Annotated in this window: 90 protein-coding genes and 3 pseudogenes (2 of these 93 running past the window's edge); 44 read left to right on the plus strand and 49 right to left on the minus strand. The window is 70.5% G+C overall.

Features of this window, described 5'->3' with window-relative positions:
* Nucleotides 1-162 carry the 5' portion of an N-acetylglucosamine/diacetylchitobiose ABC transporter substrate-binding protein gene (ngcE, locus tag D7231_RS14645; protein WP_120755850.1) on the minus strand. Its footprint begins 1,344 nt before the window's first position, so the window shows 162 of its 1,506 coding nt (coding positions 1-162); it begins with the start codon at nucleotides 160-162; its stop codon lies beyond the left edge, outside the window.
* Nucleotides 163-804: 642 nt separating this feature from the next.
* Between ngcE and D7231_RS14655 the strand changes: the two genes are divergently transcribed.
* The 3 genes from D7231_RS14655 to D7231_RS14665 all read left to right on the plus strand — a co-directional run bounded on the left by D7231_RS14655 (nucleotide 805) and on the right by D7231_RS14665 (nucleotide 6,991).
* Complete coding sequence (locus D7231_RS14655) at nucleotides 805-4,674, plus strand: GH92 family glycosyl hydrolase (protein WP_120755852.1); 3,870 nt, start codon at nucleotides 805-807, stop codon at nucleotides 4,672-4,674.
* A 105-nt stretch (nucleotides 4,675-4,779) separates the two neighbouring features.
* Nucleotides 4,780-5,826: an FG-GAP repeat domain-containing protein gene (locus tag D7231_RS14660; protein WP_120755853.1), complete on the plus strand. Its 1,047-nt coding sequence runs from the start codon at nucleotides 4,780-4,782 to the stop codon at nucleotides 5,824-5,826.
* Nucleotides 5,827-5,866: 40 nt separating this feature from the next.
* Complete coding sequence (locus D7231_RS14665; RefSeq protein WP_120755854.1) at nucleotides 5,867-6,991, plus strand: cobalamin-independent methionine synthase II family protein; 1,125 nt, start codon at nucleotides 5,867-5,869, stop codon at nucleotides 6,989-6,991.
* Nucleotides 6,992-7,044: 53 nt separating this feature from the next.
* Here D7231_RS14665 and D7231_RS14670 read toward each other — a convergent pair whose 3' ends face one another.
* The 4 genes from D7231_RS14670 to acnA form a co-directional block, all read right to left on the minus strand.
* The gene (locus D7231_RS14670; protein WP_120755855.1) at nucleotides 7,045-8,283 is read right to left on the minus strand and encodes a zinc metalloprotease; all 1,239 of its coding nucleotides are present in this window, start codon (nucleotides 8,281-8,283) and stop codon (nucleotides 7,045-7,047) included.
* Between the two features lie 80 nt (nucleotides 8,284-8,363).
* Nucleotides 8,364-8,705, minus strand: coding sequence for a hypothetical protein (locus D7231_RS14675; RefSeq protein WP_120755856.1), 342 nt, complete (start codon nucleotides 8,703-8,705; stop codon nucleotides 8,364-8,366).
* Between the two features lie 40 nt (nucleotides 8,706-8,745).
* Nucleotides 8,746-9,015 carry a hypothetical protein gene (locus D7231_RS14680; RefSeq protein WP_120755857.1) on the minus strand — a complete coding sequence of 90 codons (270 nt, stop codon included), beginning with the start codon at nucleotides 9,013-9,015 and terminating at the stop codon, nucleotides 8,746-8,748.
* Nucleotides 9,016-9,288: 273 nt separating this feature from the next.
* Nucleotides 9,289-12,006 (minus strand): aconitate hydratase AcnA, encoded by a 2,718-nt coding sequence (acnA, locus tag D7231_RS14685; protein WP_120755858.1) that lies wholly within the window; start codon nucleotides 12,004-12,006, stop codon nucleotides 9,289-9,291.
* 532 nt (nucleotides 12,007-12,538) lie between these two features.
* On the opposite strand from acnA, the gene D7231_RS14690 reads away from it, so the two are divergent.
* On the plus strand, nucleotides 12,539-13,099 hold the full coding sequence (locus tag D7231_RS14690) for a Uma2 family endonuclease (protein ID WP_120755859.1): 561 nt from the start codon (nucleotides 12,539-12,541) through the stop codon (nucleotides 13,097-13,099).
* A gap of 5 nt (nucleotides 13,100-13,104) precedes the next feature.
* On the opposite strand, the gene D7231_RS14695 is transcribed toward D7231_RS14690, so the two are convergent.
* Nucleotides 13,105-13,467, minus strand: a complete 363-nt coding sequence (locus D7231_RS14695; protein WP_120755860.1) for a GntR family transcriptional regulator — start codon at nucleotides 13,465-13,467, stop codon at nucleotides 13,105-13,107.
* A 1-nt stretch (nucleotide 13,468) separates the two neighbouring features.
* Nucleotides 13,469-14,485, minus strand: a complete 1,017-nt coding sequence (locus tag D7231_RS14700) for a hypothetical protein (RefSeq protein WP_147449730.1) — start codon at nucleotides 14,483-14,485, stop codon at nucleotides 13,469-13,471.
* 103 nt (nucleotides 14,486-14,588) lie between these two features.
* On the opposite strand from D7231_RS14700, the gene D7231_RS14705 reads away from it, so the two are divergent.
* From D7231_RS14705 to D7231_RS14725, 5 genes are all read left to right on the plus strand, one after another.
* Nucleotides 14,589-16,118 carry a helix-turn-helix domain-containing protein gene (locus D7231_RS14705; protein WP_120755862.1) on the plus strand — a complete coding sequence of 510 codons (1,530 nt, stop codon included), beginning with the start codon at nucleotides 14,589-14,591 and terminating at the stop codon, nucleotides 16,116-16,118.
* Between the two features lie 98 nt (nucleotides 16,119-16,216).
* Nucleotides 16,217-17,440, plus strand: coding sequence for an arginine deiminase (locus tag D7231_RS14710; RefSeq protein WP_194960269.1), 1,224 nt, complete (start codon nucleotides 16,217-16,219; stop codon nucleotides 17,438-17,440).
* 184 nt (nucleotides 17,441-17,624) lie between these two features.
* Nucleotides 17,625-18,626, plus strand: a complete 1,002-nt coding sequence (gene argF, locus D7231_RS14715; protein ID WP_120755863.1) for an ornithine carbamoyltransferase — start codon at nucleotides 17,625-17,627, stop codon at nucleotides 18,624-18,626.
* 222 nt (nucleotides 18,627-18,848) lie between these two features.
* A complete protein-coding gene (locus D7231_RS14720) occupies nucleotides 18,849-19,649 on the plus strand; it encodes an enoyl-CoA hydratase family protein (RefSeq protein WP_120755864.1) in 801 nt (266 codons plus the stop codon).
* Between the two features lie 35 nt (nucleotides 19,650-19,684).
* The gene (locus tag D7231_RS14725) at nucleotides 19,685-21,934 is read left to right on the plus strand and encodes a bifunctional salicylyl-CoA 5-hydroxylase/oxidoreductase (RefSeq protein ID WP_199739372.1); all 2,250 of its coding nucleotides are present in this window, start codon (nucleotides 19,685-19,687) and stop codon (nucleotides 21,932-21,934) included.
* A gap of 13 nt (nucleotides 21,935-21,947) precedes the next feature.
* Here the strand turns inward: D7231_RS14725 and D7231_RS14730 are convergent, their stop codons facing one another.
* Both D7231_RS14730 and D7231_RS14735 read right to left on the minus strand, forming a co-directional pair.
* Complete coding sequence (locus D7231_RS14730) at nucleotides 21,948-22,796, minus strand: PaaX family transcriptional regulator (RefSeq protein WP_120755866.1); 849 nt, start codon at nucleotides 22,794-22,796, stop codon at nucleotides 21,948-21,950.
* 20 nt (nucleotides 22,797-22,816) lie between these two features.
* A complete protein-coding gene (locus D7231_RS14735; RefSeq protein ID WP_120755867.1) occupies nucleotides 22,817-24,496 on the minus strand; it encodes an AMP-binding protein in 1,680 nt (559 codons plus the stop codon).
* A gap of 180 nt (nucleotides 24,497-24,676) precedes the next feature.
* Here D7231_RS14735 and D7231_RS14740 point away from each other — a divergent pair, with 180 nt between their 5' ends.
* Both D7231_RS14740 and D7231_RS14745 read left to right on the plus strand, forming a co-directional pair.
* Nucleotides 24,677-25,882, plus strand: coding sequence for an acyl-CoA dehydrogenase family protein (locus tag D7231_RS14740; RefSeq protein ID WP_120755868.1), 1,206 nt, complete (start codon nucleotides 24,677-24,679; stop codon nucleotides 25,880-25,882).
* Entirely contained in the window at nucleotides 25,879-26,301 is a 423-nt protein-coding gene (locus tag D7231_RS14745; RefSeq protein WP_241999712.1) for a RidA family protein, read from the plus strand. Before D7231_RS14740 ends, D7231_RS14745 begins: the two co-directional genes overlap by 4 nt.
* Before the next feature lie 94 nt (nucleotides 26,302-26,395).
* Here the strand turns inward: D7231_RS14745 and D7231_RS14750 are convergent, their stop codons facing one another.
* From D7231_RS14750 to D7231_RS14780, 7 genes are all read right to left on the minus strand, one after another.
* Nucleotides 26,396-26,851, minus strand: coding sequence for a hypothetical protein (locus D7231_RS14750; protein WP_228774372.1), 456 nt, complete (start codon nucleotides 26,849-26,851; stop codon nucleotides 26,396-26,398).
* 321 nt (nucleotides 26,852-27,172) lie between these two features.
* On the minus strand, nucleotides 27,173-29,872 hold the full coding sequence (locus D7231_RS14755; protein WP_120755869.1) for a polynucleotide kinase-phosphatase: 2,700 nt from the start codon (nucleotides 29,870-29,872) through the stop codon (nucleotides 27,173-27,175).
* Entirely contained in the window at nucleotides 29,869-31,335 is a 1,467-nt protein-coding gene (locus tag D7231_RS14760; RefSeq protein ID WP_120755870.1) for a 3' terminal RNA ribose 2'-O-methyltransferase Hen1, read from the minus strand. The genes D7231_RS14755 and D7231_RS14760 overlap by 4 nt, the downstream gene beginning before the upstream one ends.
* Nucleotides 31,336-31,412: 77 nt before the next feature.
* Nucleotides 31,413-32,165 (minus strand): NUDIX hydrolase, encoded by a 753-nt coding sequence (locus D7231_RS14765; protein ID WP_120755871.1) that lies wholly within the window; start codon nucleotides 32,163-32,165, stop codon nucleotides 31,413-31,415.
* A gap of 16 nt (nucleotides 32,166-32,181) precedes the next feature.
* A complete protein-coding gene (locus D7231_RS14770; RefSeq protein ID WP_241999713.1) occupies nucleotides 32,182-33,639 on the minus strand; it encodes a hypothetical protein in 1,458 nt (485 codons plus the stop codon).
* 314 nt (nucleotides 33,640-33,953) lie between these two features.
* Nucleotides 33,954-34,889 (minus strand): homocysteine S-methyltransferase, encoded by a 936-nt coding sequence (gene mmuM, locus D7231_RS14775; RefSeq protein ID WP_120755873.1) that lies wholly within the window; start codon nucleotides 34,887-34,889, stop codon nucleotides 33,954-33,956.
* Nucleotides 34,890-35,040: 151 nt separating this feature from the next.
* Complete coding sequence (locus D7231_RS14780; RefSeq protein ID WP_120755874.1) at nucleotides 35,041-35,964, minus strand: LLM class F420-dependent oxidoreductase; 924 nt, start codon at nucleotides 35,962-35,964, stop codon at nucleotides 35,041-35,043.
* A gap of 247 nt (nucleotides 35,965-36,211) precedes the next feature.
* On the opposite strand from D7231_RS14780, the gene D7231_RS14785 reads away from it, so the two are divergent.
* Complete coding sequence (locus tag D7231_RS14785) at nucleotides 36,212-36,550, plus strand: hypothetical protein (RefSeq protein ID WP_120755875.1); 339 nt, start codon at nucleotides 36,212-36,214, stop codon at nucleotides 36,548-36,550.
* An 11-nt stretch (nucleotides 36,551-36,561) separates the two neighbouring features.
* On the opposite strand, the gene D7231_RS14790 is transcribed toward D7231_RS14785, so the two are convergent.
* From D7231_RS14790 to D7231_RS14810, 5 genes are all read right to left on the minus strand, one after another.
* Complete coding sequence (locus tag D7231_RS14790) at nucleotides 36,562-37,020, minus strand: DUF6099 family protein (RefSeq protein ID WP_120755876.1); 459 nt, start codon at nucleotides 37,018-37,020, stop codon at nucleotides 36,562-36,564.
* A gap of 130 nt (nucleotides 37,021-37,150) precedes the next feature.
* Nucleotides 37,151-37,513 (minus strand): nucleotide pyrophosphohydrolase, encoded by a 363-nt coding sequence (locus D7231_RS14795; protein ID WP_120756050.1) that lies wholly within the window; start codon nucleotides 37,511-37,513, stop codon nucleotides 37,151-37,153.
* A gap of 58 nt (nucleotides 37,514-37,571) precedes the next feature.
* A complete protein-coding gene (locus tag D7231_RS14800; RefSeq protein WP_120755877.1) occupies nucleotides 37,572-38,771 on the minus strand; it encodes an AAA family ATPase in 1,200 nt (399 codons plus the stop codon).
* Between the two features lie 24 nt (nucleotides 38,772-38,795).
* On the minus strand, nucleotides 38,796-39,209 hold the full coding sequence (locus D7231_RS14805) for a cell division protein SepF (protein WP_120755878.1): 414 nt from the start codon (nucleotides 39,207-39,209) through the stop codon (nucleotides 38,796-38,798).
* Between the two features lie 371 nt (nucleotides 39,210-39,580).
* Nucleotides 39,581-39,907 carry a DUF2399 domain-containing protein gene (locus D7231_RS14810; RefSeq protein ID WP_120755879.1) on the minus strand — a complete coding sequence of 109 codons (327 nt, stop codon included), beginning with the start codon at nucleotides 39,905-39,907 and terminating at the stop codon, nucleotides 39,581-39,583.
* 177 nt (nucleotides 39,908-40,084) lie between these two features.
* Between D7231_RS14810 and D7231_RS14815 the strand changes: the two genes are divergently transcribed.
* The 16 genes and pseudogenes from D7231_RS14815 to D7231_RS14875 all read left to right on the plus strand — a co-directional run bounded on the left by D7231_RS14815 (nucleotide 40,085) and on the right by D7231_RS14875 (nucleotide 57,959).
* Complete coding sequence (locus D7231_RS14815) at nucleotides 40,085-40,537, plus strand: hypothetical protein (RefSeq protein WP_120755880.1); 453 nt, start codon at nucleotides 40,085-40,087, stop codon at nucleotides 40,535-40,537.
* A 66-nt stretch (nucleotides 40,538-40,603) separates the two neighbouring features.
* Nucleotides 40,604-40,921: a hypothetical protein gene (locus D7231_RS36500; protein ID WP_158673758.1), complete on the plus strand. Its 318-nt coding sequence runs from the start codon at nucleotides 40,604-40,606 to the stop codon at nucleotides 40,919-40,921.
* A gap of 43 nt (nucleotides 40,922-40,964) precedes the next feature.
* Nucleotides 40,965-41,462 carry a hypothetical protein gene (locus D7231_RS14820; protein WP_120756051.1) on the plus strand — a complete coding sequence of 166 codons (498 nt, stop codon included), beginning with the start codon at nucleotides 40,965-40,967 and terminating at the stop codon, nucleotides 41,460-41,462.
* 108 nt (nucleotides 41,463-41,570) lie between these two features.
* Nucleotides 41,571-41,987: a hypothetical protein gene (locus D7231_RS14825; RefSeq protein WP_120755881.1), complete on the plus strand. Its 417-nt coding sequence runs from the start codon at nucleotides 41,571-41,573 to the stop codon at nucleotides 41,985-41,987.
* Nucleotides 41,984-42,331 carry a hypothetical protein gene (locus D7231_RS36170; protein WP_147449731.1) on the plus strand — a complete coding sequence of 116 codons (348 nt, stop codon included), beginning with the start codon at nucleotides 41,984-41,986 and terminating at the stop codon, nucleotides 42,329-42,331. The genes D7231_RS14825 and D7231_RS36170 overlap by 4 nt, the downstream gene beginning before the upstream one ends.
* A 27-nt stretch (nucleotides 42,332-42,358) precedes the next feature.
* A complete protein-coding gene (locus D7231_RS36505; protein WP_158673759.1) occupies nucleotides 42,359-42,529 on the plus strand; it encodes a hypothetical protein in 171 nt (56 codons plus the stop codon).
* Nucleotides 42,530-42,866: 337 nt separating this feature from the next.
* Complete coding sequence (locus tag D7231_RS14830; RefSeq protein ID WP_120755882.1) at nucleotides 42,867-44,675, plus strand: type IV secretory system conjugative DNA transfer family protein; 1,809 nt, start codon at nucleotides 42,867-42,869, stop codon at nucleotides 44,673-44,675.
* Nucleotides 44,676-44,806: 131 nt separating this feature from the next.
* On the plus strand, nucleotides 44,807-46,255 hold the full coding sequence (locus D7231_RS14835) for a site-specific integrase (RefSeq protein ID WP_338419861.1): 1,449 nt from the start codon (nucleotides 44,807-44,809) through the stop codon (nucleotides 46,253-46,255).
* On the plus strand, nucleotides 46,255-47,991 hold the full coding sequence (locus D7231_RS14840) for a hypothetical protein (RefSeq protein ID WP_120755884.1): 1,737 nt from the start codon (nucleotides 46,255-46,257) through the stop codon (nucleotides 47,989-47,991). Before D7231_RS14835 ends, D7231_RS14840 begins: the two co-directional genes overlap by 1 nt.
* Nucleotides 47,988-50,147: a site-specific integrase gene (locus D7231_RS14845; protein ID WP_120755885.1), complete on the plus strand. Its 2,160-nt coding sequence runs from the start codon at nucleotides 47,988-47,990 to the stop codon at nucleotides 50,145-50,147. The genes D7231_RS14840 and D7231_RS14845 overlap by 4 nt, the downstream gene beginning before the upstream one ends.
* A gap of 16 nt (nucleotides 50,148-50,163) precedes the next feature.
* On the plus strand, nucleotides 50,164-50,763 hold the full coding sequence (locus D7231_RS37025) for a hypothetical protein (RefSeq protein ID WP_199739361.1): 600 nt from the start codon (nucleotides 50,164-50,166) through the stop codon (nucleotides 50,761-50,763).
* A 186-nt stretch (nucleotides 50,764-50,949) separates the two neighbouring features.
* On the plus strand, nucleotides 50,950-51,423 hold the full coding sequence (locus D7231_RS14855) for a death domain-containing protein (RefSeq protein ID WP_120755886.1): 474 nt from the start codon (nucleotides 50,950-50,952) through the stop codon (nucleotides 51,421-51,423).
* Nucleotides 51,424-51,587: 164 nt separating this feature from the next.
* Nucleotides 51,588-53,825, plus strand: coding sequence for an FxSxx-COOH system tetratricopeptide repeat protein (fxsT, locus tag D7231_RS14860; RefSeq protein WP_158673760.1), 2,238 nt, complete (start codon nucleotides 51,588-51,590; stop codon nucleotides 53,823-53,825).
* An 876-nt stretch (nucleotides 53,826-54,701) separates the two neighbouring features.
* Nucleotides 54,702-55,868: pseudogene (locus tag D7231_RS14865) on the plus strand (DNA cytosine methyltransferase); the annotation flags it as partial.
* Nucleotides 55,865-57,148 carry a DnaB-like helicase N-terminal domain-containing protein gene (locus D7231_RS14870; protein ID WP_120755889.1) on the plus strand — a complete coding sequence of 428 codons (1,284 nt, stop codon included), beginning with the start codon at nucleotides 55,865-55,867 and terminating at the stop codon, nucleotides 57,146-57,148. The pseudogene D7231_RS14865 and the gene D7231_RS14870, both read left to right, overlap by 4 nt.
* Before the next feature lie 196 nt (nucleotides 57,149-57,344).
* Nucleotides 57,345-57,959 (plus strand): class I SAM-dependent methyltransferase, encoded by a 615-nt coding sequence (locus D7231_RS14875; RefSeq protein WP_120755890.1) that lies wholly within the window; start codon nucleotides 57,345-57,347, stop codon nucleotides 57,957-57,959.
* Nucleotides 57,960-58,085: 126 nt separating this feature from the next.
* Here D7231_RS14875 and D7231_RS14880 read toward each other — a convergent pair whose 3' ends face one another.
* From D7231_RS14880 to D7231_RS14890, 3 genes are read right to left on the minus strand one after another with little or no spacing between them, the layout of a single operon-like run.
* Nucleotides 58,086-58,988 (minus strand): phospholipase D family protein, encoded by a 903-nt coding sequence (locus D7231_RS14880; protein ID WP_120755891.1) that lies wholly within the window; start codon nucleotides 58,986-58,988, stop codon nucleotides 58,086-58,088.
* On the minus strand, nucleotides 58,985-60,853 hold the full coding sequence (locus tag D7231_RS14885) for an ATP-binding protein (protein WP_241999715.1): 1,869 nt from the start codon (nucleotides 60,851-60,853) through the stop codon (nucleotides 58,985-58,987). The genes D7231_RS14880 and D7231_RS14885 overlap by 4 nt, the downstream gene beginning before the upstream one ends.
* Nucleotides 60,850-62,478, minus strand: a complete 1,629-nt coding sequence (locus D7231_RS14890; RefSeq protein WP_241999716.1) for a DEAD/DEAH box helicase — start codon at nucleotides 62,476-62,478, stop codon at nucleotides 60,850-60,852. The genes D7231_RS14885 and D7231_RS14890 overlap by 4 nt, the downstream gene beginning before the upstream one ends.
* A gap of 670 nt (nucleotides 62,479-63,148) precedes the next feature.
* Between D7231_RS14890 and D7231_RS14895 the strand changes: the two genes are divergently transcribed.
* The 4 genes from D7231_RS14895 (at nucleotide 63,149) to D7231_RS14910 (ending at nucleotide 69,916) form a co-directional block, all read left to right on the plus strand.
* Nucleotides 63,149-64,297: a cysteine desulfurase family protein gene (locus D7231_RS14895; RefSeq protein ID WP_241999717.1), complete on the plus strand. Its 1,149-nt coding sequence runs from the start codon at nucleotides 63,149-63,151 to the stop codon at nucleotides 64,295-64,297.
* Between the two features lie 65 nt (nucleotides 64,298-64,362).
* A complete protein-coding gene (locus D7231_RS14900; RefSeq protein WP_120755894.1) occupies nucleotides 64,363-65,475 on the plus strand; it encodes a DUF4007 family protein in 1,113 nt (370 codons plus the stop codon).
* Between the two features lie 2 nt (nucleotides 65,476-65,477).
* Nucleotides 65,478-69,083 carry an ATP-binding protein gene (locus D7231_RS14905; RefSeq protein WP_120755895.1) on the plus strand — a complete coding sequence of 1,202 codons (3,606 nt, stop codon included), beginning with the start codon at nucleotides 65,478-65,480 and terminating at the stop codon, nucleotides 69,081-69,083.
* Complete coding sequence (locus tag D7231_RS14910) at nucleotides 69,080-69,916, plus strand: phosphoadenosine phosphosulfate reductase domain-containing protein (RefSeq protein ID WP_120755896.1); 837 nt, start codon at nucleotides 69,080-69,082, stop codon at nucleotides 69,914-69,916. Before D7231_RS14905 ends, D7231_RS14910 begins: the two co-directional genes overlap by 4 nt.
* Nucleotides 69,917-70,171: 255 nt before the next feature.
* On the opposite strand, the gene D7231_RS37030 is transcribed toward D7231_RS14910, so the two are convergent.
* The 4 genes from D7231_RS37030 to D7231_RS14935 all read right to left on the minus strand — a co-directional run bounded on the left by D7231_RS37030 (nucleotide 70,172) and on the right by D7231_RS14935 (nucleotide 75,144).
* Nucleotides 70,172-70,459, minus strand: coding sequence for a hypothetical protein (locus tag D7231_RS37030; RefSeq protein WP_199739362.1), 288 nt, complete (start codon nucleotides 70,457-70,459; stop codon nucleotides 70,172-70,174).
* A gap of 453 nt (nucleotides 70,460-70,912) precedes the next feature.
* Nucleotides 70,913-73,366, minus strand: a complete 2,454-nt coding sequence (locus tag D7231_RS14920; RefSeq protein ID WP_120755897.1) for a DUF262 domain-containing protein — start codon at nucleotides 73,364-73,366, stop codon at nucleotides 70,913-70,915.
* A gap of 1,238 nt (nucleotides 73,367-74,604) precedes the next feature.
* A complete protein-coding gene (locus tag D7231_RS14930) occupies nucleotides 74,605-74,931 on the minus strand; it encodes a hypothetical protein (RefSeq protein WP_158673761.1) in 327 nt (108 codons plus the stop codon).
* A 42-nt stretch (nucleotides 74,932-74,973) separates the two neighbouring features.
* Nucleotides 74,974-75,144 (minus strand): hypothetical protein, encoded by a 171-nt coding sequence (locus D7231_RS14935; RefSeq protein WP_158673762.1) that lies wholly within the window; start codon nucleotides 75,142-75,144, stop codon nucleotides 74,974-74,976.
* Between the two features lie 750 nt (nucleotides 75,145-75,894).
* On the opposite strand from D7231_RS14935, the gene D7231_RS14940 reads away from it, so the two are divergent.
* Nucleotides 75,895-76,623, plus strand: coding sequence for a phosphoadenosine phosphosulfate reductase (locus D7231_RS14940; protein WP_120756053.1), 729 nt, complete (start codon nucleotides 75,895-75,897; stop codon nucleotides 76,621-76,623).
* Nucleotides 76,624-76,723: 100 nt separating this feature from the next.
* Here the strand turns inward: D7231_RS14940 and D7231_RS14945 are convergent, their stop codons facing one another.
* From D7231_RS14945 to D7231_RS15000, 11 genes are all read right to left on the minus strand, one after another.
* Complete coding sequence (locus D7231_RS14945; RefSeq protein ID WP_120755900.1) at nucleotides 76,724-77,569, minus strand: hypothetical protein; 846 nt, start codon at nucleotides 77,567-77,569, stop codon at nucleotides 76,724-76,726.
* 252 nt (nucleotides 77,570-77,821) lie between these two features.
* Nucleotides 77,822-78,721 carry a DUF5655 domain-containing protein gene (locus tag D7231_RS14950; RefSeq protein ID WP_120755901.1) on the minus strand — a complete coding sequence of 300 codons (900 nt, stop codon included), beginning with the start codon at nucleotides 78,719-78,721 and terminating at the stop codon, nucleotides 77,822-77,824.
* Between the two features lie 306 nt (nucleotides 78,722-79,027).
* Nucleotides 79,028-80,356: a class I SAM-dependent RNA methyltransferase gene (locus D7231_RS14955; RefSeq protein ID WP_120755902.1), complete on the minus strand. Its 1,329-nt coding sequence runs from the start codon at nucleotides 80,354-80,356 to the stop codon at nucleotides 79,028-79,030.
* Nucleotides 80,357-80,467: 111 nt separating this feature from the next.
* Nucleotides 80,468-82,519 (minus strand): APC family permease, encoded by a 2,052-nt coding sequence (locus tag D7231_RS14960; protein ID WP_120755903.1) that lies wholly within the window; start codon nucleotides 82,517-82,519, stop codon nucleotides 80,468-80,470.
* 162 nt (nucleotides 82,520-82,681) lie between these two features.
* Nucleotides 82,682-83,818 (minus strand): cytochrome P450 family protein, encoded by a 1,137-nt coding sequence (locus tag D7231_RS14965; protein ID WP_422396714.1) that lies wholly within the window; start codon nucleotides 83,816-83,818, stop codon nucleotides 82,682-82,684.
* The gene (locus D7231_RS14970) at nucleotides 83,815-85,338 is read right to left on the minus strand and encodes a cytochrome P450 (protein ID WP_228774400.1); all 1,524 of its coding nucleotides are present in this window, start codon (nucleotides 85,336-85,338) and stop codon (nucleotides 83,815-83,817) included. The genes D7231_RS14965 and D7231_RS14970 overlap by 4 nt, the downstream gene beginning before the upstream one ends.
* Nucleotides 85,339-85,526: 188 nt before the next feature.
* On the minus strand, nucleotides 85,527-86,192 hold the full coding sequence (locus D7231_RS14975; protein WP_120755905.1) for a GTP-binding protein: 666 nt from the start codon (nucleotides 86,190-86,192) through the stop codon (nucleotides 85,527-85,529).
* Complete coding sequence (locus tag D7231_RS14980; protein ID WP_030366071.1) at nucleotides 86,170-86,532, minus strand: DUF742 domain-containing protein; 363 nt, start codon at nucleotides 86,530-86,532, stop codon at nucleotides 86,170-86,172. Before D7231_RS14980 ends, D7231_RS14975 begins: the two co-directional genes overlap by 23 nt.
* On the minus strand, nucleotides 86,529-86,927 hold the full coding sequence (locus D7231_RS14985) for a roadblock/LC7 domain-containing protein (protein ID WP_228774399.1): 399 nt from the start codon (nucleotides 86,925-86,927) through the stop codon (nucleotides 86,529-86,531). Before D7231_RS14985 ends, D7231_RS14980 begins: the two co-directional genes overlap by 4 nt.
* A gap of 29 nt (nucleotides 86,928-86,956) precedes the next feature.
* Nucleotides 86,957-88,834, minus strand: a complete 1,878-nt coding sequence (locus D7231_RS14995) for an ATP-binding protein (RefSeq protein WP_422396715.1) — start codon at nucleotides 88,832-88,834, stop codon at nucleotides 86,957-86,959.
* A gap of 219 nt (nucleotides 88,835-89,053) precedes the next feature.
* A complete protein-coding gene (locus D7231_RS15000) occupies nucleotides 89,054-90,673 on the minus strand; it encodes a nitrosuccinate lyase (protein WP_120755906.1) in 1,620 nt (539 codons plus the stop codon).
* Between the two features lie 182 nt (nucleotides 90,674-90,855).
* Here D7231_RS15000 and D7231_RS15005 point away from each other — a divergent pair.
* Nucleotides 90,856-91,932 (plus strand): annotated as a pseudogene (locus tag D7231_RS15005) (RNA-guided endonuclease InsQ/TnpB family protein); the annotation flags it as partial.
* A gap of 51 nt (nucleotides 91,933-91,983) precedes the next feature.
* Here the strand turns inward: D7231_RS15005 and D7231_RS15010 are convergent.
* A complete protein-coding gene (locus D7231_RS15010; protein ID WP_120755907.1) occupies nucleotides 91,984-94,020 on the minus strand; it encodes an FAD/NAD(P)-binding protein in 2,037 nt (678 codons plus the stop codon).
* 292 nt (nucleotides 94,021-94,312) lie between these two features.
* Here D7231_RS15010 and D7231_RS15015 point away from each other — a divergent pair, with 292 nt between their 5' ends.
* From D7231_RS15015 to D7231_RS15025, 3 genes are all read left to right on the plus strand, one after another.
* Nucleotides 94,313-95,287 (plus strand): NADPH:quinone reductase, encoded by a 975-nt coding sequence (locus D7231_RS15015; protein WP_120756054.1) that lies wholly within the window; start codon nucleotides 94,313-94,315, stop codon nucleotides 95,285-95,287.
* A 109-nt stretch (nucleotides 95,288-95,396) separates the two neighbouring features.
* Nucleotides 95,397-96,044, plus strand: coding sequence for an SRPBCC family protein (locus D7231_RS15020; RefSeq protein WP_120755908.1), 648 nt, complete (start codon nucleotides 95,397-95,399; stop codon nucleotides 96,042-96,044).
* Nucleotides 96,041-97,399 carry an MFS transporter gene (locus D7231_RS15025; protein ID WP_120755909.1) on the plus strand — a complete coding sequence of 453 codons (1,359 nt, stop codon included), beginning with the start codon at nucleotides 96,041-96,043 and terminating at the stop codon, nucleotides 97,397-97,399. The genes D7231_RS15020 and D7231_RS15025 overlap by 4 nt, the downstream gene beginning before the upstream one ends.
* 27 nt (nucleotides 97,400-97,426) lie before the next feature.
* Here the strand turns inward: D7231_RS15025 and D7231_RS15030 are convergent, their stop codons facing one another.
* On the minus strand, nucleotides 97,427-98,437 hold the full coding sequence (locus tag D7231_RS15030; protein ID WP_120755910.1) for a methyltransferase: 1,011 nt from the start codon (nucleotides 98,435-98,437) through the stop codon (nucleotides 97,427-97,429).
* Nucleotides 98,438-98,717: 280 nt separating this feature from the next.
* Between D7231_RS15030 and D7231_RS37515 the strand changes: the two are divergent.
* The 5 genes and pseudogenes from D7231_RS37515 to D7231_RS15050 form a co-directional block, all read left to right on the plus strand.
* Nucleotides 98,718-98,813: pseudogene (locus D7231_RS37515) on the plus strand (M56 family peptidase); the annotation flags it as partial.
* Nucleotides 98,814-98,931: 118 nt separating this feature from the next.
* Nucleotides 98,932-99,231 carry a trypco2 family protein gene (locus D7231_RS15035; protein ID WP_120755911.1) on the plus strand — a complete coding sequence of 100 codons (300 nt, stop codon included), beginning with the start codon at nucleotides 98,932-98,934 and terminating at the stop codon, nucleotides 99,229-99,231.
* A gap of 50 nt (nucleotides 99,232-99,281) precedes the next feature.
* Entirely contained in the window at nucleotides 99,282-102,137 is a 2,856-nt protein-coding gene (locus D7231_RS15040) for an NACHT domain-containing protein (protein ID WP_241999719.1), read from the plus strand.
* On the plus strand, nucleotides 102,134-103,057 hold the full coding sequence (locus tag D7231_RS15045; RefSeq protein WP_338419857.1) for a DUF6801 domain-containing protein: 924 nt from the start codon (nucleotides 102,134-102,136) through the stop codon (nucleotides 103,055-103,057). Before D7231_RS15040 ends, D7231_RS15045 begins: the two co-directional genes overlap by 4 nt.
* 112 nt (nucleotides 103,058-103,169) lie before the next feature.
* A complete protein-coding gene (locus tag D7231_RS15050) occupies nucleotides 103,170-103,358 on the plus strand; it encodes a DUF1707 SHOCT-like domain-containing protein (protein ID WP_120755914.1) in 189 nt (62 codons plus the stop codon).
* A 26-nt stretch (nucleotides 103,359-103,384) separates the two neighbouring features.
* Here the strand turns inward: D7231_RS15050 and D7231_RS15055 are convergent, their stop codons facing one another.
* The 3 genes from D7231_RS15055 to D7231_RS15065 are packed head-to-tail and all read right to left on the minus strand — an operon-like array spanning nucleotide 103,385 to nucleotide 107,332.
* Complete coding sequence (locus D7231_RS15055; RefSeq protein WP_120755915.1) at nucleotides 103,385-104,911, minus strand: FAD-dependent monooxygenase; 1,527 nt, start codon at nucleotides 104,909-104,911, stop codon at nucleotides 103,385-103,387.
* Entirely contained in the window at nucleotides 104,883-106,484 is a 1,602-nt protein-coding gene (locus tag D7231_RS15060; protein WP_120755916.1) for a class I adenylate-forming enzyme family protein, read from the minus strand. Before D7231_RS15060 ends, D7231_RS15055 begins: the two co-directional genes overlap by 29 nt.
* Nucleotides 106,481-107,332, minus strand: a complete 852-nt coding sequence (locus D7231_RS15065; RefSeq protein ID WP_241999720.1) for an arylamine N-acetyltransferase family protein — start codon at nucleotides 107,330-107,332, stop codon at nucleotides 106,481-106,483. Before D7231_RS15065 ends, D7231_RS15060 begins: the two co-directional genes overlap by 4 nt.
* Before the next feature lie 441 nt (nucleotides 107,333-107,773).
* Here D7231_RS15065 and D7231_RS15070 point away from each other — a divergent pair, with 441 nt between their 5' ends.
* Nucleotides 107,774-108,421 carry an NADPH-dependent FMN reductase gene (locus tag D7231_RS15070; protein ID WP_158673763.1) on the plus strand — a complete coding sequence of 216 codons (648 nt, stop codon included), beginning with the start codon at nucleotides 107,774-107,776 and terminating at the stop codon, nucleotides 108,419-108,421.
* Here the strand turns inward: D7231_RS15070 and tal are convergent.
* The 5 genes from tal to D7231_RS15095 all read right to left on the minus strand — a co-directional run bounded on the left by tal (nucleotide 108,358) and on the right by D7231_RS15095 (nucleotide 114,345).
* Nucleotides 108,358-109,581, minus strand: coding sequence for a transaldolase (tal, locus tag D7231_RS15075; protein WP_158673764.1), 1,224 nt, complete (start codon nucleotides 109,579-109,581; stop codon nucleotides 108,358-108,360). The two genes, D7231_RS15070 and tal, sit on opposite strands and share 64 nt — an antisense overlap.
* A 503-nt stretch (nucleotides 109,582-110,084) precedes the next feature.
* Nucleotides 110,085-110,576, minus strand: a complete 492-nt coding sequence (locus D7231_RS15080; protein ID WP_120755920.1) for a transketolase-like TK C-terminal-containing protein — start codon at nucleotides 110,574-110,576, stop codon at nucleotides 110,085-110,087.
* Nucleotides 110,573-112,468 (minus strand): anthranilate synthase family protein, encoded by a 1,896-nt coding sequence (locus tag D7231_RS15085; protein WP_120755921.1) that lies wholly within the window; start codon nucleotides 112,466-112,468, stop codon nucleotides 110,573-110,575. Before D7231_RS15085 ends, D7231_RS15080 begins: the two co-directional genes overlap by 4 nt.
* A complete protein-coding gene (locus tag D7231_RS15090) occupies nucleotides 112,465-113,160 on the minus strand; it encodes an isochorismatase family protein (protein WP_120755922.1) in 696 nt (231 codons plus the stop codon). The genes D7231_RS15085 and D7231_RS15090 overlap by 4 nt, the downstream gene beginning before the upstream one ends.
* A 6-nt stretch (nucleotides 113,161-113,166) precedes the next feature.
* Nucleotides 113,167-114,345: a 3-deoxy-7-phosphoheptulonate synthase gene (locus D7231_RS15095; protein WP_120755923.1), complete on the minus strand. Its 1,179-nt coding sequence runs from the start codon at nucleotides 114,343-114,345 to the stop codon at nucleotides 113,167-113,169.
* 401 nt (nucleotides 114,346-114,746) lie between these two features.
* Here D7231_RS15095 and D7231_RS15100 point away from each other — a divergent pair, with 401 nt between their 5' ends.
* A protein-coding gene (locus tag D7231_RS15100; protein WP_120755924.1) for a transaldolase family protein crosses the window boundary here: on the plus strand, nucleotides 114,747-115,343 show its 5' portion. The gene runs 501 nt beyond the window's last position; only the first 597 of its 1,098 coding nucleotides appear in the window; it begins with the start codon at nucleotides 114,747-114,749; the stop codon falls past the right edge of the window.

The raw sequence follows: 115,343 nt of genomic DNA on the forward strand, positions 1-115,343 counted from the left end.
CAGCACGCCCATCGACGGCACCACGATCAGGCCGAGTGCGGCCGCTCTCTTGATGAGGTCGCGCCGGCCGAATCCACTGAACTGCCCTGATCGACCGGACCGCCCGGCCCCCGTGAACTCCCCGGACTCCCCGGACTCCCTGAATTCCCCTGTGGATCCCATGCTCAAGGCCTCGCCTTCTCCAGGACTCGGGCGGTGGACCGGTTACTCCCCTTGTGCACAAGAATCGACGAAGGGCCCGACACCGCTGGTCGGTTGAAGCTTGGTGTGGTGCTTGGTGTGCTGGGCGTGCTGGGTTTACGGATGTGCTGGTCCTACTGGATGTGCTCGGTTCGCTGGGTGTACTTGATGTACTTGATGCGCTTGACGTGCTCGATGTGTGCGCCGGGAGCGGTGACGTGCCGGTGACGCGCCCGCGGCGTTCCCCTCCCTGCCGCGCTCCCCCGGATCCGCCGCGGCGGCCCTCAGAGCCTCCCCGGTCGCCGACAGGTATAGTCCATTTCTCACCAACTGGGCAAGATCGGGAGCAGCTTCCGCCCCCAGTCTTTCTCTACTTGAGACCTGCCGACCGTCCCGGTGGCGACGACACCAACCCCAAGACCCTTGACACCATCCGCCTCTCAAGTCCTACTTATCTCTGCGCGGCTCACTTGACAACGTTGTCTGCACGTTGCGAGACATGGGAGACATGCGATGCGGCAGGGACGGCGGTATTGGCACGGACCCCGAACCCGTACCAGGTCCCGGCGACACCGATGGCCTAATCCCACCCGCCCCCTCGTACTCCTTCTGGCCGTCACCCTTATGACGGCCATTCAGGTACCCCAAGCCACCGCCACCGCCTCCCCCACCGCGGCCGCCCCCACCACCCCCACCGACCATTTCTCCTCCTCCTTCGAGCGCGGCGACCCCCAGCCCGACTGGCGCAACACCGTCGACACCACCCCCGACGGCCGCAAGCGCGCCGCCGGCGTCGACGGCAACGACACGCGCGGCATCCCCGGCAACGTCAGCGACTCCGTCACCGACGTCCGGGCGAGCGGCGAGAACGCCGGCTCGGGCGAGGTCAAGGAGAACCTCGTCGACGGCGAGAGCACGACCAAATGGCTCACCTTCGAGAAGGCGGGAGCCTGGCTGGAGTTCGACCTCGACGAGCCGGTCGCCGCCGTCCGCTACGCCCTGACGTCCGCCAACGACGCCCCCGGCCGCGACCCGCGCGACTGGGTCCTCCAGGGCTCGCGGGACGGCAAGGACTGGACGCCGCTGGACACCCGCAAGGGCGAGACCTTCGACAAGCGCTTCCAGACCCGCGAGTTCACCTTCACCAACACCACCCCCTACGCCCACTACCGGCTCGACTTAACCCGCAACAGCGGCGAGGACATCACGCAGCTCGCCGAGGTGCAGCTGGCGCCGTTCTACACCGGACCGCCGCCGCCCTCCGACATGCGCAGCTACGTCGACGGCGGCCCCAAGGGCTCCCCCACCGCCAAGGCGCGCGCCGGCTTCTCCGGGCGCCGCGCCCTGCGCTACGGCGGCGTCCACCAGGCCACGGGCCGCGCCTACTCCTACAACAAGCTGTTTTCGGTCAGCCTCCGCGTCACCCCGCGCACGGTCCTCTCGTACAAGGTCTTCCCCTCCATGCCCGAGGTCGACCTGCGCTACCCGGCCACCCACGTGTCTCTGGACCTCGTCTTCACGGACGGCACCTATCTGAGTGACCTCGGGGCGGTGGACCAGCACGGCGCGCCCCTCTCGCCCCGCGGCCAGGCCGACTCCCGCACGCTCTACGCCAACCAGTGGAACAACAAGGAGTCGCGCATCGGGGCCGTGGCCGCGGGGAAGACGGTGGCCCGGGTGCTCGTCGCGTACGACTCCCCCGCCGGGCCGGCGCCGTTCCGCGGCTGGCTGGACGACGTCTCCCTCGCCCCCGCGCCCGCCGAGAAGCCCCTGGCGCACCTGGCCGACTACGCCGTGACGACGCGCGGCACCCACTCCAGCGCGAGCTTCTCGCGGGGCAACACCTTCCCCGCGACCGCCGTCCCCCACGGCTTCAACTTCTGGACGCCGGTCACGAACGCGGGCGCCATGGACTGGCTCTACCAGTACGCCGCCGCGAACAACGCCGACAACCTCCCCACCGTCCAGGCGTTCAGCACGAGCCACCAGCCGAGCCCCTGGATGGGCGACCGGCAGACCTTTCAGGTGATGCCGGCCCTCGCTCCCGGGAGCGGCCCCCCGGACACGAGCCGCACCGCCCGCGCCCTCCCCTTCCACCACGCCAACGAGACGGCCCGCCCCCACTACTACGGCGTCACCTTCGACAACGGCCTCAAGACCGAGATCGCCCCCACCGACCACGCCGCGATCATGCGCTTCACCTATCCGGGTGAGAGCGGAGGTGAGAGCAGCGGTGACAGCGGAGCCGACCGAGCCCCCCGGGCCCCCGACAACGCCGCCCTCATCCTCGACAACGTCCGCAACCAGGGCGGCCTCACCCTCGACCCCGAGACCCGCTCCTTCACCGCCTACTCGGACGTGCGCAGCGGCCTGTCCGTCGGCGCGGGCCGCATGTTCGTCTACGGCGTCCTCGACGCGCCCGTCACGGCGAGCGGCAAGCCGGGCAGCGACGCCGGATCCGGCACCACCGGCTACCTCCGCCTGGCCCCCGGCCGGGACCGCACCGTCACCCTCCGCATCGCGACCTCCCTCATCGGCACTGAGCAGGCCAAGGCCAACCTGGAGCAGGAGATCCCCGAAGGCACCTCCTTCGGCCGGGTCCACGACCGCGCCCGCGCCGCCTGGGACGCCCTCCTCGGCCGCGTCGAGGTCGAGGGCGCGAGCCGCGACCAGCTCACCACCCTCTACTCCAGCCTCTACCGCCTCTACCTCTATCCGAACTCCGGCTCCGAGAACACCGGCACCCGCGCCCGCCCGCGCCGGCGCTACGCCAGCCCCTTCTCCCGCCCCGAGGGGGAGAACACGCCCACCCGTACGGGCGCGCGGATCGCCGACGGCGAGGTCTACGTCAACAACGGCTTCTGGGACACCTACCGCACCACCTGGCCCGCCTACTCCCTCCTCACCCCCCAGCAGGCCGGGCGCCTCGTCGACGGCTTCGTGCAGCAGTACAAGGACGGCGGCTGGATCTCGCGCTGGTCCTCCCCCGGCTACGCCGACCTGATGACGGGCACGAGCTCCGACGTGGCCTTCGCCGACGCCTACGCCAAGGGCGTCTCCTTCGACGCGGAGGCCGCGTACGAGGCCGCGCTCAAGAACGCCACCGTCGTGCCGACCCAGCCCGGCGTCGGCCGCAAGGGCATGGAGACCTCCCCCTTCCTCGGCTGGACGAGCACGACCACCCGCGAGGGCATGTCCTGGGCCCTGGAGGGCTACCTCAACGACTACGGCCTCGCGACGATGGGCAAGGCCCTCTACGAGCGCACGCACAAGGCCCGCTACCGCGACGAGTCGGCGTACTTCCTCAACCGCGCCCGCAACTACGTCAAGCTCTTCGACCCCGCCGTCGGCTTCTTCCAGGGCCGCAACGCCGACGGCTCGCGGCGCCTGCCGCCCGGCCGCTACGACCCGCGCGTCTGGGGCAACGACAACACCGAGACCAACGGCTGGAACTTCGCCTTCCACGCCCCGCAGGACACCCGCGGCCTGGCCGGGCTGTACGGCGGCCGCGAGGGCCTGGCCGGGAAGCTCGACCAGTTCTTCGGCACGCCGGAGACGGGAGCGCCCGAGTTCGCCGGCTCGTACGGCGGGGTCATCCACGAGATGACCGAGGCGCGGGACGTGCGGATGGGCATGTACGGCCACAGCAACCAGGTCTCGCACCACATCGCGTACCTCTACGACGCCGCCGGGCAGCCGTGGAAGACGCAGGAGAAGGTGCGCGAGGTGCTGTCCCGCCTCTACCTCGGCAGCGAGATCGGCCAGGGCTACCCGGGCGACGACGACAACGGCGAGATGTCGGCGTGGTACCTGTTCAGCGCGCTGGGCTTCTACCCGCTGGTGATGGGCGGCGGCGAGTACGCGATCGGCTCCCCGCTCTTCCGGAAGGCCACGCTCCATCTGGAGGGGGGCCGTGACGTGGTCGTGAAGGCCCCGCGCAACAGCGCCCGCAACGTGTACGTGCAGGGGCTGCGGGTCAACGGCAAGGCCTGGCGGTCGACGGCGCTGCCGCACGCGGTCCTCGCCAAGGGCGCGACGCTGGAGTTCGACATGGGCCCGCAGCCGTCGTCCTGGGGCAGCGGCCGCGACGACGGCCCGGTGTCCATCAGCAAGGACTTCACCGCCCCGGTCCCGGACGCGGACCTGACCGCGCCGGGCGCCTCGCCCCTCACTGACGACACGTCGGTCACGGACGTCTCCTTCAGCACGGCCCTGCTCCAGGTGCCGTCGGGCGGGCGCGTGACCTCGTACACCCTGACCTCGGCGGACCGGGCCAAGGCCCCGGACGGCTGGGTGCTGGAGGGCTCACGGGACGGCACCGGCGAGTGGACGGAGGTCGACCGGCGCACGGGCGAGGCCTTCTCCTGGGACCGGCAGACGCGCGTCTTCTCGGTGGCACGGCCCGGCGCGTACCGGCACTACCGGCTGCGGACGGCGGACGGCGGCGACCACGTCCTCGCCGAGATCGAGCTATTGGGGGCCAGATCCGCATAAAGCCTCTTGACCTGTAAAGGAAGTGTGAAACGATCGCGATGATCCAGTGGCGTGCCCCTGTCAGGGGTGCGCCGCTTTTCACTGAGACCCTCCTGGAGAACCCACGTGGCTCACCTTCCCGGCCGCCCGCGCACCCGCGCGGTGCAGCGCATCGCCACCGCGGCGATAGCCGCCGCCCTGGTCGGCACCACCGCCGGCACCGCCCTGGCCGACGGCCCCAAGACCCCTTCTTCCGCGCGTGCCGCCACCGCGGCCGAGCGCGCGGCGAAGCTGCCCGCCGGCACCTCGTTCAAGCACCGCTCCGAGGCGCTGCGCGGCGAGGCGAAGTCCGGCGACTACCCGAAGTCCGGCGCGGTCGCCCCGCAGGCCCCGCGCCTCGCGGCCCCCCGCAAGGGCGTCAAGGCCGACGGCCCCACCGCCGAGGCCCCGTTCCTCCCGCTGAGCGCCGTCAACAACGACGACCTGTACTTCTACTGGCCCGACGGCAAGGGCGGCATCACGCCCAAGGAGTTCGTCACCAACGGCTGGAGCGCGATCAACTCCGCCGCCCGCGTCGACCACGACCGGGACGGCATCGCCGACGGGCTGTACGTCCGCGACAACGCGCAGAACATCATCTACGCCCCGGCCGGCGGCAGCCCGAGCATCGTGGCGGACGACTGGGGCCAGTACGACCAGTTCATGTCCCCCGGCAACCTCGGCGGCGGCAAGGAGTCGGACATCCTCGTCCGCGACCGCGACGGCGTCCTGTGGCTCTACCTCGCCTACCCGGACGGCACCCTCACCGGCCGCAAGAAGGTCGGCCCCGGCTGGGGCCAGTTCACCGAGATCGCCGGCCGCGGCGACCTCACCGGTGACGGCAAGGCCGACATCGTCGCCCGCGACAAGGACGGCGTCCTGTGGCTGTACAAGGGCACGGGCGACTACACGAAGCCGTTCGAGACCAAGCAGCGGATCGGCGGTGGCTGGAACCAGTTCAACAAGCTGGTCGGCACGGGCGACGTCGACCTGGACGGCAAAGCCGACCTCGTCGCGCGGGACAAGGACGGCGCGCTGTGGCTGTACCGCGGCACGGGCCGCACGGACCAGCCGTACGACTACAAGGTGAAGATCGGCAACTCCGGCTGGAACCAGTACGGGCTGCTGTTCTGACGTAACGTCACTAGCGACGTACGCCGCCTGCGTGGGGCACATGCCTCACGCAGGAGCGGCCCGGGCGTACAGCACTTCTCCCACGGGGGAGTTCTCCCCGGCGACAATTCCCACCGAGCCCATCGGCAGCATTCCCCGTCCCGCCGAGCTGCTCACGGCCATGGCGGCCCATGCCGCCGGCCGCATCGGCGACGACGAACTCGCCACCGTCCAGGACGAGGCGGTCCGCGACACCGTCCGCCGCCTGGAGGAGATCGGCTCGCCGGTGGTCACCGACGGCGAGCAGGCCAAGCCCAGCTTCGCCACGTACCCCCTGGCGGGGCTGGACCGGCTGGCACCCGACGGCGTCGTCATCCCCTTCGCCGACGGCCACCAGCGGCAGCTGCCCCGGCTGACGGCAGGGCCGCTGCGCTACGGCGTGCACGCCGAGCGCTATCTGCGCGCCGCCCTCCGGCACGCGACCGTCCCCGTGAAACAGGCCGTGATCGCCCCCTCGGCGCTCAGCCTGCTCTACCCTCAAGCCCCCCTCGACGGATATCCCCGCGAGGCGTTCCTCGACGATCTCACCGCCGGGGCCGAGGCCGACATCCGCGGCTGCCTGGACGCCGGGGCCCACGTCGTCCAGCTCGACTTCACCGAGGCCCGCCTCGCGCTGAAGCTGGACCCGTCAGGGGGCCTGCTGGAGGATTTCATCGCGCTCAACAACCGTGTCCTGGAGCGTTTCTCCGCCACCGAGCGGGCCAGGATCAGCGTGCACACCTGCCCCGGCGGCGATCAGGATTCCACGCACAGTCTCGACGTGGACTACGTCGCCCTTCTGCCCGGCCTGATGCGGCTCAAGGCGGGGGCGTTCTACGTCCAGCTGGCCAGTGAGCCGGATCCGGACAAGGTCCTCGGCGTCCTCGCCGACCATCTACCCGGCCACGCCCGTGTGTTCATCGGGGTGACGGACCCGATCGACCCCTGCGTCGAGACCCCCGAGCAGGTCCGCGACCGGGTCCTGACCGCCGCCCGTCACCTGCCCGTCGACCGTCTGGGCACCTGCGACGACTGCGGCTTCGCGCCCTTCGCCGACGACACCTCCACCTCGCGCGACATCGCCTTCGCCAAGATCCGCGCCCGTATCGAAGGCACCGCCCTCGCCGCCCGCGAACTGACCGGCTGACGGAGCCCGGTTCTCCGCGCTTCCCGCACTGTCCGCGCTGCCCTCCGGGCCGGTCACCGGCTCCGGGCGGCGCGGACGAGCGAACGCACCGGCCGCCACAGGGCCAGCGCCAGTCCCGCCACGGGCAGTGTGAGCAGCAGGATCTGCAAGCACGCCGTCACCGTGCCGAGGATCTGGTACTGGGAGGAGCCGGCGTTCGCCAGGAGCAGCCCGATGGTCTGCCAGTCGGCCCGCAGCAGGTCGGGCAGGTTGACGAGCACCCAGCCCAGTTGCAGCGTGAGCGCGGGCACGAGGAAGAGGACCCACGCCGCGACCACGATCTGCGGCCGTCGCTTGAGCGCGCGGAGCCGCTCGTCCTCCGGGCGCCGCAGGACGACCCGCTTGAGGATCGGGGCGATGTACTTGAACAGGTCGGGGATGCCGACCAGGTCGGCGATGATGTAGTAGCCGTCGAACCGCAGCGTGGGCAGGAGCTGCTGGATCATCTCCAGGTGGACGGAGAGGACGGCCACCAGCAGCAGCGGGCTCCCGTTCACCCCGTACAGCGCCAGCAGGCCGAGCACGAAGAGCGCGTTGAAGTAGACGCCGCCCAGGTCCGTGCGGATGCGCCCGCGGCGGCCGAGCCGGTACGAGTTGGTGATGTCGGTGTAGAACGCGGGCCACACCAGGTAGATGCCGCAGCCCATCCGGCCGGGCCGGACGCCTCCGTAGCGGCAGGCCGCGCCGTGCCCCAGTTCGTGGAAGACGCACGAGGCGATGGCCAGGGCCACGACGAGCAGGACGTCGGCGGGCGACGACAGTACGGATTGCAGCGCCGTGCCCGTGTCCTGCGTCGTCCACAGCCAGGCCTCGCCGCACACGAAGGCGGCGAGCGTTCCGGCCACGAGCGCCGGGCGGAACAGCCAGGCGAAGACGCCGGAGAGGATCCAGGTGACGTGCTCCGGGACGACCGCGAGCCGGAACCGGAAGGCGAGGAACGGATCGCTCTTGCGCACCTGCGGGGGCGGGGAGCCGTCGCTGTACGTCGTGATGCCGAGCGGGGCGAGCTTCTTGTCGAGGAGGAAGACGACGTGGTCCGCCGTGAACTGCCGCCCGGTCTCCCGGCTGAGCTGTTCGGCCACGCCCGCCACGGGCCGGCCGTCGTCCAGCGCCCGCGCGACCTGGTACAGCAGCGGGGGCAGGCGGACGATCTGCCCGTCGGGGCGGCAGACGAGGTGCGGCGGTTCGCGGTATCCGGAGTCCTCGAACTCTCCGACCAGTTCGGTGCCGGCCACCAGCGCGGGCAGTGTCATTCAGCGCTCTCCGTAGGGGGCGGAAGTACGGGGAAGGGCCGGACGCGTCCGGCCCTTCCCCTGATGCACGCGTGCGTACGTCAGTGGCTGGAGACGGCCGCCGGGATGCAGGTCAGCTCGTTGCTCGGAGCCGTGGACGGCAGACCGAGCGAGCCGAACAGACCCGGGGTGCCCGGGCGAGCCGTGGACTGGCAGGCCGACAGCGCCACGGTGCCGTGGTCGTGCGGCTGCGGGGCGAACACGCCGCCGCCCGTGGCAGCCGCGGAGCTGCTGCTGGAGCTGCCCGCGCCCGCCCCGGAGCCTCCGTCGCCGTCCCCGTAGGGCCCGGCGAGCGGGGTGGCCAGGATGCCCATGACCGTGCGCTCGGGCAGGAGCTCGCCCGCGACGCTGTCGAGCTCCTCGAAGCTGATGGCGTTGTCCATTCCATTCCCCTTTTCTGATTCGCTGATTACGGGTCAGTGCTCATCGGGTGGAGATGGCCGCGGGAATGCACGTCGTCGTGTAGCCGGGGTCCTGGGACGCGAGCCCCAGGAAGACGAGGAGCGGAGGACTTCCCGCGTTCTGCCGGTACTGGCAGGCGTAGGCGACCGTCGTGCCGTGGTCGGTCTTCACCATCACCGGGTGGACCGGCTGGTCGGTGCCCGCCGACAGCACGCTCGACAGCGCGAGCCGCGGGGGAAGCTCTTCGCCCGAAAGGCGTTCGAGTTCCCCGAAAGTGACGGCGGATTCCATAGTTGTTCCCTCCCTGGGGGACGACATCGTCCCGGCGTCGATCCCCGCCGGAGATTAACCAGGAGCGGAATGTCCAACACTTCGCCAACACCCTGATCACCCGGACGAGTTGGGATTTGCCCCGCGGGAGTGCACGTGCGAACGCCCGTGCCGCGCGAGGCCCTGTAGACGCGCGAAGGCCGCACCCGTAAACGTCCGTAAACGCGCGAAGGCCGCACCCCGTACGAGACGGGGTGCGGCCTTCAACCGCTACAACTGCGTTGCCGGAACCGCTTACTTGCGGATCAGGTTGCGCAGCACGTACTGCATGATGCCGCCGTTGCGGTAGTAGTCGGCCTCACCGGGGGTGTCGATGCGGACGACCGCGTCGAACTCGACACCGGTGTCGGTGGTGACCTTGACCGTGCGCGGCGTGCGGCCCTCGTTGAGCTCGGTGACGCCCGCGAAGGAGAAGGTCTCCTCGCCGGTCAGGCCGAGGGACTCGGCCGAGGCGCCCTCGGGGAACTGGAGCGGCAGGACGCCCATGCCGATGAGGTTCGAGCGGTGGATGCGCTCGTAGGACTCGGCGATGACGGCCTTGACGCCGAGCAGCGCGGTGCCCTTGGCGGCCCAGTCGCGGGACGAGCCGGAGCCGTACTCCTTGCCGGCCAGGACGACCAGCGGGATGCCCTGCTCGATGTAGTTGCGCGAGGCGTCGTAGATGAACGACACCGGCGCGTCGGCCTGAGTGAAGTCGCGGGTGAAGCCGCCCTCCGTGCCCGGCGCGATCTGGTTGCGCAGGCGGATGTTGGCGAACGTGCCGCGGATCATGACCTCGTGGTTGCCGCGGCGCGAGCCGTAGCTGTTGAAGTCACGGCGCTCGACACCGTGCTCGGTGAGGTACTTGCCGGCCGGGGTGTCGGCCTTGATGGCACCGGCCGGGGAGATGTGGTCAGTGGTGACCGAGTCGCCGAGCTTGGCGAGGACGCGGGCGCCCTCGATGTCGGTGACCGGGGTGGTCTCCATCGTCATGCCCTCGAAGTACGGGGGCTTACGGACGTAGGTGGACTCGCCGTCCCACTCGAAGGTGTTGCCGGTGGGGATCGGCAGGGCCTGCCACTGGGCGTCGCCCGCGAAGACGTCCTGGTAGGACTTGTTGAACATGTCCTCGCCGATGGCGTTGGCCACGACGTCGTTGACCTCGGCCTCGGTCGGCCAGATGTCCTTGAGGAAGACCGGGTTGCCGTCCTGGTCGGCGCCCAGGGCGTCGCGCGTGATGTCCACCTTCATGGAGCCCGCGAGGGCGTACGCGACGACCAGCGGCGGGGAGGCCAGGTAGTTCATCTTGACGTCGGGGTTGATGCGACCCTCGAAGTTGCGGTTGCCCGACAGGACGGACGTGACCGCGAGGTCGTGGTCGTTGACCGCCTTGGAGACCTCCTCCGGCAGCGGGCCGGAGTTGCCGATGCAGGTGGTGCAGCCGTAGCCGACGAGGTTGAAGCCGACCTTGTCGAGGTACGGGGTCAGGCCCGCCTTGTCGAAGTAGTCGGTGACGACCTTCGAGCCCGGGGCGAGGGTGGTCTTGACCCACGGCTTGCGGGTCAGGCCCTTCTCGACCGCCTTCTTCGCGACGAGGGCCGCGGCCACCATCACGTACGGGTTCGAGGTGTTGGTGCAGGAGGTGATCGCGGCGACGGTGACGGCGCCGTGGTCGATCTCGTACGTGGTGCCGTCGGGGGCGGTCACGGTGACCGGCTTCGACGGAGCGCCGTTCGGCGTGTTGGCCGGGGCGTCGGAGGCCGGGAAGGACTCCTTGCCCGCCTCGTCGGTGGTGTCCACGTAGTTGCGGACGTCCTGCGCGAACTGCGCGGCGGCGTTCGCCAGGACGATGCGGTCCTGCGGGCGCTTCGGGCCGGCGATGGAGGGGACGACCGTCGACAGGTCGAGCTCCAGCTTCTCGGAGAAGTCCGGCTCGGCGGCCGGGTCCAGCCAGAGGCCCTGCTCCTTGGCGTACGCCTCGACGAGCGCGACCTGCTGCTCGCTGCGGCCGGTGAGCTTGAGGTAGTTCAGGGTCTCGCCGTCGATCGGGAAGATCGCGGCGGTGGAGCCGAACTCGGGCGACATGTTGCCGATGGTGGCGCGGTTGGCGAGGCTCGTGGCCGCGACGCCCTCGCCGTAGAACTCGACGAACTTGCCGACGACGCCGTGCTTGCGCAGCATCTCGGTGATCGTGAGGACGAGGTCGGTGGCGGTGGTGCCGGCCGGGAGCTCGCCGGTCAGCTTGAAGCCGACGACGCGCGGGATGAGCATGGAGACCGGCTGGCCGAGCATCGCGGCCTCGGCCTCGATGCCGCCGACGCCCCAGCCCAGCACGCCGAGGCCGTTGACCATGGTGGTGTGCGAGTCGGTGCCGACGAGCGTGTCGGGGTAGGCCTGGCCGTTACGGACCATGACCGTACGGGCCAGGTGCTCGATGTTCACCTGGTGGACGATGCCGGTGCCCGGGGGGACGACCTTGAAGTCGTCGAAGGCGGTCTGGCCCCAGCGCAGGAACTGGTAGCGCTCCTTGTTGCGGCCGTACTCCAGCTCGACGTTCTGGCCGAAGGCGTCCTTCGTGCCGAACTTGTCGGCGATGACGGAGTGGTCGATGACCAGCTCGGCCGGGGACAGCGGGTTGACCTTCGCCGGGTCGCCGCCGAGCTCCTTGACGGCCTCACGCATGGTGGCGAGGTCGACGACGCAGGGGACGCCGGTGAAGTCCTGCATGATCACGCGGGCCGGCGTGAACTGGATCTCCTGGCTGGGCTGGGCCTGCGAGTCCCAGCTGCCCAGCGCGCGGATGTGATCGGCGGTGATGTTCGCGCCGTCCTCCGTGCGGAGCAGGTTCTCCAGCAGCACCTTCAGGCTGTAGGGCAGGCGCGCCGAGCCCTCGACCTTGTCCAGCCGGAAGATTTCGTACGACTCGTCGCCCACCTGCAGCGTGCTGCGGGCGTCGAAGCTGTTCGCCGACACGACAGTCTCCTTCATGCATGAATTCGCGTACTGCGGCCATCCTGCCGCCCCGCGGTCCCGCCGATCCGATAAGGTGTGCCTTAGTTAGGCAAGCCTTACTGGCGCGACAGCGGTACGCCTCTCGGTAGATATCTCGATGTCGAGATAACTCTAGTACATCGCGGGGGAACGGTCATGTCCTGACGGGCTGACCTGCACGGCCCCGGGCCGGGCCCCGGGCCCGCGCCGCGCTTCCGGCGGCGGGCGGGGCACCGTGCGCACGGGACGCGGACACCTGACGCGGGGCGCACCGGGTCGCCCGGGGCCCGGATGGAGCGCTCGGGACCCGTACGGCCATTCCGGTGGCGCGGAACCCCGACTGCCGGAGACGCTCCGCGCGTTCGATCATGGCGGGGGGTGGCTTTCGAGACACATCCGGACCTAGTTCACCAGTACGAGTGAGCGTTGGGCCGAACGGGCGGGGCGGCGGCACTGATTGCCGTAGACCTTGGACAGTCGTCATGCTGCAGTCACGATGTCCGCGGGAGGACCGATGAGCGCACAGCCCCACTCTTACGCAGCCGACGACCCCGAAACCGCGCTGAAGTATGCGATCCAGCACCTCGAAGGGGATCGAGTGCAGATCGTGGAGGGGGTCATCACGTTGATGTCACCGAGCTGGGATCACGAATCCCTCGGCGATTCCATCCGCAGGCAGATCGACCCTGTGGTGCGCAGGCTGGGCTGCATCTCAGGGGCCGGAGACCTGGACCTACCTGGCACGCCGAACTGGTATGTCCCTGATGTCGCTGTGGTCCCGAAAGAGCTGACAAAGGGCGCTGGAGCCCTGCTCCCCGATCAGACTCTGCTCATCGTCGAAGTGACGTCCGACTCCAACGGAGACACCGATCGAATCGTCAAGCGTCGTCGTTACGCGGAATTCGGTGCCCCCCTCTACCTCTTGGTGGACCGCCAGGACCACACATGCACCCTCTTCAGTCAGCCAGGAGAAATCGGCTACCAGCAGGTGGACGGCCCCCACTCCTTCGGTAAGCCGCTACGCCTCCCGGACCCCTTCAACTTCGACCTGGATACCTCGGAGTTCCGCTCCTAACGTCGCTACCGCCCCGCCAGCCCGCCCCGTACGAGATTCACCAGCTCCTCGTCCGAGACGCCCAGGGCGCGGGCGTCGGCCACCAGGGCTCGGACGCCGTCCGTCAGGCGGGCGCGGCCGGGGGCGGCCGGGTCGGGGGTGACCACGGCGCCGCGGCCGCGGCGGAGTTCGATGAGGCCCTCCTCGCGGAGGCGCTGGTAGCCGCGGAGGACCGTGTGGACGTTGACGCCGAGGGAGTCGGCGAGGGCGCGGGCGGCGGGGAGGCGCTCGCCCGGGAGGACGGCGGCGTCGGCTATGGCGCCGCGCACGGCGGCGGCGATCTGATCGCCGAGCGGGACCGGGGAGCCGTGGTCGAGGCGGACGAGCATCTCAGCCTCCAGCCGTGGTGTCGGTCGCGGACCCGGCCGTCGTACGGTCGCGTTCGGCCAGGGCGTCGAGGAGCGCGGCGGCCGTGGCGGCGTCGTCGACGGTGACGACGAACTCGCTGCCGGTCGTCAGGCGGACCACCACCGCGGGGCCGGAGCGCAGGGCGAAGCCGCTGCGGCCGGGGACGGCGCGGTAGCCCCAGCCGCCGAGGTCGCGCAGCGGTTCGACGTCGCGGTGGCCGGCCTCCGCGATCCGGTCGAGGGGGATGCGGACGCGGGGGCGGGGCAGGCCGAGCACGTTCACGGTGAGGCCGTGCCGGTCGACGGTGACGCGGACGGCGAAGCAGGCGCACAGCACCACTCCCCCGAGCGCCAGCCCCAGGCCCGCGGCCCAGCCGGCGAGCGGGATCAGGACGGCGCCGGCCGCCAGGAGCGACCCGCCGCCGACGAGCATGGGGCGCGACCCGGCCCTGCGGGTCCAGAGCACGCTCTCGCCCTCGCGGAGCACGAAGCGGGGTGCGGGTTCCACGGCGGCGTCCGGCTTCGCCCGCGGCTCAGCGGGGCGGCGCCCGCCGGCCGGTACGCCGAGGCCCGCGGCCACGGCGGCGGCCGCCACGGCGACGCCGAGCGCCCCCGGGCCGAGCCGCACCGCGTCGGCCGTCTCCGCCCCGGCGTTGCTCACGACGACGGACACGGCCACCGCGCCGAGGAGCCCCGCGAGGCCGCAGCCGAGGCCGACGAGCCTCCGGTGGGCGCGCGTCGCGTACAGGAAGCCCGTCACGAGGCCCGTACAGAGCAGCGCCATGACGAGGAGCATGCCGAGCATCTCGTACGGGAAGGCGCCGAGGGTCGTGAAGCCGTCGGCGCCGCCGGAACCGGAGAAGTGGGTGGCGACGGGGTCGGGCAGGGCGTCACGGCGGGCGAGAAAGGCCGCCAGGAAGGCGGCGCAGGCCAGCAGATGGGCGGCGGCCACGACGAGGGGCGCGCGCAGGCCGCGCGCGGGCGGCGGGGACACAGGCATGGCACCTCCGTGGCACCTCCGAGTTGTACGCATCGTAATAGAACAACCAATGGCCAGAACCGCCATGCGGATGAAATCTCATATCTGAGATAACGTCTACGGCATGACCGACGCATACCTCGCCCGTATCGGCAAGCTGATCCGTGACGCCCGGCAGCACCGAGGCTGGACTCAGTCGCAGCTCGCGGAAGCCCTCGGCACCAGCCAGAGCGCCGTGAACCGCATTGAGCGAGGAAATCAGAACATCAGCCTTGATATGATCGCCCGCATCGGTGAGGCGCTGGACAGCGAAATCGTCTCCCTCGGTTACGCCGGCCCCATGCACCTCAGGGTGGTCGGCGGCCGCCGGCTCTCCGGCTCGATCGACGTCAAGACCAGCAAGAACGCGTGTGTCGCCCTGCTGTGCGCGACGCTCCTCAACGCGGGCCGCACCACCCTGCGCAGGGTCGCCCGGATCGAGGAGGTCTACCGGATCCTGGAGGTGCTGGGCAGCATCGGCGTCCGCACCCGCTGGATCAACGACGGCAACGACCTGGAGATCGTGCCGCCCGCGGAGCTCGACCTGGCCGCGATGGACACCGAGGCCGCCCGCCGCACGCGCAGCGTCATCATGTTCCTCGGCCCGCTCCTGCACCGCATGGAGCACTTCAAGATCCCGTACGCGGGCGGCTGCGACCTCGGCACCCGCACCGTCCAGCCGCACATGACGGCCCTGCGCCACTTCGGCCTGGAGGTCACGGCGACGGACGGCACGTACCACGCTCAGGTCGACCGTTCGGTCGCACCCACCCGGGCGATTGTGCTGACCGAGCGCGGCGACACCGTGACCGAGAACGCCCTCCTGGCGGCCGCCCGGCACGACGGCGTCACCGTCATCCGGAACGCCAGTTCGAACTACATGGTCCAGGACCTCTGCTTCTTCCTGGAGGAGCTCGGCGTCCGCGTCGAGGGCATCGGCACCACCACCCTCACCGTGCACGGCGTCGCCACCATCGACCGCGACGTGGACTACGCGCCCTCCGAGGACCCGGTCGAGGCCATGAGCCTGCTGGCCGCCGCCGTCGTCACCGAGTCCGAACTGACCATCCGGCGGGTACCGGTGGAGTTCCTGGAGATCGAGCTCGCCGTCCTGGAGGAGATGGGCCTCGACCACGAGCGCAGCCCCGAGTACCCGGCGAACAACGGCCGCACGCGCCTGCTCGACCTGACCGTGCGCCCCTCCAAGCTGCGGGCGCCGATCGACAAGATCCACCCGATGCCGTTCCCCGGCCTCAACATCGACAACGTGCCGTTCTTCGCGGCCATCGCCGCGACCGCCCAGGGCCAGACCCTCATCCACGACTGGGTCTACGACAACCGCGCCATCTACCTCACCGACCTCAACCGCCTCGGCGCCGACGTCAAGCTCCTCGACCCGCACCGCGTCCTCGTCGAGGGCCCCACGCGCTGGCGCTCGGCGGAGATGATGTGCCCGCCGGCCCTGCGCCCCGCCGTGGTCGTCCTCCTGGCCATGATGGCCGCCGAGGGCACGTCGGTGCTCCGCAACGTGTATGTCATCAACCGCGGTTACGAGGACCTCGCCGAACGCCTCAACTCCATCGGCGCCCAGATCGAGATCTTCCGGGACATCTGAGACCCCCGCCGCCGGGGCCCCGGCCCCGGCGGCGGCCGGTTGGACGTTTCGTCGTGGTGAACCGGACCATCGCGGGTGATCGGGGCCAGGATGGTGGCATGGGATTCCATGTCGATTCCGAGGCCGGGCGGCTGCGCCGCGTCATACTGCACCGCCCCGGCCTGGAACTGAAGCGGCTCACGCCCTCCAACAAGGACGCTCTGCTCTTCGACGACGTGCTGTGGGTGCGCAGGGCGCGCGCCGAGCACGACGGGTTCGCGGACGTGCTGCGCGAGCGCGGGGTCGAGGTGCACTTCTTCCAGGACCTGCTGGAGGAGAGCCTGACGGTGCCGGAGGCGCGGGAGCTCGTGCTGGACCGGGTCTTCGACGAGAAGGAGTACGGGCCGCTGGCCACGGGCCACCTGCGGGCCGCGTTCGCACGGATGCCGGCGGCGCAGCTGGGCGAGTGGCTGGTCGGCGGGATGACCAAGCGGGAGTTCCTGGAGGGGCACAGCGAGCCGGTCTCGGTGCGCTTCCACGCCATGGAGCTGGACGACTTCCTGATCAACCCGCTGCCCAACCACCTGTTCACCCGGGACACCTCCGCCTGGATCTACGACGGCGTGTGCGTCAACGCGATGCGCTGGCCCGCGCGTTGGCACGAGACCGTGCACTACGAGGCCCTGTACCGCTACCACCCGCTGTTCTCGGACGGCGGCTTCCACGTCTGGTCGGAGGGGCAGGCGGCCTATCCGTCGACGATCGAGGGCGGCGACGTGCTCGTGATCGGCGAGGGTGCCGTGCTGATCGGCATGAGCGAGCGGACCACTCCGCAGGCCGTGGAGATGCTCGCCCACCGGCTCTTCGCCGCCGGCTCGGCCCGGACCATCGTGGCGCTGGACATGCCCAAGCGGCGCGCGTTCATGCACCTGGACACGGTGATGACCATGGTGGACGGGGACACCTTCACGCAGTACGCCGGGCTCGGGATGCTCCGTTCGTACACGATCGAGCCGGGCGTGGGCGAGCGCGAGCTCAAGGTCACCGACCACCCGCCGGAGCACATGCACCGCGCGATCGCCGCCGCGCTGGGCCTGGACTCGGTGCGGGTGCTGACCGCGACGCAGGACGTGCACGCGGCGGAGCGGGAGCAGTGGGACGACGGCTGCAACGTGCTGGCCATCGAGCCGGGCGTGGTGGTCGCCTACGAGCGGAACGCGACGACCAACACGCACCTGCGGAAGAACGGCATCGAGGTGATCACCATCCCGGGCAGCGAGCTGGGGCGGGGGCGGGGCGGTCCGCGGTGCATGAGCTGCCCGATCGAGCGGGACGCGGTCTGAGGGCGTGGACCCGGGATCCGGGAGCGCGAGCCTGCGACCTGAGAGCGTGAGTCCGAGACCTGAGATCTGAGAGCGTGGACCTGAGATGCGTCGCACACCTGATTGCATAGCAATACGGATGTTCGTATAGTTCCACTTTTCCGTAGTCGTGAGCATCCCGCGAGCAAGCTAGGAGTCCCACCCCATGGCGACAGACCTCAAGGGCCGTCACTTCCTCAAGGAGACGGACTTCACCGCCGAGGAGTTCCACAGCCTCGTCGAGCTCGCCGCCGAGCTCAAGGCCGCCCGGCAGACCGGCACCGAGGAGCAGCGGCTCCTCGGCCGCCACATCGCCCTCGTCTTCGAGAAGACCTCGACCCGGACCCGCTGCGCCTTCGAGGTGGCGGCGGGCGACCAGGGGGCCCGTACGACCTTCCTCGACCCGGCGGGCTCGCAGATCGGGCACAAGGAGTCGGTGCGGGACACCGCCCGGGTGCTCGGCCGGATGTTCGACGCCATCGAGTACCGGGGGCACGGGCAGGAGGTGGTCGAGGAGCTCGCCGCGCACGCGGGGGTGCCCGTCTACAACGGCCTGTCGGACGAATGGCACCCCACGCAGATGCTCGCCGACGTCCTCACCATGTCCGAGCACACGGCCAAGTCCCTGGACCACGTCACCTTCGCCTACCTCGGCGACGCCCGTTACAACATGGGCAACTCCTACCTCATCACGGGCGCTCTCCTCGGCATGGACGTGCGCATCGTGGCACCGGAGGAGCTGTGGCCCGCCCCCGAGGTCATCGCGCAGGCGCGGCTCCTCGCCGAGGTGAGCGGGGCGACGATCAAGCTCACGGAGGACATCGCCGAGGGCGTGAAGAGCGCCGACTTCATCGCCACCGACGTGTGGGTGTCGATGGGCGAGCCCAAGGAGGTGTGGGACGCCCGGATCGCGCTGCTCGGGCCGTACGCCGTGACCATGGACGTGCTGCGCGCCACCGGCAACCCGGCGGTGAAGTTCCTGCACTGCCTGCCGGCCTTCCACGACCTGGAGACGAGCGTCGCCCGCGAGATCCACGAGCGGCACGGGCTGACCTCCCTGGAGGTCACCGACGAGGTCTTCGAGTCGCCGCACTCGATCGTCTTCGACCAGGCGGAGAACCGGATGCACACGATCAAGGCGGTGATGGTCGCCACGCTGGCCGGCTAGGGGAAACCGTCGCTTACGTATCGCGCCCCCATGACGACCGTCACTCTTTGGTGTTAACTTCGATACGTAGGCGGCCACTTGACCCAACCGGCTTATAGACTTGTGGCCTGCTTTCGAGCAGCGGTCAGGGCTTGACCGCGCCTCAGCTGACCAGGCTGAGGGGGAAGCCCCCTCACGATTGAGGAGGGCGGAGTCACGAGTCCGTTCACCGGTTCAGCCGGTATGACCCAGGACTGGCGGCACCTACGCCTGAATATCGATTCAGGCGTAGCCACCGTCACCCTCGCCCGCCCGGACAAGCTCAACGCCCTCACCTTCGGCGCCTACGCCGACCTGCGCGACCTGCTGCCCGAGCTGGCCCGCGACGGCTCCGTGCGCGCGCTCGTGCTCGGCGGCGAGGGCCGCGGCTTCTGCTCCGGCGGCGACGTCGACGAGATCATCGGCGCGACGCTGGCCATGGACACCGGACAGCTCCTCGACTTCAACCGGATGACCGGCCAGACCGTACGGGCCCTGCGCGAGTGCCCGTTCCCCGTGGTCGCCGCCGTCCACGGGGTCGCCGCGGGCGCCGGCGCCGTGCTCGCGCTCGCCGCCGACTTCCGCGTCGCCGACCCGACGGCCCGCTTCGCGTTCCTCTTCACCCGGGTCGGCCTCTCCGGCGGGGACATGGGCGCCGCCTACCTCCTCCCCCGCGTCGTCGGCCTCGGCCACGCGACGCGGCTGCTGATGCTCGGCGAGCCCGTACGCGCCGCAGAGGCGGAACGCATCGGCCTGATCAGCGTGATGTCGGAGGAGGGGCAGGCGGCCGACGCGGCGCAGTCCCTCGCCCGCCGCCTCGCCGAGGGGCCCGCCCTCGCGCACGCCCAGACGAAGGCCCTGCTCACCGCCGAGCTCGACATGCCGCTCGCCGCCGCCGTCGAGCTCGACGCCGCCACCCAGGCGCTGCTGATGAACAGCGCCGACTACGCCGAGTTCCACGCCGCCTTCAGCGAGAAGCGGCCGCCGAAGTGGCGGGGACGGTGACGCCCGCCGGGGCTGCGGCACCCACCGGGGCGGGGATCACCGCCGCACGTGTCGCCGTCATCGGCGGCGGTCCCGGCGGCCTCTACGCCGCGGCCCTGCTGAAACGTCTCGCCCCGGAGCGCGAGGTCACCCTCTGGGAGCGCAACGCCCCCGACGACACCTTCGGCTTCGGCGTCGTCCTCTCCGACGAGACCCTCGGCGGCATCGAGAGCGCCGACGCGGACGTCCACGCCGCCCTGTGCCGCGAGTTCGTCCGCTGGGACGACATCGACGTCGTCCACCGCGGCACCACCCTGCGCTCCGGCGGCCACGGCTTCGCCGCCCTCGGCCGCCGCCGGCTCCTGGAGATCCTCCACGAGCGCTGCCACGGCCTCGGCGTCCGCCTCCGCTTCCGCACGGAGGCGCCGCCCGCCGCCGAGCTGGCCCGCACCCACGACCTCGTCATCGCCGCCGACGGCGTCCACAGCCGCACCCGCGAGGCCCACGCGGACCACTTCCGGCCCGTCCTCACCACGCACCGCTGCCGCTACATCTGGCTCTCCGCCGACTTCGCCTTCGACGCCTTCCGCTTCGAGATCGCCGAGACCGAGCACGGTCTGATGCAGCTGCACGGCTACCCGTACCGGCACGACGCCAGCACCGTCATCGTCGAGATGCGCGAGGAGGTCTGGCGCCGCGCGGGCCTCGACCGCTGCGACGAAGAGGGCACGCTCGCAGCCTGCGGCAAGTACTTCGCCGACGCCCTCGGCGGGCGCCCCCTGCGCTCCAACCTCTCCGCCTGGACGGCCTTCCGCACGGTCGTCAACGAACGCTGGCACCACGGCCGTACGGTCCTGCTCGGCGACGCCGCCCACACCGCGCACTTCTCCATCGGATCCGGCACCAAGCTCGCCGTCGAGGACGCCCTCGCGCTCGCGCAGGCCCTGGAGCGGCACCCGGACGTTCCCGGCGCGCTCGCCGCCTACGAAGCCGAGCGGCGCCCGGCCGTCGCCTCCACGCAGCGCGCCGCCCGCGCGAGCCTGGAGTGGTTCGAGGACCTCGCCGTGCACGCGGACCAGCCGCCCCGCCGGTTCGCCTTCAACCTGCTCACCCGCAGCCGCCGCGTCACCCACGGCAACCTGCGGCTGCGCGACCCGGGCTTCGTCGCCTCCGTCGAGGACGAGGCCGGCGTGCCGCCCGGCACGCCGCCCATGTTCACCCCCTTCCGGCTGCGCGGCCTGACCCTGCGCAACCGCGTCGTGGTCTCCCCCATGGACATGTACTCCGCCGTCGACGGCACCCCCGGCGACTTCCACCTCGTCCACCTCGGCGCGCGCGCCCTGGGCGGGGCGGGCCTCGTCATGGCCGAAATGGTGTGCGTCAGCGAGCGGGGCCGGATCACGCCCGGCTGCTCCGGCATGTACGCGCCCGAGCACGAGCGGGCCTGGAGCCGCATCACCGGCTTCGTCCACGACCAGGCGCCCGGCACGGCGATCGGCCTCCAGCTGGGACACGCGGGGCGCAAGGGCTCCACGCGGCGGATGTGGGAGGGCATCGATCAGCCGCTCCCGGACGGCAACTGGCCGGTCGTCGCCCCGTCGGCACTCCCGTACCGGCCCGGCGTCAACCAGACCCCGCACGCCTTGTCGGTGGCCGAAATGACCTCCATACGGGATGAGTTCGTACGGTCGGCGGAGGCCGCCGCCCGCGCCGGGTTCGACCTCCTGGAACTCCACTGCGCGCACGGCTACCTGCTGTCCGGCTTCCTCTCCCCGCTGACGAACCACCGCGACGACGCGTACGGGGGCGGGCTGGAGGGCCGTCTGCGCTACCCGCTGGAGGTGTTCGACGCGGTACGGGCCGCGTGGCCCGCCGACCGGCCCATGACCGTGCGCGTCTCCGCCACGGACTGGGCCGACGGCGGCACGACGGCCGAGGACGCCGTGGCCGTCGCCCGCGCCTTCGCCGGCCACGGCGCGGACGCGCTCGACGTCTCGACCGGCCAGGTCGTCGCCGACGAGCGGCCCGCGTTCGGCCGCTCGTACCAGACGCCGTTCGCGGACCGCATCCGCCACGAGGTGGGCATCCCCGTGATCGCCGTCGGCGCGATCTCGTCCTGGGACGACGTCAACTCGCTCATCCTGGCCGGCCGCGCCGACCTCTGCGCGCTCGGGCGCCCGCACCTGTACGACCCCCACTGGACGCTGCACGCGGCAGCGGAACAGGAGTACACGGGCCCGGGGGCGGTGTGGGCCGCGCCGTACCGGGCGGGCAGCCGCCGCCCACCGACGGGGCGAGGGGCGTGATCCGCTCCTCCCCCTACGCCAGCTCCCCCGCCACGAAGCGCGCCCCCGCCTCCCGGAGGCGGGTGTGCAACGCGGCGAAGACGCGTGCCGAGCGTGCCCCCGGCCAGTCGTCCGGCAGCAGGCCTCCCGGGAGGCCCGGGTCCGCGTACGGGAGGTGGCGCCAGGAGTCCAGGGCGAGGAGGTAGTCCCGGTACGCCTCGCGCGGCGGCACCACCCGCCGCCGCGCCCACCGCCGCAGCACCGGCTCGTGCGCGGTCAGGAACGCGCGGTGCTGCGCGGCCAGGGCGTCGAGGTCCCACCAGCGGCCCACCGCCTCCGCGGTCGGTTCGAAGCCGAGGTGGGAGCCCTTGAACAGGTCGACGTACGGGGCGAGCCCGAGCCGCTGGAGCGTGTGCCGCGTCTCGTCGTGCACGTGCGCCGGGGCGATCCACACCCCCGGCGCCGCCGTGCCGAAGCCGAGCCGCGCGAGCCGGGAGCGCAGGAGGTGCCGCTTGTGCCGCTCCTCCTCGGGCACGGAGAAGACCGCCAGCAGCCAGCCGCCGGCCGTCCGCGCGGGGACGCGGCCGTAGATGCGCCGGTCGCCGTCGTCGAGCAGCTGCCGGGCGGCGTCCGAGAGCCCGTACCCCGCGGCGCCGCCGGCCGTGCGGCCCGCGACGAGCAGCCCGCGCCGTTTCAGGCGCGAGACGGCCGACCGCACCGAGGGCGAGTCCACGCCGACGGCACCCAGCAACCGGATCAGGGCCGCGATCGGCACGGGGCGGCCGGGCGCGTGGCGGGCGCCGCCGCGGCCGTACGCGCCGTAGAACGTGACGATGAGGGACCGAGGAGTGTGGAGAGGAGGGAGTGGTTGCTGGTCAGTCACGGGGAAACTGTAAAGCTCCGTCAAGAGCCGTCACGCAGCCGGAATCGCTGCAACTTGCCGGTGGGCGTACGGGGCAGGGCGGGCAGGAACTCGATCTCGCGAGGGCACTTGTAGGGAACGATCTCCTTTTTGGTGAACTCCCGCAGCTCCGCCACCGTTTCCGCCGTCGCCGGCACGCCGTCCCGCAGCACGACGAAGGCGACGACGATCTCGCCGCGCCGCTCGTCGGGGCGCCCGACGACGGCCGCCTCCAGGACGTCGGGGTGGCGCAGCAGGGCCTCCTCGACCTCGGGCCCCGCGATGTTGTACCCGGCAGAGATGATCATGTCGTCGGCGCGGGCGACGTAACGGTAGTGGCCCGTGGTCTCACGGACGTACGTGTCGCCGGTGAGGTTCCAGCCGTCGCGCACGTAGTCGCGCTGCCGGTCGTCGGCGAGGTAGCGGCAGCCGGTGGGGCCGCGCACGGCGAGCAGCCCGGGTTCGCCGTCCGGGAGGGGGCGGCCGTCGGGGCCGAGGATCCGCGCCTCGTAGCCGGGGACGGGCAGGCCGGTGGTGCCGGGGCGGATCGCGTCGTCGGCGGCGGAGATGAAGATGTGCAGCATTTCGGTGGCGCCGATGCCGTTGATGACGCGCAGCCCGGTGGCCCGGCGCCAGGCGTCCCAGAGGGCCGCGGGGAGGTGTTCGCCGGCGGAGACGCAGCGGCGGAGCGAGGAGATGTCGTACGGGGCGAGCGGGGTGGGAAGGGTGTGCGGGTCCTGTGCGGCGGGTCGTTCCTCCAGCCGCTCCAGCATCGAGCGGTAGGCGGTGGGGGCGGTGAAGAGCACGGAGACGCGGTGGCGCCGGATGTCGGCGAGGAGCTGTTCCGGGCCGCGCCAGTCGGTGAGGAGGGTGGCGGCGCCCGCGCGGAGCGGGAAGACGACGAGGCCGCCGAGGCCGAAGGTGAAGCCCAGGGGCGGGCTGCCGGCGAACACGTCGCCGGGGCCGGGCCGCAGGACGTGGGCGGAGAAGGTGTCGGCTATGGCGAGCACGTCGCGGTGGAAGTGCATGCAGCCCTTGGGGCGTCCGGTGGTGCCGGAGGTGAAGGCGATGAGGGCGACGTCGTCCGCGGCGGTGTCGGCGGCCGCATACGATGAGGGTTTGTCCGCGGCCAGGCGCAGCAGGTCGCCGGGGGTGTCGCCGCCGAAGGGGGTGACGCGGAGGCCCTGGCCCTGTGCCGGCCGGATGTCGTGGAGGCCGTCGAGCGAGCGGGCGTCGCACAAGGCGTGCCGGATGCGGGCGAGTTCGCAGATCGTGGCGAGTTCGTGCGGGCGCTGGGCGGCCAGCACGGTGACGGCCACGGCCCCGGCCTTCATCACGGCGAGCCAGCAGGCCGCGAGCCAGGGACTGGTGGGGCCGCGCAGCAGGACGCGGTTGCCGGGGACGACGCCGAGGTCGTCGGTGAGGGTGCGGGCGATCCGGGCGACGTGCGCGGCGAGTTGCCCGTACGTCCAGAGGCCGCCGTGACCGTCGTGCACGGCGGGGCGGTCCGGGCCCAGCCGGGCGATGGTGGCGTCGAGCAGCTCCGCACCGCAGTTGAGCCGGTCCGGGTAGGCCGGGAGGACGCCGTCCCGCGGGCCGAGGAGGAGATCGGGCCACTGGCCGGCGGGCGGGAGGTGGTCGCGCGGGAAGGTGTCGGCATGGACCGAGGGCTGAAGCTCCATCGCTGTGCGCCCCCTCGCGCCGGTGACATGGAGGTGAACGGGGGTCTTGCCAGCTGTACGGATCCGCTGTCAGCGTAGCGACTTGGTGACGGCAGTCAACAGAGCGCGATAGGGCGCGATAGGTACGCAAGAGCAGAGAAGCAGGGACAGACCAGCCTCAGCGAGCAGAAAGGGCCGCCCATGGCCACCCCGTTCGCCCTCGACCCGCAACAGCGAGCCTGGAGCGAGGACTTGCGCACCCTCGCTGCGGAGAAGTTGCGCCCGCTCGCGGCGGCGGGCGAGCCGGGCCGCGTCAACCGGCCCCTCGTCGCCGCCCTCGGCGAACTCGGCCTGCTGGCCCGGCTCTTCCCGGCCGAGGGAGCCGCGGCTGGGGCGGCGGCGGGATCGGCTACGGGGCCGGCGGCAGGGCCGGCTGCGGGAGCTGCCGGCACCGTGCACGCCATGGACCTGTGCCTGCTGCGGGAGTCCCTCGCGCGCGAGTGCACGGAGGCCGAGACCGCGCTCGCCCTCCAGGGCCTCGGCGCGTACCCCGTCGCGCAGTCCGGCAGCGCACGGCAGCGCGCCCGCTGGATGCCGGAGGTGATCGCGGGGCGGGCCGTGGCCGCGTTCGCGCTGAGCGAGCCGGCGGCCGGGTCCGACGCGGCGGCGCTGGAGCTGCGCGCCGAGCCGGACCCGTCCGGCGCCGGGGACGGCTGGCGCCTGACGGGCGAGAAGGCGTGGATCTCCAACGCCCCCGAAGCCGACGTGTACACGGTCTTCGCCCGTACGGGACAGGCGCCGGGGTCGCGCGGCGTCACGGCCTTCCTCGTGCCGGGCGACAGCGCGGGACTGTCCGGCCGCGGCCTGGACATGCTCAGCCCGCACCCCATCGGCACGCTGACGTTCGACGGCGTGCCGGTCGGCGCGGGCGACGTGCTCGGCGTGCCGGGCGGCGGCTTCCGCGTCGCCATGCGCACGCTCGACCTCTTCCGGCCCAGCGTGGGCGCGTTCGCCGTGGGCATGGCGCGGGCCGCGCTCGCCGCCGCCGTCGCCCACGCCGGGGAGCGGCGGGCCTTCGGCGGCCCCTTGAAGGACCTGCAAGCCGTCTCCCACCAGCTCGCCGAGATGGCCACCCGGACGGAGGCGGCGGCGCTGCTGGTGTACGCGGCGGCCGCGGCGTACGACGCGGGCGAGCCGGGCATCGCGGCCCGCTCGGCCATGGCCAAGCTCTTCGCGACCGAAACCGCGCAGTACGTGGTGGACGCGGCCGTCCAGCTCCACGGCGCCCGCGCGCTGCGCCGGGGGCACCTGCTGGAACACCTGTACAGGGAAGTGCGCGCGCCACGGATCTACGAGGGCGCGAGCGAGGTCCAGCGCACGATCATCGCGAAGGAGCTGTACCGGTGAGCGGGGACGACGGGCGGGACGGGGAAGTGCGCCGGGTCAACCCGCCCGGGCTCTCGCCGCCGGCGGGCTTCTCGCACGCCGTCACCGTCACCGGCGGACGGCTGGTGTTCCTGGCCGGCCAGACCGCGCTCGACACCGCGGGCCGCGTCGTGCCCGGCGGCCTGCCCGAGCAGTTCGAGCGGGCGCTGAGCAATCTGCTCAGCGCGCTCCGCGCCGCGGGCGGCGGGCCGGAGCACCTCGCGCGCGTCACTGTCTACGCCACCGATGTCGCCGGCTACCGGGCGCACGCCCGGGAACTGGGTGCCGTCTGGCGGCGGCTGGCCGGGCGGGACTACCCGGCCATGGCCGTCGTCGGGGTGGTGCGGCTGTGGGACGAGGAAGCGCTGGTGGAGCTGGACGGGATAGCGATGCTGCCGTGACGTGACGCCGTGCGGCGGGCGGGCTTGCTTACTCGCTTGCTTGCTTGCTTTCCAGCCGTTGCGCTCCGCCGGGCTCCGTAGGACTCCGCCGCGCTCAAAACCCCGTGCACGTCGCCGTCGCGTCCGGGCCGGACGCGGTCGCGGTCCTCGGCCGGCCGTCGTTCACCGTCACCGAGCAGGCGACCGTACCGCCGCCCTTCCCGGTCGTGACCGCCAGCAGGCCGCCCTTCACGAAGTCCTTCGTCACCAGCTCCTTGCGCCAGGGCAGGTCCCGGGGCCCCTCCTTCTGCGTGACGAGGGCCCCGCCCTGCCAGGTGGTGTACGCGACGGCCACGCCCTTCGCGCTGCCGGTCACCTCGTACCGCACCCGGACCGTCTTGTCGGTCTCCTTGTCGAGCCCGATGACGAGCGCCGCGCACCCGCCGGCCAGCAGGAGCACGACGGCGAGCAGCACCCACGGCCACTTGCGGCGCCCCTTGCGGACATGGGCAGGGGGCGGCACCCACTGGCCGTGCGAGGGGCCGCCGCCGCCCGGATGCGGGGTACTCATGCGGCCAGCATGCCGCCGCCCCTGCGGGGCGGCGACCGGAGGCGGCCCGTACGGGCGGTGTCCGCGTTGCGGCCCGCAGGGGCACGGGTTGCGGCGGTGGCACATTCCGCCGGACCCTCGCCGCGGTGGTGCGGCAACGCTGCGGCGGGCACTTCTTCCGTGCGCGCCGCGGCCCCGGGCCCGGCCGGAGGCCGGACGGTGTCCCCCGGCGCATTGCACCCGCCGCAGCGGCGAGCAACCCCTGCGGTGCGAGTCCGGCGGAATAGGCGGAATAGGCGGCCACCCGTACCCGTACGTGCGAGGCGACCCGGCCCGCGGCGCCTACAGCCGCGGGTCCACCGGCTCGGACTCCAGGGCGAGCACCCCGAAGACCGCCTCGTGCACCCGCCACAGCGGCTCGCCCTCCGCCAGCCGGTCCAGCGCCTCCAGGCCGAGCGCGTACTCGCGCAGGGCGAGCGAGCGCTTGTGGCCGAGGTGGCGTGCGCGCAGGCGGGTCAGGTTGTCCGGGCGGGTGTACTCGGGGCCGTAGATGATCCGCAGGTACTCCCGGCCGCGGCACTTGACGCCCGGCTGGACCAGCCGTCCGCCCTCGGTCCGTACGAGCGCCTGCAACGGCTTGACGACCATGCCCTCGCCGCCGGCACCCGTCAGATCCAGCCACCACTGCACGCCGGCGGCGACCGACGCCTCGTCCTCGGTGTCGACGACCAGACGGCGGGTCGGGGCGAGCAGGCGGTTCATGTACACCGGGGTGTACGCGCAGAGGCCGTTGTTCGCCTCGGAGCCGTGCGTCTCCGCCTCGATCATCCGGTCGATCAGGGCGAGCTGCTCGCCGTGCGGGAGCGCGGCCAGGCTGCGGCCCTGCACCGCCAGGATCTGGAACGGCGCCATCCGGATGCCGTCGAGGCCGTCCGTGCCCCGGTCGCCGACCCGGCGCGGGGCGTGCGTTTCCGCCTGCTCCCCCGGCCAGCCCTGCGCGCTGTCGCCGGTGGTCCAGCAGTAGCGGCGGTACGCCTCGGTGAAGGCGGCCGCGTCCGCGGCCCGCTCACGCTGCCGGTCCAGCAGCCCGGACACGTCCACGCCGCGGCCGGCCGCCGCCTCCAGCGCGGCGAGCGCCGGCGGGAAGACCGCGCCGGACGCGGCCCCCACCGCCGCGTACTGGTGACGCAGCAGCCCCTGCGCCTTGAGCGACCAGGGCATGAGCTCGGCGTCCAGCAGCAGCCAGTCGGTCTCCAGCTCCTCCCACAGCCCGGCCGAACCGGCCGTCCTGCTCAGCCGCCGGAGGACGCGCTCGGTCATCGCGGGGTCGTCGAAGAACGGCCGGCCGGTGCGGGTGTACAGCGCGCCGCTCACCCCGCCGGTCGCGCCGAAGCGCTCCCGCGCCACGTCCGCGTCACGGCACACGAGGGCCACGGCCCGCGAGCCCATGTGCTTCTCCTCGCACACCACCTGCCGCACCCCGTCGGCGCGGTAGGCGGCGAACGCCTCCGCCGGGTGCTCCAGGTAGCCCTCCTCCTGGGAGGTCGCGCACGGCGCCATGGTCGGCGGGAGGTAGGGCAGCAGCCGCGGGTCGACGGCGAAGCGGCTCATGACCTCCAGCGCGGCCGCGGCGTTCTCCTCCTTCACGGCGACGCGGCCCATGTGCCGGGTCTCGACGACGCGGCGGCCCGTGACGTCGGTCAGGTCGAGCGGGCGGCCGTCCGCGCCGCCGGGCGCGTCGCTCGCCAGCGGCCGGGCCGGCTCGTACCAGACCTGCTCGGCCGGTACGTCCACCAGCTCGCGCTCGGGCCAGCGCAGCGCGGTCATCTTCCCGCCGAAGACGGCGCCGGTGTCGAGGCAGATGGTGTTGTTCAGCCACGTGGCGGACGGGTTCGGGGTGTGGCCGTAGACGACGGCGGCGCGGCCGCGGTAGTCCTCGGCCCACGGGTAGCGCACGGGCAGGCCGAACTCGTCGGTCTCGCCCGTCGTGTCCCCGTACAGCGCGTGCGAGCGCACGCGCCCCGAGGTGCGGCCGTGGTACTTCTCCGGCAGGCCCGCGTGGCAGACCACCAGCTTGCCGCCGTCGAGGACGTAGTGGCTGACGAGGCCGTCGATGAACTCCCGCACCCGCTCGCGGAAGGCGGGGTCCTCGGCGTCCACGCGCTCCAGCTGCTCGATGGTCTCGGCCAGGCCGTGGCTGTGCTGGACCTTCTTGCCCTTCAGCCAGCGGCCGAGCTTGTTCTCGTGGTTGCCCGGCACGCACAGGGCGTTGCCCGCGGCGACCATGCCCATGACGCGGCGCAGCACGCCCGGGCTGTCGGGGCCGCGGTCGACGAGGTCGCCGACGAAGACGGCCGTACGGCCGGCGGGGTGGGCGCCGTCCTCGTACCCCAGCTTCGCGAGGAGCGTTTCGAGTTCGGAGCTGCACCCGTGGATGTCACCGATGATGTCGAAGGGGCCGGTGAGGTGCCGCAGGTCGTTGAAGCGGCGCTCCAGGACGACCTCGGCGGCCTCCACCTCCTCCGCGCTGCGCAGCACGTGCACCTTGCGGAAGCCCTCGCGCTCCAGGCCGCGCAGCGAGCGGCGCAGCTCGCGGCGGTGGCGCTGGATGACGTGGCGGGGCAGGCCGGCCCGGTCGGAGCGGCCTGCGTTGCGCGCGGCGCACACCTCCTCGGGCAGGTCGAGGACGATGGCGATGGGCAGCACGTCGTGCTCGCGGGCGACCCGCACCAGCTGCCTGCGGGCCTCGGCCTGGACGTTGGTCGCGTCGACGACGGTGAGGCGGCCGGCGGCGAGGCGCTTGCCCGCGATGTAGTGCAGGACGTCGAAGGCGTCGCCGCTGGCGCTCTGGTCGTTCTCGTCGTCGGCGACGAGGCCGCGGCAGAAGTCCGAGGAGATCACTTCGGTGGGCTTGAAGTGCTTGCGGGCGAAGGTGGACTTGCCGGAGCCGGTCGCGCCGATCAGGACCACGAGGGAGAGGTCGGTGACGGCGAGGGTGCGCTTCGCCGTGCCGGCAGCCGCGGTGGTTTCCGTACTGGTCATGCGGCCTTCTCCTGCTCCGACTCTTTTTCCTTGCGAGTAAAGACCCCCATCTGGGTGGGCGGCCCGACCTCCGGGTCGTCCGGCCCCACGGGCACGTACGCGACCTCGTAGCCGTAGCGATCCGCGACCTCCGCCGCCCAGGTGCGGAACTCCTCGCGCGTCCACTCGAACCGGTGGTCGGAGTGCCGCACGTGCCCGGCGGGCAGGGTCTCCCAGCGCACGTTGTATTCGACGTTCGGAGTGGTGACGACGACCGTCGCGGGGCGGGCCGCGCCGAACACCGCGTGCTCCAGCGCGGGCAGCCGCGGCAGGTCGAGGTGCTCGATCACCTCGCTGAGCACGGCCGCGTCGTACCCGGCCAGCCTGCGGTCGGTGTACGCGAGCGAGCCCTGGAACAGCCTGACCCGCGCCGCCTGCCGCTCGGTCATCCGGTCCAGCCGCAGCCGGCGCGCGGCCACCGCGAGGGCGCGCGGCGAGACGTCCGTGCCGGCCACCTCGGTGAACCGCGGGTCCTTCAGCAGCTCGCCCACGAGCTGGCCCTGGCCGCAGCCGAGGTCGAGGACGCGCGCGGCACCGGCGGCGCGCAGGGCGTCGAGGATCGCCGCGCGGCGCTGGACGGCCAGCGGAACGGGCCGCTCCTCGGTGTCCGTCTCCTCGTCGACGGCGTTGTCGAGCGCCTCGGCCTCGGTGTCGTCGGACTCGGCGAGGCGTGCGAGGGCCAGCCGCTCCAGGGCGTCGCGGGTCAGCGACCAGCGGCGGCCCAGGTAGCGGCCGGCGATCAGGCGCTGTTCGGGGTGGCTCTCCAGCCAGCCCTCGCCTGCCCGCAGCAGCTTCTCGACCTCGTCGGGCGCCACCCAGTAGTGCTTGGCGTCGTCGAGGACCGGCAGGAGGACGTAGAGGTGGCGCAGGGCGTCCGCGAGCCGCTGCTCGCCCTCCAGCACCAGGCGTACGTAGCGCGAGTCGCCCCACTGCGGGAACGTCTCGTCCAGCGCTATCGGCTCGGCGACGACCGTCCAGCCCAGCGGCGCGAACAGCCGCTCCACCAGCGCCGCGCCGCCGCGGGCGGGCAGCACCGGCACCTCGATGCGCAGCGGGCGCGCGGCCCCCGGCAGCTCCGGCCGGGCGGCGCACTGGCCCTTCAGCGCGGTGGAGAAGACGTTGCCGATGGCGACCGCGAGCAGCGAGGACGCCGCGTACGGGCGGTCGTTGACGTACTGGGCGAGGGCGGAGTCGGGCGCTCCGCCGCGGTTCTTGTCCTTCGCCCGCCGCACCAGCGCGACCGGATCGATCTCCAGCAGCAGCGCGGCGGTGCAGCGCTCCGCGCCGGCCTCGGGGTAGAGGACGTGCGCGGTGCCGTGGGAGGTGGAAAAACGCTGCGCCTTGTCAGGGTGCTTGTGCAGCAGGAATCCGAGATCGGTCGCGGGGGATCCGGCCGTGCCGGTGGTGGATATCGTCAGGAACACGCGGTCGAGTATCGCCCGGGACGGGCGATTTCCCCTAACTCTTTTCGTGGGTGCCTTGTTTTCGTGGGCGCCTTGTTTTACCGAAAGAGGCCGTTCAGCAGCGCGCGGGTGAGGACCGCAATGGTGAATCCACAGGTGATCTCCCCCGCCGCCACCATCCCCGAGACCTCGGACCAGGGGCGGGTGACGATCCGCCGGATGCCTTCGGAGGTCTCGGGCGGGCCGAAGCCGGCGATACGGGCGGCGAACAGCTCGACGTGATCACCGAGCAGGCCGCTGTCGGGGTGCACCCGGCCCAGGGAAATCAATTCGGTGGCCTCCGCGCCGATTTCCTCCGCGAGTTCCCGGACGGCGCTTTCCGCGCCGGTGGCGCCCGGCGCTCCCATGCCGCGGGGCACTTCCCAGTGCCAGGAGCGGGTGGCGTGGCGGTAGTGCTCGACGAGGACCACGTCGCCCGTGGTGGTGAGCGGGAGGACGACGGCGCCGGGGCTCGCGGCGGTGGAGAGCATGCGGAGGTAGAGCCCGAGGGCGCCGCCGGGGAAACGGACGGCGTCCCGCACGAGGGTGACGAAGCGGTCGGCGTAGACGACGCCGACGGGTGTGGACGCACCGGCCGCCCTATCGTCCGCCGTGCTGTCCGCCGAACCGGCGGCTGCACCGGAGGCCGCACCGCCTGCCATGCCTTCCGCCGCGCGCCGGGCCTCCTCGACGTCGGCGGGGTCGAGGAGGATGTCGATCCCGCCCGGGCTGTTGCCGAACAGCTCGGGGCGGGCGTCGCGCAGCCGCTCGTACGGGGTGGCCTCGGTCTCTTCTCGGGTCTCTTCTCGCACAGGCTCGGTGCTCCGGTCAGTAGTCCGGGATGTCGTCCTGCACGGTGGCGGAGCCGGTGACGGCCGGGGAGCCGCCCTCCTCCCGGTAGCCGGGCAGTCTGCTCACCATGCCGTGGAACCTTTCCCATTCCCGGGTGCTGTCGAACCGGACCGCGGCCATCTCCCGGGCGAACTTCTGCTCGCGCCGCCCCTCCAGCCGGTTGCGGAGCACCAGCTGTACGGAGCCGCCGTACTTGGCCGAGATCCCGCCGAGGCTGCCGGCCACGCTCCAGGACTCGTCGCCGGTGACCGCCGTGAAGACGGCGCCGCCGACGGTGACGACGACCTCGATGACGGGCAGCCACTTGTTGGCCCCCACCCGCCGGCCGCCACGGGCCTCGGCGAGGCGGACGATCTCGGAGTTGAGCCGGACATAGCGGTCGAAGACCGGCCCCACCCGCTCCTGGAAGGCCTCGGGGGCGGCGGTCAGCTCGTCGAAGGCGCGGATGTACGCGTTCCATTCGCCGCTCTGGCGCAGGCTCCAGATGTCCTCCAGGGCGAGCGCGTCGACGGCGGAGGGGGTCAGGGCGAGCCGGTCCTGGACCGTCGAGAACGCCTGGCGCTTGAGGAACAGCAGCAACTGCTCGGGGTCGGTGACCGTACCGCCCGTGGACGTACGGACGTCCCGCCATTCCTGGAGGGCGACCCGGCGCAGGCTGCCGGCCGGGGTGAGCGGATACATGCCGAGGGCGTCGGCGAGGTTCACGCTGTAGATGAGGTCGAGGAGCTGTTTGATCTCCGCGGCGAACGGCTTGGCCCGGTCGTACCGGCCCTCGGAGACCGGAGAGCCCGGCACCGTCACGAACTCCTCGTAGAGCAGGTTGCGCGTGACGAAGTCCCCGTGGATGCTGCGCTCGTTGCTCCACCGGACCACCTCGCCGATCCGCTCCGCGAACGCCCGGTGCTGCCGTTCCGCGACCCCGACCTGGCGCGCGAGGAGGGGAATGTCCTTCGCCGTGAGCGCCTGCACCCGCGCGGCGAACGCGTTGAACAGCGCGGTCCGGGTCGCGTCCCGGTTCTCCTGGTCCTCCCAGGAGAACCGGACGCACTTCACGCGCTCGCCGGCCGGCATCCCTTCGAGGGTCTCCTGCCAGGCGGCGAACGCCCTCGCGTCGTAGTCCAGGCCGGGGCGCGGGGGCTCGGCGGGGTCGCGCTCGTTGAGCAGGTAGGGCACCAGGGCTCCCTGCGCCAGCAGCTTCTGGTGCGCGCGGCGGGCCGCGCCGCCCTCCAGGAGATCGCAGCTTACGGCCGCGTTGTTGTAGAAGAACACCCGGTTCGCCACCACCTGCCGGGTGTTGATCAGGCTGCGGAAGTACTCGGCCCGCACCTCCTTGTCCCGCTCGCTCCCGACGTCCTGGAGCGACTTCCCGCGCGCGACCATGTCCCTGGTCAGCTCCGCGGTCACCCACTGGTTGTCCAGGGACTGCGCGATCACCGCTCCCGGCGCGAGATCCGCCGGCCTCACCCTCACTGCTGCCTCGGTGGATTGCTGGGCCATCCCTCCACACCCCCGGTCCTCAAGCCCCCCGGTGACGCTGTGTTCACGTCCGTATCCACGCTAGCCGTGAACCGGTGGCCCGCGCCCGCGGTTGCGTCAACTGGACTGATGTGCATGAGAATTGGCGGATACTGCTTCCGGAGCTCCGGCTGCTGTACGCAGCCCCGGTGACTGGCTGGCCGACCGGCGGAACTGGGGGCTGGGCCGGGCTGAGGCCTGATCCGGGACCGGGACAGAGGGGTGGGGCCGGGCTACGCGGTCCCTGGGGCGCGGTCAGTGGCGAGGGCGCGGGCCAGCGCCTCGATCTCAACCGGCCCCACGCGGCAGCAGCCGCCCAGGAGGCGGGCGCCGGCCGCGCGCCATGTGGTGACGCGGTCGGGCGCGAAGGCCGGCCGCCCCGTCCAGGACCGGGCGGCGGCATCCCACTCCTCGCCGCTGTTGGGGTAGACCACGACGGGCTTACGGGCCGCCTCCGCCGCCGTCCGGACCGCCCCGTCGGCGTCGGCGGGGGTGCAGCAGTTGACCCCCACGGCGACGACCTGGTCGTTCCCGGCGGCCAGGGCGAAGGCCTCGCGCAGCGGCTGCCCCGCGCGGGTGCGCTCCCCCGCCGCGCTGTACGAGAGCCATACCGGCACGCCGCAGCCCGCCACGGCCCGCAGCAGCGCCTCCGCCTCGGCCACGTCCGGCACGGTCTCCAGCGCGAGCACGTCCGGCTCCGCTTCCACCAGCGTCTCGATCCGCGGCCGGTGGAAGCGCTCCAGCTCCGCGACGCTCAGCCCGTAACGGCCCCGGTATTCGCTCCCGTCGGCCAGAAAGGCACCGTACGGGCCGACGGACGCCGCGACCCACACGTCCTTCCCCGGTGCCTCCTTCTCCGCGGCGCTCCGGGCCAGCTCCACGCTGCGCCGCAGCAGCTCCGCCGCCCGCCGCCGGCCCAGGCCGCGGCGCGCGAAGCCCTCGAACGTGGCCTGATAGCTGGCGGTGATGAGGACCTGTGCGCCCGCCCGCACGTACGCGGCGTGCGCCTGCTCGATCTGCCCGGGGTCGTCGGCGAGCAGCCGGGCCGACCACAGGGCGTCGGACAGATCGCAGCCCTGCGCCGCCAGCTGGTTGGACAGCCCGCCGTCGAGCACGAGCGGACCGCGCACCAGCGCATCGGCGAAGGAAACGGTGGGGGCGGGCGTCACAGGGGAACTCCTCAATGGGGACGGGGGTCGTGGGGGCCGACTCAGGTACGGGGCCGGAACCGGAGGAACCGGGGCCGATGCCGGGCCATGCCCGGGGCCATGCCCGGGGCCGGGGCCGGGGCCGGGGCCTGGGCCTGGGCCTGGGCCGGCGTCAGCCCAGCTGGGACTGGACCTCGGAGGCGATCAGCTCCAGGTGGTCGAGGTCGTCCAGGTCCAGGATCTGGAAGTAGATCCGGGACGAACCGATGGCCGCGTACCGCCCGATCTTGTCGACCACCTCGGCCGGGGAGCCGGCCAGCCCGTTCTCCTTGAGCTCGTCCACCTCGCGCCCGATGACCGCCGCCCGTCGCGCGACCTCCGCGTCGTCCTTGCCGACGCAGGCGACGAGCACATTGGAGTACACGAGGTCGCCGCCCTTGCGGCCGGCCTCCTCCGCGGCCGCCCGCACCCGGCCGAACTGCCGCTCACTGTCCTCGACCGAGGCGAACGGGATGTTGAACTCGTCGGCGTACTTCGCGGCGAGGCGCGGCGTGCGCTTCGCACCGTGCCCGCCGATGAGCACGGGCAGCTTCTCCTGCGCCGGCTTGGGCAGCGCCGGGCTGTCGGTGAGCCGGTAGTACGTGCCGTCGAAGTCGAAGGTCTTGCCCACCTCCGTCTCCCACAGGCCCGTGACGATGGCGAGCTGCTCCTCCAGGCGCCCGAACTTCTCCTTCGGGAAGGGGATGCCGTAGGCCTTGTGCTCCTCCTCGAACCAGCCCGCCCCCAGGCCCAGCTCGACGCGCCCACCGGACATCTGGTCCACCTGCGCCACCTGGATGGCCAGCACGCCGGGCAGCCGGAACGTGCCCGCGGTCATCAGGGTGCCGAGCCGGATGCGGCGCGTCTCACGGGCGAGGCCCGCGAGGGTGATCCAGGCGTCGGTCGGCCCGGGCAGGCCGTCCGCGGAGCCCATGGCCAGGTAGTGGTCGGAGCGGAAGAAGGCGTCGAAGCCGAGGTCCTCGGTTGCCTTGGCGACCGTCAGCAGCGTGTCGTAGCTCGCCCCTTGCTGGGGCTCGGTGAAGATTCGCAGATCCATGCCTCCATCCTGCACTGCCGAACAGGCGTCAACCGACTGCGCCCTGCGCCGGTACACCCTCCCCGGTCGGGTGAAATTCCGCCGCCCCCGCCGAGCGGGTGAGCTCCGGCCAGTGTCCGCCGCGGCCGGTGGTCGTTGGCTCGGGCGGAGCCGGACCGCCCGGCCCGCGCACCGGTGCACCCTGCCGGAGGCGACGACTGCAACACCGCTCTCCCGCACCGGGAGGGCCGGGGCCGAGGAGGCCGCGATGACCCAGGAAGCCGTGCCCGACGAAACGGTGCCCGCAAAGCCCGCCGCCGGGCAGACCGGCGCGCCCAAGGGCCTGCTCCAGCAGATGGAGGAGCTGATGGCCGCGCTCAATGCCGACCTGTCGCAGCTCGACGCGGACCTGCAGCCGCGCGACGGGCACCCGGCGCCTGCTGGTACGCCTGCCAGTGCGCCTGCCGGTGCCTCCGCTGGTGCGTCCAGCGGCACATCCACCGGAGCGTCCACCGGCACATCCACCGGCACATCCGTCGGCACATCCGTCGATGCGCCCATCGACGTGCCCGTCGACGCGTCCGTCGACGGAAGGGATGCCCGCTGACCGCCCGCGCCTCACGCGGCACCGCCTTCCCGCTCGCGCGACGCGAGCCGTCTCTGTAACCAGCGCACTCTGTCGCTCGTCTCGTCGGCGGCGTCTATCGCTTCTATGCACTGCCAGTACATGGCGTCCTCGTCGGAGGAGCAGGCGACCCCCACGAGGGCGATGCCCACTTCCCCGAGAAGCCCGCAGAGCCCGGCCAACGCGCCCCAGGGATCGCGGACTTCGGTGAGCTGCCCGGCCCGTATCGCTCCGGCGCGCAGCGTCTGACGCAGCGCGCCGGACGCGCGGGCCCCGGCCTCGCTCAGGCTTCCCGCGGCGGCGCGGGCCTCGAAGGGCCCGTGGACCGCGAGGTGGCCGCCGACCGCACCCGCCAGCGCCTGGGTCTGCCATGCCTCGGTGACGATGTCGTGGACGGCCCTGGCCTGCGCCAGGGCCGTCCGGGTGGCTCCGATGAGCCGCACTGCGTCCATGACCCGGTCCCCCAACTTCCCGACTGTGCCGTGCCCACACCTTCTCACTACCCAGAGTGATGACTAACCGCCGGAAACGCCAGGGGAATTCAGAAATCTGTGGATACCAGATGGGGTGTGGATAACTCAATCACTCCGGAGAGTGACGATCCGGCGAATCCGGAGTGTCCCCATCCGGCACCGGATCCGGCACCGGGAACCGCTTCTCGTTGCGCTCGATCTTCGCGGCGAGGGCGGCGGCCGCGTCGATGCCCAGCACCTCGCAGAACTGCAACAGGTACGACAGGACGTCGGCGACCTCGTCCTCGACCTTCTCCGCCGTCCCCGGCCGGTCCATCACCCGCGCCGACTCCTCCGGAGTCAACCACTGGAAGATCTCGACCAGTTCCGACGCCTCGACGCTGAGCGCCGCGACGAGGTTCTTGGGCGTGTGGTACGGCTGCCAGCGGCGCGCGGCCGCGAAGTCCGCGAGACGCCGCTGCAACACCCGCAGCTCACTCTCCCCGCCGTCCGCTTCCCGGCCTTGATCGGCTCGGCGGCCCTCTCGATGTTCAGCATTCACCCCCAAGATCTACCACCGACACACCCTCGATGCCGGCCTCGAACTCCGCCCCCCGTACCGCCCCCACCAGCCGCACATGCCCCCGCTCCCCCATCCGTACCGCCAGGGCGAGCAGCTCGCGCGCCTGCCGGGCGTCCAGGCAGCGGTCGAAGCCGTCCGCGAGGACGGTGAGCGCCTGCCGCGCCTGAAGCACCTCGCCGACGGGGTCCATGTCCAGCACTCCGGGGCCGGTCATCAGCACCAGGCAGAGCGCGAGGTAGCGCAACTCGCCGTCCCCGAGCCGCGCCATCGGCACCCCGTCACCGGGCTTCCGCTCCAGCACGGCCTGCACGAGGCCGCTGCCCGCTTCCCGTACGGCCAGCCCGGCCACCGGGACGCGGCACCCGGCACCCACCGCCGCCACGAGCGCCGCGTGGCGGGTCGCGCACTCGTGGCGCGTACGGTCCAGGACCGCGGCGATGTTGTCGCAGGCGCCGCGCAGCAGCCCGTCATGGGCGACGGCGGGCATCCGCATGACCTCCGGGCGCGGGTCGCAGGCGAAGACCGCGCGCAGAGCCACGACGACCTGCTCGGCGGCGTCGAGGACGAGGCGCTGCCCGGCGGTCTTGCCCGCGACACGCAGGGGCAGCAGAGCGGTGCCGAGCCGGTCGTCCGGCAGGGGCGCGCGGGTGACGGGGACGGCGCCGGCCGTGTGCCAGGCGGCCTCCACGGCGCGGCGCCCCGGGTCCCGGAGGGCCGTCGAGAGGAGGGTGCGGCCGCAGCCCGTCATCCGTTCGCCGACGATGCGGAGCTCGGGCTCGGCCTGCACGGCGACGTCGACCCGCACGGGCCCCACGGGCCCCTCGACGGTGCAGCCGATGCGGAAGCCGCGCCGCCCTTGGGCGTCGGGCCGCGCCTGCTGAGGAACGCACGCCCCGGGGCCGCCGTCGACGATGGACAGGGCCTCACCCAGGTCATCCCCGCCGGCCAGCCGCGCGAGCACCCCGTACGCCTGGAGGGCACTGGACTTACCGGAGCCGCTCGGCCCCCGGAAGAGGGTGAGCGGGCCGAGCGCGAAGGTGGCGTTGCGGTGCGACTTGAAGGCGGAGAGCCGTAACTCGGTTACGACGGGCCGCTGCGTAGAAGAGGCGGAGGAGACGGCGGAAGGAACGCCGGAGGAAACGTCCGGTCGGGCACAGCGAGTGTCCATGCCCGGACCGTATGTGTCACATAATCAGCCAAACCGTTTCGGCTGATCACTTTTCCTACGATCGGGGTACCCCGATGCCACCTCCGTCCCTTCGGGAGTCAGCAGGAAGACGTTCGTGTCGACCCGGTGCATGCCACTGCCCAGGCCGAAGACGACGCCGCTGGAGAAGTCGAGGATGCGCTTGGCGACGTCCGTGTCGGCACTGGTGAGGTCCAGCAGCACCGGCACCCGCGCCATCAGGTGCTCGGCGACCTCGCGGGCGTCCGCGAAGATCTGGACCCGCAGCACGACCATGCGCCGCTGATCGGGATCGGCCGCCTGCTCATCCTCGGGCAGGGCCCGGTGATTGGGCCAGGACGGCCATGCGTGGTGACCACGGAGCGGGACGACCTCGGCCAGACCCTCCCACTGCTCATCGGTGGCCTCGGACCTGTTCACCGGCTCACCCCTCCGGGGAACGTGCTCGCTATATGCATCCCACAATCCTAGGGACAATCGTCACCCGCCGGGACCAATGACACGCCTGAGCGCCGGACGGCCCGGAGCCACAGCCCGTCCGGCGCTGTGCACGAGCTTTCATCGTCAACCCTCATAGACGCTGAAGGCGAACACGTCTGTCTTGGGCTGGCTCCGCCGGAACATCGACTGAGGCGCACGACGGCCCACCCGCCCCCACGATCCGCCCGCGCACGACGGCCGAGCCGTTCTGGTGTGCCGCCGCCGTGACCATGCGCTCCAGTGCCTCGGGGCCCATGCAGTCGTCCGCGTCGAGGAAGTAGACCCGGACGAAACGGCCTGGGCACGCACGATCACGCAAGATCCGCGAGGAGCAGGTCCAGGACCGTCTCCTCCTCGACGCGGACTCCGAGCTCGGTGAGGGCCGGTGCCAGGGCGGGGTCCCAGGGGGCCTCGGTGGGTGTGCCCGTCAGAGGCGGCAACGATGGGTTGGCGGCGGCCACGGCGCGGTAGTCGGTGGCCGTGTACCGCCAAGGGTGCCAGGGCACGCTGCGCAGCAGCACGGTCGCGATGCGCAGCCCGCCCCAGTCGAAGTCGCCGTGGTAGAGCAGCCTCGCGCCGTCTTCGTGGAGGTGGCGCAGGAGCGTGTGGGCGGCGGCGGACGGCTGGCCCAGCACCACACCCCCCGCGCCACCCCCACTGCGACAGCCCTATCCCCGACGCCAGCCAGGACCACCGCCATCGGTGGTGTCCCGCGCGGGCGTTGAGCGTAGCCGCGTGCCTCCGGGCACCGCCGTTCCCTCGTTGCCCCCGCCGGTGAGCCCTTCACGCTATCCCCCAGTACGGAGCACAGCCCTGTGGATAATCCAGACCCCCATGTCGTCGTCGGCCGTCACCCCGAATTCGACTACGTCGCCCTGAACACGCAGGACTTGTTCGTCGCCGACCACGTGCTCAAGCTCCTGGGCTTCCAGCCCGTCCCCGGCAGCAAGCTCTACGCCCTGGCCAACCCCGGGCACGACGGCGAACGCCGTACCCGGCAGGCCATCGCCTCCCTGCGCGCCGCTCGCTACCAGGTCGCCGCCGACATCAGCCTCGACCCCGCACCGCCTCAGCAGGCCGCCACCCAGCGCCGCACCAACGAGCAGCAGCAGACCACGACGCAGGGCAGGGTGCAGCGGACGACGCCGACCGCTCAGGCCGCGGTCGTGAAGTCCGCTGCCTGGCAGAGCCGTACCGATCTCCAGCCCATTCCGCCCAAGCCGAAGAATCCTCCGCTGTGGGCTCCCCGCAGCCAGATACGCCGTTGAGGTCCCATGGGTCTGACACCAGCCGACCGTGTCGCCGGCGCACGCTCCACAGCAGAAGCGGCACGCATGCTCCAGGAAGCGATCGAAGATCCGCGTGGTCATCTGTCGGGTCTCTATGACCTGTTGGAGAGGGCCAGCATCTGGTTCGACGAGCACCCCGGCCTCAGCCCCGGCGATGCCGCCCGGCGGCTCCGCGATGCCACTGCCGCGCTGGATGCGATCGGGGACGACGTCGTCCGGCTCACCGAAGATCTCACCCGATCCCCCGCACCCACGCTCCGCGGTACGGGGTCTCGGCCGCACACCGTGCACCCCTTCGGTCCGCCCGGTCCGGGCCGGCCACCGCGCGCTGCCGCGCCGCCCAGTCACCGTGCCCGCCGCTGACCCTCCTCATTCCCTTCAAGCCCCGGCCGAATTGGAGAACTTCATGGCTGTCCGTACTCACTGGACCATCAACCACACGTGCGGCCATCAGGCCGAGCACGACCTGTCCGATCGCGCCGCCGACCGACGCGCCGGCTTCGCCCGCTGGCTTGAGGCCCGCGACTGCTCCGACTGCTGGAAGGCCGCCCGCGAGAGCAGTCCTGCGGATACGAAACAGTGGCTCGCCGCCCGGCGCGCCGAAGAGCAGGAAGCGGCCACCGAGTGGGAGCAGCGCTACGAAATGCCGCCGCTGGAGGGCCCGGAGAAGGCGCTGGGGTGGGCCGTGCGGTGCCGGCACCAGCTGGTGACCGCCGCATACATCGCCCTGGCCGTCGAAGGCGAGCTCGACGACGCGGACTGGTCGGAGATCGAGGAGAAGGTCCGTACGGTCACACGGGCCGGGTGGTGGATCGACCAACGCGATGCCGACGGCGCCGATCTGCCGGAGCTGCTCGAGGCGGCAACCGACGCCGACCGCCCGACCGAGAACCCCTACGTGTAGCAGAGCAGCTATAGCCCCTCATGACCGGTTCAAGAAACCGGCTTCGCCCCACGGCCCTTGACCTTCGCCGTCTCTTTTCACCGTTCCACCCCCGTTGAGGACCCGTCGATGCCCGACTCCGCTCCCCTTTCCGTCCACGCCACCGACACTGTCACTCCCAGCCGGCAGGTCCGGCACGACCACTTCGCTCCCGGCGACCGCGTCGTGGTCATCCGGGGCAGCCTGGACGGCGACCTCCATGGCGATGACCTGACCGTCGTCGCGCCGCCCTGGCACACCCCCACCGGCCAGGACGGCTGGCGCACCCGCAACCCCCAGGGCGGCGCCCACACCTTCACCACCGCGCACCCGCGCTATCTGATCCACGTCGAGCAGCACTGCCCCGACTGTGTCGCCTTCTTCCGCGCCCTGGCCGCCGAGCTGCTGCCACAACTGCCCAAGCTCGGGTGCGCGGAAGGGGACTGGTACCGCTTCACCGCACTCGACCAGCTCGTGCACCGCGACGACTACGGCCTAGCGGCATGATCGCCCTCTGGAGCCGCGAGGGCGATGCCAACACCGTCGTGCAGGACGTCCTGCAGACCGCGGAGCCCGATACCCCACCCGTCCCTGCCTCACAGATTCCCGCCTCGTCTCACATGTTCCCCAGCTTCACCACGACCGCCGGACCTGCAGCCCGGCTGACTCGCCACCTCTTCTACCGCCTGCGCCGACTGCTCCACCGCCGCATCAGCCGCTATGCCTCCGCTCGCGCGGCGCACGCCCCGCGTACGGGCATCCCGCTGGCTACTGGCCTCTCCGGCGCGCTCGACGAGAGCCGCCGAACGTCCGGCACGGCACCTCCACTTGGCACCCGAACCGGGAAGTGAGCGGCCGTCGTTGACAGTTCCGTCCCGGTGACGATCGAGGAGGCGGATCGGATCGCAGCCGATCTGATCCACCTGCTCGGCCGAAGCCTGCGCACCACAATCGAGCCCCGGGCTGCGGCCCACCCGATGAAGGCCATCCTCCATCCCAGAACCGGCGTGCTGGAGCGGCTCTCCGACTTGCTGTCCACCGCCGGCTGACTCGCCCGCGACCGCGTCGACCCTCAGGAACTGGGCCCACCCGCTTACGACCTGCGGCACGCCATCGCCCAGGCCGCCGAGGACATCACCGACGACGCCAACGGCCTCGTGGACACCGCCACCCGTTTGGACCGTCTACCCGCCGTCAGCCGCGCGCCTCCGGCCGGCAGACCCTCCGTAGCGAATCCACCGCTCGCCCTCCCTCGCGGCGCTCCCCCGGCCCGGCCCCTGCCCGTCGCATCTCCCGCGCCCAGTCGCCGTGGCCGCTGAACCCAGCGCATCCCCCGCGCCTCTCGCGCTCCCCCATCTCTCCCACACCACCACAGGACCATCCGCTTTGCCTCCTCGCACATCCCCGTCCGCGACCTCCTCCCCGGCCACGGACCTCCTCTTCCGCATCCTGATCGGCGCCATCGCCGTCTTCATCCCCTTCGCCACCGCCTCCTGGATCGGCGGCAACACCGTCGCCTTCCTCACCACCGACGCCGACTCCCGTGCCCCCTTCCGCCCCGCCGACGCGCTCCTCCACCCGCACGACCTCTGGCCCAAGACCGGCGACACCGCCCTGACCATCGGCACCCTCGTCTTCCCCTGCGTCCTCCTCGTGGCCATCGCCGCCATCGCCGCGCGGCTCTACATGCGCCACAAGAACGGCACGAAGGGCCGCAAGGCCGTCAAGGGGATGGCCACTCGGCGGGACGTCGAGCCGCTGCTCGCCCGGCAGATCACCGCCAAGGCCAAGGAGCTGCGCCCGAGCCTGGCCAAGAGCGGGACGAAGAAGATCGATCCGCAGGAGATCGGCGTTCTGCTCGGGGATCTCGCCGGCACCCGGCACGAGATCCGCATGGGCTACGAGGACGTGGCCGTGGCCATCATGGCCCCCCGCTCTGGCAAGACGACCTGCCTGGCCATCCCGGCGATTCTCGGAGCCCCGGGCGCTGTCCTGCTGACGTCCAACAAGGCCGCGGGCGACGCCTATACGGCCACGCTGGAGGCCCGGGGGAAGGTGGGGCGGACATGGTCGATGGATCCTCAGCAGATCGCGCACGCCCCGCGGGAGATGTGGTGGAACCCCCTCGCTGATGCCACCAGTCTCGAAGGCGCCGGCCGCCTGGCCGGCCACTTCGTCGCCGCCTCCGTCGACAGCAGCAACGCCGGCGACTTCTGGTCCAAAGCCGCGCAGAACATCCTCGGCCAGCTCTTCCTGGCCGCTGCCCTCGACCAGCGCCCGATCACCGACGTGATGCAGTGGCTGGCCTTCCCTGCCGACCGCACCCCGCTGGACCTGCTACGTGACCACGGCTTCGACGCCGTCGCCGCCCAGCTCAAGGGCACCGTCGAGGGCCCGCCCGAGACCCGAGACGGCATCTACGAGACCGCCCGCCAGTACGCAGCCTGCCTGCTCTCGGCCGACATCGCCGCCTGGATCACCCCGCAGGACGACGTCGCGGAATTCCGGCCCGCCGAGTTCGTCCAGGGCCGCGACACCTTGTACCTGCTGTCGAAGGACGGCGGTGGCGGAGCGAGCGCGCTGATCGCCGCGTGCGCGGACTCGGTGATGCGCACGGCGACCGCACACGCCGAACGTTCCGGAGGCCGCCTGGACCCGCCGATGCTCGCGGTCCTCGACGAGGCAGCCAACGTATGCAAGATCAGCGACCTCCCCGACCTGTACTCCCACCTCGGATCCCGCGGGATCATCCCCATCACCATCCTGCAGTCCTACCGCCAGGGCCAGAAGGTCTGGGGCGACTCGGGCATGGACGCGATGTGGAGCGCGGCCACCATCAAGGTCATCGGCTCCGGTATCGACGATCCGGACTTCGCCGACAAGCTCTCCCGGATGATCGGCGACCACGACGTCGAAACCGTCTCCACCTCCACCTCCGAGTCCGGCACCTCGAAGTCCGTCTCGATGCGCCAAGAGCGGATCCTGCCCGCCGACGCCATCCGCGCCCTCGCCAAGGGAACCGCCATCTGCCTCGCCACCGGCATGCGCGCCGCCATGCTCACCCTGCGCCCCTGGTACAAGGAGCCCGGCGCCGCCGAACTGTCCGCCGCTTCCCAGCGCGCCTCGCAGGCCATCACGGCCCGTGCCGTCGCCAAGGCCGCGCCGAAGCAGGACAACTTCGGGCAGGCCGCGTGATCCTGGACCTGTTTGCCGGCCCTTCTGTTGGCAGAGTGGTCATGTCTCATTCGAGGGCTCCTCCCACTCTGACCTGCGAGTTTGCGCGTTGCGATTGGCCAAGTCGCATACGTACGGTCATGCAGGTGTTCATGACGTACTTCTCACCGACCGGCTGGGAGACCTGGGGGCTGTCGAGCCAGCCGGTAATCCCGGAACGCATGCCGGTCCTGATCGACAAGGACCTCCGCTTCGAAGATGCGGCTGGCCCTCGCACCACAACGGTGCTCAACCGGTGGCTCCAGGAGCTCCCAGTGCTCGGTTGTCCGGCGCCGGACTCGTGGGAGACCTATGCCCGAGTCGCGCGGGACTGGACGGTGTTCCTGACCGAGCGGGGCATCCGCCTCTTCGATAGCCGCGCGGAGTTGAAGCGCGGCCTGAGCGCGTACGCCGTGCACCGTGCAATCGGTCCAGTGGAGGCTCGCTTTGCGGCGTCCACCTGGAACCAGCACATGAGCATCTTGTCGGGCCTGTACGGGTGGGCGGTGGACGAGCAGTACGCGAGCGCGGTGCCGTTCACCTACAAGCAGGCCGTCACGGTGTACGGCGACCAGGTGCGGATGCGGCCGGTGAACTTGGCCAAGCGCCGGATGCCGAAGCCCCATGTGACGATCAAGTACTTCGAAGAGGACTTCGAGGGCCTGTTCCTGAAGGGGCTGGCGGGGCTGTGCCCGGACGGCAGCGAGGACCCGTGCTATCGGGGGAGGACGACAGCGCGCAATGCGGCGGTGGGCGGGTTCGCCCTGTCCAACGGGATGCGGCGGCAGGAGTTCACGTACTTGCTGTCGTGCGAGGTGCCGGCGTTGCCGCGGCGGCGGTCGCCGCTGCCGATCCGGGTGCCGGTGCCGGCCGGGATCACCAAGGGCCGGAAGTTCCGCACCACGTGGACGACGTATGACGCGTTGGCCCGACTGCACCAGTACTTGCGGATGCAGCGTGTGCTGGCGGCGACGGGCTCGTCGTGGCGGCCGCCATCGCGCTGGGGTGACCCGCTGGTGGTGACGGAGGCCGACGAGGTCGGCGGCCGGGTCAACGGGGAACGGGTGGCCTGGGCTGAGCTGACGCCGCGCGAGCGCCGGCTACTGGTGGCGCCGGACGGTGGCTCGATGCTGCTGGCCTTGCAGGCGGACGGGAGCCCGTTTCTGGACTGGGGCACCGTCTTCAAGCGGACCTCGCAGCGCATCCGGGAGCGATTCGAGCCGCGGTTCCCCCACACCGCCCCGCACCGATGCCGGCACACGTTCGCGATCAGGACGCTGGAGCGGCTCGTCGGCGGCTACTACGCCCAAGCGGCGAAGCTCGTCAAGGACACCGACGCGGACGCGGCCCTCGCGCTCTATTTGAGCAAGACCGATCCGGTCATGGTGCTGCGAGATTTGCTCGGCCATTCCAGCGTCCTGACCACGGAGGTTTACCTCCGGCGCCTGGATACGACCCGGATCTACCGCGACGCCTACGAGCGCGCGGGCCATGACCACGCCCTTCTCGCCGAGGCGGGGCGGGAAGCCGACGACGAATTCGACGAGGACGACGACATCTGATGCCCGCAGAGATCCTGGAGAACCCGCTGCGCCTGTCCTGCACCTTTACCCGGGGCACCACCTCGGTGCTGAAGGTCGACGATGCCCTCAATCCGCTCTTGACCCGGGAGTTGCTGACGGGCCTGGTCTACCTGATGCACCCACACGGCAAGGGCGACTCGCACCGCACGCTGGAGAAGCACAAGGGCACGATCGACTGGTTCGTCGCGGCGCTCGCTGAGCGCGGCCATCAGGGCGGTTTGGCTGGTCTGACCCGCGCGATGCTCGCGGAGTTGTGGTGGTCGGCCGGCAACCGGCGTGAGGCGGAGAGCCGTAGCCTGCTGGCGGCCCTGGACGCGGAGACCGGGGTGCTCGCCCCGGATGTGCGGTCACTTGTGGGCGGGCGCCTCTACAACCGTTATCCCGACTACGAGCCGCATGAACCGTATGACGAGGTCGCCTGGAAGAACCTGGCCGATGCCTGCCGGCAGGTCATCAAGGAGACCTGGGCGGCCCACCGGGCGGCCCGGACGGCAGCCGAGATCGGCCGGGATCCGTACGCGCACGGCTGGACGCACGAGAACATCTGCTGGCAGATGGTCCACCACGGGCCCGCCACGAGCGCCGAACTGGGGGCACGGGTCGGCTGGACGAGTAGCCAGGCGCGATACCGGATCGGGTCCGTGCACGCCCAGCGCCAGGCCCTGTTCCCCGGGCCTCAGGTGATGCTCGCCTACCAGCTGCTGTTCGGCGTCTACACCGGGATCGTGCCCGACGGCATCGACGACCTGGGCATCGAGGACCTGGAGTGGGCCGGGCAGGCCACCATCCTGCTGCGCTACCTCAAGGGCCGCACCTCGCACGAGAGCCTGACCCTGTCGAAGAAGGCCGTGCGGCTGCTGGAGCGCTGGCTCGAGCATTCCGCCCTGTTGCGCGTGCACTGCCCGCCCGAGCTGCGGGAGGGGCTGTGGCTGCGGTTCGAGCCCAGCGCTTCCGGGCCTCACCGGCGAGGTCCCTGGCAGACCAGTCGTGCCTACCGCACCACCCTGGCCCAGTGGGTGAACGATCGCGGTGTGGTCGATGCGAACGGTGCCGTGATTCGCCTGCACCGCCACGTGATCCGCACGACCTTCGAGTCGCATCGCGACCGCGGTTCGTGGTTCGGCAGCCGTCGTTCCACCATCGACCCCAACCACTCCCCGGCTGTCGAGGGCGATCACTACTTGTCCGCGATGACGGCGGCCCAGAAGAACGCGGTCGAGGAGATTGTGGAGCAGGCCCAGGGCGACCTGCTGCGCAAGAGCCGCCCGCCGATGGTGCTCGGCGAGCAGGACATCGCTCATCTCGCCGAGCAGTTTCCCCAGCTGGTGTCCGAGTTGGAGCTGGATGAGGCGGCGATCGCCGAGCTGGTGGGCGGGCAGCGCGATGTGTTCGTGGCGTCCTGCGCCGACCCGCTCGCGGGAGTGCACGGCCCCAAGGGCAAGCCGTGTCCGGCCCGACCGTGGGTCTGCCTGCTGTGTCCCCTGGCGCTGTTCACGCCCGCACATGCGGTGAATCTGCTGCGGATGAAGGCATTCTTCGCCCGCCAGTGGCAGCAGCTGCCGGCAGCCCAGTTCATGGCCGTCTTCGGCCACTACGCCCAGCGGATCGACGAGGTGTTGGCCAGGTACGACCCGGCTCAGCTCGCCCTGGCGACCACCGAGGTCGCGGACACCGACGACGAGATCCCCCTGCTGCCGGAGGAAAGCACCCGATGACCACGCCCACTCACCTGACCCCGCTGTCCGCGGCCACCGCGGCGTCGCCGTTCGCTGGCGCCGACCTGTGCCGCCTGGCCGGCTTCACGCTCCCCACCGGGGCGCCCCGCCCTGTGTTCGAGGACGACATCTGGGACTTCTCCCAGGTCATCGGCATGCCCGCCTACCTGGCGAATTGTGCTCGGCGCCTGGACTTCACCCAGATCCTCAACCCGCGGTGGAAGACCGTGGCCAAGGAGTACGCCGCAGCCCAGATGGCCCCGGGCCACGAGGCTGTGCGGCTGCTGCCGTACGCCAACCGCAATATCAAGGCGATCGGCACCATCTACCGCGAGCTGCTGGAGCTGGTCCGCTGGCTGAACTGGCTGACGGCCCGCGGCATCCGGCACCTGGACGAGGTGACCGAACATCACTGCACGTCCTTCGCCCAGTACCGGGCAACACACCGCCCCAACGGTACGAAGACCCCGCACCGCGAGAGCGTCCACAAGCTCGTCGCCTCGGTGATCCTCGGGCTGGTGCAGTATGGCGAGCTGTTCACCACCGACCGCTACCGCGACGGACTGCGGCCCTTCGCCGGGCACACAGCCGACGAGGTCGCCGGCACGGACTCCGGTCCGACGGAGAACAAAATCCAGCCGGTGGCGGACGAGGTGTTCCAGCCCCTGCTGGCCGCTGCCCTCTACCTCGTGCAGACCCTTGCTCCGCACCTGGTGCGCGAGCTGGAGACCAAGCGGCACGAGGATGCCGTCCGCGCATCGCTGCCGGTTTCCGCCCTCACCAACCCGGTCACTCTGGAAGAGGTCTTGCATCGCCATGTCACCGAGAGGCAGCCCTTTAACCTCCTGCCCACCTGGTCCAAGTCCCGGACCTGGGGGCTGGGCAAGGAGGACCCGCTGGTCAGGGTCAATCTCCGCGCCATCGCCCACGAGGCGGGGAAGGGCGTCATCAGTCCTCAACTGCTCAGCCAGATGCGAGCCGCTATCGAGAAGGCCGTGCAGGACGCTGGGGTGGCCGAGCCCTTCTGCCGTGATGCCACGTTGATGGAGCGGGCCGGCGGCCACGGATCGGCGCCCTGGTCGCTGCCGCTGGCTGAGCGGGACCTGCGCACGTTGACCGGGGTGGTCAAGACCGCCACCCACCTGGTCATCGTGGCGCTGTCCGGGATGCGCCAGAGCGAGCTGCGCGAGATGAACGTCGGCTGCCGCGTCCCACCCGTGGAAGCCGGGCCGGGACTGGTGCGCTACAAGTTGGCCAGCCGCGTCGTCAAGGACAAGCCGCTGGGCGGCGTCGCGGACGAGTGGGTCGTGGTCAAGGAAGCGTACGACGCGGCCGAGGTCGCCGAACAGCTCCTGGGCCCTGACACCGACATCGGTGACCCGCTGGTCACCGGCCCCTTGGACCGCACCCGCTTCACTACATTCCGGAACTGGGTGAACGGACCCGCCGGCCAGCGGCTGGGGCTGGTTCCTATCCCCGACGGACCAGTGACGGCACGGATGCTGCGGCGCACGCTTGCCCTGGAAATCGCCTACCGGCCCGGCGGTCTCCTGGCGGCAAAGGTGCAGCTCAAGCACCTGTCTGTGGTCACAACGGAAGGCTACGCGGCGCGTCCGGGCGGGGCCCAGGCCAAGTTCCTAGCCGAAGTCAACGCGGAGGAGAACGAGCGCAACAAGGACCTCGTCCTCACCGAGTTCCGACGCTACCAGCAAGGGCACCTCCCCGCGGGTCCCGGCGCCCGCGATCTGATCGACTTCTTCGCCAGCGTCGACAGGCAGATCGCTCGCACGAGCGCCGAGAACTCCGTCGTGGTGGACAGCGATCAGCAGGTCCGCGATCTTCTAGCCTCCCGCGCCGAGGTCCTTCACCTCGGAGTGGCGAACTACTGCTGGTTCGTTGACCCCTCCAAGGCACTGTGCCTGAAACTGGCCGGCACCCCCGATGCCACGAAGCCCCTGGTGGGCATGTGCGATTCCTCGCGCTGCCCCCAGGCCACCCACCATCCCTGCCACCGGCCCGTCTGGGCCACCAGCGCCCAGACCAAGCAGGCGTTCATCGGCTCCATCGCCCGCCGACAGAAAACCGAAAAAGCCCGACTTCAGGCGGGCTTGGACCGCGACCTGGCCGTCCTCGCCACCATCGACGCCACCGTGTGAAAAGGAGACCCACTCGATGGCACGCATCAGCGAAGAGACCCGGGACCGCAACAGGCAAGCCATCCACGACGCGATGGAACGCCTACTCAGCGGGGACGTGCCGCTCGACGGCAGCACCGACTTGAAGACCCTCGCCCGCATGGCCGGAGTTCCCCGCACGGGCTTCTACCCGAAGAAGAACCGCGACGGCACCCCACGACCCGGGCCCTACCAGCAGCTGGCCGAGGAATTCGACCGGCGTCTCAAGAACCTTCACCAGGCCGGAACGATCCCCGACCCGAAGGCCGCGCAGATCGAACGGCTCAAGAAGGCCAACGCGGCGCTCAAGAAGCGCCTCGAACAGAGCGATGTCGAGCTCGCCGAACTCAAGGAGTTCAAGCAGCTCGCGCTGTCCAGGATCGCCGCCCAGCACCTCGAGCTTGAGCGTCTGCGCGAGCAGACCATGGTGGGTCCGATAGGCCCAGCACGCCGACGAGGCCAATTGGAGGCGGTGGTGCCCACAGCAACGAAGAGGACGGCATCACCCAATCCAGCCAGCCCCGCCCTCTCCCCGACAAGCGGGGCGACCTCTCAAGGCCCTGCTGCAGGACGCCGCTCGCGTATTCAACCATCGTGAATTCGCTGGCGCGTAGGGCTTGATGGTGACGGTGTGTGGTCACCGGATGGTTGCCCTCCTGGCAGCCGCTGGGACGGTAGAGCAAGGATCTGGTGGGGGCGCTTAGCAGCAGAGACGCTGTGCGTGTGCCGGGCCTGGTATCACAATCAAGGCAACGGCCCACGCAGGGTCGGGGAGGAGACAGAAATGTTAGAGGCGACCTTGGCGGCGTTGGCCGCAGCTGGCGGCTCGGCAGTGGTGCAGGCCGCCGGTACGGATGCGTGGGCCGGATTCCGGCAGGCAGTGGCACGGTTGTTCGGTCGCGGAGATGCTCAGCGCGAACATGCCGAGCTGGAGCGGCTCGACCAGACAGCGGCCGCGCTCGACGGGGTTATCGCAGACGAAGCGGAGCGGGCACGGGTACGGCAGGAGGCGTCCTGGCAGACACGCTTCGAAGCCCTGTTGGAGAGCCTGGATGGGACCGGCCGTGAGCAGGTCGCGACCGAGCTCCGGGCGCTACTGGTCGAGCAGGGTGCTACTGCCGCGGCGTCGGCCGGGCCCGGCGGAGTGGCCGCTGGCCGGGCGGTGAACATCCGAGCAGACGGCGGGATCGCGGCTGCGGTGATCCATGGCGGTGCGCATCTGGGCACCCCTCGCCCGCCGGGTCCGTCCCAGGGCTGACCGGGCCCGGCACCCCAAGCCCCCCGCCTACCCCCGACCCTGGTATCGAGGCGGGAGGCAGCCTGACCGTCCAAGCCGACCACGGCATCGCCGCCATCCACATCGACACGGTCCACCACCACGCCGCGTCCGGCGCGCCGGTGCCGTGGCCACACCAGGTCGGGGTGATACCCCGGCGGGCCGACTTCTTCCAGGACCGCGCCGCAGCCCGGAACCTGGACCAGGCGGTAGCCGGTGACGGCACCGCTGTGCTGGGGCAGCTACTGGTCGGCATGGGCGGGGTGGGCAAGACCCAGCTGGCCGCGGCGTTCGCTCGACGGATGTGGGATGCCGACGCACTTGACCTGCTGCTCTGGGTTTCCGCCGCCGGCAGGGACGCTGTGGTGTCCAGCTACACACAGGCCAGCACCGATCTGGTGCTGGGTCCGGATGGGGAGGATGCGGAACAGGCCGCCACCCGGTTCCTGGCCTGGCTGCAGCGAACTCACAAGCGCTGGCTCGTCGTCCTGGACGACGTGGCCGACGCAACCGCTGTCCGGGGACTGTGGCCGCCGGACCGGCCGAATGGTTGCACGGTCATCACCTCCCGTCGGCGAGACGCCACCCTGTTCGCCGGCCGACACCTCATAGAGGTCGGCCTGTTCACCGAACAGGAGGCAGGCGACTACCTGGCCGCCAGGTTACGACCTCGGCTCGCGGACGACGTTGAAGGTGTGATCGCCGACCTGGGGCTGCTCCCGCTGGCATTGAGCCACGCAGCCGCCTACATGCTCGACCAGGACCTCACCTGCGCTGACTACCGCCGTCGTTACGCCGACCGGAGCCGGAGCCTGGCCACTCTGTTCCCCAACGAACAGGAGCTGTTTGACAGTGCACCTCACACCGTGGCTACGACCTGGGCCCTGTCCATCGAGGCCGCTGACCGCTTCACCCCGGCGGGGTTGGCCCGGCCGCTGCTCGCTCTAGCCTCAGTGCTCGACCCGAACGGCATCCCCGAAGCAGTATTCACGGCGGATTCCTCGGTCACGCTCCTCACAAGGGCATCTCCTGTGGCTTCAGCAAGCACCGGCATCCGGGACGGGTTGCGCAGCCTGCATCGCTTCAACCTCATCACCCACGAAGCTGGGCTGGTCCGGGTACACGGGCTCGTTCAGCGCGTCGCCCGCGAGGCCCTGTCGCCGGACCAACTCGCCCTGATGGCCTGGACCACCGCCGACGCCCTGGCGGCGATCTGGCCAGAGGTTGACCAAGGTGCAGATGCGCAGCTCCTGCGCACCAACACCACGGCGGTCCACCAGAGCGTGCCCGGTGCCTTGTGGGACCCGCACCATGGTGCGCACCCGGTGCTGCTGCGTACAGTGCGGAGCCTCGGGGACGCGGCATTGCTCACAGCAGGCATCCAGCTTGCCCGTCGGTTTGTCGCTGAAGCGCCCCGGCGGCTCTGCGCGGACCACCCCGACACATTTGCCCTGCGCAGTCTCCTCGTGGACCTTCTCGGTGACGCTGGTGAGCTCGCCGAGGCACAGGCGCTCGGCGAGGCACTCGTCGCCGATGCCTCCCGGGTGCTCGGCCCCGACCACCCGGCTACTTTGGACGCCCGCCAAACCCTGGGCTACCAGCGCGGCCAAGCTGGCGACCCCGCTGCGGCTGCGCGGGATCTCACCACAGTACTGGCGGACCGGGTCCACTCGCTTGGCCACTACGACCCGACCGCCTATGTGGTCGCCAACCAGCTCGCCTACTGGCAGGGCAAGGCCGGGGACGTCGCCGGAGCGGTCGCCTGCCTGAGGGCATTGCTCCCGGACGCGGTCCACGACCTCGGCGCTGATCACCGGACGACCCTGGACATCCGCAGCAACTTCGGCTTCTGGCTGGGGGCGGCGGGAGATCCGGCCGCTGCGGTGGCAACGCTGCGGGAGCTGCTCGACGACATGGTCCGGGCTCTCGGCGCCGAACACCGCGACGTCTCGGTCCTGCGGCACAACCTCGCCCACTGGAGCGCGGAGGCCGGTGACGTCGCGGGAGCCGCCGCTGCTCTGGAGCCCCTTCTGGTCGACCGGCTGCGTATGTTTGGCCCCGCCCACCGCGACACACTCGCGACCCGCAATCGGCTCGCGGAAGTCCGGACAGAACTCGGCGATCCGCTCGGCGCGGCTGCCGAGTTCAAAGAGGTTCTCGCCGTCCAGACCTGCCAGTTCGGGAAAGACCACCCAGAGACGATGGCGACCCGCCACAAACTCGCGCAGCTGTACGGCACTCTGGGCGATCCAGCTCGGGCGGCAGCCGAGCTGGCAAGCATCCTTGCCGATCAAGAGAGGGCCCTCGGTCCCCACCACGACGACACAAACGCCACCCGCGAAGCCCTCACTCGCTGGCGAGCAACCAGCCGGACGGACGACTGAACGCGAGCTGTCGCATTGCGGCGACGGTCTACTCCGGGTCGCCACCCTCTGTCACTGAACCTCTTCAACCTGTCCCGGGAGGGTGACGGCTTCCGCGCCGACCCTGCCGGCGCTGGTGCATCGCCCCAGGTCAGAGGCCTGACGGAGCATCAGCCCTCAGGCCGCTGACCTGCAGGAACGGAGGATGAGAGAGGTTCACTCACGTCGGGTGCGAGAAATCCGCATCAGATGTGAGTAGAAGGAGAGTTCGCAGGCCATCCAGCCGTACGAGTGACACTGGCTGGTGGCGACACCCCAGGGTTCGCCACGGCCACCGTTGGCTCAGGGCCCAATGCCCCTGGCCATCGAGGGGCGCGACCCCTGCCGACGGCAGATCGCGAACCGTCTCGAGTTCACATCAAGTGCAATGGGTGGCAGATGGGCACCTTGATCAACGACCAGCCACCACACCGGCCACGCTAACCGCGCACGAGGTCGTGAATAGCTGATGAAGCCCGGTTAGCCAAACCGGCGGTCACCAAGACCATGGATACCTCAATCGCTGTCACCGACTCAACCGAGGAGGATCCACCAATGACTCACCATCTACCGACACCGCTCACCTAGCGCGGATACCTGCACCTACAGCAGCCAGTGCAGCAAAGGCGCGGACCCTAACTCGGCCCGCCCTACCACCATCAGCACCTGGTCACGTTCACCCACAGGCTCAATCAGCCAGCCCACACAAGCACTACCCACCTCCCGGAGGCGACCTTCATCACAAATTCCGCCCATGTCCGCCGTGGAAAGCGACACGAAGACACGACCCGACACCACACCCCCAACCGCTGCTCAAAGCGACACCAAGTCGAGAGACACAGCCTCTGCCGACAGAACGGGCCTGGTGGCTGGTCGCACGCCCTGGCCGTCCTCGGCGCACGGGACATCGGCCTGGAATGGGATAAGTGGGCGTGCAAGACCCGGGCAGCCGCCGGGCACACCACCATCCGAACCGATGTGGCACGGTATCCAACGTGGCCGTTCGCAGGGAAGACCACGGGGGTGATCGCGAGCCCGCCGTGCCAGGCGTGGTCGATGGCCAGCAAACGGCTGGGGCTGATCGACCAGCCCTTGGTCCACCAGGCCGTCGCCGACCTCGCCAACGGTCTCGACACCCGCGGCAAGCTCCTGGCCGCATGCCGGGACGAGCGGTCTCTGCTGGCCGCCGAGCCGATGCGCTACCTCCACGCCCTTCATGCCGTCGGTCAGCCCGAATGGGTCGCCATGGAAGAAGTGCCGGACGTGCTTCCGCTCTGGCGCCAGTACGCCCAGATCCTGCGTACCTGGGGCTTCTCCGTCTGGACCGGCATCGTGAACGCGGCGGACTACGGGGTGCCGCAGACCCGCCGACGGGCCATCCTCCTCGCCTCCCGCACCGGTGAAACTGCACCACCTGAGCCGACGCATGCCCGAGCAGCCACGCCCGACACGCTCTTCGGGCCGGGCCGGGCCCGCTGGGTCTCCATGGCCGAAGCGCTCGGCTGGGGCGCGACCGACCGGCCCGTTCCCACCGTCTGTGCAGGCGGTGGGAACGGCGGCGGGCCCGAGCCCTTCCCCAGCGGGTCACGCAAAGCGCTGACCACCTCCCGTGACCACGGAACCTGGCAGGCCCGCCACACCGACTCAACTGCCCAGGTGCGCCACGGGCGTTCGTCCTGGATACTACGGAGCAACAGCCAGGCCAACGCCACCGTGCGACGGGCGGACGAACCAGCAGGCACCCTCTTCTTCGGCCACCGCGTGAACGAATGCGTCTGGGTACCCGACCCCACCACGCCGCCCGCCCCGGACCCGGGTGGCGAGCGGAACCCGGCCGCGATCCGGATCACGGCAACGGAGGCAGGGATCCTCCAGTCCTTTCCCACCACCTACCCGTGGCAGGGCACGAAGTCGCGGCAATTCGAGCAGATCGGCAACGCAGTACCCCCACTGCTGGCCGCGCAACTCCTCGCCCCTCACCTGGGCACCCGCGTACGCCAGAGCGACTTCGGGCTGGCCGCATGAGCACCGGTCTCCGGGGCCTGCCCGGCCGGGACGTCATCGTCCTGGCCGAGCAGGCCCTCCTCGGCGCCCTCCTCTTCCAGCCCCGCGCGCTCATCGCGGTCTCAGGATGGCTGGAGCCGGAGCACTTCTACCTCCCGCACCACACCGCCCTCTACTCCGCGATGTGCCACCTCGCCAAGACCGGTCACCCCGCTTTCGCCGAGGCGCAGCCGACGCCCGAGCAGGGACTGGAGTGGGTGCAGCAAGCCACCGCGCGCGGCGCCGAAACAGCGTCCGCGCTCACCCCCTCCTACGCTCACGCCCTGATCAATGGCTGCCCGCAGCCCAAACACGCGACCGCATACGGGCAGATGGTCCTGGCCAGCCACGCCCGCCGGACCGTCGCCGAGCACGCCGCCCGCCTCGGACAGGCCGTACGGGAATCCCGAGAATCCGACACGGGCATGGATCTGCTCTGTGCACGGGCCGACGAGCTGGCCGACGTCCTCGAACAGCTCACACGTCGGTGGCGACCCCACCCCGGCTCTCTCCCCCGCACCGAAACGAGCGCCTCGTCCACGCAGAGCGAAGACATCAAAGACCGAATACTGGCCGAGCGGGTCTTCCTCTCGGCTGCCACGAACCGGCCTGCCGTCCTAACAGAGGTGCGCGCCTATCTCACGGCGGAGGACTTCGCTGACCCGGTCCACCAGCAGCTCTTCCGGGCGCTGGCCGCCCTGGACCACCGCGGCGACCCAATCGACCCGGTCACCGTCGTCTGGGAGGCCCAGCAGCGTGGTGTCTTCGTCCGCACTACGGCCACACCCGACGACGTCCTCGCTATCTGTGAGCGGTCCGGCGCGGACCCCGTCTACTGGGCAACCCGCGTCATACGCCACGCGCTACTGTCCGCTGCCACCGACGCTGCCGGCCATATTGGGCGTCTCGCCGCCGACACCACGCTCACACCCCATCAGCTGATCACCACGTCCCGCCGCGCTCTCGCCGACCTCACCGCCATCCGCCTTCGATCCCACCGCGCCCGAGCAGAGAATGCGCCCTGGCAGCCGACAGAATCGCGACGCAGACCGCCGCCGGTCACAAGCAACCACACGGACCCTCCGTTGGCACAGATACCCGCGTGCACAAGCCCTTCCTCGAATCCCGCTCTGCCTCCCCTCTCGCCTACCGCTCCACCCGCGCAGATACCGTCACGGCCACCTTCGCGGGCCCCGTCGCCGCGGCAACCCGCATCAGCCTCGCCGCCCGCCCCTATCCTCCGCTCGCCGAGCAGGCGGTGATCCGCATGTGCACGTGGGCGTTGTTCGTGCGGCGGCCTCGCGGCCAGACCACCTTCATCGGCCGCACCGGTGCGTACATGGGTACCCTGGGGTTCGCTCCGCCTGAACTGTCCGTCAAGCCGCACGATGCCGTCCCCGCATCGGACATCTGTTGCTGACCCATCAGGACAAGCGATCCGGGAAGGGAGTGCGCGAAATGCGCGGCGAGATAAGCGTTCTGGCCTCTCAATACGAAAGCGTCACGTTCAACGAAGTTCATCGCCACGTGCTCCATCTAATTCCGACAGATCCAGTATCGGTCTTGGACATCGGTGCCGGTACAGGGAGAGACGCAGCTGCCCTGTCGATCCGGGGGCACACAGTCGTCGCGGTCGAACCTGCCAAAGATCTACGAACCATAGGGCAGCGCGTCCACGCCGCTCACAATATCCACTGGGTGGACGACACCCTTCCTGATCTAAGGAACCTCTGTGGCCAGCACAAGCACTTTCGGCTCGTGATGCTAACAGCGGTGTGGATGTTCCTGTGCGAAGATCAGCGTCGATGCGCCGTGAGCCGCATCGACGAGATACTCGAAGAGGGAGGCCGGCTGGGGATGGTCCTACGGAGCGGGCCGGCACCGGAAAACCGTGGGATGTTCACCGTGTCTGCGGCGGAGACGATTTCCCTGTTTGCTGCTAGGGGGATCCGCCTTATCCACCAGAGTCGGCAGGCCGATGTGCTCGGGCGCGAGGGTGTGACCTGGAACAATCTCTTCTTCGAGAAGCCCTCGACTCCGGAAAGGACAACAAATACACCACCTGCCAAATAACTTCGGGCTGGCCGCAATGCGCGGCCAGCCCGTCGTCGTCTCAGACGAGCGCTAATCGCCATTTTGGCCAACGGCCCGTCTCTCCAGGAACCGAAGCGGCATCACCAGACCGCCGTCCCCAACCTCTCAGTTCAGTTCGCGACCCCGGCGGATCTCCCAGGTACCCACCTCGGTGTAGTAGCTATCGAAGTGTCGGAGCCAAGCTGCGATGTTCTCTGTCCTCCGACGAGCCAGAGCATCGTTCACACCTGAGTGCAGCGCGATGGCGCTCTCCAGCTCTACGTTGCTGAGACTCTCGTCGTCCTGCAACTTCCGGAGTTCTGGTATGGCATGCAACCCAGTCCGCACAGCAGCGTTGAAATCATCCTCTCCCAGCCCGACCGGAATGTTAAGCAGGGCGAGATCCCACACGATGCCGGCCTCTACAGCCGACGCGAATGTTCCGCGCCCGCTGTAGAACGAGTAGAGGTTCTCTGGCCGCCGGGTGGCGGGGTACCAAGATGGCATCACCGCCTCCATAGCTTCGGCTTGCGGAGGGCCTGTCTCGGCCTTAAGAAGCTCTGCCTGCCTACGGACCAGGGCTGCCTGTTGCGGTGTCGCCTCGCTGGACGCTGCGTCGATCTGCTCCAGCACTCGCTGAACCTCGGGGTGTGCCGTGGCGATCTCGACCAACAGCTCGAAGTTGCTGTCCGGAACACGGCCGGTGGCCTTGCCGGTCAGGTTGGCGGAGCCAACCAGACCGCGATCGTCGGCGAGGTAGATCTTGGCATGCAGCGCAGGGCACAGATCAACATGGACGCGCTTGTCGTTCTCCGCCAGTTCCATGATTTCCGGGTCGGAAACCCCGGCGGCGACCTCCGCCGGGGTCCACCGCGTCACGCAGTGAACATGCTCCACCGAAGTGGGCACAGCTGCGAGGGCGGCCTCGAAAATCGGTTTTTTGATGAACGGCGCGATAAGTGTCACGCTCTGCGAAGCATGCTGGAGCAGCTCCTCAATCTGCCGCCAGACGTGGTCGCGCTCCGTCACTCCCCGTCGTCCTCGCCATCGATGAAGTCGCGGGCATAGCGGCCCCAGTCCTGCCGCGCATCTGCGATCTTCTCGCGCTTCCGGTCATTGGGGATCTCGTCTTCCATGCGAGCCCATGAGAAGAGGAGGAGCTTGAAAGTATCGGCCGCCCGGTCGAGGCGGTGCCTCAGTTCGTCGGGGGTGGCATCTTCCGGAACCTCTTCGAGTACGGCCAGCAGGTGAGCGTGCAGCGGGTGCTTTTCGTTGAAGATTACTTGGAGCATGCCTGCCATAAGGTCGACGCTGAAGAAAGCGTGCGAGTCCTGGTAGCTGGAAATCCAACGCACCCGCCAGTCATTCTCCAGAGCCTCATTGACCAGGGACTCTGCAGTATCCTCATCAAGGTGGTGGCGCTGGGTCAAGGCGTTGAACTGTTCCTGCCGCTTGTCTTCGGGGCTCGCGCCTTCTGCCAGATCATCGGTCTTGCCTGTGTGCCCGTCTTCGCTGCGCCGCTTGACAGCGTCTGTGGCCTTAGCGTTGACGTCGTCATGGCGTTTCTTCGTCTTGCGGTTACCCACAGTCTGCTGACGCAGCTGCCGCCGAATCGCGGGAAGCAGCTTGGTCTCGAGGTAGAGGGCAAGGTCGATGAGCTCCAGACGGGGATCGCCGAGATCAGCGAGGCGATCCTTGAACGCCTTGAACGTCTCGTCTGCTTCCGCTTCCGACTTCCAGTCGAAGTGAGCGAGCGAGGAAAAGATCGTCGCAGTCTGCTTGTTGTTGGTAACGCCGAAAACGTCATCGAGGGCGGGAGGGAAATCGATCTCGATACCCCACCAGCGTTCCACAGGGTCGTACCCAATGGCCCAGGAGGAATCCAGGTCGAGTTCACGGCCTTGCCGGATGAGAGAGATACCGATGTTGTGGCGGGCATGCTTGCCCCATAGCTGGGAACCGGCATCCTTGGTCGCCTTCGCGCTCTCCGGCCAGGGACGGTCCTCGACGTCGGGGCGACGCGCCTCAGGACGCGCGATGGAGGCAGTCACCTTGATTCTGTGTTGCTGACCGTCAACGGTGATGGGGAAGTACGCGACACCGGGCTCATCTTCCGAGCCCATGTTGAAGGGCTCGAACATGGGCTGTTCGTCAAATGGCTCCGGAGTCTGAGACGAGGCCATCAGATACAGCGGGTCGTTGGGGGCGGCGTAGTACTGACCTTCGATCACGGCACCATCGCGAACCGGCGCCATTCTGATGTCGACAGAGCCGGCATCGAGGTAGTGTCGGTAGACGCGTCCGATGATGTCCGACGTGTTGCGCAAGGTGGCAGCGGCACCGTGCCAGTTGACGCGGTCAAGGTCGCTCCACACCACGAGCGTTCCACTGCTGCCCAGGCCATCGCTGAGATCGCGCCAGTACTCGGGGAGCGGGTCGAGTTCCGGTGCGGGGACGTCGTCCCGACCGTTGTTGATCTCGGCGAGGTCGAGATAGGTATACATGGCGTTACCAGGCCCGTTGGTCCAGGACCACACTTCGAGCTTGGTGCACTGGGACATGCTGGAGTTGGGCAAGCCCATCCCGAAACGACCGATTCGTTTACGGTCGTCGCCGCGGCCATCACCGAACTTCAGGGCCCGGCGCAGGGCTTCAGCGTCCATTCCGTCACCATTGTCGAGTACAGCGATGGTCTCGACGCGATGGCTGGTACGACTGGCTACCTGTACCGGGCTCTCGCAGGCGAAGACCTCTACGAGCTTGGCGTTGGCATCGATGCTGTTGTCGATGAGCTCGGCGAGCGCGTACGCCGTGTTCTTGTAGCCGCTGTCGCGCATAGCCTTCACGGTCAGCGAAGGGCTGACGATCCGGTAGCTGTTGCCTTCGCTGGTCACGCGGTCTCCCATACGTCTTCCCAGTTGATGAATGCCTCGGCCACATCGCCGAATCCGGGCAGCTCCGGGTCGACGACTGTGACGATCTCGCAGGTGGCGGTTCCGCCGGCCTTCGGGCCGCGGATGACTCGGCCGACCATCTGGCTATAGAGCACAAGGGACTTGGTCGGTCGGGCAATGACGGCAGCGCTAGCCGCCGGTGCATCGAAGCCTGTCGTCAACACCCCGTAATTGACCAGGATCATTGAACGACGAGCAGCGCTCTTGAAGCGGGTGATGGCTTGGCTACGGTGCCGGGCGGACGACTCGCCGGTGACGAACTCGGCATCGAGGCCGACGGCGGAGAGCACGGCGGCGATCAAGCGACAGTGGTCGACCGATGCGGCGAACACCAGAATCCTGCGGTGCTTGCGTTCCAGTAGATCCATGATGGTCTGGACAACCTTGAGGTTCCACTGCTCGTCTCGGGCCAGCTCCTCGATGATCCTCGCCGGGATGTCGAAGGAGTTGGCTAGCAGGCGTTGGTCCCCTGCCGACAGGCGCAGACCCGCCTCTGATGCCACCGTCCGCATGGTGGGCCTAGACAGATAGCCCTGTTCAATGAGCGCCGTCACCGGGTTGCTGTAGCCCTCGATCTTCAGCATGACCTTCTGGCGCGAGAAGAAGTCGGACAGTCGCTCATCCTGGGCAATGTCCGCCCATGTACGCCCTGGCGTGGCTGTGAGCCCCAGCAGACTCGCGTCCGGGCGGATGGTCAGCGCGTCCACGACCCGCTGGAAGGTAGGCGCGATGATCTGGTGCGCCTCGTCGAACACGGTCAGACTGCTGCGCGCGGCAAGGAGCCGCAGGAACTCCGGCCTGCTCTTAGCCGCCGAGACCGCCTTCTCCAGGCCGAGGATGACCACACCATCCGTCACCCCTTCCAAGTCGGTCGGCGCATCGGCCCACATCCGGACCACGGCGACCGGCCGGTCGCCCAACTTCCCCCAGGCTCGCTCGAATTCAGCAGCAGCCTGTTCGAGGAGTTCCTGCCCGTGAGCCAGCCACACCACGAGAGTCGGCTCATGCTGCCGAAGGTGATCGCAGATCAGGTTCATCCCGGTGCGGGTCTTGCCGACGCCGGTGGGCAGATGGAGGACCACCCGCCGCGGGCCGTCGTAAAGGAGCTCCTTCACCCGAGCCGCCGCCGTGCGCTGATGCGGGAAAAGGGCGTACTCGGGCCCGCAACCCTGACGGAACAGCGGCGGCTCCGCCGGCGCCCGGTCGACGATGAACCCGAAGAACTCCAGCAGCTCCCGCCGTTGGTCGAGCGACCACTTCAGGGAGCTGAGGTAGATGAGCGGCTCAACGTCGGCCCTCTCAGAGCCCAGTCGCTGCGCCAGCTCCCGCTGCTTCACCTCGGGCAGCAGTGCGAGGAGCTCCTCACGCTCGGCCGCATCAACGACCAGCGACTCGGCATCGATGGCCACGGAGGCCACGGCCCGAAGCCGGTCATCTCCTGCCGCACCGCCGTCGATGAGGTCCAGCAAGGCGCACAGATCCTTGCCGAGCCGCTCGCGGATGTACGACATCGGGGCGGCATCCAGAACCGTCTGAAACGCCATGCCGGGCGACCACGCCGTCACGGGAACACCGTCCCGAGAACAGCCACCGTCGAGCAGCTCGACGCACGTACCTGATCAACCATCAACGTGAAGTGCCCCCACCTCAGTACAGCCGACGCCAAGCAGCACTCAGCGACGAATAGCCCCTGCGCAACAGTGTGCGATCACCCTAAACCCACCTACCGACAATAGGGTTCTCGTTCTGCGTACCAGCAGTTCAGCAGACGCTTTTCGGGCACACATGGATCGAATCACGCCAGGTTGACGCTTGATGGTTCCGCCCAACCGAGGGGATCTCTCGATATAGAAAATATGTTCGATGTCGCTTGTTGCTGCCTCTGTCCGTCCACAGGGCAAACGACTGGCAGAATTCCACTCCTGGTGAAAGACGGGGTCACACGCTTCACGTCCACCAGGAGTGCCACCCGAAGAGCAGCCGGGAGGACCGATTCCTCGCAAGGTGCGAGCGGTGAGGCCACCCGGATCGACCCGCGACGAGCGCACTCCGTAACCGGGCGCGGACAGTCGGTCGCGGCGAGCCCTGTCCCAGCGGTCTCAGGCGTTCGTTAGGATCTCAGTGCACTCCTGGTGGGCGATGAGCGCAGGCCGAGAGGATTCGCCAGGAGTGACTAGAGGAGCGCATAGCAGCCAATGGGGGCAGAACATGGCAGGTGACCCGCAAGGGGCAAGTGTGGTCTATCTCGACTACAACGCCACCGCACCACTGCGACCCGAGGCTCTTGAAGCGACCCTTGCCGCGCTGCATAGCGTCGGCAACGCCTCAAGCATGCACCACCCCGGACGCGAGGCAGCCGCCCGAGTCGACGTAGCCCGGCGGCATCTAGCCGACCTGCTTAATTGCAGTCCGGGCGAGATCATCTTCACTTCCGGGGCTACGGAAGCGAATAACCTGGCCCTGCGGGCTGGCTATGCGCGCGGCGGCATGCTGGTGACGACCGCCGCCGAGCATCTGGCCGTGATCGAGACGGCCCGTGCCGTCACTGCTGAGCAGCAGGACTCCCTCCTTGTCCTCCCGGTAGACAAGGACGGCGTCGTTGATCTCGAGCCTCTGGTTACTGCGCTGCGTGCCCGCCCGGTCGCTCTCGTCTCCCTCATGCTCGCGAACAACGAGACTGGAGTGCTGACCGACCTGGCGCCGGTATGCAAGGTGGCTCACGAGGCTGGCGCGCTGGTGCACACCGACGCCACACAGTATGTGGGGCGCCTCCCGCTGGACCTCCGTGCACTCGATGTCGATCTGCTTTCCCTCTCGGCTCATAAGTTCGGCGGTCCCCAAGGCATCGGAGCCCTCTTCGTCCGTCGAGGGGCGCCACTGCCGCACCGCCCCCTACTCGTGGGCGGCGGACACGAGCGTGGATGGCGGGCCGGAACTCTGAATGTGGCTGGAATCACTGGCCTCGGAGCCGCTGCTCGCGCCGCCCGGCAGGAGCTTGCCCATGAGGCGAACAGAATCGCTGCGCTGCGTGACGCCCTCGAGGAAGCGCTGATCGCCGAGGTCGCAGACTGCCGCATCAATGGGGCGCGCGCTCCTCGCCTCCCTGGGGTCTCCAGCGTCACGTTCCCCGGCCTGCCGGCAGATGCCGTCCTTGCGGCAATGCCGCACGTGGCCGCATCTGACGGGAGCGCGTGCTCCTCAGGAGCCCCGAGTCCAAGCCACGTGCTTCTCGCCATGGGGCACAGTCGCGACGACGCGGACTCCACGGTGCGTTTCTCTCTCGGCTACGCCACCACCGAACGCGACATCGAACGGGCCGCAACAGCGGCCGTGGACGCCGTACAGCATGTCCGGTCGGTCATGGCCGCGACGGTCGAGCCCTGACGAGCGTTATCCCCACATAAGCACGCTTCCCTCTCGTTCTTGTTCACCGAAAGGCTCCCCTTCCCATGTCAGACAGCCGGCTTCCTGAAGCCGTAGAAACCTCCGGCTCCTTCGGGCGCCACGAGACCTTTGCCCCGCGCTTCGGCTGGCTGCACAAGGCATACATGCAGGTCAAACACGACAGCGAGATCTTCCATCGTGAGGACGCCCCGGTCCTGCTCGGCGTGGGTAAGAACATGGTCAATTCCATGCGGTACTGGTCGAAGGCGTTCAAGCTCACCCAAGAACACGCTCACGAGGATTCCTCCAAAAATGCCCGCGCGGCATCCCCGACCTGGCGTGCTCGGTGGCTGCTCGACGAGGAGGGAGCCGACCCCTACCTCGAGGACACGGGCAGCCTGTGGCTGCTGCACTGGTGGCTGCTGTCGAGCGGCTCAGGGGCCAAGTGCTGGGTGCCGAGCTGGTACGTGATCTTCAACCTGGCGGCGCGCTCGCGGCTCACCTCAGCAGAGATGACCAATGTCATCACGCGCAACATCCACGAGAACTTCGATGAGAAGTACTGGCCCGCAGGGGAGTCCATCTCCCGCGACGTGGAATGCATGATCAAGATGTATGCGCTGGACCAGGAATTCAACCCGCTGTCCCCCGGCAGCTTCGAAGATCTCCTCATGTCCCCGTTCCGTGAACTCGGTCTGCTGGAAGGCCAGGGCAAGGGCAGGGACCGTACCTGGCGCTTCACTAGCGGATCCCGCTCCAACCTGCCGGCACCCGTACTGGCCTATGCCTGCCTGGACTACGCCTCCCGATCCTCGGTGAACGCCGGCTCCATCTCCCTGGCCCGCCTCGCCGGGGACCCGGGATCCCCGGGCCGAACCTTCCGTATGCGAGAGCCGGAACTGACCAAGGCCATCGAGTCTCTGGTCAGCGACCACCCGGACCTGCAGATCGTCGAGGCACTCGGCCAGCGGAGCCTTGCCTTCTCCAAGGCTCCACTGCCACTGGCCTGGGACGTCCTTGACGCGCATTACGGACACGTGCGCGACCGCGAGGGATTCCCCACCCCGCAGGAATGGACCAAGAAGTACCCCGGCCTTGACGGCAACGCTCCCAAGCCGGCGCGCAAGAAGCAGCCCCAGCAGATCGAGGTGCTGGACCTGATTGAGGAGAACTCGTAACCATGGCGACGAACACCACCCGGCGTCCTCACCAGGCCGCTGCCACCCAGCTCCCCGCTGGTATCGCCTTGGTTGGCTCCGAGCTGCGCTCGACCAATCTTGAGCGCGACGTCCGCGAGAAGCATCTCAACAACCCCTACGTAGGCGTCCGCGCGCTCGACGTCCTTGATCGTGTCACCAACGCGGTGGCCGACCTCCGCCGTACCCGTGCGTGGTCCTTCACCGGCCCGTACGGCTCCGGCAAGTCCACCCTTTCGAACCTCTTCGACGCCTTCCTCGGCCACGACGAAACCCGTCGCGCGGAGGCCGAAGCCGCGGTTAAGGCCACCAACCCCGGGCAGGCAGCCCGACTGTCTCGGGTACGGGACGAGCTCACCGACAAGGCGGGCTTCCTCGGCGCGGTTGCCACCGCTCGCCGTGAACCCCTCGCCGCCACCGTGCACCGCGCGCTGCAGACCGCGGTCGAACGGAAGTGGAAGAAGCGGGTCCCCAAAGAGGTCGCCCAGGCGCTGGCCGCGTGTGCCGAGCACGAGGTGCCGAGCACCCAGAACATCATCGACGCCGTCACCGTCCTGTGCGACCGGCACCCGCTCCTGCTGATCATCGACGAGTTCGGCAAGACGCTCGAATACCTCGCCGCCGACGGCGACTCGGGCAGTGCTGAGAGCGACGTGTTCCTGCTCCAGATGCTCGCGGAAAAAGGCGCCGGTCCTTCGGGCATGCGGCTGTTCATGTTCACGCTGCAGCACCTTGCGTTCACTGACTATGCGGCACGCTCCAGCGCCATCCAGACTCAGGAGTGGGCCAAGGTCCAGGGCCGCTTCGAAGACATCACCTTCGCGCCGAACATCGGCGACGCCGTCCATCTGATGCGCCGCCGCCTAGACCTGACGCGTGTCTCGGAACCGGGCCTCGATCTCATCCGCATGCAGGCCGATGCCGCAGCACACGCCTGGAACGACCACGCGTTGCGCGCCGTCGTGGACATCTCCCCGGAGATGTTTGCTGGCCTCTACCCGCTGCACCCGCTTACCGCTGTTGCGGCACCGCTGCTTGCCGCCCAGATCGGGCAGCACGACCGAAGCCTTACCGGTTTCCTCGCCAGCGATGAGCCGAACACGGTCCGCCGCACCCTGGACACCTCATCGTCTGACACCCCTAAGCGGGCCAGCACCATTCGCCTGCCGCAGCTGTACGACTACTTCTTCGCGTCCGGCCGCACCACAATCCTTGCCTCGATGAACGCCAGCCGTTGGCTCGAGGTAGACAACCGCCTCAACGAGGCCCACGGGCTGCCCGCCGAAGACCAGGAGGTCCTCAAGGCGATCGGCATTCTGAACCTCATCGATGCCGACGGCTTGCTGCGGGCCACGCCGTCCATGATCCAGTTCGCGCTGCATGACCCCGCCGACGCGCCCGATCCTGAGCGCTACGCGGCCCTGCAGGAGCGGCTGAACAAGCTCGTCGACGACGGCTTCATCGTCCACCGCGCCTACAGCAACGAATACCGAGTCTGGCAGGGCACTGACTTCGATATTGACGCGCGGGTCCGGGAGGTCGCCACCCGTATCGCCCCGGCCGACGTCATCGAATACTTCAGCCAGCACCTAGGGACCGTGCTGCCCGCAGCGGTTGTGGCTGGCGGTCACAGCCAGCGCACAGGCATGCTGCGTTACTTCTCCACCGCCGTCAGCCACAAAAGCGAGAAGCTCAACGGGCCCCAGGTCGTCCAGGACGCTGCCGACGGATTGATCATCTATCATCTCGGGTCACTGGAAACTCGACCTGTAGTGCAGTCGCCGTTGCCCGTACTCATCGGCACGACGAAGACCCCGGAAGCTGTCCTACAGGCCGGCATCGACCTCGTTGCCCTCGAGGAGCTCCTCGACGACGACACCATCGACCATGTCGCCACCCGCGAGATCGAAGAACGCGCCGCGTACATCTCGCAGACCATCGGCAGTCTGCTGGACGAGGCATTCAACCCTCTGAGCCCGCAGTCGAGCTGGTACCTGTGGCACAAGGGAACCGAGGTCCGCAGCGACGAAAGCGAGCCGATCGAGGCCCGCAGCTACGCCAACCTGGCCTCCCAGGCATGCGATCGCGTCTACCCTCAGACCCCGCACATCCGTAACGAGATGGTCGGGCGCCACCAACTCACCAGCAACGGTGCGCGCGCACGCCGAGAACTGCTCACCTCCATGCTGCAGCGCTCGGGTAGCCCCCTTCTCGGGTACGACAAAACCAAGTACACCCCCGAGCGGGCGATGTACCACGGCGTCCTGGAATACCTCGGCCTGCACCGGCCTGCCGGCGAGACCGACGCGAGCACCGACACCACCAGCATCCTCACCCATGGTCTGTCGCGCCCCAACCCCGAGAAGAATCCCAGCATCACTGCAGCCTGGGAAGCCCTCGAAGAAGCACTGACCAGTGCGAAGCAACCCACGCCGATCGTCGACATCTACCAGAAGCTCATGGCACCCCCCTTCGGGGTCAAAGCAGGCGTCGTTCCCATCCTGATGGTCACCGCGCTCGTCCTGCGGGCTCAGGACATTGCCCTGTTCGAAGACGGTAATTACTGCCAGCGGCTGACCCCGGAGATCATCGAGAGACTCAACGTTCCGTACCCGGACCGCTTCACGGTCAAGGCCGCACCAACCGGTCACGGACAACGCCTCCTCGTCATCAACGGCCTGGCCAAGGCGCTCGACGTGGACACGCCCCGCTCCCGTACAGCGCGCAACCCCGCACTGCTCGGGGTGACACGGTCCATTCTCGAACGCGTCATGGTCCTGGAGCCCTACGCCCAAAAGACTCGCCGGCTGAGCACCGAGGCACTCGCAATCCGCGAAGTACTCACTCAGGCCACCGACCCGGACGAGTTGGTCTTCACCTCCCTGCCCGCAGCGTTGGGCTTCGAGCCGATCGGGGCCACCGCCCCACGAGACGAAGCGACCGCCAAGGCGTACGTCACCAGCCTGACAACAGCGCTCAACGAGCTCACCGGCGCCGGCGCCGCCCTGCGCCAGGAGGTCGTGGCCACAATTGGACGCGAGTTCCGCCTCCCCTCTGAACTCTCCAGCCTGCGCACCGGTTTGACCGAAAGGCTGCAGGGCTTCGCCGATGCTCCGCTTGAGCTCAACCTGCAGGGCTTCGTCTCCCGCGTCCTCAACGAGAGCCTGCCGGATGAGGACTGGCTCGACCCGATCATCATCCGCCTGGCGAATAGGGCACTCGGAGACTGGAGTGACAAGGACGCCGCCTCGTTCCCCCGCCAGGTCAAGGAGGTGGCTCGCGCCCTCGACCGCGTCAGCCACCTGTACGAGGCACACGCGCTCACCAGCACCGTCAAGAAGGAATCCAAGCCCCGGCAGATCGACACCCACCTGCTGACGCTCACCACCCCCCAGGGGACGGAAGAGCGCACCCTTATCCACGTGCCCAAGCAGTCCCGTCAGGTGACCAACGACCTCGTTGTCAGTGTCATCAGGCAAGCTGAGGAAGCACTGGGCCCCGACGGCGCACGCATCCTGCTCGCCGCCCTGGCCGAGCGCCTGGCCGCACAGGACACCGCCGCGGCCCCCCAGACGAAGGAGACGCTGTGACCGACACCAACAGCTCCAGCGGGAAGAAGCGCCACGTCCTCGGCCTCTCTGGCGGTAAGGACTCCTCCGCGCTCGCGATCCACATGCGCGACCGCGTGCCGGAAATGGAGTACTTCTTCTGCGACACCGGTGCCGAGCTGCCGGAGACCTACGAGTACCTCAACCGCCTCGAGGCCGCGGTCGGCAAGCAGATCGTGCGTCTCAACGCCACCCGCGACTTCGACCACTGGCTCGAGGTCTACCAGGGCACTCTCCCCAGCCCCCAGATGCGCTGGTGCACCAAGAACCTGAAGCTCAAGCCGCTGGAGGAGTGGGTAGGCGACGACGAGGTCATCTCCTACGTCGCGATCCGCGCAGACGAGAACCGCCTCGGGTACGTCAGCACGAAGCCGAACATCAGCGCGGTCTTCCCCTTCCGTGAGGACGGCATTGATCGTGCCGGCGTCGACCGGATCCTCGACGAGGCCGGCATCGGCCTGCCTGCCTACTACGAGTGGCGAACCCGGTCCGGCTGCTACTTCTGCTTCTTCCAGCGCAAGCACGAGTGGGTCGGTTTGAAAGATCGGCACCCGGACCTCTTCGAGAAGGCCATAGCGTACGAAGAGAAGGTCAACTACAGGCGCACGGCCATGCAGGGCCGGGAGTACACCTGGTCCCAAGGCGAGTCACTGCACGAACTAATCGAGCGCAGGGACGAGATCGAGGCCAAGCACCAGGCGGCCCTCGACAGGGCGGCCAAGCGCGTAAAGCCGAACAGCCCTCTGCTCCAGGTCCTTGCTGACGCCCATGACGAGGACGACGACGAGGCCGGCTGCGCCGTGTGTCACCTCTGAACCTCTGGGTGGGGACGTTAAGAGCTCGCGCAGATTGGCGGCGTGGGGAGCACCCGCAGTAACGCGGGCACAGGTCCCGGTGATCACGGAAGTGTGACGCTCAGTGATGACCCGGACCTGTGTCCGTCCTGCCATCATGGCCGCTGTACATGCAAGATCCCGTTGAGGGCCACACGGTCCGGGATTGGCATTCGGCCGGGATGGCGCTGGCGGCCTATCCGGACTGGGATGAGTGGCTTTCTGGCCCATAGTCCGTCAGAGATCATGACGGCACTGCATGACCTCGGATGGGTGCTGCCGGATGTGAGTGCTGGTCGTCTCGCAGCGCATGCGGTGAGCGACGTCGTCAGTCCAGTGACCGATCGACGACGGGCACGGCGGTGACCGGGTTGTGGCCCGCGGCAACCAGCCCATGACGAAACCCGCCACGTCTTCAAGCTGCCGGGCGCGCTCCAGTCCGCCTATCACGGCGGGCACGCCACCGAGGTCGCCGATCAGCTCGGCAGCGATGTCGAGCGCCGCGCCGTCACCGCCGCCTCGCACGTCTACTGGGCTTCCATCGCGAACATGGCCCGCCGCCTCACCACACCCGCCCCCACCTGGCCGGGCATTTCGAGCCCGCGAGCTGCAGGAACTCCTCGGCATGCCCACCCGACGAGGCGACCGTCAACGTCACCCGCAGCCGCCTCGGACGCCTCGTCCGACAAGGCTTCCTCACCCAACCCGGACGAGGCCGCTACCAGAAACGATCTGTTGAGGTCCGCCCGCACGGTTCTCTGGGTGCTGCGTACGAGCCGTCAAGGTGGCCGTGGGTATGGCCGAACGTGCCGACCGAGCCGAGCTCCGTCGGGGCCGGCCCACGGCGCGCTCGAAGTGATTGTTTGCCATCCAACGTAGCCGGGTCCGCCGCAAGATGGCGAAGTCGGACTGGAATACTAGCGGGGCCAGTCCCCCACGGAATCCGGGGCCGTAATGCCGCCCAACTGACCCGTGAGGCTACGCCGTTCCAACCGCTCCCCCGGCGTCCTTGTCGTCGAGCTCATCGTTCTCGATCTCCACATCCTCGACCTGAACCACCGGATCACTGCTGGAGTCAGACAGCTCTAGGTCGAGCCAGCCCTTGAGCCGTGTGTAGGCCAGACGTAGGAGGACGTCAGCACGCTGATCCATGAACTTCGGATTCCACTCGTCCTTTCGCTGACCCAGTGCTCGTAGGTGCGGGAGGTAGCGCGACATGGCCGCTAGATCTTCAGTCGTCTGCGCGAAAGTCAAGCCAGAACTGTTGAGGACCGACTTGGCATCGTCGGCCGTCGAGGCACCGAGTGCCGTATACAGGACCTTCTTCTCGGTCCAAGGCCGCGAGCTGAGGGACGTGTTGGCAGCGCCTGGTGCCAGGACCAGATTGCCCAGCTTGTGGACGGTCTCCTTCTGGCTGTAGAACTCCTCATCCCACCCACTCGTGGCCTGCTGTGGTGCGATGTGTTCGATCGTGAGGTGTGTCTCGTCCGCCCAACCGTCTACGGTGAAGCATGAGGCGACCCCCGCCTTGCCTTGGATGATCAGTCCCGGATTCTCCGGATCTTCAATCGTGTCGTGATATGCAGCCAGAAGAAGGAAACGCGTCAGCGGGCGGCTAATTTTGTAGAGCGGCAGCGCGGAAGCAGCTGCCAGGAACGACGCCAAGTTTGGGATGCCGCCGAGCTTGGGGTCCGACAAACGCGCTGCAAGTTCCTTCTTCAGCGCCTCAGCGTCGACGATCGGATCAGGCTTCGATGCATCGGGCACTGCCCACTGCCGAGCGAGCGGCCCAATGCCCGTGAGCGAGTCCCCGGCCATGACCGCCCGGTACTGGCTGTCGATGTTGCCCGTGCCGCGGCGGGTTGCTCGCCAGAAGACCGTGAAGGCAGTGATTGCCTTGATCGCCTTCTCGAACTCGGCGATGCGCTTGATCCTCGCCTCCCCTTCGTCCGCGTGGACAGCCTCGGAGTAGAAGCGCACGAGCGGCGCGATGGCAATGGTGTGATTGAGCGAATTAAGGAAGGCCAAACACAACTTCACGGTGTCCGTCATGGCGGTCGCTTCCAGCCCGGCTAGCGTGCGAGGAGAGTTGGCCGCAGGCTCCCAGGTATTCCCCATAAAGGCTGCCGTGTCGCTTAGATGGCGCAAGTACGCGCTCCGATCACCGGCCGAGTCCTTGTGGCGCTCAAAGGTATCGCGCATGTAGACCCGCTGATCCGGGAGACGCTTGGAGAGCTTCTTCCCAGTCTCTGCCAACGCAAAAGTGACCAGCAGGTCTCGAGTTGCGTTCTGAAGCTTGTCTCCGACGTCGAAATGGTCGAGGTAGCCCTGAACCGCCTTCATGTAAGCGTATGCGCCCGATTCCTGGTAGTCCTCAATCTTCTCTGCCATGACCACTCGAGGGAGGAAGGTCTCGAAGGCAGTCAGAGGCTCGCCCGTGGTGTTCAACGACTCGAAGATCGTGAAGGCATAGTCCTCGTCCTTGCCTTGCACGACCGTCAGAGCGATGCGGTTCAAGCCATAGGCGGCAAACATGACGAGCCGCATCAGCTCAGCCTCGGGCTCGTCCTGCAACTGCCCCAGCCAAGTGCAGAGCTCGGGGTCGAGTTCATGGTTGAAGAGCGCACGCTGGAACTCGATGCCGGTAGCAAGAGTTGCTAGCGGCGGCAGATCCTCCAGCTCCTCGATAGACTTTCGCTGCGACAGCTTGGTCAGCGCCGCACGGATCTCGTTGAACCTCTTGATGAGATCGCCTTCACCATCGCCCGCGTCCTGTCGTGCCTTGGGCCTGAAGTCCGTCGGCTTAGAAGCCGGCGACTCGCCGTCGGCTAGCACCGAGTACTTGTAGGTAAGGTTGGCGATCGGCGACTCATACTGCTTGAGCTTCTCGTCCTTGGCCCACTGATCCTCGAAGGCTCGAATGAGGCGCGGGTAGATCGGCGTAGTTCCGAAGTTCTTTCGCTCGTAGAACGCTGCCCCAAGCATCTGCAGGATGTTGATCGTTTCCGAGTAGAGGTGAGTGCGAGCACTATCAGTCGGATCCGGCGTCTTGCCCTTGAAAACCTTCCATGCACACTGACGGATGAGGTTGTGCAGGCCGACAAGCAGGATAAGAAGGCTCGACAAACGCTGCTGCCCATCGATCACGGTAAGGACCTTAGACGGGACCTCAGGCTTGACGATTGGCTTCACCGTGACGTGGTTGACGTCATGGATGGTGATGACGGTCCCCAAGAAGGTGAAGCTGTCCGGCGCCTCGCCTAGATTCTTGAGGCCATGCAGTGTGTCGTCGAGCAATTTCTCGACCTTGTCTTTGCCCCAGCCGTACGGACGCTGGTAGGGCGGTAGGTAGAGGCCCAGGCCGTTGTCAGACAGCAGCTCGCGAAGACTCTTGCTCTGCGCCTCGAATATTTCCTTGGCCTGCGTAGGCATGCGTAGTCCCTTTTTCGTTCAGCAGGTTCGGTGGTTAAGACCATGAGCGACGTCGCTGAGTAGACGCCTGGTCTTGGGCAGTTCCTAGCCGTACGCGCGCTGATACGGGGGAACATAGAGGCCCTGACTGGGCTCGCTCAGGAATTGAGAAACCGAAAGCGGTGCAGCATCAAAGATCTCGCGAGTTTCCATATCGCCGATTTCTCTCGTTACCGTTTGCTACCTGTGGGTGAATCGTCACTCATGGTGGCACATCGGTGGTCGCCAGTGGTAGCAGGAGCGGGTGTGCGCCCATCATGCGCCAGCGTGTGGCGCTACGTCACTCCACCGCACAGCAACTCGACTTGTCGTGGGCGAGTGCGCTACGCCCCTTCGGCAGTCTGGGACGGAGTCTGCGCGAGGCCACAACCGCAGGCGCGGCAAGCTTGTTTGGAAGTCGAGAATGCGGCCCCAGCTCGGGCTGCTGGGGCCACTGTGCGTGGTTGCGCGTCAGAGGGCGGTAGACGGAGATGCCGGCCTCGTCGTCGGAGTCGAGTGCGTCGGAAAGAACTTCCAACAGGGGGCGGTTGTGCTTGATGCGCTTGGCCGTGCGCTCCGGTGCCGCATGATGCTCGGCTCGATCTCATCCTTGCGTTCTATCAGCTCCGGAAGCGACTCGCCCTGTGACCAGGTGTAGTTGCGGCCCTTCACGGCGGTGTGCCGGTAGCGAACCTTCTCCTCGCACTCGACGGCGCGGCCGAAGAGATCGGAGTTACGTTCCTTACGTGGGCGTTCTATGGGCTTTTAGCAGGTTCTGCGTTGAGGAACGAGGTGCCGGAGATTGGGGGCCTGCCCCCGGGACGGCTGTTGCGCGGTATCTGGCAGGATCTGCAGGCATCGCATACGCACGAATGGGGGGCGGGTGCTCACAAGCCACGGGCGGCCCGGGGTCGTGGGGCTGCTGACTCGGACGGGTCTGTTCCTGGCCGGGCTGGCGGCACCGGCGCCGTCCGGGGGGTGGGTCACACCAGGGGTCGGGCGCTGGTACGGGTGAGGCGGCGGAGCGTGGCTCTGTCATGGGCCGGTGGATCAGGCCACTGAACTGGCTGGCCTGGCCTCGTAGTCACGTACAGGCGGCTGTGCAGCATTAGGGCACCGAACGTCCGTTCGACCACCCACCGCCTCGGCTGCGGTGCGAACCCCTTCCTCCCCGGTTCGCGGGTACCCGCCTCGGCATCTGGCGTCCGCCCACGCCTTCGTCACGGTGGGCACGCTGGCTGCCACCTTGTCGAGCGGGGCGAAGCCGAGAACGTTGTCGTGCAGCTCGCCGCGACCACGATCACGGCAATGAACAGGCCGATTACGTCGGTGGTGAAGCCTCTTTTCCGGCCCGGGCTCCTCTTCCCCGGATCCAGCCCCGTCGTCTCTGCCGGCGCGTTCGTGGAGGCCCGCACGGTCTGCGAGTCCAGGACCACGGTGGTGGGGTCCTCGTGCCGCTTGCGCATCTCCCGGGCCTGCCAGTGCAGCACATCATGGATGGCCTCGGAGGTCCCGTCGTCGCGCCATAGGCCGAAGTAGTAGTACACGGCGCTCTTGGGCGGCAGGTCGTGGGGCAGGTAGCACACCTGTCAGCCGGTCCGGACCTGGTAAAGGATTCCATTCGCGATCTCTCGCATGTCGTAGTTGCCCTCGTGGCCGCTGACCGAAGGGTGCTTCGCCTCCCAGTCGGTGATGACCGGCCGGATCGGCTCCCACGCTTCATCCAGCAGGTCGCTCGGGTACGGCTCACGTCCGTCCACGCCCCCAGCGCACCGCGTCCCGGGCGACGGTGAAGCCTTCGAACCGGACAACCAGCCTTCAAAGCATTACGAGGGCCGCTGAACCCCGCAGAACGCCCGCTGACGCCACGAAGGTTCTTGCTGTCTCCGGCATCTGCCGGAGACAGCAAGAACCTTTAGCTTTATACGGACCAAGCAGGCGGTCTTCGCCCACTCGGCACATCGCAGCGCCATATCTGCACGACCTGGCTGATCTGACGCTCTAAGCGCCAAGACTACCCACCGCGCTCTCTTCGAGCTGGACGTATGCGGGGGCCGGACTTTACTCATGCACGATTGCAGTGGGCGGCGGCGGCCTGGCCGTCCTCAGATCGCCCGCGTCTACACCATTGTCGTGAGTGGGGTTGCTACACCAGGACTTCTTCGATGGCAGGGACATCGGCGGACGGCACAGCCCGACCATGTTTGACGGCGCATCGAAGATCTTCTGGGCATAGCCAAATCCCCGACCACCCACTGCAATTCCCTCCTGCGAGTTCTACGCGCTGCCAACTCTGCCCGCACGCCAGCCACAAGTTGACTGGTGAAGAGTAGTGGGGTTTGTTGTGTCATCCGCGATCACGAAGGAGCAGGATGACCAGCCTCCAGCGCAACGACGCACTTTCGGAAACCAAGGCGTCTGTACCAGATGAACCGGTCCCACAAGAGCCTCTTCGGGTGATCTCGTACGGTGGCGGAGTGCAGTCCACTGCACTCCTTGTGCTGGCCGCGATGGGTGAAATCGACTACCGAACGCTTCTGTTCTCGAATGTCGGAGACGACAGCGAGAATCCTGCATCCCTGCGGTACATCCACGAATTTGCAGCCCCTTACGCAAGGCGGCACGGGCTGTCCCTTGTACATCTACAAAAGGTGCGCCGCGACGGCACCACCGAGACGTTGTGGCAGCGCCTGCACCGCCCAGATACTCGGTCCATACCCATCCCAGTCCGCATGTCGAACGGCGCACCAGGGCGCCGCAACTGCACCGCTGACTTCAAGATCAAGGTAGTCAGCAAGTGGCTCAAACAACACGGAGCAACAGCCGACCACCCGGCAACAGTCGGGATTGGTATCTCCGTTGATGAGATCCACCGAGCCAACAGGCGAAGGAGCGAACCTCACGAGCAGATCTCGTATCCTCTACTCGACCTCGAGCTACGCCGTGAAGACTGTGCTCGCATCATCAAAGAAGCTGGCCTTCCGGTACCGCCTAAGAGCTCGTGCTTCTTCTGTCCATTCCACACTGTAGGAGAATGGCAACGGCAGAGGAGCGACGAACCTGAACTCTTCAAGAGGTCGCAGCAACTCGAGGAAGTCATCAACGCGCGCAGAACCGCACTCGGGCGCGACGCCGTTTACCTAACCCGCTATGGAATGCCTCTTGGTGACGCGATACGCGATACCTGCGACGAAGAAGATGGTGATGCATCCTGTGATTCCGGGTGGTGTATGACCTGACGTCGCCTCGCAGTAGCACCTGCTGCTAAGCATGTGAGGGTGGATCCCGACTACCCTCACATGCCCAACTGCAGGACAGTTCTGCCAACCTGCCTCAGGGTTAGTCGAGGGGAGGCTCGCCCGGTTCCAGGTGCAGGAATGCCAGGTACTTCTTGTAGGAGATTTCTTCGTCGACCCACACAGGATCTCCTGCTGCCCCTCGAATCCACATCCCATCGAGCAGGTACTTGTCTTCGTCAGGAGCTCCTATAGCCCCCTGGCCGACGGCCCCAGCGAGTAGAACCTGTCCACCCAGGAGAAGAGCCGACGTTGCTTCTCTGCCGACACAGATAAGCTCGTGCCCGGCCGGCAGGATCGTGTCATCACCTTCCTCCGGTTCCGGAACGCCCACCTCCCCGGCCGCCACCCTCCCGTGCATCTCAAGTGCCGCACGAACCGCTACAGACACCGGCGCGTCAGCCTCTGAAGCCCCTACGGCCAGATGCCCGCCGAGGTGCTCAGCAAGAGGCCGCGCATGGACAAGGCGAGTCCACTCAGTCAGCTTGCCGTCGGTCTCCGCTGCTGCGACTGCGGTCGATACATCGCCGCCCGGCAGCTGTAGCGCACGAACCAACGCCTTGATCGCGACAGCGGCATACCCGAGGCGTACCTGGTGCAGCTGCCACTCGTTCATCATCTCCGACCAGACGAAGTCGAAGTCGCCGCCGGCACACATGCCGCCGTCGTCGTAGGCCATGTCGAAGGAGATGGCCCTGAGTCCACTGGTCACGCGGAGCCACGAGTAGGCCCTGTCCCATGCCTGCCGCTCGACTGGCTGAAGGGCCAAGGACGCTCTCTGCATCCAGTCGGCGAGCTCGTAGGCATGCTCATGCGGCTCGCGCAAGACGAGTTCCTCCGCCGAACGGTACGTGGGCACACAGGCACGAGGTGTCCTGACAGTCGTCATGCCAGCAGCATCTCATCCAGGACTGGCTATGTGCCTGCTGATCAGCCTGAGGCGGTCGTCCGTTCATTCGCCGCGCGGCTTGCGGGCCTACTACCAGCGGACCCCCGGTTAGCCAAACCGGGGCCCATCGCATCATGGAAGTCCACCGCCACTCACTGTCCGACGCGTCGAAAGGCGAACTCATCAAGAAAAACGACAACTTCATACCTGCATCGTGGGCAAGCCAGTGTCCGACGCTCCAGGACGGCAGGACTACGCTGCCGCGTAACTCAACCGGAACAAGCCATCAGCACGCTCCAGATCCTTCTCGGTACGCAATCGGACCTCGAGGGAGCCCGTGCCGTGGTGGCCGATCTCCCGTACGTCCCGGGTGAAGCCGGGGACGAGGTCGACCGTGTCCGGGTCTGCCTTGAGGTAGACGACGACCTCGCGCTGCTGCGTGCGGCCGACGCAGGCGAAGTTCTTCAGCCGCCGGTAAGCGAGGTACTGCTTGCGCTCTACCTGCGTCACGTCATCGCCGAGCGACACCAAGACGTCGTCCAGGGCAGATCGCAGCTCGTCCAGCGGTCCGCCGGCGCCACAGGGCTGCACGATCGTCGTGTCGGCACGATCTCGCTTGCGCACGGCACGCCGCTCCTTGGCCGACGACGTTACGGAGACGACCGTCTCCAGGGCGAGCAGCTCGTGGCCGAAGTAGCCGTAGCGGACGAGGTCGATGTTGCGCTGGATCTCGCGGACGGCGTGGACGTCGTACCGGGTGAAGCTCTCCGCGACGCAGATCAGCCTTGGCGCGCTCCACAGCACCTGATCCGCCGCCGCTGCCCCGAGGTGTTCGCGGACCAGGAGCTGGAACTCGGCCCGATGGTCGCTCAGCCAGGCCAGGTAGAAAAGGCCCTGCGGGATTACTCCCGCGTTCTGGCCACGCTTGTATTCCACGATCACGGGCGCGCCGTTCTCATCCAGACCCAGGGAGTCGATTCGTCCGCCGTGCAGCGGTCCGGTGTTGTACTCGCTCGCGAGGAAGCGGACGCCCAGCAGCGCCTCCATGTTCCTCTCGACCAGCTCCTGCAGATGCCACTCACGCACCGCCGTGGCCGATACCACCTCTGCCGCGCCACCACCCGCGATGTTGAACAACCTCAGACTCGACACCCGTCCCCCTTGTCCTCGCGGGTCACAACGATCCGCGAGGGCAAGATTGTTTCCGGAGGCGTGAGCGCACGTCAAAGGACCTCGGGAACAGCGTCGTGCACCCTGGGCATGCCCTTCGCCCTGCCCAACACAACCGCCCGCCGACCGGACTCAAAGCCCAGTCGACGGGCGATTTTGTGCCCTCTGGCCACCCTCCCGACGAGCGTCACACGGGCGTCAGGAGAGCGTCACGAGCGTCATTTCAACGTCAGAATTTCGCCCGTAACGCCTATAGCGCACATAATGCACACCAGGTAAATCCGCAGGTCAGAGGCCCTTTGCCGCAGGCTTGAGGATCGCCACGCACTCCACGTGATGCGTCATCGGGAAGAGGTCGAACGCTCGCAGGGTTGCCGGGGCGTAGCCCTCCTCTGCGAAGTACGCCAGGTCCCGGGCCAGGGCCGCCGGGTCGCAGGCCACGTAGGCGATGCGGCGGGCGCCCAGGGAGGCCAGGTGCTGGACCGTCTGCTTGCCGGCGCCCGCGCGGGGCGGGTCGAGGACGATGATGTCGGCCTGCTTGATGCCCGTGCGCGGGAGGACCTGCTCGACCTTGCCCTGTTCGATGCGGACGCGGTCGAGGTCCTGGAGGTTGTGGCGGGCGTCCTCGACGGCGCGCTTGCCGGACTCGATGCCGAGCACCGCGCCCTTCTCGCCGACGCGCTCGCCGAGGGCGCCGGCGAAGAGGCCGACGCCGCAGTAGAGGTCGAGGGCCATGTCGCCCTTGCGGGGCATGAGGCCCTGCATGACGGCCTTGATCAGGGTGTCGGCGGCCTGCGGGTGAACCTGCCAGAAGCCGCCCTCGCCGACGCGGTAGGTGCGCTCGTCCGCGCGCTCGCGGACGAAGGGGCGGCCGTGGACCCGGTGAACCTGCTTGTCCTTCTCGCCGATGCGGAGGACCGAGACCGGCTTGTCCAGCTCCACGATCGGGAGGCGGCCGCCCGGCTTCGGGGTGAGGATCACCTGGCGGTCCGCCGAGCCGCTCGCCGCGATGGCCTCGACCGTCGCGATCTGCGGCCACTCGCGCTTCTCGATGCCGAGCTCGCTGACGCCCGGGGCGGCGATCATGCAGTGGTCGATGACCTGGACCTCGTGCGAGCGGTGCTTGCGCAGGCCCGCGTGGCCCTCGGCGTCGACCGCGTACTGGACGCGGGTGCGCCAGGCGGGGACCTGGCCCGCGGGGAGCTTGTCGCCCTCGGCCGGCATGACCGTGCCGTCCCAGCCGGCCTCCTCCGGGGTGAGGCCCGCGAGGCGCTTGAGCTGTTCGGCGATGACCTCGCCCTTCAGGCGGCGCTGCGCGCCCGGCTTCGCGTGCTGCCAGTCGCAGCCGCCGCACTTGCCCGGGCCCGAGAAGGGGCAGGGGGCCGGCACGCGGTCCTTCGACGATTCCAGGATCTTCACCGCGTCCGCGCGGAGGAAGCGCGACGTCGACTCGCCCTCCGTCACCTTCGCGACCACCCGCTCGCCCGGCAGTGCGTGCCGTACGAACAGCACCCGGCCCGACTCCGTGCGCGCCACGCAGTGGCCCCCGTGAGCCACCGGGCCGACCTCGACCTCGTACTCCTCGCCGACCAGCGATTCCTGCGGTTCGTTCTGCATTCGGTCGGCTCCAGAGTCAGAGAAGAGAGAAGAGTGGGGTGGGGCAGCCGTTCAGTCTACGGGCCGTCCCACCCCACCTGCGAATTCGCAGCTATGCCTCAGCTACTTCTTCTACTTCTTCGTGCTCGCCTTTTCCTTTTTCGGCTGCGACACCGGCCCGCGGCGCACCGACCCCGGCGCGTTCCACTCCGCGCGCTTGCGCGCCCGCAGCTTCGCCGCCTCCGAGGAGTCGAGCTGCCACGGCACCGAGGTGACCATGACGCCCGGCGTGAAGAGCAGGCGGCCCTTGAGCCGCAGCGCGCTCTGGTTGTGCAGCAGGTGCTCGTACCAGTGACCCACCACGTACTCGGGGATGTAGATGCTGACGACGTCGCGCGGGCTCTCCTTGCGGAGGCTCTTGACGTAGTCGATGACCGGGCGGGTGATCTCGCGGTACGGCGAGTCGAGGATCTTCAGCGGGACGTCGAGGCCGCGGCGCTGCCACTCGTCGCGCAGCAGCTTGGTCTCGGCCGTGTCGACGCTGATGCTGAGCGCTTCGAGGGTGTCGGAGCGCATGAGCTTGGCGTAGGCCAGGGCCCGCAGCGTCGGCTTGTGGATCTTGGAGACCAGGACGATCGAGTGGACGCGGGACGGGCGGACGGTCTCGTCGCCCGGGCCCTCGTCGGCGGCGATCTCCTCGGCCACCCGGTCGTAGTGCTTCCGGATCGCCGTCATCGTCGCGTAGAAGATCACCATGCCGAGCAGGGCGACCCAGGCGCCGTGGGTGAACTTCGTCAGCAGGACGACGACCAGGACCAGGCCGGTGAGGAAGGCGCCGAAAGTGTTGATCGCGCGGGAGCGGACCATGTGGCGGCGCTTGGCCGGGTCGGTCTCCGTGCGCAGGTGGCGGTTCCAGTGCCGGACCATGCCGGTCTGGCTCAGGGTGAAGGAGACGAAGACGCCGACGATGTAGAGCTGGATGAGCTTGGTGGAGTCCGCGCCGTAGATGTACGTGAGGACCGCCGCCGCGCCCGCCAGCAGCACGATGCCGTTCGAGAACGCCAGGCGGTCGCCGCGCGTGTGCAGCTGGCGCGGCAGGTAGCGGTCCTGGGCGAGGATCGAGCCGAGCAGCGGGAAGCCGTTGTACGCGGTGTTGGCGGCCAGGAAGAGGACCAGCGCGGTGGCGGCGGCGAGCACGATGAAGAAGAACGAGCCGCTGCCGAAGACCGCCTCGGCGACCTGCGAGATCACCGGGTTCTGGGTGTAGCCGTCGCCGACCGGGATGCCGTTCTTGAGCAGGTCGGCGGCCGGGTTCTCGGCCATCCGGACGTTGGTCGCCATGGCCAGGCCGATGATGCCGCAGAACATGGTGACGGCGAGGCCGCCCATGAGCGCCAGCGTCGTGGCGGCGTTCTTGCTCTTCGGCTTGCGGAAGGCCGGCACGCCGTTGCTGATGGCCTCGACGCCGGTGAGGGCGGCGCAGCCGGAGGAGAAGGCGCGCAGCAGCAGGAAGACGAGGGCGAAGCCCGCGAGGCCCTGGTGCTCGGCGTGGATGGTGTAGTCGGCGGTGGGGGCCTTCATGGTGTCGCCCATGAGGAGGCCGCGGACGGCACCCCAGACGATCATGACGAAGACGCCGCCCACGAAGACGTACGTGGGGATCGCGAAGAGCTTTCCGGACTCCTTGACGCCGCGCAGGTTCATCAGGGTGAGCAGCACGATCACGCCGATGGCGCAGGCCGTCTTGTGCTCGATGACGAAGGGGATGGCGGAGCCGAGGTTCTCGATGCCGGAGGCGATGGAGACCGCGACGGTCAGGACGTAGTCGACGAGCAGGGCGCTCGCGACGGTGAGGCCGGCCTTGGGGCCGAGGTTGACGTTGGCGACCTCGTAGTCGCCGCCGCCACTGGGATAGGCGTGGACGTTCTGGCGGTACGAGGCGACCACCGTGAACATCAGCACGACGACGGCGACGGCGATCCAGGGGCTGAAGTGGTAGGCCGACACGCCTGCCGCGGAGAGCACGAGGAGCACTTCGCCCGGCGCGTACGCCACGGAGGAGAGCGGGTCGGAGGCGAAGACGGGCAGGGCGATGCGCTTGGGGAGAAGGGTCTCTCCCAGCTTGCTGCTGTGCAGCGCCCGGCCGATGAGGATCCGTTTCGGCAGGTCGGTCAGTTTGGACACAACAGAGGATCGTAAGCGCTCACCCGTACGGTCGCCCACCCGCCACCCGCCCCAGCGGAAATGTGGCGTACGCCGCACCACCCGATCCCGTGATGCGGCGCATTAAAGGGGCGTTAAAGGCGCGTTAAAGGGCCATGGAATTGCAGGGAAAGGGCCCCGCGCTCAGCCGTTCAGCAGGGCCGGCAGCGCCCGGTGCCCGTTGGAGATGAACGACTCCACCGGCTCCAGCACGCCCTCGCCCCCGCCCCCGCCCTCGCCCTCCCCGACCGCGAGCCGCATCCGCGGGAAGCGCTCGAAGAGGGCGGGCAGGGCGATGGCCGCCTCCATCCGGGCGAGGGGCGCGCCGAGGCAGAAGTGGACGCCGTGCCCGAAGGCGAGGTGGTCCTTGACGGCCCGGGTGACGTCGAAGCGCTCGGCGTCCTCACCGTGGAGCTGCGGGTCGCGGCCGGCCGCGGCGTACGCGGCGAGGATCGCGTCGCCCTTGCGCAGGGTGACGCCGTCGCCGGTCTCGATGTCCTCGGTGGCGTAGCGCAGCGGGAGGCTCGCGACCGGGGACCGGTGGCGCAGGGTCTCCTCGATCACGTCGTCCCAGCTCGCCGCGCCCGAGCGGACCAGGGCGAGTTGCTCGGGGTGGGTGAGCAGGGCGTGGACGGCGTTGTCGAGGAGGTTGACGGTGGTCTCGTGCCCGGCGCTGATCACCAGCAGCAGGGTGTCGAGGAGCTCCTGCTCGCTGAGGCGGGAGCCGTCCTCCTCGCGGGCGGAGATCAGCACGCTGGTCATGTCGTCGCCGGGTGCGGTGCGCTTGGCGGCGACGAGGGCGCCGAGCAGCTCGTAGGTCCGGGCGTACGTGGCGGTGACCTCGTCGGGGTCGGCGGAGGTGTGGAAGATGCTGTCGACGCAGTCCCGCAAGCCCTCGCGGAGGTCCGGGTCGGTCACGCCGAACAGCTCGCAGATGACCTGGATGGGGATCGGGTACGCGTAGCGCTCGCGCAGGTCGACGACCTCGCCGGGCGCCGCCTTCGCGGTCGCGTCCAGGCCGTCGAGGAGGTCCGCGGTCAGCGCCTCGATGCGGGGGCGCAGGGCGGCGGTGCGGCGGGCGGTGAAGGCCTTGGCGACGAGGGAGCGCAGCCGCTTGTGGTCGGTGCCGTAGGCGGTGAACATGTTCCGCACGGCCACCCAGGTGAACAGGGGCCACTCGGGTGAGATGTCACCGTTGATCCAGGCCGGCCAGTGCTGGTGGGGGTCCTTGGAGACGCGCGGGTCGGTCAGGAGCTCCTTCAGCAGCGGCTGGGTGGTCACTGCCCACGCCACCACTCCGCCAGGAAGCTCCACGGGCGTCGCTGCGCCGCGGGCCCGGATGCGGGCGGCCTCGCCGTGGATGTCGCTGCCGGTGGGGTCGATCCGGAGGGGCCCGGCCCGGAGGTCGCCGGGCTGAGGGGGGACGGCTCCGGGCTGAACCGGGACGGTGCCGGGCCGGTGTTCCGTGCTGGGCTTGCGTTCCATCGGCTGTCTCCAGGGAGGTCTGCCTGCTGCGGGGACGGAGCGGGCTGCTGGGCGGAGCGGGGCTGTTCGTACGACTCGTACGGCGGTACGGGGCCGGACCCGGGGCGGCGCACGGCCGAGAGGTCGTGCACGGGTGCGGGCCGCGGGCCGGCGGGCGGGGCCGGGGGGAAGCGCACGGGCAGCGCCGTCAGGGCGCGGTGGAACGGGCCGGGGCGCCAGACGAGGCGCTCGGCGGGGATGGCGAGTTCGAGGTCCGGCAGCCGGTCGAGGAGCTTCTCGACGGCGACGGCGGCGATCAGGCGGGCCGCGTCCTTGGCCGGGCAGTGGTGGGGGCCGGCGCTCCAGGCGAGGTGGGCGCGGTTGCCGGTGCGCCGGGTGGTGAGCAGCGCCGGGTCGGTGTTGGCGGCGGCGAAGCTGACGACGACGGGCTCGCCGGCGGCCAGCGGCACGCCGCCGAAGTCGACGTCCTGCACGGGGTAGTGGACGCCGTAGTTGGCCATCGGCGGGTCGAGCCAGAGCACCTCGTCCAGGGCGTCCTCGACCGGCATGCTGCCGCCCGCGAGGTCGCCCGCGAAGCGGTCGTCGGAGAGCAGCAGCCGCAGGGCGTTGGCGATGAGGTTCTGCTGGGGCTCGGTGCCGGCGCCGATGAGGACGACGTGCTGGTGGATCAGCTCCTCGTCGCTCAGGCGGGCGTGGTGCGCCATGAGCCAGGAGGTCATGTCCGCGCCCGGCTGCTCGCGCTTGAGGGCGATGAGCTCGACCAGGCTGCTGGTGATGAGGGCGTCGGCGCGCTCGGAGTCGACGCCGTCGAAGATGCCGGAGAAGCCCTCCACGAGGCGGTCGCCGAGCTCGGGCGGGCAGCCGAAGAGCTGCTGGAAGACCAGCAGCGGCAGCGTCTTGGCGTACGCGCCGAGCAGATCGGCCTCGCCGAGGCCGGCGAAGCGGTCGATGAGGGTGTCGGCGCTGCGCTCGACGTAGCCGCGCAGGGCGTTGGGGTCGATGCGCGCGAGGGAGTCGGTGACGGCCTGGCGCAGCCGCGTGTGGGCCTCGCCGTCGGAGAAGAGGCAGTTGGGGCGGTAGGCCATCATCGGCACGACCGGGTTGTCCGGGGCGACGCGGCCGTCGGCGAGGGCGCGCCAGCGGCGGGCGTCCTTGCCGAAGATCTCGGGGGTGCGGAGCACTTCGAGCGCGGCCCGGTAGTCGGTGACGAGGGTCGCGCGGGCGCCGGGGGCCAGCTCCACGGGGGCGGCCGGGCCCAGGGTGCGCAGCCGGGCGTAGACGGCGTGCGGGTCGGCGGCGAAGTCGGGCCCGTACATGGGGGTGGGGGGGCCGGGGGCCCAGGCCTGGGGGGACTCGGGGGCGTACGCCTGGTGGGTCCCGGTGGCCCAGGCCTCGGGGGCCTCCGGAACGTACGCCTGGTGAGCCCCGGGGGCCTCCGGGCCGTATCCCTGGTGCGCCGGGCAGCCGGGCGGGGGCGCGGCGCCCCCGTCGGGGTGGGGGTGGTTCACGCGTGCTCCCCCGCGGTGCGCCGTTGCAGGTACTCGACGAGGGCGATGAGCGCGCGGGTGGAGGAGACCCGGTCGCGGGCGTCGCAGGTGACCAGAGGGGTCTCGGGGAGCAGGTCGAGCGCCTCGCGGATCTCCTCCTCCGGGTACGCGGGTGCGCCGTCGAAGTGGTTGACGGCCACGCCGTAGGGCAGGCCGAGCTCCTCCAGCAGGCCCATGACGTCGAAGGACTGCTCCAGGCGGCGGGTGTCGGCGAGGACGAGCGCGCCGAGCGCGCCGTGCGTCATGTCCTGCCAGAGGCGGGTGAAGCGCTGCTGGCCGGGGGCGCCGAAGAGGTAGAGCACCAGGCTGTCGCTGAGGGTGAGGCGGCCGAAGTCCATGGCGACCGTGGTGGTGGTCTTGCCCTCGATGCCGGAGAGGTCGTCGACGCCCGCCCCGGCCTGGGTCATGGTCTCTTCGGTGCGCAGCGGCCGGATCTCCGACAGCGAGCCGACGAACGTGGTCTTGCCGACGGCGAAGTGGCCGACGACAAGGAGCTTCGCGGCGGTGCTCACGGTGCGCCGCAGGTAGAACTCGCCGCCGGAGCCGGGAACGGACCCGGCGGACTCGGCGGGCGTGACGGGCTCGACAGGACTGCCGGGCTCAGAGGCGAGCGCGAAGTCCATCCAGCACCTCCTGCAAGATCTGGGCCTCGGGGAGTTGTGCCGAGGGGATGGGGGCCCGGGTGATGAGGTGACCGCTGTCGACCAGGTCGCCGAGCAGCACCTTGGTGACGCTCACGGGCAGCATCAGGTGTCCGGCGATCTCGGCGACCGACAGGGGGCCGCCGAGGCAGAGTTCCATGAGCCGGCGCTTCTCGGGGCTGAGCCCGGTGAGCGGCCGGTCGTACTGGGCCAGGACCAGGGTGACCAGGTCGAAGGTGTTGCGGGTCGGGTGGGCGCGGCCGTCGGTGACGACGTACGGGCGTACTAACCCTCTCTCGTGCCTCGGCGCGGGCGGGGTCATGCCGGGGCGCCCGAGCCCTGCCAGGTGCCCGCGCGGGGCGGGCTCGTCAGCTCCTTGCCGAGCCGGTCGACGAGCTTCTGCATGCGGTACGTGACCGCTTCCATGTCGACGTGCTCGGTGGCGGACACCGCGAGGTACGCGCCGGGGCCGGCCGCGATCAGGAAGACGTAGCCGTGGGCGAACTCCACGAGCGTCTGCCGCCAGGGGTTCTCCTGCTGCCCCTGGTTGCAGAACTCGGAGGTGGAGCGGCTGATGGACTGCAAGCCGGAGAGGGCCGCGGCCTGGCGCTCGGCCTCGTCGCGCTCGATGCCCTGGGAGCGGGCGCGCAGCATGCCGTCGGACGACAGCAGGATCGCGTGCCGGGCTTCGGGCATCTTGACGACCTCGTCCAGCATCCAGCCGAGTTCGTTGTTGAGGTGGTCGTTCACGCGAGGGGGTTCCCTTCGTCGTCTACGGGGGCGGGGGCGCCGTGCGGCGCGCTCCCGTGCGCGGGGGTTGCCTGCGCGGCCGCGGTCCGGTGCGCAGGGGCGTCGGGCGCGGGGGGCTGATGTGCGGGTGCCTCGTGCGCGTGGGCGTCGTGCGCGGCGGTCTCGTAGGCCGACGCTTCGTGCGCCCCTGTCCCGAACGCCGGCGCCCCGTGGGCGGGTGCCTCATGCGGCGCCGCGTCGGGCGCCGGCGCCCCGTGCAGCGGGCCGATGGGCGTGCCGGCGGCGGGGGTGCGGCCCGCGCGGGTGCCGCGGGCGAAGGCGCCCATGCGGCGGGCGGTCTCCTCGGCCGTGCGCTCGCCGGCGCCTGCGCCGCCCGGGGTGCCCGGGGCGGGCGTCTCGGCGGGCAGTGGCGCGGGGCGGCCCCGGTGGCTGCCGGCGGCCGGCTGCCGGCGGCGGCGCTTGGGCAGGCCGCCCGCGGTGGAGCCGACGGAGCCGGGGACGGACCCGCTGGTTCCGGGGGTGTCGGAGGTCGGCTCGGCGGGGCTGCCGGCCGCCGTGGGGCGGTCGCGGTCGGCCCGCGCCGCCGCCGCGGGGAAGTCGGATACGGACGGGAAGTCCGGTGCAGCAGGGAAATCCGATTCAGAAGGAAAGCCCGATGCGGCCGGGAAGTCCCGTACATCCGACGCAGCCGGGAAGTTCCGCGCATCGGGAAAGTCCGGGAAGTCCGGCACGGGCGCCTGCCCCGGGGGCCGCGTCGCCGCCGTACGGTCCGCCTCGTACCCGCGCCCCTGCCCACGCTCCTGACCGCGCGCCTGCCCGCGGCCGCGGTCGCGCTCGCCCGGGGGCCGCAGCGGCGTCGTGTCGGGCCCGTCGATGTCGATCTGGGTGAGCAGCGTGCTGGGGAGGAACAGCACGGCCCGGACGCCGCCGTACGGCGAGCGCGTGTCGACCGAGACGCTGAACCCGTAGCGCGCGGCGAGCACGCCGATGACGGGGAAGCCGAACTGGGGCGGGTCGCCGAGGCGGGAGACGTCGACCGTGGTGCGGCCGGTGAGCAGGGCGCCGGCCCGCTGGATCTCCTGGCCGTCCATGCCGACGCCCGCGTCGTCGATGACGATGCAGGCGCCGTTGTGCACGGGCTGGAGGCCGACCTCGACGGTGGTGTTGGGCTGGGAGTGGCGCGCGGCGTTGTCGAGGAGCTCGGCGACGGCGAGCACGACCGGCTCCACGGCGCGGCTGACGACGGCGAGGTCGGCCTGGCTGTGGACCTGGACGCGCCGGTAGTCGCGGATGCGGGAGGTCGCGCCGCGCACGACGTCGGTCAGGGGCGAGGCGGCGCGCTGCCGGCCGGGCCAGGAGCCGCACAGGACGGCGATGGCCTGGGCGCGGCGGCCGAACTGGGAGTTGGCGTGGTCGATCTGGAGCAGGTCGCGCAGCACGTCGGGGTTGTCGTGCCGGTCCTGCATGTCGGAGATGGCCAGCTGCTGCTCGTGGGCGAGGCCCTGGAGGGCGCGCATGGAGGCCTTGAGGGCGGCCTTCGCGGACTGGTCTGCGCGGGCCTGCGCCTTGTCGACGGCCTGGGTGAAGGTGTCCATCACGGATTGCAGGCCGTGCGCGAAGACGGTGCCGGCGAGCTGCTCGTCGAGCAGGCCGGGCAGGGGGACGGGCTGGTTCATGGAGGCCGTCACGGCGGGGAGCCGGACGGCGGTCAGGTGGCCGAGCTCGGTGTCGCGCGCCCGCTGGCCCTCCTCCAGCGTCGCCGCGCGCAGCCGCAGGGCCGCGGTGATGCCGCGCTGGCGCACGAGCAGGACCGCGACGGCGATCAGCGCGGCGGCCAGGCACCAGGTCACTACGTCCGGTATGTGATGTGACATCAATTCCTCGTGGACGCAGGGGGCATGCGGACGGCTGGACGAGGCCGTTGTCCCTGACGTCCCGTCCAGAAGCGGAATACGCGGATCATCCTAACCACGGCCGTGGCCGGGTGGCCGATCTTCGCCTACGGATGACCGAACACGCATCCGCCTTCCGTAGGCCTCGGACGAGGGTACGGAAGGCGGACGGCGGGCGCAGGTTGTGCGGGTGAAGTGTTGTCAGGACCACAGTGCGCGGTCGACCAGCGGACCGGCCGCGCCGGTGTAGTCGGCGGGGTCGCAGAGGGCGGCCAGCTCGGCCGCACTGAAGTGACCGTCCAGTAACGGCTGCTCCGCGAGGATCGTGTGCAATTCCCGGCCATGTGCGGCCGCCTCGGCCGATGCCTCGGTGAGCAGCCGCTTCGCCGCCGCCCTGCCGATGCGGGGCGCCAGGACGGCCGCGAGCCGCTCCGAGACGACCTGGGCGCCCGTCAGACGGAGGTTCTCGCGCATCCGGTCCGCCCGCACCTCCAGGCCCTCCGCGAGCTCGGCGGCGGTACGGGCCGCGCCGCCGGCCAGGCGCAGGCACTCGCGCAGCAGCTGCCACTCCGCGTGCCAGGCGCCGGCGGACCGCTCGTCCTCCGTCGCCAGACACTGTGTCAGGCCCGCGGCCAGGACCGGCACCTGGAGCGCCGCGCTGCGGATCAGGGTGGCCAGGACGGGGTTGCGCTTGTGCGGCATGGCCGAGGAGGCGCCGCGCCCGGCTGTGCCGCCGCCCGGCTCGGCGACCTCGCCGACCTCCGTGCGCGCCAGCGACTGCACGTCCGCCGCGGTCTTGCCGAGGGCGCCGGCGGTGAACGCGAGGGCGGCGGCCAGGTCGGCGACCGGGGTGCGCAGGGCGTGCCAGGGCAGGGTGGGCCGGGCCAGGCCGGTCTCGGCGGCGAACGCGTCCAGGAGCCGGTCCGCGTAGGTGCCGTCGGCGGTGCCGTGCGCGCCGTCGAGGCGCGCGTGCTCCAGGTAGCCGGCGAGCGTGCCGGCCGCGCCGCCGAGCGAGACGGGCAGGGTGGCGTGCACGTGCGCGAGGCGCTGCTCCGCGTCGAGGGCGAGCTGCCGCCAGCCGGCCGCCTTCAGACCGAAGGTCGTCGGCACGGCGTGCAGGGTGAGCGTGCGGCCCGCCATGAGGGTGTCCCGGTGGCGGGCGGCGAGTACGGCCAGCGCTTCGGCGGTACGGGTCAGGTCCGCGCGGACCGTGCGGAGCGTGCGGTCCGCGACCAGCATGGCGCCCGTGTCGAGGATGTCCTGGCTGGTGGAGCCGCGGTGCACGTACTCGGCGGCGTGCGGGGTCTCCGCGGCGACGGCCGCGGTGAGCGCCTGCACGAGGCCGACGACGGGGTTCGCGGTCTCCCGCGCGGCCAGCGCGAGCGCCCGCACGTCGAACCGCTCCGCGCGGGCGACCCGGGTGATCGCCTCGGCGGCCTCCCCCGGCACGGCCCCGACGCGCGCCTGCGCCCGCACGAGCGCGGCCTCGGCATCGAGCATGGCTTGCAGCCAGGCAGCATCGGCGGTGGCGTCTTCGGCGGCCGCCCCGACCCGGACGGGAGAGAGCAGGCCGATGTCGGCGACCGGGGCCTCGCCGGCCGGGGCGGGGGGTGCCTGCGGGCCCGGCACGGCGGCCCCGGACGGGCCGTCCGCGCCCGCCACCCCACCGCCGCGACGGTCAGCAGCCGCCGCGGCGCTGACCGGCGGCGCCGAACCGGCCTCAGTACGTACGGCACCGCCGGACTCCGCCGCGGGGGTTGCGCGCCGCGGCGGCGGACTCAAGGGGGCGGGCGTTCCGGGCGTGTTCCCGGGGGTAGTCATCTCAGTCTCCTTCGTGGATACCCCCGGCTTCAGCTGAGGGAGGAAGCGAAGCTCCCGCGTAAGCGGGACCGGGAAAGCCAAGTCGCCGCCAGAGCGGATCGGCGTACACCAAACACGCTGGTGAGGGACACGCAAAGAGCAATCCAGCTCAACTGTCAGTGCGCACAGGTAGGTTCGGGTACATGACGACGGAAGCGACCACGGAAGCGGCCGGGCACGCCCGGTACACCTTCCGTGTGCGCCTGTCGGATACGGCCCGGCGTCAGCTTGAAGCCGAGTGGGGCCGGTGCCGCTGGGTCTGGAATGAGTCGGTGGCCAAGTCCAAGGCCGTGCATGCGCACAACAGGGCAACCGGCGAGAAGGCGACGTGTGGCCCGGTGCAGCTCGCGGCGATGCTGACCGAGGCTCGCGCCCGTACACCGTGGCTGGCTGAGGGCGCGTGTGTGCCGCAGCAGCAGTTGATACGCGGCTTCGGCAAGTCCCGCTCCAAGGCCCTCAAGGACATCAAGGACATCAAGGACATCAAGGCACGGTTGCCGATGCGGCAGCGGGCCGGGATGCCGAAGTACAAGAAGAAGCGCGAGGCGCGGCCCACCCTCGAATACACCAAGCGGGGTTTCCGGCTGAGAGACGGCCGTCTGCATCTGGTGGGCGGAATCGTCGTACGCCCGGTGTGGTCGCGGGAACTGCCCGCGCCGCCGTCCAGCGTCCGCGTGTACCGCGATGCCGTGGGCCACTGGTGGGCATCCTTCGTCGTGGCCACCGTGACCGAGGCCCTGCCCGAAACCGGCCGTGTGATCGGCATCGACTGGGGTGTGAAGGAGACCGCTACCACCACATCCGACGCGCACGATCTTCTCCACGCGCAGACGGCAGGACCGCAGAGCACACGCTCGCCAAGTACCAGCGGATGATGGCCCGGCGCAAGCCGCCCAAGGGGCAGGCCGGGTCGAAGGGCTACCGCGAAGCGAAGCGGCAGACCGCGAAGCTGCACCGCAAGGTGGCAGCCCAGCGGCTGATCGAGATGGGCCGCAAGCACGGGCGGGATGTCCGCCTGGTGCACCCCGCGCACACCACGATGGACTGTGCGCAGTGCGGAGCGAGAGCCAAGCACGCACTACCTCTTTCCGAAAGGACGTATGCCTGCACCGCGTGCGGAGCAGTCTCGCCGAGAGACAAGAACTCCGCCCGCGTGATGCTGGTCCGGGCTGGTCTTCAACCCGGCTAGTGCTGATCGTGTAAGACCTGCGCGCCCGCCGGGCCGCAGGCGACGTGAGCGAGGAATCCCCCTCGTTTACGAGAGGGAGGAGTCAAACGATCACGCCTTCCTCGTCCGAGTCGGGGGTCGCCGGGCGTAAGGACGGGGGGACGTGGGCCACCGGGGGGAGGCTCAGGACCGCGCGGGCTATCGCGTCCGAGTCGGACAGGGTCACCGAGTCCACGCCCGGGCGGATGCCCGCCGCCGTGACCCAGTGGACGGACTCCGTGGGCACCCCGTAGGCGAAGCGGCGCGGGTGGGGACGGCCGCGGCCGTCGATGACGTGGTACGGGCGCTCGGTGACGGCGAGCCCGCCCGTCTCGTAGCCGGTGCCCGTGGCCGTCGGGATGCGGTACGTGGTGACCTGATCGGTGTTCAGGAGGTGCCGCAGCAGCGGATCGGCCGTGCGCCGCAGGTCCGGCTCGGGCAGCCGGGCCTCGATGAGCACGCGGGAGCGGACCGGCGGCCCCGGCACGGCGCGGCAGTCGGCGGCGAAGGACGGCCCGCCGGGGCCGGCGACGTCCAGGCGGACGACGGTGCCGGGCCCGGTGACCTCCAGCACCCCCGCCTCGATGAGCGCGGCCATCTCCTCGATGCGGGAGGCGGGCGGGCCGATGGAGAGGAAGGCGTTGAGGGGGGTGTACCAGCCTTCGAGGTCGTCGCGGTGGGAGTCGCCCTCCAGGCCGCCGTGGTCGACGGCGAGCCGTATCTCGTTGCGCAGGTCGCGCAGGACGTCGAGCGCGGCCTTCAGCGGGCCGCTGACGTTCCCGGCGCGGGCGGCCCGTACGTCGGCGCGCAGGTAGTCCAGCAGCCAGGTGCGGAACTCGGCGCGGCCGGTGAAGACGCGGTCGACGTACGGCCGGGCGAGCCGCTGCCAGTCCCACCGGTCGCCGGGGGCGATGCGGAACGCTTCGAGGAGCTCGGCGCGGTCGTCGTCCTTCTCCAGGGCCAGGAACCGCCGGGTGAACTCCTCCCGCTCCCCCGCCCGGCCCAGCCGCTCCAGCAGCGTGCCGTAGTAGACGCTCTCCACTTCACTGGAGATCAGGGGCCACAGGTCGGTGCCGAAGCGGACGGGCCCGCCGCGCGCGGCGCGCTCGCGCAGGCCGGCGATGTAGCCCGCGGTGAGCAGACGGGGCAGGTAGCGGCCGTGCGCGCCCTTCTCGTTCTCGCCGCGCGCGTGGTAGGGCACGCCGCGCCGGGAGAAGGCGTACAGCCGCGGCTCCGCGCCGGAGGGCCGGTAGACGAGGCGGCCCCCGTCGCCGACCCCGTCACCGTCCCCGTCGCGGACGCGGACGAACTCGCCGCCCCGCCCGGCGGTGAACAGCGCCATGTAGTCGAAGAAGTTCAGCCCGAGCCCGCGCAGCAGCACCGGCGTGCCGGGCGCGATGTGCGCGAGGTCGAGGTCGGCGGGGTTGACGGGCGTGACGTAGTCGAGGTGGTGGATGCGGGCCAGCGACGCCGTACGGGCTTCCCGGGCGGACAACTGCGCGGGCACGTGGCCGAGCGCCATGACGATCGCGTCGAGCCGGTTGAGGCGCGTGCCGTCCTCCAGGCGGATGCCCTGCGGCCCGCCGGTGATGCCCTCGGTGTCGGCCATGGCCACGGCGCGCGAGCGGTGCACCTCGATGGTCATGTGCGCGGGGGCGCGGGCGGCGATCCGCCGGAAGCTGTCGTGGAGGTAGCGGCCGTAGAAGGCGCGGGTGGGGTAGTCGTCCGGGCCGAGCGCCCGCGCCTCGGCGAGGGTGGCGTCGTCGTGCTCCGTACCGTTGTCGCTGCCGCTGCCGTCCGGGAGGCCCGCGACGCCCCGCGCCCACTCGTACAGGCTGGGCCCCGGCTCGACCGGGCCCTCGATGCGGGCGCTGTCGTCCGTGTACACGGTGATCTGCGAGGCCACGGTGTTCATGAGCAGGTGGGGCGACTGGTCGGTGCGCCACACCGTGCCCGCGCCCGGGGCGGACGGGTCGACGACGTGCACGGTCACCGCGGAGTGCGAGGGCTCGGTGCGCTCGTTGGCGCACAGCCGCTCCAGCACGGACAGCCCCCGCGGGCCGACGCCGACGATGCCGACCTCAATACGACTGCTGCTCATGCGTCTGCTCCTCCGTCCTGAGGGGACTGCTCCGTCCATCTCGCCGTTGCGGAACGGCCGGGTCAATGTGCGTCCGCCGGGTCCGTCAGGTCCCCCGGAGCGGAGGTGACATACCGTCAGTGGCGGTTTCCCGGTCACGCGGCCCGGCCGTGCCACAGTGGACGGCATGGTCGACACGGGCACGGGCGGCATGGGCGCGGGTGACACGGGTGCGGGTGACGCGGGCACGAGTGACATGGGCACAGGCGGCACGGGCGCAGGTGGCACGGGTGGCACGGGTGGCACGGGTGACATGCGGGCCGCCTACATCGAACGGTTCGGCCCGCCGGAGGAGATCGTGGTCGGCGGGCTCCCCGCGCCGCGCCCCGGGCCCACCGACGTCCTGGTCGACGTCGTCGCCACGGCCGTCAACCCCGTCGACACGCTCGTCCGCTCCGGCAGCTTCCGGACCTCGGTGCCGTTCCCCTTCGTGATCGGCCGGGACCTGGTCGGTACGGTCGCCGAGGCCGGGCCCGGTGCGGTCGGGTTCGCGCCCGGCGACCCGGTGTGGTGCAACAGCCTGGGGCACGGCGGGCGCCAGGGCCCCGCCGCCGAGCGGGCCGTCGTCCCCGCCGACCGGCTCTACCCGCTGCCCGCCGGGGTGCGCGCGGAGGACGCCGTCGCCGTCGCCCACCCCGGCGCCACCGCGTACCTGGCGCTGTTCACCCACGGCCGGCTGCGGCCCGGCGAGACCGTGCTCGTCGCGGGGGCCGCCGGGAACGTGGGCGGCGCCCTCGTGACGATGGCCGTGTGGGCCGGCGCCCGGGTCGTGGCCACGGCCGCGGCGCGCGACGCGGAGTACGTGCGCGGCCTCGGCGCCGCGGAGGTCCTCGACTACGCGTCGCCCGGGCTCGCGGGGCAGCTCGCGGACGCCGCGCCCGGCGGCTTCGACGTCCACATCGCGACGCACGGAAGGCATGACCTGGAGGTCGCCGTGCCGCTGCTCGCCCGGCGCGGCCGGATCGTCGTGCTCGCGGGAACCACCGCGCGGCCCGTCCTGCCGGTGGGGCAGCTGTACCAGAAGGACGGCGCCCTCGTCGGCTTCGTGATCTCCCGCGCGACCTCGGCCGAGCTCGCGCGGGCGGCCGGTGCCGTGGGGCAGTTGCTCGCCGCGGGGCGGCTGCGGCCGCGGGAGGTCGAGGAGATGCCGCTCGCGGAGGCCGCCGAGGCGCACCGGCGCATGGAGCGGGGGGAACTGCGGGGGCGGCGGCTGGTGCTGAGGATCTGACGCACGGGGCGGGGCCGCAAGGCCTAGGTCCGTGGGCCCGGGCCGTTGATCTGACGCATCGTCCTCAGGTCCGTTGCCGGGGGCCTCCCGCCCGCGCACCCTGGACCGTATGACTCCGTCAGCCACCGGCACGCCCGCCATCACCTCCGCGACCGACTCCGCAATCACCCCCGCGGACACTCCTGCGCCGGCTCCCGCGATCCTCTCCGTGCAGGCCCGGATCCTGATCGCGGCCGCGCCGGGCGCCGTCTACGAGACGGTCAGCGACCTCACCCGCAGCGGCGAGTGGAGCCGCGAATGCACCGGCGGGCGCTGGGTGTCCGGCACGCCGCGCACGGTCGGCGCCGTCTTCCGCGGCGAGAACTACCGCGGGGCGGACGTCGTGCCCTGGGCGCCGGTCGTCCGCGGCCCCTGGACCACGGAGTCGGAGGTCGTGGCCGCCGAGCCGTGGCGCCTGTTCCAGTGGGTGGTGCGCGACAGTGCCGGCCGGCGGCAGGACAGCACGTGGACGTACGAGCTCCAGGCCACCGCCGACGGCTGCCTGCTCATCCACCGCTACCGGCTCGGCCGGCTCACGGAAGGGCTCGCGAAGATCTTCGAGCACCTGGGGGAGGACGAGCGGCGGCGGTTCGCGGCCGCGTGGAACGAGAAGCTCGCCGACGACGTGGCCGCGTCGCTGTCCCGCATCAAGTCCGTGGTGGAGGCAGCATCTGACTCCATAGCCGGGTCCGCAGCCGAGCGGGGCGGGCGGGGATGACGAACCCGTCGGCGCCGCTTCGGCCGAAGGCCGAGCAGTGGGACGCGGAGGACCCGGGCTTCTGGGAGCGGGGTGGCCGGCACGTCGCCCGCCGCAACCTGCTGCTGGCGGCGCTCGGCGGGCACGTGGGCACGTCCGTCCGCAGCATGTGGGCCGTACTGGTGCTGTTCCTGCCGGCGGGCGACGGGCCGGTGACCGGCCCGGGCGGGACGTCCCTGCTGCTGGCCACGCCGCTCGTCGCGGGGGCCGTGCTGCGGCCGTTCGCGGAGCGGGCGCTGGGCCGGCTGGGCGGCCGGGACCGTACGGTCGTCACCACGGCCGCGCTGACCCTGCCGGTGCTTGCCGCGGTGTACGTGTTGCAGCAGCCCGGCACGCCGTTGTGGCTGCTGGCGGCCGTCGCGGCGACCGCCGGTGCGGGGGACGTCGCCGCGGCGTCGGCGGCCCGTGCGGCCGCGTTCTTCCCGCGACGCGCGCAGGGGCGGGCCTTCGCCGTCGCGTCGGCCGGGGGCGACCTCGGTGTCGCCACGGTCCAGACGGCCGGGGTGGTGGCCGCCGTCACGGCCGGGGGCCCTTCCTTTATATGGATCGCTGCGGCGCACGTGCCGTTGGTGGCGCTGGCCGCGGCGCTCGCGGCACTGCGGATGGACAACTTGCCGGTTGAGCAGGGCGCCGCCGCCCGGGGCCGGGGCGGGGCCGCCCGGGACCCGCACGTGTGGGGGCTGTCGCTGCTCTCCCTGGCCACGGCCGGGTCGTTCACGGCGTACGGACTCGCCTTCGGGCTGATACTGCGGGGCGGATTCGACGCCTCCGTGCCGGCGGCTCTTGCGTGCGCGGTGCTCGCCACGCTCCTGGGCACGGCCGCCCGGCCCTTCGGCGGACTGCTCGCCGCGCGCTGGGGCGGGGCGCGGGTCACGCTCGCGAGCCTGGTGGGCATGGCGGCGGGGACGGCGGCCCTGGCCGCGGCGGCGGCGCGAGGAGCCGCGGGGGTGTTCGCCGCCGTCTTCACAGCGGTGATCGTCCTGGCGGGTCTCGGCGCGGGCGCCGTCGCCGCGCTCGTCCCGGCGGTCTTCGCCGCGCGGGCAGGCGGTGCGATCCTCGCCGGGCGGGACGCGACAACAGCCTTCGCCAGGGCGCGGGACCGCTCCGCGGGGGTCGCGGGGCTCGGCGGAACGGCGGGCGCGCTGGCCACCGCCGCGATCGTCCCGGCCGTGACCGGAGGCTCGCTCCTTCCCGCACTCTGGGCGCTCCTCGGCCTCTACGGGGTGTGCGCGGCCCTCACCTGCGCGGTGTACGCACGAAAGGAACCCGCGCCGGGCCGCGGCGTACGGACACTCATCCCGTACGAGCTGGGGTAGTCCGCCTACCTGATCAGTGCCATCTGATCAATGCCGGACGGCGACCAGCACGCGGTTGGCTCCGGGGCCGTCGAGCAGAACGTCCCGGGGCTGCTCGAAACCCGTATCGGTCAGCCACCGGCCGTATTCGGCAGCGGTGTAGTTCTCCCCTCCTACGGTTTCGACGAGCATGTTCAGACCCATCAGGGCGGCGGCCGCGGGCCCCGACCGATCGTCGTCGACCATCAGTTCGCTGATCACGACGGCACCGCCCGGCGGCAGCGCCGCATGGCACTTGGCCAGCAGTGCCCGCCCCGTGGGCTCGTCCCAGTCGTGCAGCACCATGGAGAGCAGGATCAGGTCGTGCCCCTGCGGCAGGGCGGGGTCGTTGAGGAAGTCGCCGGGGTGGACGGCGATGCGCTCACTCAGTCCGGCTTCGGCGGCGCGCCCCGCGGCGATGGGGCACACGTGCGGCAGGTCGAAGACGGTGGCGCGCAGGCCCGGGTAGGCCCGGCAGAGCTCGATCGCGTACGCACCGGAGCCGCCGCCCACGTCCAGCAGCCGCCGGTACGCACCGAGATCCGCCGCCCGGGCCAGGCCGCGTGCGGTGGAGGAGGACAGGCTGTACATGGCCTGCCAGAACGTCTCGAGGAGCGCGGGGTCCTCGCCCGAGAAGAGGCTCTCCTGCGTCCGCGGATCCCAGGTGGTGGGCGCGTTCGTGCGCAGGGCCTCGTCCAGGCGTCCCCAGCCCGGGTAGAGCCGGCGGTCCAGCATGCGGACCCAGCCGCCGAAGTAGTACGGCCGCGAAGGCACCAAGTAGGCCTCCGCCATGGCGCTGTTGGCGAAGGCCCCGCCTTCTCCTTCTCCCGCTTCCACTTCGACGAGACCGAGCGCCGCGCATCCGGTGAGCAGCATCCGGGCGGGCCGGTCGGCGATCTCCAGCTTCGCGGCGACCTGCCCCACGGTCGCGGACCCGAGCTCGTCGAGCACGGCGAACAGGCCGAGCTCATGCGCCGCGGCCAGCGTCTTGAAAGCCCAGAACCCGGTGCTCAACTGCATGAGCGGCAGGGACGAGGGAAGCTCCGGCGAAAGGCCACCGCTACTCATAAGCAAGCTCACTCTCTCCGAACGCCAACGTCACCGACACTCCCTGCCAACGAACCCGCCCACCCCCGGGTCACCACACTAAGAACCGCCGATAGTCGCACGGCGCGGACCGCCGCGGACAGCACCTATGCCGACAGGGAGACGGCCCGGCCCGGCTCCGGGCCGACGGAGGCAGTCACCACCTGAGCCGATCACCGGAGTCGGCTCGGTGACGGCGACCGCCGATCCCGGCCTTGTCGAGATGGCCGTCGACGATGTCGCCTCGCGCCGCTTCGGACGGGTCGCCATCGCCGTGCCGCGGCCTCAAATCAACGAAGATCGAGAAATCAACTCCACCTGAAACAGCCCGAGTTAGCGAACCTCTCGACGTCCACCATATGACGCCGACACCACATCACGGGGAGTAGAGTCCTCTGCTACCGATGGGCTCGGCGAGAGGATGCGGAGTGATCGAGTTAGCCAATGTGATCAGGGATCTGCGGGAGGAGCTGGAGCGGGCGGTCGTCGCGGCGGAAGGCGAGGTGCTGCGCTTTGAATTGGGGATGATCGAGCTGGAGGTTTCGGTCGCTCTGGAGAGAACCGGACACGCGGAGGCGAAGGTACGGTTCTGGGTGGTGGAGTCCGGTGCGGAGGCGGCCATGGGCGCCACCTCGACCCAGCGCATCACACTGGCGTTGAAACCGGCCCTCCGGGGCTCAGGAAATGGCCCGTTCGTCTCCGGGCCCGCTGATTCGCACGAGCAATGACTCCCGTGGATAACAGGGCATCCGAGCTGGACGGTCCCGACCCACGGCGCGTGGTCCAGGTCATCACCACGCAGCGCGCGGGTGCGGGGCGGCGCGGCTCGGGATACCGGGTGAACGGGGACGCGGTGCTCACCGCGGCTCATGTGGTCAGTGACGCAGTGTCGGTGCGGTTGCGATTTCTCACCGAGGACGGTGACACAACGGAGTTGCCCGGCGAACAGGTGTGGGCCGACTCCGCCTCGGATATCGCGGTGCTCAAGATCGCGAATAATGCGAGCACCGGAGGATTGTGCGCCGCCGAAATCTCGCCGGTGCGGTTCGCCCGGATCGCTCGGCCGGTGGACTGCGAAGCAGTGGGATTTCCACGGTTCAAGCTGCGCCCCGATGCCGCCTCACCGGACCATGGCGCTCCCACGTGGTACCGGGATTCGCACCACGCGCACGGCAGGACCACACCGTTGGGGAACCTGCGGGCGGGCAGCCTGGAGATCTCCGTTTATCCCCCCGAGTACGACCCCGAGCCGGGCCGTTCCCCTTGGGAGGGGATGTCGGGGGCCGCGGTGTGGAGCGGCGGGTGCGTGATCGGGGTGGTCGTCGAGCACCACCGCTCCGACGGGCTCGGCAGGCTCGCGGCAAGCCAGGTGAAACGCTGGTACCGCCTCACCCCGACCCAGGTCGGCCGGCTCAACGAGCTGATCGGCCTGCCGGCCCGAGCCGACCGGCTCACGCAGCTCCCGCCCCCGTCGCCGCCGGTCACGCCGGAGCGGGACGACGCGCCGGAAGTGCGGGAGGCGGTCAGGAAGCTCGCCCGCGAGGTGGACACGCAGTGGTGTCGCGAGGAGCAGCGACGGCGGGTGCACACCCCGCACCCGCTCGCCGTGCGCTTCCGGTGCACCCCCACCCGGACTTTGTTCGATCACTGGGAGAACATCCGCAAAGCCCCGCCCGGAACGGAACCAGGGCCCCTCCCGCTGGACGGCCGACTCGACCGGATCGCGGAGGTGTACGGGTCCATCCCGTCCCGTCGGCTGGTGGTGCTGGGCGAGGCCGGGTCGGGCAAGACGATCCTGACCCTGCGCTTCGTCCTCGACTGGCTGAGCGCCCGCGCACCCGGCGACCGGGTGCCGGTGATCTTCGGCCTGGGATCATGGGATCCGAGCACCACGTCACTGGATGACTGGATGTGCGGCCAGCTGGTCCGCGACTACCCCTTTTTGGGTTCTCCATCGGGTCACGGAGGGATCGTGGCCGACGTCCTGCTCGACGAGGGCCGGATCCTGCCCGTGCTCGACGGATTCGACGAAATCGCAGGCGGCCTGCACGGTGCGGCGCTCCGAGTGCTCAGCCGCACTGCCACGCCGCTGTTGCTCACCAGCCGCCCCGCGGAATACAGCCGGGCCGTGAAGAAAACCCGTGTGCTCACCGACGCCGCCGTGATGGAGCTGGAGGGGCTCACCGTAGACGACTACGCCGGCTACCTGCACCGCGCCAGCCAACCGGCCGCAGAGGGCGGCCCGCACAGCACTGTGTGGGGACCGGTGCTGGCCCAGCTGCGCGAACGGCCGGGCAACCCGGGGGCGGCGAACGTCGCCGAGGTGCTCACCACCCCGCTGATGGTCGCGCTGGCCCGCACCGTCTACAGCGATTCCGCCGGACACGACCCCTCGGAGCTACTGGACACCACGAAGTTCGCGTCCCCCGAAGCCCTGCAGGACCATCTGCTGGCAGCCTTCCTCCCCGCCGTCTACGACCCCACACCGACCGGCCGCGGTGCCCGCCACCGCCCTCGCCGGCACCCCGAACGGGCCCAGCGCTGGCTCGAATACCTCGCCGCTCACCTGGATCAGCTCGGCACCCACAACCTCGCCTGGTGGACGCTGGGCACCACCATGCGCCGTTCTTCGCGCATGGTGGTGGTCGGGTTCCTTGCCGCACTGGCCTTCGGGCTGACGACCGGGCTCGGGAACCTCCCCGTGGACCTGGTCGCAACGCCGAAGGGGCCCCGGTTCGCCATCACACGAGGGCTCATGGTCGGGCTCCTGCACGGGCTCGTCGTCGGGCTGGTCTTCGGGCTCGCGTACGGGTTCGTGTCCACAAGCACACCGGCTGAGCCTTCGCGTGTACGCATACAGATCTTCGGCGGGAGCAGAGAGAGACGCGCCGCGTTCGCCCGCAGATTCATGCTGGGGCTCGGGGCCGGGGTCCCGACCGCGCTCGTGCTGGTGCTCATCGACAGGGGCGTGATCGAGCCGCTGGGGTTCGATGACGGACTCAACGGCGGGCTCGTGGGCGCGGCCCAGTTCCCGCTCGAGGTCGGGCTCGGGACCGGGCTGGTCCTCGGCGTCATGGCCTGGCTCGAAGCTCCCATCGACATCAAATCCGAGGTCAGCGCCTCGGACCTGTTGAGCACGAACCGCAGGAACGTGGGCTTCCATATGCTCGCGTGGATGCTGGTGATCGGCCTCCCGTCCGGATTCGTCTACGGGCTCGGGGCCGGTCCGGTCCGCGGACTCCTGGCGGGGCTCGTGTTCGGGGTGGAGGCGGCGTTCGGAGGCGGGCTCGGGTACGGGCTGAGTTTCACCGCTTGGGGCCAGTGGGTGGCCCTGTCGCGTATGTGGTTGCCGCTGACAGGCCGACTGCCCTGGGCGGTGATCTCTTTTCTGGACGACGCGCACGAGCGAGGTGTGCTGCGCCAGACCGGCGCGGTCTACCAATTCCGCCACGCCCGCCTCCAAGACCATCTGGCCCACGTCTTCCAGGCACGCCACCCTGCTCACCGGTCGAGCACGCCCGGCAAGACGGACTGGGAACCACCCTTCACCGCAACAGCGTCTTGGCTCGGGGATACCCCGCAGTCCGTCATCGATGGGAACCTCAGCGGACCAACTCACGGGAATGGCATATGACTTCTGGGCAAAGTACGAGAAGGCCAGGGACGAGGATCGCCCTTGGAGTGACGGCTGCTTTAGGGGCCGCCATCGGGACCTTAGGAGTTTCCGGCGCCGGAACCGCTTCCGCACAACCGGTTTCGCTCACGCTGAAGTACACATGCAAAGTTCCGGTGATCGACGATCAGCCCTTCAAGGCGAAGATCGACGCGGATATCCCGGGGTCGGTCGCCGTCGGCGAGCCCAGCCGGAAATTCGCCATCGATGCGCGGACGACGGTGGACGCGGACCTCACACCGAAGCTCCACTTGTTCGGTGTGAAGACCGTTGAAGGCAGGGTGGACGCGGAGATCGGCGTTACCGCGCCGCAGGACGACAGGCGCCTCAAAGTGCCCCTCGACATCCCCAGGACCAGCGTCCCGGAGTCCGGTTCCTTCGACGTCAAAGCGGCCGGCGACGCGCCCAGTCTCACCTTCCGCCGGCCGGGCAAAGCGCGGATCACCGTCGGCGACATCACCATGCACGTCACCGGGAGAAAGGCGAACGGCGACATTCTCGGCAAGCCGCTCACCGTTCCGTGCACGCTGGACTCCCATCAGGGCAACAGCATCGGGTCGTTCGAGATCACCGGAACGGGGACGACGACCGGCTCGACCACATCCGGCACCTCGGGCACGGGCACGACAGGCTCGACGGCCTCAGGCGGCACCTCAGGCATGTCGGCCTCAGGCGGCACCTCGGGCGCGACGGCCACAGGCGGCAAGTCTGATGCGGGCTCCGCCGGCGGGAGCAAAGCTCCGCCGAGCTCCACGGCGACGGGTGCCATCGCATCCACCGGCCAGAACGCCAAGGACCTGATTTTCCCGGCCGTGGGCGCCCTTGTCGCGGGCGTTGCCGCCGTCTACTTCGGCTTGCGGCTGAAGAACCGCCGGCGATGACTGAGCCGACCGCTATCACGGAGCCTGTCCGGTTTCCGCCCACTCGGCGGCGAATACGCGCCCGCGTGCACTGGCCGAGAAGGTTCGCCGGGACGGGCCCTCCGAAACCATCATGAAGAGCGGTCTGCCGCACATCTCGCACGAGGAGATGGACGAACGCCTCCAGCAGGCGCTCACCGCCACGACGCACAGCGAGCTGGTGCCGGTCCTGGCCTCGCTCCCGGCGGAGAAGGCGGGCACGACGTCCACCATTGCCGCCGCCGGTGGACCCGGTGGGCGCATCCGCCACGCGCGGCGTTGAGGGTCGCTCGGCCCGCGCCCCCGCGGTCAAGTGTTGGCGGCTCGCGCCGTTGCGTGTGTCAGTTCTTCGCGCAGGCGGGTCAGGTCGTGGGCGTGGCCGTGGGCGGCTACGTGGCCGTCCGGGCGGATGAGGTAGTAGCCGGGGCGGCGGCAGCCTGGGGCGGCAGTCCGTAAGACCACGCGTATCCCGCGCCGCCCCTTGGCCATCGCCGTCGCCTCGTCCGCCCACGCCTCCCCCGCTCCGGGGCCTACCGCTAAGAGGAGTCGCCAGTCCGTACCGCCCGCCGGCCCCCGCGGGAACAGTTCCCCCGCCCGCACCCCACCACCGCCGCACAGCACCGGCCACGACGGGCCCTGCGTGCGGCGGCGCGGCCGGTAGGCGAGGCGGTGGCCGGCCATGACGGGGGCGTAGAAGCGGGTGACCGCGCCCGTGCGGTCCAGGAGCCGGAACGCCGTGTCGCGGGCCGCGACGCGCAGTCGTCCGTCCACCATCCAGGCCCGGGTCTGTACGTCGGTGTCGCGGACGATGCGGCGCGTGGCTTCCGTGCGTTCGGGCTCGTAGCTCGCGAGGAGGGAGGCCGGGGAGTCGCCGTGGAGGACGGCGGCGAGTTTCCAGGCGAGGTTGTGCGCGTCCTGGAGGCCGTTGTTCATGCCCTGGCCGCCGGCCGGGCTGTGCACGTGGGCGGCGTCGCCCAGCAGGAAGACGCGCCCGCGCCGCAGCACCGCCGCACGGCGCGCGTGGACGCGGAAGACGGCGTGGTGGACCGGCTCGGTGATCCGCACGCCCCTCGGCCCCCGGGCGTCGAGCAGGCCCTGCATGCCGGCAACGCCGGGGGCCTGTGCGCCCTCGGGGAGGGCCGTCAGGATGCGGAAGACGCCTCCCGGCATGGGCACGATCACCAGCGTGCCGGCCGGCGCCTGGTAGTAGAGGATCTCGCCGGGCGGGAGGCCATCGCCCCCTATGCGCGTGTCCAGGGCCGCGAACGCCATCGGGTACGTGCTTCCCGCGAAGCCCGTGCCCAGCCGCTTCCGCACCGTGCTGCCCGCGCCGTCCGCGCCCAGGAGGTACGGCGCGCGGGCCCGTTCTCGCCGTCCGTCGGCGTGGCGCAGCGCCACCGTCACTCCCCCGTCGCCCTCCGCCGTGAAGTCCACCAGCCGCGCGCCCCGTTCGACCGCGCCGCCGAGCTCGTGCAGCCGGCGCGTCAGGAGCCTCTCCGTCTCGTACTGGGGAAGGTTCCGCGCCGCGCACCACGCCGGGAAGGCGAACGTCGCGAGCGGGCGGCCGCCGGTGAAGTAGCGGTAGCCGTCGATGCGTACGGACGCGGCGCGGACGTCGTCGCCGATGCCGAGGTCGTCGAGGATGGCGAGGGCGCGGGGCCACAGGGAGAGGGCGCGCGGGGCCGGCGCCGGTTCGGGGGCCTGGTCGACGAGGCGTACGGGGACGCCGCGGCGGAGGAGTTCGCAGGCGGCGAGGAGTCCCGTGGGCCCGGCGCCGGCGATGAGGACCGCGGGCCCGGGCGTGGGCTCAGGGCCGGGAAGGGGAAGGCCGGTCACTGCCGAGGCTCCGGGCGAGTTCGAGGCGGCGGACCTTCATCGTGGCGGTGCGGGGCAGCGCGGACAGCGGCAGCTGTACGGGCGCGGCGAGCCGGGGCCAGTCGGCGGTGGCGGCCGTCCAGCGGGCGGGGTCGAGGGGCGCGTCGCCGCGGGTGCAGACCACGGGGACGGGCTCCTTGCACGGACCCGGTACGAGGACGACCTCGGCGAGTTCGGGCAGCCGGGCCATCAGCCGGTCCTCGACGTCGAGGGTGGAGCCGATGTGCGGGATGACGTCGACTTCGCGGTCGAGGAGGTGCAGGCAGCCGGTGCGGGTGCGGTAGCCGACGTCGCCGGTGCGCCACCACCCGTCGTGCAGCTGCTGCGCGAAGCGCTCGGGTTCGGCGTGGTAGCCGGTGGCGCGGCCCGCGGCCCGTACCTCGATGGCGCCGGGCCGCTCCCGCGTCGCACGTCGCCCGCCGGGCGTGGCCAGGCGCACGCGGACGCCGGGCAGCGGGCGGCCCAGGCAGCGGCCGTCGGCGCGGTGGGCGGTGCGCCGCGTGTACCAGCGGCCGGTCAGGGGGCCGCACTCGCTCTGCCCGTAGAACTGGAAGAACAGCGGCGCGCGGCGGCGGGAGGCGTGCAGCAGCCTGTGCACGGTGGGCGGGTGGAGGGCGTCGAAGGTGGCGCTGAAGTACCGGACGGAGGCGAGGGGCCGGCGCGGGTCGTCCGCCAGTTCCTCCCACGCCATGAACGAGTTGGGGTGGGTCTCGACGAAGCCGGGGCGCGTACGGGCGAAGAGGTCCGCCACGTGCGCCGGTTCGGGGTCGCCCACGATGACGAGCGGCATGCCCTTGGGCAGGGCGACGGCGAGCGCCAGGTACATGCGGGAGTGGACGGGGCTGAGGTGGGCCGCGTACGTCTCGGGCGTACGGATCAGGGCGGCGAGCGTGCGCTGCGGCGCGTAGCGGCCGTACAGGCTCGCCGCCGTGTGCACCACGAGTTTGGGGAGGCCGGTGGTGCCGGAGGTGTGGGTCATCAGGGCGGGGCGGTCCGGGTGCGGGAGCACGGGGGCGCGGCGGGGTGCGCCGGCCAGTGCGGTGAGGGGGGTGCAGCCGGGGCGGGCGGGGCCGGTGGTGAGGACGGTGGAGGCGAACTCCGACAGGGCGAGGGGTGCGAGGCAGGTGCGCAGTTTGTCGTCGTCGGTGAGGAGATGCGGCCGGTTCAGGCGGCGCAGGAGCGCACCGGCCGTGGCCCCGTCGAGCTGCGGGGAGAGCAGGACGGGGACGGCGCCGATGCGGGCGGCCGCGCAGGTCAGCAGGTAGGTGTCGAAGTTGGCGGCCTTGTGGACGGCAAGGTGCTCGGTGGGGCGCACACCGGCCGCCCACAGGCGGGCCGCGAGGTCGTCGACGTGGCCGGCGAGCCCGGCGTAGGTCAGGCGGCGGCCGGTGCCGGGCAGGGCGTCGAGGTCGTGGTCGAGGGTGATGGTGACGTCGCCGTGCCGGGCCGCGGCTCGTTCGGGGATGAGGCCGAGGTGGAGGGCGGTGCCTCCTTGGGCGGTGCTTTCTTGGGCGGTGCCTCCTTGGGCGTTCATGCGAGCTCCGCGACGCGCTGCTGGAGCAGGACCGCGTCCTGCGCGCCGAGCGTGATGCCGAACGTGCCGCGCAGGACGTGGACGACCTCGTCGGGGGCGAGTTCGGTGCGCAGGAGGCGGCCGTCGGCGTACCGGACGGCGAGGGTGCGGTCGGTGAGCGTGTGGCGGGCGTGGTCGTCGCCGCGCTGGACGACCACGCGGCCGGTGAAGGGCGACCGGGGGTGGTGGGAGGTCCAGTAGTGGGCGGACTCGAAGTCGTCGGGAGCGTGGTGCTCCGGGCGGAAGGAGTAGACGTCGAACCAGCCGTCCGGGTGCAGGGAGCGCAGGGCCCACTGCTCGGGGGCGGGTCCGGCGGGCGGTTCGAGTTCCAGGCGCCAGGTCCAGTCGCCGGTGGTCACGGTGGCGCCCGGGGTGAGCGGTACGGGTTCGAGGGGGCCCTCGTCGCCGAAGCCGGCGTCGCAGAGCCAGGGGCGGCCGTCCGCCTCGACCACCAGGGTCGTGTGCGAGCGGCGGCGGACGCGGGTGCTGCCGCGGCGGACGCGGGCGAGGTGACGGACCACGGGGAAGCCGAGGCGTTCGAGGACGGCGGCGAAGAGCAGGTTCTGCTCGAAGCAGTAGCCGCCGCGGCCGGCGTGGACGATCTTCCGCTGGAGCGCGGCGGTGTCGAGCGGCATGTCCCGGCCGAGCAGCACGTCGAGGTTCTCGAAGCTGACGGCGGCGGTGTGGGCGCGCTGGAGGGTGCGGAGGGTTGCGGCGGTGGGCGGGAGAGGGTGCCGGCCGGTGAGGCGGATACGGGAGAGGTAGGCGTCGAGGTCGAGGGGGGTGGTGTCCCAGGGGGACGGGGACAAGAACGGGGATCCTGTTGCGGATGCGGCTGGTGCGGACGGCCCGGCTGGGCCGTGGACGACGGCGGTGTTCGGCATGGGCCGTACGCTCCTTCCTTTCGCAGGTGGGGGGGCCGCTGCGCGGTGGGGGGGGCGATGCGCGGTGGCACCGCTCGCACGGCGGCGTACCGATCGGCGAGCGTCTTGCGAGCGCCCCGGCAGGGCCGGCGCTGTCCCACACTGCGACCGCTCCACGCCCCGTGGCCACGCCCCGCCCGGCAGTCCGTCAGCCCGTCGGGCGCTACGTCAGGTCCGGCCGGGTACCTGACACAACGGCCCGCCGCCCGGGGCGCGTACGCAAGGAGCGGATCTACCCTCGGACCGTCCGGCAGGGCCGGGGCGCAACCGTTCGCCGCAGCCCCCGCCCCGTACCGGGACCTCCGACGGAGAAGCGGGGACCGACACATGACCAAGGTGGTATTGATCTCCGGCAGCCTGCGCGCCGCTTCGGTGAACTCCGCGGCGCTCAGGGCCGTCCGCCGCATCATCGCGCAGACCCGTCCGGCCTCCTCGGCGGTCTTCCTGCCGATCGGCCGGCTGCCGTTCTACAACGGTGACGTCGACTCCGCGGGGACGACCCCGGCCGTGGCCGTCGCCCGCGCCCTCGTCGCGGACGCCGACGCCCTGGTGATCAGTACGCCCTGCTACAACGGTGCCGTGCCGGGCGTGCTGAAGAACGCCCTCGACTGGCTCTCCCGCCCGGAGGGGGCGAGCCCGCTCGCCGGGCGGATCGCCGCCGTCCTGAGCGCCTCGCCGGGCGGCCGCGGCGGGATCGACGCCCAGCCGGCGCTGCTGGACCTGCTGGACAGCTGCGAGGCGATCACCGTCGAGCACCCGCCCGTGGCCATTCGCGGGGCGCACCAACGGCTGGACGGGGCCGGTGAGATGACCGATCCGGAGGCGGTCGCGGCGCTGCGGGAGCTGGTGGACGCCACGTTCGAGGCGGTGGCCATCGTCGCGGAGCAGCGGCGGTCGGTGCTCCGGTCGGCTCAGCCGGTGGCGGCGGCCGACGGGCCCTGGTCGAGGGCCAGGGTCACCCTGTCCAGGAGCTGATGCCAGGCGTCGTTGAGCTCCTTGAGCGCCTCGGACTCCAGGCGGAGGGCCAGTTCGCCGTGGTCGATGCCGAACCATTGCAGGTGCCCGAGCAGGCGCCGTGCGGCGGTGTACGTGCCGGCACCGGCCGAAGCTTTCGCAACGGCTTCCGAGGCGTCCGCGGCTTCCAGTGCCTCCAGCGTCTCCTCCGTCACCGCCGTGACCGTGCCCCGGGTCAGCAGCGGCGCCGCGTACCGCGTGGGCAGCAGCCCGGAGGCTCCGGCGTCCGGAACGGCGGTCGCGGTCCACAGCAACCGCTGGGGGCGGGCGCCGCGGGCCGCCAGGGCGTGCCACCGCGGCTCGTCGAGCATCCGCTCGTACTGCTCGTGTACGTGCCGGGCCGCCGCGACGGCGACGGCGCCCCGCACGGCCCGGGCCTCCAGGGTGCCCTCGCGGTCGAGGAGGGCGTCGACGGCGGTGTCGATGCGGCTGACGGGGAACGAGGCGACCGACGCGAGGGAGGCGAGGTGCCGGCCCGCGGCGCGGGCCCGCTCCAGGCCTTCCGCGTAGGCGTCCGCGGCTTGGCGGTGGCGCGCCGCGGACAGGACGAGCGTCGCGTTGACGTTGATGCCCTCGGCGAGGCACGCGCTGAGTGCCGTGAGGCCGGCCGCCGTGGCCGGGATGCCGAGCATGGCGTTGCGGCGGTCGACGGCCCGCCACAGCGCGCGGGCCTCGGCGAGGGTCGCCTCGGCGTCGTGGGCGAGCCGCGGGTCGAGGGTTACGGAGACGAGCCCGTCGACGCCCGCGGTTGCCTCGTGCACGGGGCGCAGGATGTCGCAGGCCCAGCGGATGTCGTGGACCGCGAGGGCCTTCAGGGCCCGTTCGGCGGGGACGCCGCGCTCGGCGAGGTCGCCGAGCTGCCCGGTGTAGTAGGGGCCGCCGCCGGTCAACGACCGGGCGAGGAAGGCCGGGTCGGAGGTGACTCCGGCGATGCGGCCCTGCCGGGCCAGGGCGGCGAGCCTGCCGCCGGCGAGGCGCTGCCGGCTGAGCCCGTCGAGCCAGACGGAGATCCCGGCCGCGCCCCAGCGGCGGGAACCGGCGCCGGCTTCCGCCGGGCCGTGCCCCGGTCCGCCGGCCGCGCCCGGGGCGGGCGCCCGCCCGGTGGGCCCTGTGGGCCCCATGCGCCCGGCCGGAACCGAGGGCCCGGCGGGCCCGGTGAGCCCGGCCCCGGCGCCGCGGCCCCGCCGGTTGCCGGCACCTGCGGGCTCCCCCCGTACAGCAGCACCGTCCACGCCCGGACCAGACCCCCGCATGGCCGGCCCCGTTGGCCCTGCGGAAGCTGAGGAATCTGCGGGCCCCGTAAGCCCGGCTCCGACGCCGCAGCCCCGCCGACTGCCGGCGCCTGCGGGCTCCGCCCGCACAGCCGCGGGGTCCGGGGCCGTGGGCCCGGTGCCCGTCCCCCAGCCGTACCGGTCACCGGCCGGAGCCGGGCCCTGTGTCTGCCCCGCCGGCTTGAGCCCGGCCGGCCTCGTGGGCCCGGCTCCCGCTCCCCCACCGCGTCGGCCGTCGTCGGCCGCACTCGGATTGCGCGCCTGCCCCGTAGAGCCCGCCGGCCGGGTCCCTCCTACGGAGCCGCGCTCCACCTCTCCGCCCTGCCGGCCCGCAGGGCCTCCGGGGCCGCCGTTCACCGCGGCCACCGTTGCCCCGCGCGGGGCTCCCCCGCCCCGCGGGCCAGCGTGGCGCGGGCCGTGGCCGCTACCCGTTCCGGGGTGAGGCCGGCGTGGTCGAGCAGGCCTCGGTCGTGTTCGGCGGCGGCGCCCAGGAGCTCGTACCGGCCCACCTCCGCGCCCGCGCCCACGGAGACGGTGGCGGGCGCGCCGGGCGGCAGGACCGTGTCGCGGTAGGCGCGGCTCTGCTGCCGGAACCACGCCGCGCACGGCATCGACACCACGCGGGTGGCGATGCCCTCGCGTTGCAGGATGCGGCGGGCGTCCAGGGCCGCCGGCACCTCGCCTCCGGACGCGACGAGGACGACGTCGGGGGCCGCCGCGCCCGGGTCGGCGTCCAGGGCCTCGGCGAGGATGTAGCCGCCGCGCGCGGGGCCGTCGCTTCCCGGAGCACGAGGAGCGGTAGGCGCCTCGGGCATCCGTAAGGAGTTCACGCGTAAGGAGTTCATGCGACAGGCACCTCCGGAGCGAGCGCGGCGAGCAGCGTCCCCACGATGCGCGGCCCCCCTTGCGTGAGGACCGACTCCGCGTGGAACTGCATGGAGGCGAAGTGCGGCCCGCGCAGGGCGTGCACCTCACCCGTGTGCGGGTCACGGCTCACATCCACCGTGCCGACCCCGTCGACGTCCACGCTGTCGCGGTCGCTGCGGGCGGCGAAGGTGTTGTAGAAGCCGACGCGTTCCCGCGCCCCGAACAGGTCGATCTCGCGCTGGACGCCCTGGTTGGGGACGTCCCGCCGGACGAGTTCGAGGCCGAGGGCCAGGGACAGCACCTGGTGGCTGAGGCACACGGCCAGGAACGGCCGCCGCTCGTCCAGGAGCGCGCGGACGGCCCCCCGCAGGTGGGCGATCTTGGGGTGGCGGCCGTCGCGCGGGTCGCCGGGGCCGGGCCCCATGACGACGAGGTCGTGCCCGTCGAAGGCGTACGGCTCGTCGAAGCGGCGGACGGTCACCGTGAGCCCCATGGCGCGCAGCTGGTGGCCGATCATCGACGTGAAGGTGTCCTCGGCGTCCACGACCAGGACGCGCCGCCCGGCCAGCCCGGGTGCCGCGTGCACCCGTTCCGCCTCCTGGGCGAGCCAGAAGCCGGCGATGGTGTCGTTGCGCTGTTCCAGGGCGGCCCGCACCCGCGGGTGGCCGCCGAACCGGGCCGCCCCGCCGGACTCCAGCGCGGAGATCAGCCCGGCCGCCTTGGCGCGGGTCTCTGCCACCTCGGAGGCGGGGTCGGAGTGGCGCACGAGCGTCGCGCCCACCCCGATGCGCACCTGCCCCGTGCGGTCGATGTCGGCCGTGCGGATGAGGATGGACGAGTCCAGGGTGCGCTCGCCGCGGGCGTCGCGGCCGATGAGGGCGAGGACGCCGCTGTAGTAGCCGCGGCCCTGGGGCTCGTACCGGTCGATGACCCGGCACGCGCTCTCCAGCGGGCTGCCGGTGACCGTCGGCGCGAACATCGTCTCGCGCAGGATCTCGCGCGGGTCGCGGTCGGTCGTGCCCTCGATGAAGTACTCGGTGTGGGCGAGGCGCGCCATCTCCTTCAAGTACGGGCCGACCACGCGGCCGCCGCCCGCGCAGATGCGGGCCATCATTTTCAGCTCCTCGTCGACGACCATGTACAGCTCGTCGGCCTCCTTGCGGTCGGCGAGGAAGTCCATGACCTCGGGCAGGCTCGGGCCCGCGGCGGGGTAGCGGTACGTGCCGCTGATGGGGTTCATCACGGCCGTGCCGCCGCGGACGCTGATGTGCCGTTCCGGCGTGGCTCCGACGAACGTGCGCTCGCCCGTGTGCACGGCGAAGGTCCAGTACGCGCCGGACTCGCGCTCCAGGAGCCGGCGGAAGAACGTGAGGGCGTGGCCGGGCGTGTAGTCGTCGATCCCGGCGAGGAACGAGCGCTTGATGACGAAGTTCGCGCCCTCGCCTTCCCCGATCTCGTCGGCGATCACGCGGCGGACGGTCTCCGCGTACGTGGCGTCGTCCATGTCGAAGTGCCCGCCGGACAGGGCGATCGGCGTCTCGGGGATACGGGCCAGGACCTCGGCGAGCGGCAGGACCGCCTGGTGGGTGACGGTCATGGCGAGGAGCGGCGCACCGTCGTCCGCGCCGCGGAAGCCGCGTTCGGCGATCTGGCGGTACGGGATGATCGCCAGGACGTCGGCGGGGGCGGGGGCGCCGTCCCGTGCGTCGGCCAGGGGGATCGCTCCCAGGGTTTCCGGCGTGGTGATCTCACCGAGGAGCAGCTCCACGGCCCCCGGGCCCGTGGTCTCCGGGCGGTGGAGCAGCGCGAAGGGCGGTGGGTTGGGAGCCAGTATCCGGGCCAGCAGACCGCCGGCGAACACCTCGCTCATACCGCCGCCCCCTCAACCGTCAGCGTCTCCGCCCCGCGGCCCGGCCGCGTGCCCTGCAAGCGGCCCAGCATGTCCTTCGTCGTCGTCACGACCGCGCACCGCGCCGCCGCGTACTCCAGCGCCAGCCGGTGGTACGCGGGCGAGAAGTCGGCCACGGCGTCCGCGACCAGGAACGGGCGGATGTCGTTCGTGAACGCGTCCACGGCGCTCATCAGCACGCCCACGTGCGCGTACACCCCGCAGACGATCAGCTGGTCGCGGCCGTTCGCCCGCATCCGCCCCAGCAGGTCCGAGCGGAAGAAGGCGCTGTAGCGCCACTTGGTGAAGACCCAGTCCCCGGGAGCCGGGGCGAGCGGCTCGACGACGCGCCGGTCGGCGGGGTCCACCCGCATGCCCGGGCCCCAGAAGTCCTTGAGCAGGCCGCGCTGTTCGTCGCTCATGCCGCCCGGCTGGGCCGTGTAGGCCACGGGGATGCCGAGCGCCGCCGCGGTCTCCCGCAGCAGCGCCGCGTTCGCGACGAGCTCGTCGCGCAGGCCCTGCGGCAAGGGTCCGAGGAAGTAGCGCTGCATGTCGTGGACCAGCAGGACGGCGCGGGCCGGGTCCGCGGCCCAGCCGGCCGTGTTCTCCGGCAGGTCGCCCGCCGTGGGCATCGGGTACGGCTCTATGCGGGGAATTCCAGCGGTGCGTGTCATGACAGGTCAGCCCTCCCAGGCCGAGACGACGGCGATCGCCTGCTGCGGATTGAGGCGCGGGTCGCAGAAGCTCGTGTACTTGTCGCCCACGTGAGCCAGCCCCGCCTCGTTGCGGACACACTCGGTCACGTTCTCCGGCGTGGTCTCCAGGTGCAGGCCGCCCGCGATGCCGCCGGCCGTCCTGACCGAGCACTGGAAGCCGTGGACCTCGCGGATCACGGTGTCCAGCAACCGCGTCTTCAGCCCGTCCGGCGCCGTGACCGTGTTGCCGTGCATCGGGTCGCTGAGCCAGATCACGGGGTGCCCGGCCTCGCGCACCGCCGCCACCAGCGGGGGCAGCTTCTGCGACACCACGTCCGCGCCCATGCGCGCTATCAGCGTGAGCCGACCGTGCTCCCGGCCCGGGTCCAGGAGCTCGCACAGGGCGAGGAGTTCGTCCCTGGTCGTCTTCGGGCCGACCTTGCACGCCACCGGGTTCGCCACGGCCGCGAGCAACGCCACGTGCGCGCCGTCCGCGTGCCGCGTGCGCTCCCCGATCCACGGCCAGTGCGTCGACGTGAGCAGCGGGCGGCCGTCCTCGCCGGCGCGCACCATGGGCAGTTCGTAGTCCAGCAGGAGCGCCTCGTGGCTCGTCCACACGGGCGGGCAGACGCCCGACCTGCGGGACGGGTCCAGCCAGCCGAGGTGCGTCATCGCCTCCCCCGCCGCGAGATAGCCCGACAGCATCCGCTGCGGGTCCGGGCGGCGGCGCTCCGGGTGCGGCTCCGGATTGTTGACCATGTGGCCGCGGTAGACCGGCAGTTCGAGGCCCTCCGCGACGCACTCGGTCGCGCTGGAACGCGGCTTCGCGAACTGGCCCGCCATGCGGCCCGCCCGGATCACGGGCTTGTGCGCCACCATCTTCATCACGCCGGCCAGCACGTCCAGCAGGCCGGCCTTGCGGGCCACGTAGCCCGAAGTGCACTCCGCGGGATCCTCCGCGCAGTCGCCCGCCTGGACCACCTGGGCCGCGCCGCGCGCCACCTCGGCGAGGTGGTGGCGCAGCGTCCTCACGTCGTCGGCGCGGACGAGCGCCGGGCGGCGGGCGAGCTCTTCGCGGACCCGGCGCACCTGGGGGACGTCGCCCCAGTCCGGCTGCTGGAGGGCGGGCTTGTGCTGGACGTCGTCGAGCAGAGCGTCGGTCATGGTTTCTCCAAAAACGCTTAAGTGACTGCTCTTGGGAACAAAGCAAGCAAGGTGGTGCCGGGGATTTCCAGGGAGCGGCTCCCTTTCGGCCTGGGGACGGGGGCGGGGGTCGGGATGGGGATGTGGATGGGGATGTGGGCGGGTGGGGATCGGTGTGGGGGTGGGTGCGCGCTCTCTCCTTGCGCGGACTCGATCGTCCGGGGTTCTCCCGCTTTCGCCAACGCCCCCTCCGCCACTCCGTCAGATGAGCCGCGACTTCATCAAGTGGCTGTCAAGTCCCCGTTCTTGCCAAGTTGACGGAGTACGTACGGGCTGTTCTGCCGTACCCCCGTTCCGATTTACTGTCGTCCCCTCTGCCCTAAGCGTTTCCGCGGACCATCCGGAGAGGGGGCGACCCCGTCATGGGAGAGCGCACGGTGACGTCGGGAGGCGAGGTCCTGCGGGAACTCCTCGCCGAAGGCGTCTCCCCCTGGCTCGACGGCCTCCACCGCTCACTCCTCACCTCCGGCACGCTGACCCGGCTCGTCGCCGACGGTCGCGCACGGGGGGCCACGACCGACCCCGGAGTGCTCGCCGCCGAGGTCTCCGGCGGCACGTCCTACGCCCAGCAGCTGTCCCACCTCGCCTGCCGCTCCGTCCCCCTGACGACCGCCGTCCAAGCCCTGTGCGCGTACGACCTGCGGACCGCGTGCGACGAGCTCCGGCCGGTTTTCACCGCAACGCAAGGGCTCGACGGGCACGTCTCCATGGACCCCGTCGTGTATCCCGGCGGCTGCGCCGGGGCCCTCGCCGACGCCGCGGTCGCCCTCCACCGGGCGGCCTGCCGGCCCAACGCCCTGGTCAAGCTCCCCGCCACGGACGACGGCCTCGCCGCGGCCGGCGAGTGCCTCGCCCAGGGCATCGGCGTGCACGTCACCGGGATCTGCTCCGTACAGCGCTACGAGCAGGTCGTGGACGTGTGGTTCGCCGGGCTGGAGCGGGCCCGGGACGCCGGCCTG

The sequence above is a fragment of the Streptomyces klenkii genome, assembly GCF_003626645.1.
In the GTDB taxonomy this organism is placed as follows: domain Bacteria; phylum Actinomycetota; class Actinomycetes; order Streptomycetales; family Streptomycetaceae; genus Streptomyces; species Streptomyces klenkii.

What these genes read in the sequence shown, in the direction of transcription:
- D7231_RS15070 (WP_158673763.1), top strand. Translation starts at nt 107,774, where the DNA reads ATGACCAAGGTGGTATTGATCTCCGGCAGCCTGCGCGCCGCTTCGGTG.
- D7231_RS14820 (WP_120756051.1), top strand. Translation starts at nt 40,965, where the DNA reads ATGGCTGTCCGTACTCACTGGACCATCAACCACACGTGCGGCCATCAG.
- D7231_RS15025 (WP_120755909.1), top strand. Translation starts at nt 96,041, where the DNA reads ATGACGAACCCGTCGGCGCCGCTTCGGCCGAAGGCCGAGCAGTGGGAC.
- D7231_RS14940 (WP_120756053.1), top strand. Translation starts at nt 75,895, where the DNA reads ATGGGTGAAATCGACTACCGAACGCTTCTGTTCTCGAATGTCGGAGAC.
- D7231_RS14825 (WP_120755881.1), top strand. Translation starts at nt 41,571, where the DNA reads ATGCCCGACTCCGCTCCCCTTTCCGTCCACGCCACCGACACTGTCACT.
- D7231_RS14690 (WP_120755859.1), top strand. Translation starts at nt 12,539, where the DNA reads ATGAGCGCACAGCCCCACTCTTACGCAGCCGACGACCCCGAAACCGCG.
- D7231_RS14670 (WP_120755855.1), bottom strand. Translation starts at nt 8,283, where the DNA reads ATGACACTGCCCGCGCTGGTGGCCGGCACCGAACTGGTCGGAGAGTTC.
- D7231_RS14875 (WP_120755890.1), top strand. Translation starts at nt 57,345, where the DNA reads ATGCGCGGCGAGATAAGCGTTCTGGCCTCTCAATACGAAAGCGTCACG.
- D7231_RS14665 (WP_120755854.1), top strand. Translation starts at nt 5,867, where the DNA reads ATGCCTCACGCAGGAGCGGCCCGGGCGTACAGCACTTCTCCCACGGGG.
- D7231_RS14905 (WP_120755895.1), top strand. Translation starts at nt 65,478, where the DNA reads ATGGCGACGAACACCACCCGGCGTCCTCACCAGGCCGCTGCCACCCAG.
- D7231_RS15000 (WP_120755906.1), bottom strand. Translation starts at nt 90,673, where the DNA reads ATGACTACCCCCGGGAACACGCCCGGAACGCCCGCCCCCTTGAGTCCG.
- D7231_RS14945 (WP_120755900.1), bottom strand. Translation starts at nt 77,569, where the DNA reads ATGACGACTGTCAGGACACCTCGTGCCTGTGTGCCCACGTACCGTTCG.
- D7231_RS14900 (WP_120755894.1), top strand. Translation starts at nt 64,363, where the DNA reads ATGTCAGACAGCCGGCTTCCTGAAGCCGTAGAAACCTCCGGCTCCTTC.
- D7231_RS15010 (WP_120755907.1), bottom strand. Translation starts at nt 94,020, where the DNA reads ATGAGCAGCAGTCGTATTGAGGTCGGCATCGTCGGCGTCGGCCCGCGG.
- D7231_RS14870 (WP_120755889.1), top strand. Translation starts at nt 55,865, where the DNA reads ATGAGCACCGGTCTCCGGGGCCTGCCCGGCCGGGACGTCATCGTCCTG.
- D7231_RS15045 (WP_338419857.1), top strand. Translation starts at nt 102,134, where the DNA reads ATGACTTCTGGGCAAAGTACGAGAAGGCCAGGGACGAGGATCGCCCTT.
- D7231_RS14655 (WP_120755852.1), top strand. Translation starts at nt 805, where the DNA reads ATGACGGCCATTCAGGTACCCCAAGCCACCGCCACCGCCTCCCCCACC.
- D7231_RS15085 (WP_120755921.1), bottom strand. Translation starts at nt 112,468, where the DNA reads ATGAGCGAGGTGTTCGCCGGCGGTCTGCTGGCCCGGATACTGGCTCCC.
- D7231_RS14755 (WP_120755869.1), bottom strand. Translation starts at nt 29,872, where the DNA reads ATGACCAGTACGGAAACCACCGCGGCTGCCGGCACGGCGAAGCGCACC.
- D7231_RS14740 (WP_120755868.1), top strand. Translation starts at nt 24,677, where the DNA reads ATGGCCACCCCGTTCGCCCTCGACCCGCAACAGCGAGCCTGGAGCGAG.
- D7231_RS37025 (WP_199739361.1), top strand. Translation starts at nt 50,164, where the DNA reads ATGGCACGCATCAGCGAAGAGACCCGGGACCGCAACAGGCAAGCCATC.
- D7231_RS14955 (WP_120755902.1), bottom strand. Translation starts at nt 80,356, where the DNA reads ATGCAGAACGAACCGCAGGAATCGCTGGTCGGCGAGGAGTACGAGGTC.
- D7231_RS14735 (WP_120755867.1), bottom strand. Translation starts at nt 24,496, where the DNA reads ATGGAGCTTCAGCCCTCGGTCCATGCCGACACCTTCCCGCGCGACCAC.
- D7231_RS14800 (WP_120755877.1), bottom strand. Translation starts at nt 38,771, where the DNA reads ATGGACACTCGCTGTGCCCGACCGGACGTTTCCTCCGGCGTTCCTTCC.
- D7231_RS14750 (WP_228774372.1), bottom strand. Translation starts at nt 26,851, where the DNA reads ATGAGTACCCCGCATCCGGGCGGCGGCGGCCCCTCGCACGGCCAGTGG.
- D7231_RS14980 (WP_030366071.1), bottom strand. Translation starts at nt 86,532, where the DNA reads ATGACCCCGCCCGCGCCGAGGCACGAGAGAGGGTTAGTACGCCCGTAC.
- D7231_RS14705 (WP_120755862.1), top strand. Translation starts at nt 14,589, where the DNA reads ATGACCGACGCATACCTCGCCCGTATCGGCAAGCTGATCCGTGACGCC.
- D7231_RS14695 (WP_120755860.1), bottom strand. Translation starts at nt 13,467, where the DNA reads ATGCTCGTCCGCCTCGACCACGGCTCCCCGGTCCCGCTCGGCGATCAG.
- D7231_RS14845 (WP_120755885.1), top strand. Translation starts at nt 47,988, where the DNA reads ATGACCACGCCCACTCACCTGACCCCGCTGTCCGCGGCCACCGCGGCG.
- D7231_RS15095 (WP_120755923.1), bottom strand. Translation starts at nt 114,345, where the DNA reads ATGACCGACGCTCTGCTCGACGACGTCCAGCACAAGCCCGCCCTCCAG.
- D7231_RS14720 (WP_120755864.1), top strand. Translation starts at nt 18,849, where the DNA reads ATGACCCAGGACTGGCGGCACCTACGCCTGAATATCGATTCAGGCGTA.
- tal (WP_158673764.1), bottom strand. Translation starts at nt 109,581, where the DNA reads ATGGGGCCCACAGGGCCCACCGGGCGGGCGCCCGCCCCGGGCGCGGCC.
- D7231_RS15050 (WP_120755914.1), top strand. Translation starts at nt 103,170, where the DNA reads ATGAAGAGCGGTCTGCCGCACATCTCGCACGAGGAGATGGACGAACGC.
- D7231_RS14920 (WP_120755897.1), bottom strand. Translation starts at nt 73,366, where the DNA reads ATGCCTACGCAGGCCAAGGAAATATTCGAGGCGCAGAGCAAGAGTCTT.
- D7231_RS15030 (WP_120755910.1), bottom strand. Translation starts at nt 98,437, where the DNA reads ATGCAGTTGAGCACCGGGTTCTGGGCTTTCAAGACGCTGGCCGCGGCG.
- D7231_RS14985 (WP_228774399.1), bottom strand. Translation starts at nt 86,927, where the DNA reads ATGCTGGACGAGGTCGTCAAGATGCCCGAAGCCCGGCACGCGATCCTG.
- D7231_RS14675 (WP_120755856.1), bottom strand. Translation starts at nt 8,705, where the DNA reads ATGGACAACGCCATCAGCTTCGAGGAGCTCGACAGCGTCGCGGGCGAG.
- D7231_RS14710 (WP_194960269.1), top strand. Translation starts at nt 16,217, where the DNA reads ATGGGATTCCATGTCGATTCCGAGGCCGGGCGGCTGCGCCGCGTCATA.
- D7231_RS14700 (WP_147449730.1), bottom strand. Translation starts at nt 14,485, where the DNA reads ATGCCTGTGTCCCCGCCGCCCGCGCGCGGCCTGCGCGCGCCCCTCGTC.
- D7231_RS14835 (WP_338419861.1), top strand. Translation starts at nt 44,807, where the DNA reads ATGACGTACTTCTCACCGACCGGCTGGGAGACCTGGGGGCTGTCGAGC.
- D7231_RS14780 (WP_120755874.1), bottom strand. Translation starts at nt 35,964, where the DNA reads ATGGATCTGCGAATCTTCACCGAGCCCCAGCAAGGGGCGAGCTACGAC.
- D7231_RS15090 (WP_120755922.1), bottom strand. Translation starts at nt 113,160, where the DNA reads ATGACACGCACCGCTGGAATTCCCCGCATAGAGCCGTACCCGATGCCC.
- D7231_RS15020 (WP_120755908.1), top strand. Translation starts at nt 95,397, where the DNA reads ATGACTCCGTCAGCCACCGGCACGCCCGCCATCACCTCCGCGACCGAC.
- D7231_RS14790 (WP_120755876.1), bottom strand. Translation starts at nt 37,020, where the DNA reads ATGGACGCAGTGCGGCTCATCGGAGCCACCCGGACGGCCCTGGCGCAG.
- D7231_RS14785 (WP_120755875.1), top strand. Translation starts at nt 36,212, where the DNA reads ATGACCCAGGAAGCCGTGCCCGACGAAACGGTGCCCGCAAAGCCCGCC.
- argF (WP_120755863.1), top strand. Translation starts at nt 17,625, where the DNA reads ATGGCGACAGACCTCAAGGGCCGTCACTTCCTCAAGGAGACGGACTTC.
- D7231_RS14995 (WP_422396715.1), bottom strand. Translation starts at nt 88,834, where the DNA reads ATGTCACATCACATACCGGACGTAGTGACCTGGTGCCTGGCCGCCGCG.
- D7231_RS14970 (WP_228774400.1), bottom strand. Translation starts at nt 85,338, where the DNA reads ATGTACGGGCCCGACTTCGCCGCCGACCCGCACGCCGTCTACGCCCGG.
- D7231_RS15015 (WP_120756054.1), top strand. Translation starts at nt 94,313, where the DNA reads ATGCGGGCCGCCTACATCGAACGGTTCGGCCCGCCGGAGGAGATCGTG.
- D7231_RS14840 (WP_120755884.1), top strand. Translation starts at nt 46,255, where the DNA reads ATGCCCGCAGAGATCCTGGAGAACCCGCTGCGCCTGTCCTGCACCTTT.
- D7231_RS14975 (WP_120755905.1), bottom strand. Translation starts at nt 86,192, where the DNA reads ATGGACTTCGCGCTCGCCTCTGAGCCCGGCAGTCCTGTCGAGCCCGTC.
- D7231_RS14680 (WP_120755857.1), bottom strand. Translation starts at nt 9,015, where the DNA reads ATGGAATCCGCCGTCACTTTCGGGGAACTCGAACGCCTTTCGGGCGAA.
- D7231_RS14855 (WP_120755886.1), top strand. Translation starts at nt 50,950, where the DNA reads ATGTTAGAGGCGACCTTGGCGGCGTTGGCCGCAGCTGGCGGCTCGGCA.
- D7231_RS36170 (WP_147449731.1), top strand. Translation starts at nt 41,984, where the DNA reads ATGATCGCCCTCTGGAGCCGCGAGGGCGATGCCAACACCGTCGTGCAG.
- D7231_RS36500 (WP_158673758.1), top strand. Translation starts at nt 40,604, where the DNA reads ATGCTCCAGGAAGCGATCGAAGATCCGCGTGGTCATCTGTCGGGTCTC.
- D7231_RS15060 (WP_120755916.1), bottom strand. Translation starts at nt 106,484, where the DNA reads ATGAACGCCCAAGGAGGCACCGCCCAAGAAAGCACCGCCCAAGGAGGC.
- D7231_RS15080 (WP_120755920.1), bottom strand. Translation starts at nt 110,576, where the DNA reads ATGAACTCCTTACGCGTGAACTCCTTACGGATGCCCGAGGCGCCTACC.